General features: G+C 63.3%; 113 protein-coding genes and 6 pseudogenes (1 of these 119 cut by a window edge). 39 read left to right on the top strand and 80 right to left on the bottom strand.

The window, feature by feature from the left end; translation table 11 throughout:
• Positions 1-778: 778 nt before the first annotated feature.
• Both ACFU5V_RS28030 and ACFU5V_RS28035 read right to left on the bottom strand, forming a co-directional pair.
• Positions 779-1,264, bottom strand: a complete 486-nt coding sequence (locus tag ACFU5V_RS28030; RefSeq protein WP_378703161.1) for a DUF6308 family protein — start codon at positions 1,262-1,264, stop codon at positions 779-781.
• Positions 1,265-1,307: 43 nt separating this feature from the next.
• Positions 1,308-1,439: pseudogene (locus ACFU5V_RS28035) on the bottom strand (hypothetical protein); the annotation flags it as partial.
• Between the two features lie 433 nt (positions 1,440-1,872).
• On the opposite strand from ACFU5V_RS28035, the gene hsdR reads away from it, so the two are divergent.
• The 6 genes from hsdR (at position 1,873) to ACFU5V_RS28065 (ending at position 11,580) form a co-directional block, all read left to right on the top strand.
• Positions 1,873-4,338 carry an EcoAI/FtnUII family type I restriction enzme subunit R gene (gene hsdR / locus ACFU5V_RS28040; protein WP_378703162.1) on the top strand — a complete coding sequence of 822 codons (2,466 nt, stop codon included), beginning with the start codon at positions 1,873-1,875 and terminating at the stop codon, positions 4,336-4,338.
• 85 nt (positions 4,339-4,423) lie between these two features.
• Entirely contained in the window at positions 4,424-5,020 is a 597-nt protein-coding gene (locus ACFU5V_RS28045; protein WP_378703163.1) for a hypothetical protein, read from the top strand.
• A 182-nt stretch (positions 5,021-5,202) separates the two neighbouring features.
• Positions 5,203-6,687, top strand: coding sequence for an N-6 DNA methylase (locus tag ACFU5V_RS28050; protein WP_378703164.1), 1,485 nt, complete (start codon positions 5,203-5,205; stop codon positions 6,685-6,687).
• Positions 6,684-7,823, top strand: a complete 1,140-nt coding sequence (locus ACFU5V_RS28055; RefSeq protein WP_378703165.1) for a hypothetical protein — start codon at positions 6,684-6,686, stop codon at positions 7,821-7,823. The genes ACFU5V_RS28050 and ACFU5V_RS28055 overlap by 4 nt, the downstream gene beginning before the upstream one ends.
• Positions 7,824-8,279: 456 nt before the next feature.
• Positions 8,280-9,899 carry an ATP-dependent endonuclease gene (locus ACFU5V_RS28060; protein ID WP_378703166.1) on the top strand — a complete coding sequence of 540 codons (1,620 nt, stop codon included), beginning with the start codon at positions 8,280-8,282 and terminating at the stop codon, positions 9,897-9,899.
• A 1-nt stretch (position 9,900) separates the two neighbouring features.
• On the top strand, positions 9,901-11,580 hold the full coding sequence (locus ACFU5V_RS28065; RefSeq protein ID WP_378703167.1) for a UvrD-helicase domain-containing protein: 1,680 nt from the start codon (positions 9,901-9,903) through the stop codon (positions 11,578-11,580).
• Between the two features lie 665 nt (positions 11,581-12,245).
• On the opposite strand, the gene ACFU5V_RS28070 is transcribed toward ACFU5V_RS28065, so the two are convergent.
• Positions 12,246-12,416 carry a hypothetical protein gene (locus ACFU5V_RS28070; RefSeq protein ID WP_378703168.1) on the bottom strand — a complete coding sequence of 57 codons (171 nt, stop codon included), beginning with the start codon at positions 12,414-12,416 and terminating at the stop codon, positions 12,246-12,248.
• 267 nt (positions 12,417-12,683) lie between these two features.
• Here ACFU5V_RS28070 and ACFU5V_RS28075 point away from each other — a divergent pair, with 267 nt between their 5' ends.
• Positions 12,684-12,959 carry a hypothetical protein gene (locus tag ACFU5V_RS28075; RefSeq protein WP_378703328.1) on the top strand — a complete coding sequence of 92 codons (276 nt, stop codon included), beginning with the start codon at positions 12,684-12,686 and terminating at the stop codon, positions 12,957-12,959.
• Between the two features lie 46 nt (positions 12,960-13,005).
• Here the strand turns inward: ACFU5V_RS28075 and ACFU5V_RS28080 are convergent, their stop codons facing one another.
• Entirely contained in the window at positions 13,006-14,718 is a 1,713-nt protein-coding gene (locus ACFU5V_RS28080) for an LA2681 family HEPN domain-containing protein (RefSeq protein WP_378703169.1), read from the bottom strand.
• A 597-nt stretch (positions 14,719-15,315) separates the two neighbouring features.
• On the opposite strand from ACFU5V_RS28080, the gene ACFU5V_RS28085 reads away from it, so the two are divergent.
• Positions 15,316-15,459: a hypothetical protein gene (locus ACFU5V_RS28085; RefSeq protein WP_378703170.1), complete on the top strand. Its 144-nt coding sequence runs from the start codon at positions 15,316-15,318 to the stop codon at positions 15,457-15,459.
• Positions 15,460-15,763: 304 nt separating this feature from the next.
• On the opposite strand, the gene ACFU5V_RS28090 is transcribed toward ACFU5V_RS28085, so the two are convergent.
• Entirely contained in the window at positions 15,764-16,207 is a 444-nt protein-coding gene (locus ACFU5V_RS28090; protein ID WP_378703171.1) for a hypothetical protein, read from the bottom strand.
• A 375-nt stretch (positions 16,208-16,582) separates the two neighbouring features.
• Between ACFU5V_RS28090 and ACFU5V_RS28095 the strand changes: the two genes are divergently transcribed.
• From ACFU5V_RS28095 to ACFU5V_RS28110, 4 genes are all read left to right on the top strand, one after another.
• The gene (locus ACFU5V_RS28095; RefSeq protein WP_378703172.1) at positions 16,583-16,753 is read left to right on the top strand and encodes a hypothetical protein; all 171 of its coding nucleotides are present in this window, start codon (positions 16,583-16,585) and stop codon (positions 16,751-16,753) included.
• 52 nt (positions 16,754-16,805) lie between these two features.
• Positions 16,806-17,084, top strand: coding sequence for a hypothetical protein (locus ACFU5V_RS28100; RefSeq protein WP_378703173.1), 279 nt, complete (start codon positions 16,806-16,808; stop codon positions 17,082-17,084).
• Positions 17,085-17,242: 158 nt separating this feature from the next.
• Positions 17,243-17,479 (top strand): hypothetical protein, encoded by a 237-nt coding sequence (locus ACFU5V_RS28105; protein WP_378703174.1) that lies wholly within the window; start codon positions 17,243-17,245, stop codon positions 17,477-17,479.
• Between the two features lie 5 nt (positions 17,480-17,484).
• Positions 17,485-17,736 (top strand): hypothetical protein, encoded by a 252-nt coding sequence (locus ACFU5V_RS28110; protein WP_378703175.1) that lies wholly within the window; start codon positions 17,485-17,487, stop codon positions 17,734-17,736.
• 328 nt (positions 17,737-18,064) lie between these two features.
• On the opposite strand, the pseudogene ACFU5V_RS28115 reads toward ACFU5V_RS28110, so the two are convergent.
• A pseudogene (locus ACFU5V_RS28115) lies at positions 18,065-18,316 on the bottom strand (transposase domain-containing protein); the annotation flags it as partial.
• 649 nt (positions 18,317-18,965) lie between these two features.
• Here ACFU5V_RS28115 and ACFU5V_RS28120 point away from each other — a divergent pair.
• A complete protein-coding gene (locus ACFU5V_RS28120; RefSeq protein WP_378703176.1) occupies positions 18,966-19,154 on the top strand; it encodes a hypothetical protein in 189 nt (62 codons plus the stop codon).
• Between the two features lie 194 nt (positions 19,155-19,348).
• Here the strand turns inward: ACFU5V_RS28120 and ACFU5V_RS28125 are convergent, their stop codons facing one another.
• From ACFU5V_RS28125 to ACFU5V_RS28165, 9 genes are all read right to left on the bottom strand, one after another.
• Positions 19,349-19,483: a hypothetical protein gene (locus ACFU5V_RS28125; protein WP_378703177.1), complete on the bottom strand. Its 135-nt coding sequence runs from the start codon at positions 19,481-19,483 to the stop codon at positions 19,349-19,351.
• A 47-nt stretch (positions 19,484-19,530) separates the two neighbouring features.
• Positions 19,531-20,289 carry a GNAT family N-acetyltransferase gene (locus tag ACFU5V_RS28130; RefSeq protein WP_378703178.1) on the bottom strand — a complete coding sequence of 253 codons (759 nt, stop codon included), beginning with the start codon at positions 20,287-20,289 and terminating at the stop codon, positions 19,531-19,533.
• 918 nt (positions 20,290-21,207) lie between these two features.
• Positions 21,208-21,714 (bottom strand): hypothetical protein, encoded by a 507-nt coding sequence (locus ACFU5V_RS28135; RefSeq protein WP_378703179.1) that lies wholly within the window; start codon positions 21,712-21,714, stop codon positions 21,208-21,210.
• 465 nt (positions 21,715-22,179) lie between these two features.
• The gene (locus ACFU5V_RS28140; RefSeq protein ID WP_378703180.1) at positions 22,180-22,722 is read right to left on the bottom strand and encodes a M23 family metallopeptidase; all 543 of its coding nucleotides are present in this window, start codon (positions 22,720-22,722) and stop codon (positions 22,180-22,182) included.
• A 928-nt stretch (positions 22,723-23,650) separates the two neighbouring features.
• On the bottom strand, positions 23,651-24,343 hold the full coding sequence (locus ACFU5V_RS28145; RefSeq protein WP_378703181.1) for a hypothetical protein: 693 nt from the start codon (positions 24,341-24,343) through the stop codon (positions 23,651-23,653).
• A 171-nt stretch (positions 24,344-24,514) separates the two neighbouring features.
• A complete protein-coding gene (locus tag ACFU5V_RS28150) occupies positions 24,515-25,042 on the bottom strand; it encodes a Zn-ribbon domain-containing OB-fold protein (RefSeq protein WP_378703182.1) in 528 nt (175 codons plus the stop codon).
• Positions 24,961-25,911, bottom strand: a complete 951-nt coding sequence (locus ACFU5V_RS28155; protein WP_378703183.1) for an alpha/beta fold hydrolase — start codon at positions 25,909-25,911, stop codon at positions 24,961-24,963. Before ACFU5V_RS28155 ends, ACFU5V_RS28150 begins: the two co-directional genes overlap by 82 nt.
• A 627-nt stretch (positions 25,912-26,538) precedes the next feature.
• Positions 26,539-26,757 carry a hypothetical protein gene (locus ACFU5V_RS28160; RefSeq protein WP_378703184.1) on the bottom strand — a complete coding sequence of 73 codons (219 nt, stop codon included), beginning with the start codon at positions 26,755-26,757 and terminating at the stop codon, positions 26,539-26,541.
• Positions 26,758-26,941: 184 nt separating this feature from the next.
• On the bottom strand, positions 26,942-27,139 hold the full coding sequence (locus ACFU5V_RS28165; protein WP_378703329.1) for a hypothetical protein: 198 nt from the start codon (positions 27,137-27,139) through the stop codon (positions 26,942-26,944).
• Between the two features lie 172 nt (positions 27,140-27,311).
• On the opposite strand from ACFU5V_RS28165, the pseudogene ACFU5V_RS28170 reads away from it, so the two are divergent.
• Positions 27,312-27,639 (top strand): annotated as a pseudogene (locus ACFU5V_RS28170) (IS110 family transposase); the annotation flags it as partial.
• Between the two features lie 28 nt (positions 27,640-27,667).
• Here the strand turns inward: ACFU5V_RS28170 and ACFU5V_RS28175 are convergent.
• Positions 27,668-28,228: a TetR family transcriptional regulator gene (locus tag ACFU5V_RS28175; RefSeq protein WP_378703185.1), complete on the bottom strand. Its 561-nt coding sequence runs from the start codon at positions 28,226-28,228 to the stop codon at positions 27,668-27,670.
• Between the two features lie 94 nt (positions 28,229-28,322).
• Between ACFU5V_RS28175 and ACFU5V_RS28180 the strand changes: the two genes are divergently transcribed.
• Together ACFU5V_RS28180 and ACFU5V_RS28185 are read left to right on the top strand one after the other, a co-directional pair.
• Complete coding sequence (locus tag ACFU5V_RS28180; RefSeq protein WP_378703186.1) at positions 28,323-29,243, top strand: oxidoreductase; 921 nt, start codon at positions 28,323-28,325, stop codon at positions 29,241-29,243.
• Between the two features lie 8 nt (positions 29,244-29,251).
• A pseudogene (locus ACFU5V_RS28185) lies at positions 29,252-29,595 on the top strand (transposase); the annotation flags it as partial.
• Positions 29,596-30,067: 472 nt separating this feature from the next.
• Here the strand turns inward: ACFU5V_RS28185 and ACFU5V_RS28190 are convergent.
• The 4 genes from ACFU5V_RS28190 to ACFU5V_RS28205 form a co-directional block, all read right to left on the bottom strand.
• Positions 30,068-30,463: a tautomerase family protein gene (locus ACFU5V_RS28190; protein WP_378703187.1), complete on the bottom strand. Its 396-nt coding sequence runs from the start codon at positions 30,461-30,463 to the stop codon at positions 30,068-30,070.
• A 72-nt stretch (positions 30,464-30,535) separates the two neighbouring features.
• Positions 30,536-32,023 carry a CoA-acylating methylmalonate-semialdehyde dehydrogenase gene (locus tag ACFU5V_RS28195; RefSeq protein WP_378703188.1) on the bottom strand — a complete coding sequence of 496 codons (1,488 nt, stop codon included), beginning with the start codon at positions 32,021-32,023 and terminating at the stop codon, positions 30,536-30,538.
• 51 nt (positions 32,024-32,074) lie between these two features.
• On the bottom strand, positions 32,075-33,712 hold the full coding sequence (locus tag ACFU5V_RS28200; RefSeq protein WP_378703189.1) for a cation acetate symporter: 1,638 nt from the start codon (positions 33,710-33,712) through the stop codon (positions 32,075-32,077).
• Entirely contained in the window at positions 33,709-34,053 is a 345-nt protein-coding gene (locus tag ACFU5V_RS28205) for a DUF485 domain-containing protein (protein ID WP_378703190.1), read from the bottom strand. Before ACFU5V_RS28205 ends, ACFU5V_RS28200 begins: the two co-directional genes overlap by 4 nt.
• A gap of 145 nt (positions 34,054-34,198) precedes the next feature.
• On the opposite strand from ACFU5V_RS28205, the gene ACFU5V_RS28210 reads away from it, so the two are divergent.
• Complete coding sequence (locus tag ACFU5V_RS28210) at positions 34,199-34,711, top strand: winged helix-turn-helix transcriptional regulator (RefSeq protein ID WP_378703191.1); 513 nt, start codon at positions 34,199-34,201, stop codon at positions 34,709-34,711.
• A 62-nt stretch (positions 34,712-34,773) separates the two neighbouring features.
• Here the strand turns inward: ACFU5V_RS28210 and ACFU5V_RS28215 are convergent, their stop codons facing one another.
• The gene (locus ACFU5V_RS28215) at positions 34,774-35,271 is read right to left on the bottom strand and encodes a tautomerase family protein (RefSeq protein WP_378703192.1); all 498 of its coding nucleotides are present in this window, start codon (positions 35,269-35,271) and stop codon (positions 34,774-34,776) included.
• A gap of 118 nt (positions 35,272-35,389) precedes the next feature.
• On the opposite strand from ACFU5V_RS28215, the gene ACFU5V_RS28220 reads away from it, so the two are divergent.
• Entirely contained in the window at positions 35,390-35,593 is a 204-nt protein-coding gene (locus ACFU5V_RS28220) for a hypothetical protein (protein WP_378703330.1), read from the top strand.
• On the opposite strand, the gene ACFU5V_RS28225 is transcribed toward ACFU5V_RS28220, so the two are convergent.
• From ACFU5V_RS28225 to ACFU5V_RS28250, 6 genes are all read right to left on the bottom strand, one after another.
• Positions 35,516-36,046, bottom strand: a complete 531-nt coding sequence (locus ACFU5V_RS28225; RefSeq protein WP_378703193.1) for a helix-turn-helix domain-containing protein — start codon at positions 36,044-36,046, stop codon at positions 35,516-35,518. The genes ACFU5V_RS28220 and ACFU5V_RS28225 overlap by 78 nt on opposite strands.
• Positions 36,047-36,305: 259 nt before the next feature.
• Positions 36,306-36,689: a tyrosine-type recombinase/integrase gene (locus ACFU5V_RS28230; RefSeq protein WP_378703194.1), complete on the bottom strand. Its 384-nt coding sequence runs from the start codon at positions 36,687-36,689 to the stop codon at positions 36,306-36,308.
• Between the two features lie 257 nt (positions 36,690-36,946).
• On the bottom strand, positions 36,947-40,219 hold the full coding sequence (locus ACFU5V_RS28235; protein ID WP_378703195.1) for a protein kinase: 3,273 nt from the start codon (positions 40,217-40,219) through the stop codon (positions 36,947-36,949).
• A gap of 865 nt (positions 40,220-41,084) precedes the next feature.
• The gene (locus tag ACFU5V_RS28240) at positions 41,085-41,333 is read right to left on the bottom strand and encodes a hypothetical protein (RefSeq protein ID WP_378703196.1); all 249 of its coding nucleotides are present in this window, start codon (positions 41,331-41,333) and stop codon (positions 41,085-41,087) included.
• Between the two features lie 276 nt (positions 41,334-41,609).
• Positions 41,610-42,920, bottom strand: a complete 1,311-nt coding sequence (locus tag ACFU5V_RS28245) for an MFS transporter (protein ID WP_378703197.1) — start codon at positions 42,918-42,920, stop codon at positions 41,610-41,612.
• Between the two features lie 254 nt (positions 42,921-43,174).
• On the bottom strand, positions 43,175-43,894 hold the full coding sequence (locus ACFU5V_RS28250; protein ID WP_378703198.1) for a TetR family transcriptional regulator: 720 nt from the start codon (positions 43,892-43,894) through the stop codon (positions 43,175-43,177).
• A gap of 122 nt (positions 43,895-44,016) precedes the next feature.
• Between ACFU5V_RS28250 and ACFU5V_RS28255 the strand changes: the two genes are divergently transcribed.
• The 3 genes from ACFU5V_RS28255 (at position 44,017) to ACFU5V_RS28265 (ending at position 46,443) form a co-directional block, all read left to right on the top strand.
• Complete coding sequence (locus ACFU5V_RS28255; protein ID WP_378703199.1) at positions 44,017-44,844, top strand: SDR family NAD(P)-dependent oxidoreductase; 828 nt, start codon at positions 44,017-44,019, stop codon at positions 44,842-44,844.
• Between the two features lie 117 nt (positions 44,845-44,961).
• Positions 44,962-45,579, top strand: coding sequence for an NAD(P)-dependent oxidoreductase (locus tag ACFU5V_RS28260; protein ID WP_378703331.1), 618 nt, complete (start codon positions 44,962-44,964; stop codon positions 45,577-45,579).
• A gap of 66 nt (positions 45,580-45,645) precedes the next feature.
• Entirely contained in the window at positions 45,646-46,443 is a 798-nt protein-coding gene (locus ACFU5V_RS28265; RefSeq protein WP_378703200.1) for an SDR family NAD(P)-dependent oxidoreductase, read from the top strand.
• Positions 46,444-46,528: 85 nt separating this feature from the next.
• On the opposite strand, the gene ACFU5V_RS28270 is transcribed toward ACFU5V_RS28265, so the two are convergent.
• The 5 genes from ACFU5V_RS28270 to ACFU5V_RS28290 form a co-directional block, all read right to left on the bottom strand.
• The gene (locus ACFU5V_RS28270) at positions 46,529-47,650 is read right to left on the bottom strand and encodes an XdhC family protein (RefSeq protein WP_378703201.1); all 1,122 of its coding nucleotides are present in this window, start codon (positions 47,648-47,650) and stop codon (positions 46,529-46,531) included.
• Between the two features lie 116 nt (positions 47,651-47,766).
• Entirely contained in the window at positions 47,767-48,819 is a 1,053-nt protein-coding gene (locus ACFU5V_RS28275; RefSeq protein WP_378703202.1) for an ABC transporter substrate-binding protein, read from the bottom strand.
• 92 nt (positions 48,820-48,911) lie between these two features.
• Positions 48,912-49,751, bottom strand: coding sequence for an ABC transporter ATP-binding protein (locus ACFU5V_RS28280; protein WP_378703203.1), 840 nt, complete (start codon positions 49,749-49,751; stop codon positions 48,912-48,914).
• Positions 49,752-49,762: 11 nt separating this feature from the next.
• Complete coding sequence (locus ACFU5V_RS28285; RefSeq protein WP_378703204.1) at positions 49,763-50,638, bottom strand: ABC transporter permease; 876 nt, start codon at positions 50,636-50,638, stop codon at positions 49,763-49,765.
• On the bottom strand, positions 50,639-51,487 hold the full coding sequence (locus ACFU5V_RS28290) for an ABC transporter permease (protein WP_378703205.1): 849 nt from the start codon (positions 51,485-51,487) through the stop codon (positions 50,639-50,641).
• A gap of 811 nt (positions 51,488-52,298) precedes the next feature.
• Here ACFU5V_RS28290 and ACFU5V_RS28295 point away from each other — a divergent pair.
• A complete protein-coding gene (locus tag ACFU5V_RS28295; protein WP_378703206.1) occupies positions 52,299-53,141 on the top strand; it encodes an MBL fold metallo-hydrolase in 843 nt (280 codons plus the stop codon).
• Between the two features lie 519 nt (positions 53,142-53,660).
• Here ACFU5V_RS28295 and ACFU5V_RS28300 read toward each other — a convergent pair.
• The 6 genes from ACFU5V_RS28300 to ACFU5V_RS28325 all read right to left on the bottom strand — a co-directional run bounded on the left by ACFU5V_RS28300 (position 53,661) and on the right by ACFU5V_RS28325 (position 61,173).
• Positions 53,661-55,118, bottom strand: coding sequence for an aldehyde dehydrogenase family protein (locus ACFU5V_RS28300; RefSeq protein ID WP_378703207.1), 1,458 nt, complete (start codon positions 55,116-55,118; stop codon positions 53,661-53,663).
• A gap of 46 nt (positions 55,119-55,164) precedes the next feature.
• Positions 55,165-56,142 carry a PDR/VanB family oxidoreductase gene (locus tag ACFU5V_RS28305; protein ID WP_378703208.1) on the bottom strand — a complete coding sequence of 326 codons (978 nt, stop codon included), beginning with the start codon at positions 56,140-56,142 and terminating at the stop codon, positions 55,165-55,167.
• A complete protein-coding gene (locus ACFU5V_RS28310) occupies positions 56,135-57,664 on the bottom strand; it encodes an aldehyde dehydrogenase family protein (RefSeq protein ID WP_378703209.1) in 1,530 nt (509 codons plus the stop codon). Before ACFU5V_RS28310 ends, ACFU5V_RS28305 begins: the two co-directional genes overlap by 8 nt.
• Positions 57,639-58,817: a thiolase family protein gene (locus ACFU5V_RS28315; protein ID WP_378703210.1), complete on the bottom strand. Its 1,179-nt coding sequence runs from the start codon at positions 58,815-58,817 to the stop codon at positions 57,639-57,641. The genes ACFU5V_RS28310 and ACFU5V_RS28315 overlap by 26 nt, the downstream gene beginning before the upstream one ends.
• 479 nt (positions 58,818-59,296) lie before the next feature.
• Entirely contained in the window at positions 59,297-59,926 is a 630-nt protein-coding gene (locus tag ACFU5V_RS28320) for a TetR/AcrR family transcriptional regulator (RefSeq protein WP_378703211.1), read from the bottom strand.
• A 194-nt stretch (positions 59,927-60,120) separates the two neighbouring features.
• Positions 60,121-61,173 carry a Rieske 2Fe-2S domain-containing protein gene (locus tag ACFU5V_RS28325; RefSeq protein ID WP_378703212.1) on the bottom strand — a complete coding sequence of 351 codons (1,053 nt, stop codon included), beginning with the start codon at positions 61,171-61,173 and terminating at the stop codon, positions 60,121-60,123.
• Between the two features lie 110 nt (positions 61,174-61,283).
• Between ACFU5V_RS28325 and ACFU5V_RS28330 the strand changes: the two genes are divergently transcribed.
• Complete coding sequence (locus ACFU5V_RS28330) at positions 61,284-62,075, top strand: SDR family NAD(P)-dependent oxidoreductase (protein WP_378703213.1); 792 nt, start codon at positions 61,284-61,286, stop codon at positions 62,073-62,075.
• 32 nt (positions 62,076-62,107) lie between these two features.
• On the opposite strand, the gene ACFU5V_RS28335 is transcribed toward ACFU5V_RS28330, so the two are convergent.
• On the bottom strand, positions 62,108-62,920 hold the full coding sequence (locus tag ACFU5V_RS28335; protein ID WP_378703214.1) for an NAD(P)-dependent oxidoreductase: 813 nt from the start codon (positions 62,918-62,920) through the stop codon (positions 62,108-62,110).
• 71 nt (positions 62,921-62,991) lie between these two features.
• Here ACFU5V_RS28335 and ACFU5V_RS28340 point away from each other — a divergent pair, with 71 nt between their 5' ends.
• The gene (locus ACFU5V_RS28340) at positions 62,992-64,440 is read left to right on the top strand and encodes an MFS transporter (RefSeq protein ID WP_378703215.1); all 1,449 of its coding nucleotides are present in this window, start codon (positions 62,992-62,994) and stop codon (positions 64,438-64,440) included.
• A 101-nt stretch (positions 64,441-64,541) separates the two neighbouring features.
• On the opposite strand, the gene ACFU5V_RS28345 is transcribed toward ACFU5V_RS28340, so the two are convergent.
• From ACFU5V_RS28345 to ACFU5V_RS28380, 8 genes are all read right to left on the bottom strand, one after another.
• Positions 64,542-65,369, bottom strand: coding sequence for an FAD binding domain-containing protein (locus ACFU5V_RS28345; RefSeq protein WP_378703216.1), 828 nt, complete (start codon positions 65,367-65,369; stop codon positions 64,542-64,544).
• Positions 65,366-65,902, bottom strand: a complete 537-nt coding sequence (locus ACFU5V_RS28350) for a (2Fe-2S)-binding protein (RefSeq protein ID WP_378703217.1) — start codon at positions 65,900-65,902, stop codon at positions 65,366-65,368. The genes ACFU5V_RS28345 and ACFU5V_RS28350 overlap by 4 nt, the downstream gene beginning before the upstream one ends.
• Complete coding sequence (locus ACFU5V_RS28355; protein WP_378703218.1) at positions 65,903-66,667, bottom strand: crotonase/enoyl-CoA hydratase family protein; 765 nt, start codon at positions 66,665-66,667, stop codon at positions 65,903-65,905.
• Positions 66,664-67,428 carry an SDR family NAD(P)-dependent oxidoreductase gene (locus ACFU5V_RS28360; protein WP_378703219.1) on the bottom strand — a complete coding sequence of 255 codons (765 nt, stop codon included), beginning with the start codon at positions 67,426-67,428 and terminating at the stop codon, positions 66,664-66,666. The genes ACFU5V_RS28355 and ACFU5V_RS28360 overlap by 4 nt, the downstream gene beginning before the upstream one ends.
• Positions 67,425-68,897: an aldehyde dehydrogenase family protein gene (locus tag ACFU5V_RS28365; RefSeq protein WP_378703220.1), complete on the bottom strand. Its 1,473-nt coding sequence runs from the start codon at positions 68,895-68,897 to the stop codon at positions 67,425-67,427. Before ACFU5V_RS28365 ends, ACFU5V_RS28360 begins: the two co-directional genes overlap by 4 nt.
• Positions 68,898-68,962: 65 nt before the next feature.
• A complete protein-coding gene (locus ACFU5V_RS28370) occupies positions 68,963-69,547 on the bottom strand; it encodes a carboxymuconolactone decarboxylase family protein (RefSeq protein WP_378703221.1) in 585 nt (194 codons plus the stop codon).
• Positions 69,544-70,575, bottom strand: a complete 1,032-nt coding sequence (locus tag ACFU5V_RS28375) for an alpha/beta hydrolase (RefSeq protein WP_378703222.1) — start codon at positions 70,573-70,575, stop codon at positions 69,544-69,546. The genes ACFU5V_RS28370 and ACFU5V_RS28375 overlap by 4 nt, the downstream gene beginning before the upstream one ends.
• 111 nt (positions 70,576-70,686) lie before the next feature.
• Positions 70,687-71,646 carry an SDR family NAD(P)-dependent oxidoreductase gene (locus ACFU5V_RS28380; protein WP_378703223.1) on the bottom strand — a complete coding sequence of 320 codons (960 nt, stop codon included), beginning with the start codon at positions 71,644-71,646 and terminating at the stop codon, positions 70,687-70,689.
• Between the two features lie 104 nt (positions 71,647-71,750).
• On the opposite strand from ACFU5V_RS28380, the gene ACFU5V_RS28385 reads away from it, so the two are divergent.
• From ACFU5V_RS28385 to ACFU5V_RS28395, 3 genes are read left to right on the top strand one after another with little or no spacing between them, the layout of a single operon-like run.
• A complete protein-coding gene (locus ACFU5V_RS28385) occupies positions 71,751-72,926 on the top strand; it encodes a cytochrome P450 (protein ID WP_378703332.1) in 1,176 nt (391 codons plus the stop codon).
• Positions 72,927-72,934: 8 nt separating this feature from the next.
• On the top strand, positions 72,935-73,129 hold the full coding sequence (locus tag ACFU5V_RS28390; RefSeq protein WP_378703224.1) for a ferredoxin: 195 nt from the start codon (positions 72,935-72,937) through the stop codon (positions 73,127-73,129).
• Positions 73,122-74,306 carry an NAD(P)/FAD-dependent oxidoreductase gene (locus ACFU5V_RS28395; protein WP_378703225.1) on the top strand — a complete coding sequence of 395 codons (1,185 nt, stop codon included), beginning with the start codon at positions 73,122-73,124 and terminating at the stop codon, positions 74,304-74,306. The genes ACFU5V_RS28390 and ACFU5V_RS28395 overlap by 8 nt, the downstream gene beginning before the upstream one ends.
• 74 nt (positions 74,307-74,380) lie before the next feature.
• On the opposite strand, the gene ACFU5V_RS28400 is transcribed toward ACFU5V_RS28395, so the two are convergent.
• From ACFU5V_RS28400 to ACFU5V_RS28410, 3 genes and pseudogenes are all read right to left on the bottom strand, one after another.
• Positions 74,381-74,671 (bottom strand): alpha/beta hydrolase, encoded by a 291-nt coding sequence (locus ACFU5V_RS28400; RefSeq protein ID WP_378703333.1) that lies wholly within the window; start codon positions 74,669-74,671, stop codon positions 74,381-74,383.
• Positions 74,672-74,804: 133 nt separating this feature from the next.
• Positions 74,805-74,924: pseudogene (locus tag ACFU5V_RS28405) on the bottom strand (alpha/beta hydrolase fold domain-containing protein); the annotation flags it as partial.
• 25 nt (positions 74,925-74,949) lie between these two features.
• A pseudogene (locus tag ACFU5V_RS28410) lies at positions 74,950-75,102 on the bottom strand (alpha/beta hydrolase fold domain-containing protein); the annotation flags it as partial.
• A gap of 436 nt (positions 75,103-75,538) precedes the next feature.
• On the opposite strand from ACFU5V_RS28410, the gene ACFU5V_RS28415 reads away from it, so the two are divergent.
• Positions 75,539-77,797: a xanthine dehydrogenase family protein molybdopterin-binding subunit gene (locus ACFU5V_RS28415; RefSeq protein WP_378703226.1), complete on the top strand. Its 2,259-nt coding sequence runs from the start codon at positions 75,539-75,541 to the stop codon at positions 77,795-77,797.
• A 2-nt stretch (positions 77,798-77,799) separates the two neighbouring features.
• Here the strand turns inward: ACFU5V_RS28415 and ACFU5V_RS28420 are convergent, their stop codons facing one another.
• From ACFU5V_RS28420 to ACFU5V_RS28460, 9 genes are all read right to left on the bottom strand, one after another.
• Positions 77,800-79,293, bottom strand: coding sequence for an MFS transporter (locus ACFU5V_RS28420; RefSeq protein WP_378703227.1), 1,494 nt, complete (start codon positions 79,291-79,293; stop codon positions 77,800-77,802).
• 166 nt (positions 79,294-79,459) lie between these two features.
• Positions 79,460-80,602, bottom strand: a complete 1,143-nt coding sequence (locus ACFU5V_RS28425; RefSeq protein ID WP_378703228.1) for an acyl-CoA dehydrogenase family protein — start codon at positions 80,600-80,602, stop codon at positions 79,460-79,462.
• Positions 80,603-80,705: 103 nt separating this feature from the next.
• Positions 80,706-82,319 carry an AMP-binding protein gene (locus ACFU5V_RS28430; RefSeq protein WP_378703229.1) on the bottom strand — a complete coding sequence of 538 codons (1,614 nt, stop codon included), beginning with the start codon at positions 82,317-82,319 and terminating at the stop codon, positions 80,706-80,708.
• 155 nt (positions 82,320-82,474) lie between these two features.
• Positions 82,475-83,482, bottom strand: coding sequence for an acyl-CoA dehydrogenase family protein (locus ACFU5V_RS28435; RefSeq protein WP_378703230.1), 1,008 nt, complete (start codon positions 83,480-83,482; stop codon positions 82,475-82,477).
• On the bottom strand, positions 83,479-84,600 hold the full coding sequence (locus ACFU5V_RS28440; RefSeq protein ID WP_378703231.1) for an acyl-CoA dehydrogenase family protein: 1,122 nt from the start codon (positions 84,598-84,600) through the stop codon (positions 83,479-83,481). Before ACFU5V_RS28440 ends, ACFU5V_RS28435 begins: the two co-directional genes overlap by 4 nt.
• Before the next feature lies 1 nt (position 84,601).
• On the bottom strand, positions 84,602-85,384 hold the full coding sequence (locus ACFU5V_RS28445) for an enoyl-CoA hydratase/isomerase family protein (RefSeq protein ID WP_378703232.1): 783 nt from the start codon (positions 85,382-85,384) through the stop codon (positions 84,602-84,604).
• Positions 85,385-85,407: 23 nt separating this feature from the next.
• Positions 85,408-87,162: a thiamine pyrophosphate-binding protein gene (locus ACFU5V_RS28450; protein WP_378703233.1), complete on the bottom strand. Its 1,755-nt coding sequence runs from the start codon at positions 87,160-87,162 to the stop codon at positions 85,408-85,410.
• Positions 87,163-87,196: 34 nt separating this feature from the next.
• On the bottom strand, positions 87,197-87,676 hold the full coding sequence (locus ACFU5V_RS28455; protein WP_378703234.1) for a VOC family protein: 480 nt from the start codon (positions 87,674-87,676) through the stop codon (positions 87,197-87,199).
• Positions 87,677-87,716: 40 nt separating this feature from the next.
• Entirely contained in the window at positions 87,717-88,901 is a 1,185-nt protein-coding gene (locus ACFU5V_RS28460) for a thiolase family protein (protein WP_378703235.1), read from the bottom strand.
• A 62-nt stretch (positions 88,902-88,963) separates the two neighbouring features.
• On the opposite strand from ACFU5V_RS28460, the gene ACFU5V_RS28465 reads away from it, so the two are divergent.
• Genes ACFU5V_RS28465 through ACFU5V_RS28475 form a run of 3 tightly spaced genes read left to right on the top strand, consistent with a single transcriptional unit; the run spans position 88,964 to position 91,249 of the window.
• Positions 88,964-89,440, top strand: a complete 477-nt coding sequence (locus ACFU5V_RS28465; RefSeq protein ID WP_378703236.1) for a Zn-ribbon domain-containing OB-fold protein — start codon at positions 88,964-88,966, stop codon at positions 89,438-89,440.
• Positions 89,441-89,450: 10 nt separating this feature from the next.
• On the top strand, positions 89,451-90,377 hold the full coding sequence (locus ACFU5V_RS28470) for a hypothetical protein (protein ID WP_378703237.1): 927 nt from the start codon (positions 89,451-89,453) through the stop codon (positions 90,375-90,377).
• The gene (locus ACFU5V_RS28475) at positions 90,374-91,249 is read left to right on the top strand and encodes an alpha/beta fold hydrolase (RefSeq protein WP_378703238.1); all 876 of its coding nucleotides are present in this window, start codon (positions 90,374-90,376) and stop codon (positions 91,247-91,249) included. The genes ACFU5V_RS28470 and ACFU5V_RS28475 overlap by 4 nt, the downstream gene beginning before the upstream one ends.
• A gap of 104 nt (positions 91,250-91,353) precedes the next feature.
• On the opposite strand, the gene ACFU5V_RS28480 is transcribed toward ACFU5V_RS28475, so the two are convergent.
• From ACFU5V_RS28480 to ACFU5V_RS28490, 3 genes are all read right to left on the bottom strand, one after another.
• Positions 91,354-92,109, bottom strand: coding sequence for an SDR family oxidoreductase (locus ACFU5V_RS28480; RefSeq protein ID WP_378703239.1), 756 nt, complete (start codon positions 92,107-92,109; stop codon positions 91,354-91,356).
• Between the two features lie 81 nt (positions 92,110-92,190).
• A complete protein-coding gene (locus ACFU5V_RS28485; protein WP_378703240.1) occupies positions 92,191-92,967 on the bottom strand; it encodes an SDR family NAD(P)-dependent oxidoreductase in 777 nt (258 codons plus the stop codon).
• Between the two features lie 240 nt (positions 92,968-93,207).
• Positions 93,208-94,089: an SDR family NAD(P)-dependent oxidoreductase gene (locus tag ACFU5V_RS28490; RefSeq protein ID WP_378703241.1), complete on the bottom strand. Its 882-nt coding sequence runs from the start codon at positions 94,087-94,089 to the stop codon at positions 93,208-93,210.
• Positions 94,090-94,381: 292 nt separating this feature from the next.
• Between ACFU5V_RS28490 and ACFU5V_RS28495 the strand changes: the two genes are divergently transcribed.
• From ACFU5V_RS28495 to ACFU5V_RS28515, 5 genes are all read left to right on the top strand, one after another.
• The gene (locus ACFU5V_RS28495) at positions 94,382-95,989 is read left to right on the top strand and encodes a GMC family oxidoreductase (protein ID WP_378703242.1); all 1,608 of its coding nucleotides are present in this window, start codon (positions 94,382-94,384) and stop codon (positions 95,987-95,989) included.
• A gap of 320 nt (positions 95,990-96,309) precedes the next feature.
• Positions 96,310-96,504 (top strand): hypothetical protein, encoded by a 195-nt coding sequence (locus tag ACFU5V_RS28500; RefSeq protein WP_378703243.1) that lies wholly within the window; start codon positions 96,310-96,312, stop codon positions 96,502-96,504.
• A 562-nt stretch (positions 96,505-97,066) separates the two neighbouring features.
• Positions 97,067-97,375, top strand: a complete 309-nt coding sequence (locus ACFU5V_RS28505; protein WP_378703244.1) for a Dabb family protein — start codon at positions 97,067-97,069, stop codon at positions 97,373-97,375.
• Positions 97,376-97,760: 385 nt separating this feature from the next.
• Positions 97,761-97,886, top strand: coding sequence for a hypothetical protein (locus tag ACFU5V_RS28510; protein WP_378703245.1), 126 nt, complete (start codon positions 97,761-97,763; stop codon positions 97,884-97,886).
• A 203-nt stretch (positions 97,887-98,089) separates the two neighbouring features.
• Positions 98,090-98,221, top strand: a complete 132-nt coding sequence (locus ACFU5V_RS28515) for a hypothetical protein (protein WP_378703246.1) — start codon at positions 98,090-98,092, stop codon at positions 98,219-98,221.
• Positions 98,222-98,454: 233 nt separating this feature from the next.
• On the opposite strand, the gene ACFU5V_RS28520 is transcribed toward ACFU5V_RS28515, so the two are convergent.
• The 8 genes from ACFU5V_RS28520 to ACFU5V_RS28555 form a co-directional block, all read right to left on the bottom strand.
• Positions 98,455-98,673, bottom strand: coding sequence for a hypothetical protein (locus tag ACFU5V_RS28520; RefSeq protein ID WP_378703247.1), 219 nt, complete (start codon positions 98,671-98,673; stop codon positions 98,455-98,457).
• Positions 98,674-98,802, bottom strand: a complete 129-nt coding sequence (locus ACFU5V_RS28525; RefSeq protein WP_378703248.1) for a hypothetical protein — start codon at positions 98,800-98,802, stop codon at positions 98,674-98,676.
• A gap of 238 nt (positions 98,803-99,040) precedes the next feature.
• Entirely contained in the window at positions 99,041-99,964 is a 924-nt protein-coding gene (locus tag ACFU5V_RS28530; RefSeq protein WP_378703249.1) for an IS110 family transposase, read from the bottom strand.
• 199 nt (positions 99,965-100,163) lie between these two features.
• A complete protein-coding gene (locus ACFU5V_RS28535; protein ID WP_378703250.1) occupies positions 100,164-100,490 on the bottom strand; it encodes a hypothetical protein in 327 nt (108 codons plus the stop codon).
• The gene (locus tag ACFU5V_RS28540) at positions 100,465-100,842 is read right to left on the bottom strand and encodes a hypothetical protein (protein ID WP_378703251.1); all 378 of its coding nucleotides are present in this window, start codon (positions 100,840-100,842) and stop codon (positions 100,465-100,467) included. Before ACFU5V_RS28540 ends, ACFU5V_RS28535 begins: the two co-directional genes overlap by 26 nt.
• A 689-nt stretch (positions 100,843-101,531) precedes the next feature.
• Complete coding sequence (locus tag ACFU5V_RS28545) at positions 101,532-101,825, bottom strand: hypothetical protein (protein WP_378703252.1); 294 nt, start codon at positions 101,823-101,825, stop codon at positions 101,532-101,534.
• Positions 101,826-102,143: 318 nt separating this feature from the next.
• Positions 102,144-103,295, bottom strand: coding sequence for a hypothetical protein (locus ACFU5V_RS28550; protein ID WP_378703253.1), 1,152 nt, complete (start codon positions 103,293-103,295; stop codon positions 102,144-102,146).
• Positions 103,292-104,371, bottom strand: coding sequence for a hypothetical protein (locus ACFU5V_RS28555; protein ID WP_378703254.1), 1,080 nt, complete (start codon positions 104,369-104,371; stop codon positions 103,292-103,294). Before ACFU5V_RS28555 ends, ACFU5V_RS28550 begins: the two co-directional genes overlap by 4 nt.
• Before the next feature lie 292 nt (positions 104,372-104,663).
• Here ACFU5V_RS28555 and ACFU5V_RS28560 point away from each other — a divergent pair, with 292 nt between their 5' ends.
• Complete coding sequence (locus ACFU5V_RS28560; protein WP_378703255.1) at positions 104,664-105,101, top strand: hypothetical protein; 438 nt, start codon at positions 104,664-104,666, stop codon at positions 105,099-105,101.
• A gap of 19 nt (positions 105,102-105,120) precedes the next feature.
• A complete protein-coding gene (locus ACFU5V_RS28565) occupies positions 105,121-106,284 on the top strand; it encodes a hypothetical protein (protein WP_378703256.1) in 1,164 nt (387 codons plus the stop codon).
• 160 nt (positions 106,285-106,444) lie between these two features.
• Here ACFU5V_RS28565 and ACFU5V_RS28570 read toward each other — a convergent pair whose 3' ends face one another.
• From ACFU5V_RS28570 to ACFU5V_RS28595, 6 genes are all read right to left on the bottom strand, one after another.
• Entirely contained in the window at positions 106,445-107,359 is a 915-nt protein-coding gene (locus tag ACFU5V_RS28570; RefSeq protein WP_378703257.1) for a hypothetical protein, read from the bottom strand.
• Positions 107,356-108,027, bottom strand: a complete 672-nt coding sequence (locus tag ACFU5V_RS28575; RefSeq protein WP_378703258.1) for a hypothetical protein — start codon at positions 108,025-108,027, stop codon at positions 107,356-107,358. The genes ACFU5V_RS28570 and ACFU5V_RS28575 overlap by 4 nt, the downstream gene beginning before the upstream one ends.
• A complete protein-coding gene (locus ACFU5V_RS28580; protein WP_378703259.1) occupies positions 108,024-108,953 on the bottom strand; it encodes a hypothetical protein in 930 nt (309 codons plus the stop codon). The genes ACFU5V_RS28575 and ACFU5V_RS28580 overlap by 4 nt, the downstream gene beginning before the upstream one ends.
• Before the next feature lie 102 nt (positions 108,954-109,055).
• Positions 109,056-110,069, bottom strand: a complete 1,014-nt coding sequence (locus ACFU5V_RS28585) for a zeta toxin family protein (RefSeq protein WP_378703260.1) — start codon at positions 110,067-110,069, stop codon at positions 109,056-109,058.
• Positions 110,070-110,072: 3 nt separating this feature from the next.
• Positions 110,073-110,540, bottom strand: a complete 468-nt coding sequence (locus ACFU5V_RS28590) for a hypothetical protein (protein ID WP_378703261.1) — start codon at positions 110,538-110,540, stop codon at positions 110,073-110,075.
• 138 nt (positions 110,541-110,678) lie between these two features.
• On the bottom strand, positions 110,679-110,834 hold the full coding sequence (locus ACFU5V_RS28595; RefSeq protein ID WP_378703262.1) for a hypothetical protein: 156 nt from the start codon (positions 110,832-110,834) through the stop codon (positions 110,679-110,681).
• Positions 110,835-111,049: 215 nt separating this feature from the next.
• On the opposite strand from ACFU5V_RS28595, the gene ACFU5V_RS28600 reads away from it, so the two are divergent.
• Positions 111,050-111,547 carry an N-formylglutamate amidohydrolase gene (locus ACFU5V_RS28600; RefSeq protein ID WP_378703263.1) on the top strand — a complete coding sequence of 166 codons (498 nt, stop codon included), beginning with the start codon at positions 111,050-111,052 and terminating at the stop codon, positions 111,545-111,547.
• A 197-nt stretch (positions 111,548-111,744) separates the two neighbouring features.
• Here the strand turns inward: ACFU5V_RS28600 and ACFU5V_RS28605 are convergent, their stop codons facing one another.
• The 4 genes from ACFU5V_RS28605 to ACFU5V_RS28620 form a co-directional block, all read right to left on the bottom strand.
• Positions 111,745-112,044 (bottom strand): YegP family protein, encoded by a 300-nt coding sequence (locus tag ACFU5V_RS28605; RefSeq protein WP_378703264.1) that lies wholly within the window; start codon positions 112,042-112,044, stop codon positions 111,745-111,747.
• Positions 112,045-112,207: 163 nt separating this feature from the next.
• Positions 112,208-112,435, bottom strand: a complete 228-nt coding sequence (locus tag ACFU5V_RS28610) for a hypothetical protein (protein ID WP_378703265.1) — start codon at positions 112,433-112,435, stop codon at positions 112,208-112,210.
• A 122-nt stretch (positions 112,436-112,557) separates the two neighbouring features.
• Positions 112,558-113,499, bottom strand: a complete 942-nt coding sequence (locus ACFU5V_RS28615; protein WP_378703266.1) for an ABC transporter substrate-binding protein — start codon at positions 113,497-113,499, stop codon at positions 112,558-112,560.
• 52 nt (positions 113,500-113,551) lie between these two features.
• On the bottom strand, positions 113,552-114,109 hold the 3' portion of the coding sequence (locus ACFU5V_RS28620) for a class II aldolase/adducin family protein (protein ID WP_378703267.1). Its footprint extends 150 nt past the window's final position; only the last 558 of its 708 coding nucleotides appear in the window; the start codon falls outside the window, past its right edge; it ends in the stop codon at positions 113,552-113,554.

The raw sequence follows: 114,109 nt of genomic DNA on the forward strand, positions 1-114,109 counted from the left end.
GCTCCCGGTGCTCCGCACCGGGAGACGGGGCGAGTCGCTGCGCTCCCCGCCGGGGAGCCGCTACGCGGCTCGCAGTGGGCCTGTCCCGTTGCCGTCGATCGAGTCGCTTCGCTCCTCTGGGTTTCGCAGATTAGGCTCTCACCTGCGTTTTTCATCGTCCCGTTCGATACGGTACCCAACACCCGAACGAAGCTGGGGAAGCGGGCGGGTGCGCCGGCCCCATCGCCCGCTCGCCTTCCCGCACCGCTCATCGTCATACCCACAAGCATACCACCCACCCCAGGGCACCCCCAAACATCATAAAATCTGTAATCACCCAAATACATTGTTGAACAAACGATTACGTATACTCCAACCCGATTGAAGTGCAAAGTCAGCGAAAAAATCTCAATAACAACTGATTACCCAAATATGTTGTAAGGCAATATATTTCAAAACTCTCTCAAAACGGGCGAAACGGGCACCCCCACACCCCGGTGCCGGCACTCCCCACGGGTGTCGCCGGCCCCCACACATCACAAACCGGGGACATGCCATCACACCAGGTCACAGCCCCATCACAAGCAAGGATGCTATGCCCAAAGACGGGTCATCACGCTGATGATTGTCGCCGCGCCTTTCACATGGCGCCGATCGCAGTGGCGACGCACCGTTCCCGCCGCGATCAAGCCTGCCCATGCCGAGATCATGGCAACTTCGCAGTCATCGCCCCTCGTCCGCGCGGGGTCCACGCCGGTCGCGGACCCGACCGCGGTTCTTTCGCGCATCCCGGGACGTGTCATCTTTCCTGGTCAGCGCGCTGCCCGAGGCCTCGGTTCTTGCCGTCCATCCACGCGATCACATCGAAGACCCGCAGCGCCGAGATCCCCTCGGGCAGCCCGGCCGCGGCCCGGATCTTCAGCAGCCGCCCGTGCAACGCCGCGTCGTCGGCGCGCAACGCTTCCCGCACCGGGTTCAGGTGGGCCCGTGCGGTGCCCACAACGCCCATCACCACCGAATCCCAGATCGGATACAGCCGGGGACGTTTGCGGGCGATCAGCTTCGTAGCTTTCGTGCGGCCGATACCCGGCAGCGCCCACAGGGCCGTTTCCAGGTCCCAAGCGGGCCACCCCGGGCCGAGCGGGTCCGATTCGTCGACCAAGTCCCGATCCGGTCCCACCGCCGTCAGAAGGGCGTTCAGCGCCTCCGCGTCGGTGTCCAGGATCGCCCGCGCCGCCCGGGGCGGGACCTGCACCGACAGGAACGCCCGCCGCCACCAAATCATCCGCGGTGAACCGGTCCGCCTCCCCCGCCCGATCACCGATGCTCGACCAGGAATCGAAGTGTGCGCCGACGTAGGCGTCCCCGCCCAAGTACGGGTGACCGTAATACCGGGTCAGCGCCGCGATCGCCGCAGCATCCGAATCCGTCGCGAGAGTGGTCGGCAGCCGGAACGTCATACCCCGCACCCTCCCACCCCCAGGCGCCGACCGCCGGGAACCGGGGCCGGGGTGGGTCGCTACACGCCGGCCCGAAATCGGTGTCGGTGCCGGTGCCGGCCGCGGCGCGGCCGACTGCAGTCGCGATCGCACTCCTGCCGGTCGGGTCCAGCTCCCAGGCGGGCCACCCCGGGGCCAGCGGGGCCGGTTCGTCGACCAGGTCCCGATCCGGGCCTACCGCCGCCAGAAGGACTCAGCGCCTCCGCCTGAGTATGTAGGATCGCCCGCGCCGCCATCCGGGAGATCTGCACCGACAGGAACACCCGCCGCGACCAGATCGTCCGCGGTGAACCGATCCGCCTCCCAGTCCCCGGTACCCGGTGCTCGACCACGAACCGAACTCGCTCCTCTACTGGCAAGTGGGTCGTATCGGACGACCGATATCGTGATGCGTATGGCAATCGGAGGACCGAACGAGGCAGACACCTGCCGTGATTTCGTTGTGCCGGCGGTGCTGGCATCCGGATGGAACCCAACCCAGATCCGCGAGCAGCACGCGGTCAAAGCCGATTCACCCACAGCGCTTGGCGCAACACGGATCGGCCGACGTGCCGACTACGTTCTGGAACTCGTCCCTGACCTCCCTCTGATCGTGATCGAGGCCAAGCGCCTTTGGGCAAAGCCCGGCGACGGCATCCAGCAGGCGATGCACTACGCGAAGAAGCTCGACGTGCCGTTCGCGTTGTCGACCAACGGGACCAGTTGGGTTCTGCACAACCGTGTCACGGGTCTGCAATCCGCGGTGGACGGGATCCCAACTCCCGAGGAGACCTGGGATATGTACTGCACTTCCCGTGGTCTGACGGACGAGGCTCAAAACTATCTTCGCGGGACTTTCGACCAAACGCTCCGCAACCCTGACGGAAGCGTCAAGGCACTGCGCTACTACCAGCGGCGGGCGATTCACGAGGTGCTCGTCGCAAAAGCCGCAGGCGTCACACGAATCCTCGTGGTGATGGCGACCGGCGCCGGGAAGACGTTCACGGCCCTGCAGCTGGCCTGGAAGCTCACCAACTATAGAAGGTTGCAGCAGAAGTCCGCGCCTGGCTTGCGAAACTACCGTGTCCTCTATCTTGCCGACCGCGACATCCTGGTCAAGGACCCCATGCTGAAGCACTTTCGGCCGGTGTTCAGAGAGGCTGTCACCCGGGTCCGCACCAGAAACACCAAGTACTCTCCCGACATCTATTTCGCCACCTATCAGGTCCTGAGCACTAACGCTCCGGACAACGAACCCGACTCCGGGGAGACGAGCGCGCTCCTGGCCGCCTACCCGTCTGACTTCTTCGATCTCGTCATCATCGACGAGTGTCACCGCGGCAGCGCGCGGGAGGAATCCACTTGGCGGCGGATTCTCGATCACTTCTCGCCCGCCGTTCAGCTGGGACTGACCGCGACACCCGTCAACCGGAACGGCGCGGACACATATGCATACTTCGGCAATCCAGTCTTCACCTACTCGTTGAAAGAGGGGATCGCGGATGGGTTTCTCGCGCCATACACGATCCGACGTGTGGTATTCGATGTGGACGCAGCCGGATTGGAGGTCCTCGAAGGACAACTCGACGTGCGCGGCCAAGAGATCCCGGCTGGCACCTACGGCACCCGCGACTACGAGCGCAGACTTCGTCTTCCCGACCGGACGCGAGCTATGGCCCATCGCATCCTCGACGTTCTGGGCGACAGCCGTGACCGAGCGGTTGTGTTCTGCGTCGATTCCGCTCACGCCCTGACCATGTGTCAGGCTCTGCGGAACGGCCGTCCCGAGCGGACGCGCACCGAACCTGAGTGGGTCTCCCGCATCATGCACGACGAACGCGACAAGGACCGACTGCTTGAGGAGTTCACCGACCCTGAGCGCGACATCCCCCAGATAGCTGTAACGTCGAGCCTGCTATCGACCGGCGTCGACATCGAAGATCTGAAGTACGTCGTGATCTGTAGGCCGATCGGCTCGATCTCGGAGTTCAAGCAGATCGTCGGCCGCGGCACCCGGCTCTACCCGGACAAGGGCAAGTACGAGTTCGAGATCATCGACTTCGTCGGTGCGACCTCGCTCTTCCGGGACCCGGAGTTCGACGGTCCGCCATTGCGGCCGCCGGCAGTCGACCACGTCGACGCGGCCGGGGACCCAAAGTCCACAACAGACACCGGCTCGGACGAATACACGGCTGAGGAGGACGACAGCGGGCGCACCGCCCAGACCACGAACCACGAACCGGAACCTGAATACACCCTCGGTGGATCCTCCCAAGAGGCTTCGGATGATAATCGCAGACACGAGAAGTTTGAACTCGAGGGAGTACTTATCACCCTAAGCAGCGAGGGCTTTTACGTTCACGATGTCGATAGTGGACAGCCGCGGCTGGTCCGTTACCTCGATTGGGTACGAGGCGTAATCCTCGACAGGTTCGTTGCCCCGAACGAGTTGCTCGCCGCGTGGGCGAATCCGACGGGTCGAGAAAACGTAGTGGATCTACTGCGCAGTCGACACGTCGACTCGGCTCGGCTTACCGAGGAACTCGGAACGAGCACGGGGGCTCCCGTGGACACCGTGGACCAACTGCTTCATCTCGCCTTCGGATTGCCCACACTCACTCGTGCCGAGCGGGTCCGGAGGGCACGAAGCCAGCGGCAAAATGAACTCGCTGCGTATCCGGCACAAGCCCGCGCGATTCTCGAGACGTTGCTCGATCGCTACGCGGACCACGGGATTGACGAAGCGACCTCTGCAGCGGTGGTCCAGGTGCCGCCACTGTCCGAACTCGGATCGCCCACTGAGATCGCGATGGCGTTCGGTGGATCCGCGCAGTGGCATCAGGCCCGCGGGCAGATCCAGGATTGGCTCTACACTGCATAACCACAGGCAATCTACAGTTTTCACTGTAGACCACACTCAAAACTAAAGTTATCGATGACTTACATACTGTAGTAGCCTGCTCAGTGTGACCGATCGACTCGACCTACGCAGGCGCCTCCACCAAGTGGCGTTCACGCAGCACGGATACTTCACTGCGAGCCAGGCCAAGTCGGTGGGCTACACCTACCAGGCACAGAAGTATCACGTCGACCGCGGTAATTGGCTGCGGGTCGACCGCGCACTGTTTCGACTAGCCGAGTGGCCGACGTCCTCGGACGACGCGTTCGTCCGATGGTGGGTATGGAGCGAAGGTCGGGGCGTCCTCTCGCATCAGTCCGCAGCCGAGGCCCACGGCCTCGGCAAACTCGATCCCACCCGCGTTCACCTCACAATGCCGATCGGAGTCACAACCGGCAATTCACTTGTCTCCATACACAATTTCACCCTTACCGCTGACGACATCGAGTCCCGGTCAGGTTTCGCAGTCACGACGCCAACTCGCACCGTCCTCGACCTCGCCTCCGTTGAGATCACACAAGAGCAGTTGGTGGCGGCGATTGCCGCTAGTCTTCGCGCCGGATCATTGCGATCGAGAACATTGCGCCAACGAATGGACGCATTTGGCTCTCACGCGGCACTGCGACTTGAGCGAGCGTTGGCAACTGTGGAGGGAGACTCGTGATCTCACTGGCCCCGACTGGCATACGAGGAGCACCAAAACTAGAGGCTCAGCCGACCAGACAGGCCTCCGACCATAGCGCCGCGCAACCATGTGCCGACGCGAGGTACCAGGACGCACTAGACGACCCGTAACCCCCGCCCCGCAAGGCACCGCACCCCACCAATCCAAATCGAAGGCATTACATGTCCGCTGCACGCACCCGCCAGTCCACGCTGTCATCGATCATCAAACGAGCCCGCGACATCATGCGAAAGGACGCCGGACTCAACGGCGACACCGACCGCATCCCGCAGATCGCCTGGTTGCTGTTCCTCAAGGCATTCGACGACATGGAAGATAGTCGCACGGTCACCGACCCGTCTTACACTCCGGCACTCGCCGCTCCGTACCGATGGCGTGACTGGGCTGCCGATGCCACAACCCGACGCAGCGGCGACGCAATGCTCGACTTCGTCAACGACGACCTACTCCCGCACCTGCGAGAGCTACGCGGCAGCGGCAAGGCTGGCGATGCCAAGCAGAACCTGAGCGACATCTTCGGCGAAACACGTAACCGAATGCTCTCCGGATACCTCCTCGCCGACCTAGTCGACGAGGTGAACAAGGTCAGTTTCACATCTGCCGACGATATTCACACGATGGCGCACCTCTATGAGTCCATGCTGCGGGAAATGCGTGATGCGGCCGGCGATGCCGGCGAGTTTTACACGCCGCGGCCGGTCATTCGATTCGTTGTCGAACGCATCGATCCGAAACCAGGAGAGGCCATCATGGACCCTGCCACCGGTACCGGTGGGTTCCTTGTTGAGGCGTGGGAACATCTTGTCGCGCAGACCAAGACGGCAAAGCAGCGTGAGGCACTTCGCGGTTCCCTACGCGGCTTTGAGAAGAAGCCCATGCCGTTCTTGCTGGGCCAGATGAACATGATGCTGCACGGAGTCGACGGCGCGCAGATCGCCAGAGGCAACGCCCTGACCTTCTCCGCTGCCGAACAGCGGCGTGAAGGTGTCGACGTAATCCTCACGAACCCTCCGTTCGGCGGTGAGGAGGAGGACGACGTCAAGACCTACTTCCCAACCGGCTTGCGCACGCCGGAAACATCCTGGCTCTTCCTGCAATCGGTGATGGAGCGGATCAGCCGCAGTAAGACCGGACGTGCCGGCGTTGTTGTCCCGAACGGGGTCCTCTTTGCGGACGGCGTCGGCGGCCGTATCAAGAAGAAACTCCTCGAAAAGTTCAACCTACACACCGTCCTACGCCTACCCAATGGCATCTTCTCTCCATACACGCCTATCCCGACAAACGTGTTGTTCTTCGACAACACGGGTCCGACAAAGGATGTCTGGTTCTATGAACTACCGCTGCCTGACGGGCGCAAGAACTACACCAAGACGAAGCCCCTTAGATACGAGGAGTTCGCGGACTGCGAATCCTGGTGGGAGGAGGGCAACCTTACTAAACGCGTCGCGAACGACCAAGCGTGGAAGTTGCCAGCGGCGGACATTGCCGCGAACGGCTACAACCTTGACATGCACAACCCGAATCGCCCCGACGACCTCGCCCACCGGCCACCCCGGGAGCTACTCAGCGAGCTGATCGCAACCGAGAGGCAGATCCTTGATCTACTTGAGGGCCTCAAAGTTCAAATCGAAGGTGATGCCCGGTGAGCGTGCAATGGATGCGAGTCGGGGACATCCTCACGCTTCAGCGAAGAACCGTTCCGGTGGAAGTCGCGGAGAACTACACCGAAATCGGCCTTCGATCCTTCGGCCGGGGTGTCTTTCATAAGGAGCCTGTCTCCGGTGCCGACCTGGGTAACAAGCGAGTCTTTTTCATCGAGTCCGGAGACCTCCTTCTGAGTAATGTCTTTGCATGGGAAGGAGCGGTTGCGGTTGCCGGGTCCAATGATTCGGGCCTCATTGGCTCACACAGGTTCATGACTTGGACCCAGTTCGACAAAGAACAGGTCGACGTGTCGTACCTCTGTCACTATTTTCTATCTGATGTTGGACTTGCTCAACTAGTCGGCGCCTCACCCGGGTCTGCGGGACGCAACAAGACCCTCGGCATCAAAGCTTTCGAGAACCTTCAAGTCCCCCTACCCGACATCGAGAGCCAGCGAACCATTGCGAAAGACCTCGAGCACATCGCCGCAGTCGCGCATACGCGAAATCGCGACACGCAGACAATCTTCAGCGCATTGCGTGAACAAATTCTGGCTACCATCGCTGACTGTCCAACAAGCCCACTTCGGCAACTAGTTTCGCCAGCCACGACTGCCATATCCGTTGAGCAAGATAAGTCTTATCCGAACATTGGCCTCCTCAATCGTGGTCGTGGAGTCTTTGTCAAGCCAGAATTGAGAGGCGAGGAAACGAAGTACACACGCCTGTTCCCGGTTCAGACCGGCCAACTGATTTACAGCAAGCTATTCGGATGGGAGGGATCTGTGGCAATCGTTCCCGAACAGTTCGATGGACATTATGTGTCCTCGGAGTTTCCGCATTTCGACGTCGGGACGGAAGTCGATCTCGGCTACCTCGCTCAAGCCATCCGATCCCGGTCCTTTGCCGCGCAACTCGCGACAGCCACAACCGGAATGGGCCAGCGTCGCCAACGTGTCAACATCGAACAGTTCCTTGCGCTTTCAGTCCCCGTGCCAGGGTTTGATGACCAGCGAAAGGTTGCGAGTCAGCTCGAGCAACTTGATAGCGCAGCAATTCTGATCGAGCAGCAACGCACGGTTTGTGACGCATTGCCGAAGGCTGCACGCAACGAGATATTTGCCGAGCTCACCCGCTGATACCGCGATTCTCCGCTCCTGCAACGACCATCCGATCGAGGAATCCACCGAGGCCTGGGCGCAATCTTGGAAACGGATGGGACGCCCTGAACGCCTTCTGTAGGCGGTGGGGCCGGATCGGAACGGTGGTTCGGCGAACTGGGCTGCCCGCCCCGAGGTCTCTGCTTAGGACTTGAAGCCGTCCTGCGGACAATTCGGGCACTTGGCTCGGGGGCCGGAATTGAGGCCGAGCGCGGCCGTCGTTTGCGGATGACGGCCGCGCTCTGCTCAGCCGGGGAAAACGTGTGGGCTGGATCGGTGGAACAAAGCCGTAGCGACGGTATCCGCCACAGTTTTGTTCACCGCTGGGCACGGACAACACGCCGTACTCCGCGCGTCCGCCACCCGACAATCGTCTCGATCGCACACAATGTTCTGAGACTCTTCCTTGCTCGTTCATTCCGACGGAGGACCCCGGTGCAGATCCAGCAGCTTTCGGTTAGGAATCACTCACGTCTCCACGACTTCGAGATCTCGTTCCGCAACCACCTCGTCGTCGTTGGACCGAACGACGTCGGCAAATCGTCACTTCTACGCTGTCTCGATCTCTTGCTCGGGTGCAACACCGCACAGCTCTACCAACGCTTGTCGATCAACGACTTCCGGGATAGCAGCCAACCACTCTTCATCCAGGCGACCCTTTCCGAACTTTCGCCAGATGACAAAGCACTGTTTCCGGACGAAGCGTCTTGCGATCCCTCGTCCAAAGCAACGACGCTGACGCTGCAGTTAATTGCAAACGCCGACGGCCCCGACACCTTGACTATCCAACGAACCGCACCGACTGCGGGGACCGGACGACAGATCTCGCGCGAACAACTTGCGGGGATCAGATGGACTCTACTGAGCGCAACCGCTACGGCCCGCGATGTACGCGAGGATCGCCGCAACGCGATCGACGATCTGCTCGCCGCCATCGACCTCGGCGACGAGAAAGCACAGTTCGACGCCCTCAACACACAACTAGACGCGCTACTCGGCACATCAAAGGTGCTCCATCGCCTTCGCTCGGACCTCGCTCAACAACTCTCCAAAGCAATTCCCCACAACATCACCACCGACGACCTCGTACTGTCGCCAGGCTCACGCGTCGACAACGACGTGCTAAGCGACGTACGAGTCCAGCTACGCCGCGACGGTCAGCTTCGAAACCTCGTCGAACAATCTGACGGCACGCGCGCCCTTTACGCCATCGCCGTGTATGACCTCGTCAGCTCCGCTGCAAACGTCGTAGCCATCGACGAACCCGAAATCCATCTCCACCCAACCAGCCAACGCAGCCTCGCGAAGCTACTGCAAAACAGCACCACCCAGAAGGTGATCTCAACCCATTCAGCCGACATTGTTGGCGCATTCCCCCCGGACTCCATCGTCAGCATCCGCGCTGGCGGAACCGTCGTGCAACCCCGGGCGGGTTTTCTCAGCGACGACGAACGCATGGCCGTGCAATGGTGGGTACGCGACAAACTCGAACCGCTCACCGCGCGGTCCATCATCGCCGTCGAGGGGTCCTCCGATCGCATTATTCTCGAACGCGTATGCCAGCTAACCGGAAGAGACCTTGACCGGTTGGGAGCCTGCATCATCGAGACTGACGGCTGCGGAAACATGAGATCAGTTATCAAACTCTTCGGCAGCAACGGATTCGACATCCCAGTCGCCCTTCTTATCGACCTCGACGCCAAGGCCGACACCGCAAAAGTACTAGCTGTTCACGAGGACGATCTCGAACAGAACTCCGTGTGGGTCTCCGACCCCGACCTCGAAGCCGAGTACGTCGCCGCACTCGGCGCCGACAGTGTCTGGGCTGCACTTTCGGGATCCCACCTCTTCAACCAAAATGAACTCAAGAACTGCGCCGCAACCGGGCCTGGTGGATCCCGCACAGATGTGGACGTCGCCAACTTCTGCCGAAGGAAATCAAAAGCGACCAAGGTCAAGTCCGCCATGGTCGTCGCCACTCTGCTGGACGAGCCGGCTGCTCGACAAATGTCCAGCATCGAGAAGCTCCTCGCAGCAATCCTCGACGGAGCTTGACATGCTCGACCCGACCACAGATCAGATCAAGATCCGCGACCATGCCGGCCTCTCATTGCTGGTCATCGCACCGGCTGGCTGCGGAAAGACAGAAGCACTCGCACTGCGCATTGCCGCTTTGCTGCACTCAGGGACGGTACGACAGCCTCGTCGCGTCCTGGTGACGACTTTCACCAACAAGGCGAAGGAGAACATCACTGAGCGTCTCAACAACCACGTCGCACCTGCACTAATCCGAAAGCATGTGACGATCGCAAACTTTCACGGTCTCGCTGCACGGATCTACCGTGCACACTCCAACGTCATTGACATGGATCCGGCAGCACTCCTCCCAGAATCCGACTGGGTTACCGATCAGTGCCGCAAGCAGAACATTCCATACAAAGCTGCACAAGTCGCGAAGAAGGCGCTTCAGAGCGTCAAACTCGACGACGTCGACGACGGCGAGGTCGCTTCCCGCCTTCTCGAAGCCGGCGAGACACTTGCCCTACAGATCGAGAATCTTCGAATCAGCGAGAACGTTCTGACCTACGACGACCTACCACGGCTCGCAGCATTGATCTTGACGCATCAAGGCGTCGCGGAACTGTACAGCCAGCATTTCGGCGCGATCGTTGTCGACGAATTTCAGGACTTGACCCCTCAGCAGCTGCGGATTATCAACCATATCGGCGCTGGCAAGACCACTTTCGCCGGTGACCTGGCACAAGGAATCTATGGATTTGCCGGCGCCGACCCTGCCTTCGTCTACGCAGCGATCTCTAACGAATGCACCGACCGCCTTGAGTTTTCGACCTCACACCGCTCCTCACCAGCTGTCTTGACCGCTGTGAACGCACTCGCGGCCATCACTGGCAGTGTCGAGCTCACTGCCGCCACACCCGAATCTTGGCCGGGCGGAGGACTGGTAACGCGACTCGACTATGACAGCGCCGACGGGGAAGCCCAATCGATTGTCAAACTGTGTCGATACATCCTCGACAGAGGACAGCACCAACGAATCGGAATAGTCACACGCATCACCAGCCGCCGCCGTTTTGTCGACAGTGCTCTAGTCGGCAGCGGGGTTCCCTTCCACCGCTGGGACGACGGAGTTCTCGATTCCACGGCGGCCAGCCACATGAAATCGATGCTTTCAACACTCAATCCCACCGTAATAGCGGCAAGCGAGGACCCCTTGGGCGATCTCCGCGAGCACGCTGGAATCGACACTATTGCTGATCCGGACACCCGAAAAGCGGTGCTGGATGCCGTCGACTGGGTTTACGACCTGCTTCAGAGCGGCGAACGCCCGGACGACATCCGAGCACGCATACGCGTCGGTGGGACCTCAACGTTGCTCGATAGCCCGGGCGTACACCTTCTGACCGCACATGCCGGGAAAGGCCAACAATTCGACTGGGTCGTCGCTCTCGGCCTTGAGGACGGCCACATACCCTACTTCGAAGCGAAGGCTCCCGAACACATCGTCGAGGAAGCCCGCATCCTGTCCGTCATCCTCTCGCGCGCCCGCCACGGAATTTTCCTAACAGTTTCGTGCGATGTACCCAATTCCTCGGGCAACTCCTGGCACAGGAATCCCTCCCGCTTCTGGCAACATCTCCACGGCACCTACCTTGATCGCGTCGAATCCGCCCGCTGGCTCGGCGACGCAGACTGGAGTCAGATTCAAGCGAAATAGCGTATCCGCCAACCATGTGAGAACACTTAGCCAGTGGATCTCGGCGAGACAACAAACGCTGCAGCGTCTGCGGATCGGGGATGACGACGAGCGCGCCTGTACACAGTGACCTGTGCCGAAAGCAGAAGTCACGGCCGGCCTGGTTCGTCACCCACGATTCGAACCGGGTCCCGGAGGCGAGGGTTTCGATGTCGTACGGCATCATCAGCGAACCCGACCCACCCGCCGCGGCTGCGGGGTCGACGGCGGTGCCGGCGTGGCCGGTGGTGACGTCGTCGAGGTGTGCGTAGGACTCGCGGGCTTCGATGCCGAACCTCGACGGCAAGGGGCCCGGATACTCCTGGCGCACGATCGGGGCGGCTTCAGTGACGATCGGCACCACATGCCCGACGCGCAGGCAGCCGTCGATCGGGGCCGCTCCGACAGCGCCGCCGAACACCCTCAGCTGCGGGATCAGCTCACGCAGTTGATGGAGGCGACGTCCAGTCACCGGCTCGGCCTGCGTTTTCACGATCTCGCCACCGTTGCGCAGGGTGTGCGCAACCCCCAGCGGAAGCTGGCCCTCGTAGCCAAGGACCTCGGGCAGCAGATCCTCGCCGATCCGGCGCAGCACGCCGCGGAAAGAACCGAAACCAGCTCCACCGACCCGCCCGGCTGCAGGATCTTCATCCGCCGACCGGTCGCGGTCGTCCGATCAGCTCCCGGTGCGAGATCGGCGACCGGGCGGTCATCTCTATGTCCCACACCGCGACACCGTCACGACGCCAACCGATGCTCGGTGCGGGCAGCGCAAACCGCGTCCACAACGTCAGCGCCGTCGTCTGCTCCCGCATCATCTGTAGCACCGGCCGCGGCTCGCTTGTGAGCAGGGTGGCCAGCTCGGCCCGTTGCTGTCGCTGCGCAGATGTGACCCCAACCGGGCGGCCGACGCGGACCACCGCTGGTGCGGGTCGATGCTGTTCTAGGGCGTGTTTCAGAAGTGGTTCGGCTGTGGGTTTTCGATCGAGTGGGTGTGTCGTTGCCGTTGAATGAGCGAGGTCTCCGGTATCTGGGTTTAGCGACCAAGCAAAACCCGCACTGACCGCACGGTCGCGTACGGGCCGATCTGGGACTGGACCACCGACGACGTCTGGTCACACATCGCCCGACATCAGCTGCCCGCCAACCCCGTCTACGCCACACTCCGCGGGGTGGGAGTGCCCGCGCCGCAACACCGCATCACCCACCTCGTCGACGGCAACCACCTCGACCGCGGGCGCCTGAGTGGCTGCGGCGTGGGTGGCCGGCGCTCTACGAGGAGCTCGCCGATACCTTGCCCGGGTCCGCCAGCTGACGTGACAATGCACGTTCCGAACAGCACAGACAGTCAGGGGATTTGACTCTCATATGCCGGCGAAGTCTTCCCACCGTCCGCCCGATTGACGTTCACACTTGGTTGGACAGAAGCCGTATCCCGTCCATCGACTCGACGCCTGGCAGCTGGCTGTCGACCAGGTCAACGAAATAGAGGTAGGCAGCCCTGCACACCCACAGCGACTCGACGGAGGCTTCGATGAGTTCGTCGAGGTCGACCGTGCTGAAGGTCTCCTTCGTCGGGCCTGTGGGATAGCCGTGGGTTCCATGCACGATCCGGTGTGTCCCGGCGTTCCGGAGCAGTCGCGCATTGGGGTACATGCCGTCGTCGGTCAGATCCGCCGCCAGTTCCGACAGCGCCAGCAGGTGCACATTCCCGCGACCTTCTGCGGGCAGCTTCGGGCATGGCTCGTTGGTCTTCTTGTCCTTCCAGAATCCGGCGAAGTCGACCTTGGACGGGCTCAGCCCCACCTGGAAGTGCTCGTTCGCCGTGACCGCGATCTTGTCCAACACGTCCAGGGCGGCGCGCTGGGCAAGGAGCAGCAGTGCCGGACCTTCCCCGTAGAACGCACCGTCGAGGGTGTCGGTGTACAGTCCCGAGTCGTCCGGATGTTGGGTATCAGTGGCCTCTCGCACCATTTGCTGTCCGCGGTAGGCCAGCCGGCGTGCAACGAGATATTCCGCCTTCAGCACGTTCATGGCTGCGAAGATCGGTGGGACGGGTTCGTCGGACGACGCTGGGACGACGCCCACGATGCCGGCGCTGTCCCAGCGCTCGTCATGTCCTCCGAGGCCCTCGACGGTCGCGGCCAGCGCAAGACGGTGCTCGACGATCCACCGGTGATAGGGATCCAGTTCATCGCCGACGTGGCTGAAGTGGCCTTGCCCGCCGATGGTCTCGAGCGAGTCCCAGCGGTCGGCCACTGTCGCTCCGGCGACCTCGATGGTGCGTTCTCTCAGAGACTTTGCGAGCAGTAGGTACTTGTCGTACACCGCCGCGATGTGTCCTAGTTGGTCGGTTCCGTGCTCGAGCCTGCGGCGCAGGAGTTCGGTGACGTTGCCGGCGGCGTTGCCATTGGTGCTGTCTTCCCGCAGGGAGTCTGTGTAGGCGGTGTACGCCTCGACCCATCTCCCGGAATCGTCGAGGGTGTTGGCGAGGTTGCACAGTGCTCGGCTGCGCTGCGGCGCGGGTGAATATTCATTGTGGCCGGCAGATCGTAGGACCCGACGCACCGCCCGAAGGTCTTCGGCGTTCTCGATCCGGTAGAGCGGATTGAGCTGCTCGGCGTCGTCATCGAGGTCCCGCAGTTCACGGATCTGGTAGATCGAAGCCAGTCCGGTGCCGACGTTGTACAGCGCCTGGGCAGCGATCGTCTCGGGGGTCTTGTCGGAGTTGATCAGTCCTCGTGCCCATTCAACACCCAGTTCGAGGCCCTCGATGCTCTGTGCGTCCGTGGCGAGATCGTTCATCACTGACGAGAGGGTGAACAGCAGCCAGCTGCGCTCCCCGTCCGGAAATCCGGAGGACAGCACTTCCTGTTCGAGTTCTTTGAGCTCACTCATCGCCTCGGAGAAGTCCGACGGACCTACGGTGTTGCCAATATCGATCGCGGAACGCTGCAATTCCTCGAATATGCCGTCACTCATTCGGGCCCAATCTCTTACGGTCCAACGGGGTAGCGGTCTGCACCCAGTGGGTTCACACCTTATGTCCGTGCTCCGACAATGCCGCCGCACATCAGACACCCGGTCACCACCGACGAAGCCTCGAACCGCCGAGGACAAGAACCGACGGCTCGCTGGCAATCATCGGTGGGAAGTGCCATCACCACACTCCCGCCGAGTGTTGCTTCACGTCTCGACCACAGGTTCGCCACGAACTGCTCCTCGGCGGGCGATGCCCCCTGCGGTAGGTATCCCGTGCCACGATAATTGGCCGCAAACCCTACTAATCGGCCCGAAGTAGAAGATCCCGAAACTTTTTCACAGCCCCATCCTCTGCACATCGCATCCTTTCCAAAATGCGAATAGGACCCTACTAATGACGAGGAAGTATTTGCTCTCCCGGAGAAGTCTTTCTAATTGCATTTGATCTCCACCCCTACGCAAGCCGACTCGGCGGTAGACCTTGACCTGGGACGACGGTTGGCTCTACCCTGAAGACCCACCCGCGGACGCGGGCAGCTCGGCCGCACACCCAATTTATCGCCTGGCTTGAGGTCTGCCCAAAATCGCGGACGAAAAGAAGATAGTAATAATGTGTTTAATCAATCAAGGAGAACAATAATGAAAGATACTTCTGATAGTAATGTTATTTCAAGAACTGATAGGTATGGACGTTGGGTCAGTCAGCTCAGAAACCTCGCTTGGCGTTTCCTACGAGTGCTCTGGCTTCTGCTGCAGATCCTTCGAGTCATCGACACGATGCGCTGGCTGGTCAGCAAGACGCAGGGCTGCATCGAGGAACTCCGCAACGGTAGCTGGGGGGATGGAATCAGCTTCGGCGACCTGGTGGAGACGATCTAACCCCCGCCTGGGCTCCCGCCGGAGTGAACGCAACCACATTCACTCCGGCGGCGCCCGCCCGGCCGTGTTGCGAGAATCAGGCAGTTCGACCTTCGCCTTCCACCATGCGCGGTGCCGCCTCGATTCTGTCGATGTGTTCGCGTGCCCGCCCAGCAGTCCCGGACAGGTTGACCGCCTGCTGCGGCACAGTGTGCGGGAGGGTGACCGCGCAGTACACGATGTGGCCGCGGTCATTGAACCGTTCCGCGGACTGAATGGCCCGGTCCACCCGCCGCACCTGCAAGCGCAGCTTCTCCTCCAGTTGCTACGCGTCACCGCGCGCCGCCGACAACGCCTCCCCCACGGTGTTCCAGTGATCCGGATCGTCGATCAGGGCCCGCACCGCGATGTAGCCGACCTTCGGCAACGACGACTGCACCCGACGCTTATTGACCGACCGCACCTTCCGCTGACGGGAACTCAGGGGCAGGCGAATCGAATCCGGAATCGGCAACGCCCGCCGCTCACGCACGGACACCTCCGGCACCATGGTCCGGGGAAAGGCCCGCTCGAGATCCTTCCGGGCGCGAGTGAACTCGGCGTCCTCGACCATCCGATCCAGCTCCCGCGCCGAACCACGCTCCACAGCCCGGTCAGCATACGTGGCGGCCGGGCGGTAGCCGGCCGCCTTCGACACCGGTGTGGCGCCAGTACCGGCCTCCGGATCCAACCGGGACGGCGGCGCATCCGGGCTCACGCTGTACGCCACAAACGTTCCCTCCCCTTGTCGATCACACCCCCGATGTGACGAAGCGTGGCAGGCATGATGTCCCAATTGACGGCCTGCCACGCTCGGACCCACCCCAAGGGGTGGGTCTGCCGTGGGAGCAGCAATCCGGTGACCAAACCAGCAAGTCGCTCCCACGCGCACCGTCAGCGTCGCCGCCGACGACAACGAGCATACCGAAACACGCAGAGGTGGAACCGATCCGCGAGCCCGCCGCAAGACTTCGTAGTTCGGGCGGTTGACCTGCGGTGACGGCATGTCCCCTGACGAGAAGTGTTGAGTGGAGCTGCCGCCCTCTGCCCTCTGCCACCGTGGGCGCAATTCTGATCACCCGCCCGCTCAGGGGAGGATTGGCTCGTGAGCGACCGAACCGCAGCAGACCTCGAACGTGAACTCGCCATGCTCGCCTACGTGCGCGACCGCCTCCGGGCCTCGGAGGGCGAAGACTTCCGGCCTCCGACCACGAGTGTCGACCAGGTTCTCGATGAGCTCAACAGCCTCGAACACTCGCCATGGGATCCGACGTGATCTCACCTGGCATCACCCGGGTGCTTTGGAATCGGCTGGGCAGGGACGATCGGTGAGATCGTGGTCGGGCGGGCGCGCCGCCCACCTGACCCGGCCTCGTCCGGGAGGGTTGATTCTTCCGCTGCCGATCAACCGGCTCGCCGGGGTGCAGGGTCTGCTGAAGGTGACGGATCGCCTCGTCGTCGAGGTCGAGGTCGATGGCGACGTGCATCCCAGCACCGCCGACGGTAAGGCGCCGGTCGCGGTGGCGGTCGGCGACGAGCACGGCCGATGCCGGCACGCCTTCAGAGCAGCTTGCCCGGGGCGCGTAGCGGGCTTCTGCGGGTCCTGAAGGTCGGGGGATGGAACACCGAATCGGCGCGCGTAGGGCGCTCAGCGCTCCGGTTCAGAGATCGCGGCGCTCAGCACGGGGCACGGATCCTCCCGCTCCCCCGACGCAGCTTGTAAAGGACACCTTGACAACGACTCGCGTAAAGGTAACCTTTACAAGTGTGGATCACCAACTCAGCGCGTAGACACAACATCAGCGACACCGACATCACCCACGCGTTCGAGAATGCGATCCGCTACGTCGAGTACGAGTACGACGGCGAGGAACGGCTCCTCATCATCGGCACCGACACGGCAGGGCGACTCCTCGAACTGGTCGCCGTGCCCGCCGGCAAACCGAACCGGATCATCCACGCAGACCGCCTCCGTGCGAAGTTCTACGACTACCTGAAGTGAGACACATGAAGACCATCAAACACACCGACACCGACCCCACCGGCCTCGATCAACTCGACCCGAACACCACCGAGGCCCGAGACGCCAAGAACCTGCGGCGGATCATCACCGCCCGCAAACACCTCGCCGACGCCGAAGCCGAACTCCGCGCCGCCGTCACCGCCGCCCGCGAAGACGGCGACTCATGGGCCGCCATCGGCCTCGCCCTCGACACCACCAGACAGGCCGCCTACCAACGATTCGGCACCACCAAGTAGAGCCTCCAACACACCAGATCCCGACGCCCCAACCGCCCCGACTCGGACCAGCGGACTGCCCCGACCGGACACTTCCCGAGGTTGCTGTGTAATGCACCCGACTAAGCTGAGATCGTGAGGTCCTGAGGTGATGGCATGAGTGCACGGGTGCGGACACCTAGCTGCGGGGTCGATGGGTGATGGCCGAATTCGACCCGCTGGCAACGCAACGTGATTCGACTCCCAGCATCGCGGCAGAGCTGTCCGATGCAGGCGCATCACTTTCTCCAATACTGCACTCGTCCTCGCACACACGACATGGCGGCCTGGCGCAACCGTAAGGCCACCGGGACCACGACAAACCGTCGGTGAGCTGCTGGAAGACCTCCTCGTAGGAGCCTTGCGAATTCAATGCCATGCCGATCGAGAAGTACGCCGTCACGCGAGCGGTCAACGACCTACCGCGCTGCTCGGTCCGCCCGCATTCCGCGATCACCTCATCGACCAGGGGCGCGGGAAACACCCTGGTCAACAACCTCACCGACACCACATGCGACAACCGCCGATCCGAGACCGGCTTCACCCATCCACTCCGAGGCACACCTCATCGCAACCTAACCAAGGAACAGCTGACGCCATCCTGATCACTTCGGCCCAGGGTCAATACAGCGGCCCCGCCGATGTCTGGTCATAGGAAACGCACCGATCCGTCCGGCAGGTTTCCTCCCTCGTCCCGAGCTGTCTCGTGAGGGAGAGAAACCACCGGGCACAGAACCTCGGCGCAGATTGGCGTGCGCCTCCGGCGAACCCGGCCACTGCCTCCGATGATCACCATCGAGGGAAACAACGAGTCACCGACGCACAACGCAGGCATCAGAGCGGCGGAAACTACCCCGCCGAACCGAGCGCCACGGCAGATCCCGCCCACACACGGCTACTCGCCCCAACCACCACCGAACAATTCGCGAAAGGGCCGCGACGGCTCCACGCCCGCCGCCCGCGCTGCCTGACGCTTCGCGGCCTGCTCCCGCGCGACACCATTGAGGATCAGACCAGCCACCATCCACCCGGCCTACCAGGACCCGGCCAGGACATCCATTACCGCGGCGATCAACGCCGCCACCGCCAGCGTTCGCACACGAGATTCGTAGCAGCAAATCTCAGCAAACACCCACGTCACCGACCTGCGCCCGGCCTGCGATCTGGCATAATGGTCCCAATAGTGGTACGCGTCTGGCGAAACGGGAACGATGAAGCGACTGATCACACCGGCCACGGTGCTCGTCACGGCGACCGGCATGTACGGCCTCTACCTGACAGCAACCACCTGGTCACCCATCAAGTCCGCCGTTGGTCTCGGGGCGTGGGCGGTCAGTGCCATCGTCATCTTCCGCCACGAGTACCGGAAGAACACGCCGAACGCCCCTCGTGCGACGTAGCCCCACAGGGTGCGATCGATGGCACGGATTGCCGAGAGCCCAAGAATTGGCTTCCGCGCTCCGTATGAGCCCGTAGGAAACCCGGCCGCCCACCCGAACCGTCGTGCACCTCAGCACAGCGAACGGTGCCACCATCAAGCCTACTTCATGTGCGCAAACCTGACGCAGCCTCGCACATGACCTGAAAACGACGTCTACGCGTCGCCGTGCCGCGAATGCCCCCACAGCCTGACCGCCCGAGGCGCACCGCCGCCGTTCCCGTACACGAGGGGCAAGCCCGCGATCGACGCGCCGCCGATCACGATCCGGTCTACGGATCCATCCGTCATGACTGCAGCCTCCCATCAATACCTGGGTAGAACCTCGAGCGTGCACGTCACAGCGCGAACTCGGTGTAGGTGCCGACGGAGGTGAACCCGATCCTTTCATAGACCGGTGCGCCATCGGTGGAAGCTTGCAGCACCGCATGGGTCACGCCCTCCGCGCGGACGAGTTCGAGTGCCGCCAAGGTAACCGCGGTGGCAAGTCCCTGCCGGCGATGCTCCTCGAGCGTCACGATTCCATAGAGTCCGGCGACCCCGGCATGGACATGGATCTCCGCTCCCGCGACCGGTTCGCCGGAGCGGTAACCAACAACGAAGCGGCTCGCACACGTCGGGGCGAGAATGGCCGGGGCGGTGTGGGCGAAGAAGTCCACCACCGCCGCCGAAGGCGGATCCCAGTTCCGCGCCACCAGGGACGCGTAATCACGCAACTGCTCAGCAGATTCGACGGCGACCACGACCAAGTCGCCTCGGTGCGGCGCGGGCGGCACCTCGGTGAGCGTGGCAACCATCGCTTCTTCGGTCTCCGCTTCGACGAGACCATGCGCCCGCAAGACTATTGGCAGATCATCTGGGGCGGAGGTCGGAGCCACCCACCAGGAAAACGGGCGCTGCAGCGCTCTCACCTCCCCGACGACCGCGGCCACACGTGCATCGACGTCACGGTCGGAAAATCGGGCTCGGCAGATGATGTTGAATGTGTCATCGTGTAATCCGCTATCTGCCAGATACACGTCCGCACCATCGAGCACCCGCGCATTCGGAACCTGAAAGTGGAGATGCCCAGCATGCGAGGCCAGGTTCGCCTCCATAGACTCGAGAATATGTTCTAACATGCTGACAACACTACGGGCTTGTCGGCACAGAACGCCGCGTGGCCGCACCACAACACACAACCGAACCCGCCTCCCTGTGGGTATCTTCGATGCGGCGCCCCTCCGCTGACGTGCCACCCTCTCGGAGCGAATCGCCCTCGCTCATCTCGTTCGTCAACTTCCATGCGCGCATCTTCTGCACTGCCTATCCGAAGCCGAGCAGACGTCCACTGACTCGCGCACGAACACCATTGCCCACCAGCCATAGTCGACCGCCGGAGGTCGTCACGGCACAGAGCCCACACCGGCAAACGGACCTCACAACTGACATCTCCACACGATTCCGCAGCGTGTGCGCAGTCCCTCGGAGACAGGCGAGGAACGTGCACGCATACCGCTGCCATAGTGTCTTCCCCGCGGGAATCGAACGAATGTCGCTGGAGTTACCAGCCGGCACGGGCCGTAACGACTCGGAGAAAAAGGCGGGCGCGCACAATTGCGGTGCAAGACGTGCACACCTGGTCCGATCTGCCCCTGCCGACAATCCTAACCACCGATTCGCCCAGGATCAGCCGATACACCTTCACCTACTGGGTCGACCACGACAACCGCCGCCCAACTCCGCTAACTGGTGACGGTACGGTCTCTATCGGTCCCCGAGCGCCGCGCATTGCCGCAGCGACGTCGACAGGGGCGAGTCAGATCGCCCGCACGGGTACGCCGCGACGCCCGAACAGCCCGGATGGCAGGGTCGCCGCACGGCTGGAGAGGCGACCGATGGAGAGCTCCCCGACAATTCGCCAGTGCGGTGGCATGCACGATCGGGTACGACTCGTGCAGCACCCGCGGCCGCTGGGACACCGGGAGGACCTGTGATTCGGGTGCGATGCCACCGACCACTGCAAGGGGTTTGCGCTACCGAAAGATCAACCCATCAGCGTTGATTGGGTACGAGTTCACATCGAAGTCATAGTCGCCGTGCACACCACGAAGGTATCCACCCCAACTGGCGCGACTGTTGCAGATGTGGTCACCGCCGCCAAGCCACCCGTTGCATACCTGGAGTGCGGGCAACACACCATAGTCGTCATTCGCACCACCGAGCGCCGGAACCCATCTCAGATCGGTCGCCGCGAATCCGAGACCGCCACCCAGGCCGTCCGGCAGCTTGGGATCACCGATCAGGACGATGCTGGCTCTGCCCCGGAACTCTCTGCCGTTCTCAGTCGCCCAGAGGTGCACTACTGCTGCACCCCCCGAGAAACCCACGGGATGGATGAAGTCGTCAGGACATGCCCGGGCATGAGCCCGTACAAGCCGATCGAGTTCCCTCACGCCGGACCGCGTATCAAACGAGTTGTACTTAACGCGCTGGTCCTCGTTGAGGAATCCCACAGAGTCGTCATTGGTCAAGCCACCCACGACGACGTCCCATGTGCCACGACACGGAGCCGCGGCCGAGGCCACCGTGGGGGTGGCGACAGCAACACCTGCAGCGACACCCAGACCCAGAAGTGCTGCACCCACTGCCCTTGCGGACTTACGAATCATCGACTGCCTTACTGCTGAGCAACAGGTGTCTGGGCGTGATCATTGGGATGAATACGAGGTCGGGAACGGACACGGCCGTCCACCGATACCCGCCCACCCTCACGTAGTAGGCGCAAGCCTGGGGCCGACCGCGGAGACGCGCCTGACCGCCAACCAGAGTTCTCGGACTGCCCTCCGGACCCCTTCGTGTGGGCACATTCTGGCCATGCCCGGGCATTGCGCATCACGCTGCGCATTCCTCAGTCCTGCAGAGACTTTCGGTGCCGTCTCGACACCAGGCTCGGCAAACAGAGCACCTTCCAGGGGTGCGGGCGCGCCAGGGACGCCGGATTCGGATCAGGATCGGATGTCACCCGAACCTGTGTCGCACGCTCCGACCGAACGCAAGAAGGTCACGGGGTCGACCGCACCACCGCGGTGGATGCGAAGGTGCAGATGTGGACCCGTCGAGCTCCCCGTGTTACCGGTTGCGCCGATCGCCTCACCGACAGTGACATGATCCCCCACGCCGACCCACGTCTCGGAAAGGTGACCCATCTGAATCTGCTCGCCGGTATCGGCTTCCAGCTGAATGTAGGTTCCGTATCCGCCAGGATCATTCGGCCCGGCAACCGAGATCGTCCCTGATGTCGGAGCATGGAGCTCGGTCCCTACCTTGACGGCGAAGTCGGTGCCATCATGGCCGAGATGGAAGCCCTGCGACGGTGGACCATCGACCGGCCACTCCCAGTCGCACCCTCTGGGTGCCTCGGACGCGTCGTGCGCGCTGGCCGTGCCTGTTTGAATTACTCCGCCGGTGGTTGCGAGAGCAGCTGCTCCGGCAACAACTGCGATCACACGTCCTGCGGTATAGGCACTTCGTACCCGCTGTTTGCCCATGATTCTTTCCTCGGTCGAGATGGTCAGTAACAATCTCGACCCAGCAACTGCACTCAGGTGCGTCGCCGCGTACGGTGTGCAGTAGTAGCTTCCGTCAAACGAGACCTCTATAACATCCCGGTCACGAACACTACGAGCAACGTCCGAATTACCCGTGCATATACCTGTTTTCGAAAATCAGGCAGTTCGCGGCGATCCGTTGAACAGACCGGGTCGCGCGGACATGTCAAAACAGGCAATACTTCAGACACCGCGGATCGGACCGCTCGTGCGACCGCCCGACCACGCCTGACAAGCCACAACGAATGATGCGGATCATGATGTGCCTGGTTCTCGCCGCCGCCACAGGCAGTGCGGCAGTGCTAGTTGCCTCGTGCACAAGCGAACCCGGTGGCGCGGACATATCCCCGAGCCCGCCACCACATCACTCCCGCGCACCGTCTACGACACACGAACCACCAGCGCCGCCGCCACAACCACCGACGCGACAAGCACCGAGTTCAACGTCACGACATCCAACGAGCCGCTCATACCGTCGCGGCCCGCGCGGATCTGTATGCTCGCCAGTCCGATCCGCGGGCCCTCACTGAAACGGTGATCCCACACCTTCGGCAGTCACCCGATTGGTCACCCAGAGCGCGAGCAATCGAATCCAAGCCGAACGCAGCGTCCGCGCTGCCACCGCCGACGGCCGCCGACCCACGAGCCGGGCACCACACTGCGGCATCACCCGATGCTCAGGAGCGGCGACATTGTCGGGTTGCTGAACCCCAGCGAGGACAACTACCGCGACGTCCACCGGTCAGGCCCGCAATGCAGACCGTCCAGGGGCGGTCCTGCAGGGCATGAACATCGATTTCCAGCAGCGGTAAGTGCACACACAAGACACCGACGCACGGCGAAAAGGTTCGGTCCGGTTCGCGGTGTTCTAGTTCTTTGGTGCGGGCGCCTGGTTGAGGAGTTGCATGATGTGCGGACCGGTGGTTGCGTCGGCACCGAGATCTCCGGTAGCGGTCCCCGCCAGGCCGGACCCGGACCCGAGCAGTAGTGCGCCCCCGACGCATCCCGCAACGGGACCGGCGCCGAAGAGCATGACGGCGGGTGCGGACATGGCGGCCCCCGCGATGGCGCCGAGTAGGCAGCCGCCGACCAACCCGGTCGCCGCGCCCAGGGAAGTGCCGATCGCGGGCGTCAGCGAGAGTGACGGTGGACCGGCCTCGATCGGCGCCGGTCGGGCGAGGTCGCTGAGTGCACCGGTGTGGTCGACGGTGCCGGCGGCGGGGTCGGTGTTTGTTGTCAGCACGGCAGTGTCACCGGCTACGCGGGCCGCGACGGGATGGACGAGACCGTCGACCGCGAGGGTCAGTGGTACCGACGCCACCACCGCACCTTGACCGTTTCGGACGATCAGAAGGTTGTTCTCGATGGCCAACGAGCCCGACGCGACATGGACGACGACGTCGGTGCCGTCGCGGGTCACGGTCCAGTCGACGCCCTGCACGATGGACGGGGCAATCGCGGGGGTGCCGGCACTGTCCGGTGCGGCCTGGGCGGTGCCGGATGCGACGCCGAGGACACCGACGGTGAGGGCTGCGGTCGCGGCAAGCGTACGAATCTTCATGGTGAGAGGTGGTCCTTGTCGTTGATGTCGGCTGGAGGGATTACGCGGTCGGGGCCACACAGGATCGCTGCGACGTCGCGGTGGAGGTCGAGGGCGATGCACCCCCGGCACGGCATCCGCTCGGTCCTGCACCGGCAGGGCAGAGACGGAAGTATTCGGCGAAGAGGTTCGTCACGTTCGCCTCGACGTTAATGATGACGTCAAACACTGTTTTCCAGCCCGTCGGAGCCGTGTTTTGGTCGGCCCGGCGTGCGGTTCGAAGACCGGGAATCTCTCGCCCGGTCGGGTGTGACGAAACCACACCCGCACCGGTTGGCCGGTCGGAAGCGGGGCGTCGCAGTCAATCCACGAATACACCCACGGCCCCTCGTCGAGTGCGACGATGGCGACAATCGATGGGTTGGGCAGGCCGCAGACCTGGTCCGGTGCCCGGTCAACGGCCCTCCACGACACGATCACCCCGGTGCCCGCCGACGGGACCTGTTCGAGTTCGTCACTGCCGCAGTAGGAGCAGTACCTCGTCAAGGGCGCAAGCAGCGCGGCGCAGTCCCGACACTTCCAGATGATCAGCTGCCCCGTCCGCGTCGTCACTTGCGTGCGATCGGCGACTCGGGCAGTCATGCTGCCGCCCCGGTCGGGACCCAGTTCAGGACGGTCCGCATCGCGTTGCCGAAGTACTTCGGGTCGTTGATCAGCCATCCGTGGCCGCCGGCGACGGTGAACACCGGTGGTGTGCGGAGTGACTCTCGGAGCGATTCGAAGCTCGCCCGCGGTATCAGGCGGTCTGCGCGGCCCCACAGCAGCGAGACCGGCAGCCCGCGGTCGGCGATCCGGTTCAGCTCCGCCGTCAAGTTCGCTGTTCTGGCGATGTGGGCGGTGCGCCACACCGCTCCTGGATCGCGGAGTGCGGTCGGGGAGATCGCATGTGTGCTTGTTGCCGAAGCATGCGAGAACATGTTGCGCGACAATGCTTCTCCCAACGCCGCCGCTCCCCAATACCACAGTGGTCTCTCGTGGATCGAGAGCGCCGACTTACCCGGACCGGGACGAGCGTCTCCCCCGATCGAGTTGACGAGAACGAGTCGCGATACCCGATCCGGAAGATCGTGGGCGGCTTGAATTGCAATCGCCCCGCCGAACGAGTGACCCACGAGGATTACGGGGCCGATCCCGACAGCTTCGAGAAACCGGCCGAGCCAGGCTACATAGCTGTCGAGGGTCCGCTCTTCGAAGGGACGGTCGGATGCCCCCGCGAATCCTGGCACCGCTGGAGCGAAGACCCGGACGTTGTTTCGGGCAAGCTGAGCCAAGGCGTGACGGTATACGTGTGGTGCCAACTCCCATCCATGGATGAAGACCACGGGCGGACCACTCCCGGCGACACCGTACACCGCCATGCGGTCGTTGACTCGAACAGTTCTCCACTCCACCCGTCGATGACAGCCGCGGCGGACCGTCGCGGGCTGGTATCGATAGCGCATGGGTGGCCTTCGGTCGACGCGGGTGAGGCACATCACACAATGCCGCGTGTCTCGCAACGCGACGACCGCCGAAATACTTACAGGCATACCTACTTTCCAGAACTGAGGAAACCGGTCGGTACCAGAATTGGCGATCAGAATGGCCCGCCCGCGACTCGAACCCGGCCTGCGGCACCGCCGACCGCGATCGGCGGGTCGGCACTATCAGACGCCTCAACCGCCTGCCGCCACTCGTCCAGTTCGGGCAACACCGGAAATGCACGTATGGCATAGATCGCACTCTCGGCGCGCGACCGGCCGGCAGATCTACCATGTCCTCGCGACGGTACACACCCAGCGCACCTTGCCGATGCACTCGCCGCAGCCAAATCCCCACTTGCTAACCGGGATTAGCGCATACCGTTGCGCCGAGATCCACCGACCGGTGGAGAACTTCGCACAGTACATCGGCCAGGGCAGCCACCCAGTTACACCAATTCCGAACGGCACTACCCGCTCGGCAGCGCCGATTGCGGATAGGCATTCCGTGACGAGCGGTCAGAGCCCGGGTGGCAGCATCGGTGTTATACGTCCTGGCTCCGAGCACTGACCCACCGGACAGGGAACAGAACCACCGCATCACGGTCCACACGCGACGGGGCGGTACCGCTCCCCGGCACCGCCCGTCGCCGGTCCATGTCACCGGACAAGTGAGGCCGATCGCCATTGCCTGAACTACCATGTCCACACCGGAGATCCGAACCCGGCGTCGGGCAGCGAGGCCCAGATCCCGAGCAACACGATCACGAGCCGATCGGTGCACGGTGCACCCAGCAACAGGCAGAACACGACGCCGAAGAGCGACGCCTCCCACACATCGGCGCCCCCAGCGGCGCCAAGCGCATCACCGCCCGACACCATCGGGCGCACCGGCCCGCCCACGATGGTTTCCACCCCGCGTTGATCCCGGTGCTCGCCAGGACGCTGCAGAGCAAGACGACAACATGATGGTGATCCGTCCTCGAGAAATCCGCCCACACGGACAGTGCCCTTCGAACGGGCCGACGCTGGTGCGGGCCGGGCCGACGCACCGCCACGATGTCGGGAACTCGCGGAGCGCGCCGAATCTTATCCGGAACTAGTCGATCGGCTCGGCCCTATCGGGCTGCGGTCCGACCTTCCGCAGCGCTCCAATGAAGTCGTTGCTGCGGTCGGTCTCGGCGACGATCTCCCTCAGCCGGACCGTGAATCTCGTTGGAGACATTCCGAAGCGGATAAGTATCGCGTCATTCGGCGGCCCGCCGAATGACGCCCAGGTTCGCGCGAAGTCGATAATGTCCTCGGCGTCCGTCGGTGTCGTAGGAAGCGGCCGACCGGTAGCCGGCGGACTTCGTCGGCCACTATCATCAGCCGGTCCTGGGTTACACCTGGCCCTCCGGCTGGGAACTTGTGGAGGTCAACCCGGCACGAGTATGTCGAACGGCTCAAACCGGGAGACATGTTTTAATGTCGTACTCGGCGTCCGGGAGCTCGGTGACTTCGGGGACGAAACTACGCCGGCACCGTTGACTGTCGCCTCCGGCAAGAACGGTGCCGTGCTCGCCCGCGACCGTCGGTAACCGGCGTCTCTACGATGTCATCGATCCAATGAGCTTTGTGCGCTTTGTCGTTCAGTTCCGGCGCCCGAGAGCTCTACGACCAGTGGCGCGCCGCTGGCGACTTGCACCACCAATCGCCGGCATTCGCCTCATCGGAATCCTCCACGGCTACCTCCGCCACTGCACTCGTTACGACGAGCATATTGACGGGATCAGTCGCACCACCGGGGCTGCTTGACGAGTTACAGCCCTGGGATGACTAACTCTCAGGGTGCTACGAGACGGCGCACGGCATCCACGACTGTCTCGCGGTGCTTTTCCTCAGGTACGAGACTGAGGAAGTCGCAGTTTTGTAGTTGCCACATATTCGCGGTGCTGATGACGAGGGCGAGGAGTTGGCCTGCGCGGAAGCGGTCGGTGACGTCGCCACGGCGCTGGGCGGCTTCGATGGCCGCCACTTTCCCGTACATCGCGGCTGAGTTTGCGGCGCGCCCTCCTGCAGACTCGCCTCGTTCCAGTTGGTACCAGGCCATGAAGCGGGCAACCTCTGGGTGGGCTTTTGCGCCGTCGAAGAGACGTCCCGCATACTCGGCGAGGTCGTCGGCGTCGATGGGGATCGTCGTGACGGTTTGCTCAACGATCGAGTCGAGGACCGCATCGAACAGGCCGTCCTTTCCGTCATAGAAGGAGTACACGAGGCCCGCGCTGATTCCTGCGCGCCTTGCGAGTCGGTCTACGCGTGCGCCGGCAACGCCGTGCGCGGCGAACTCATCCAGTGCAGCTTGGAGGAGCTGTTGACGCTTGGATTCAGGATCGCGTGTTCTCACACACCTCAGTATTGCTAATGAATATTCATTTGACAACGCGGCGCACGGGGTTCATTGTGTTATTAAATGAACATTCACTATCGAAGGACTGGCTATGACGTATACGTCTCACTGGACCCCGGACGCGATCGCCGACCAGAGCGGCCGCACAGCATTGATCACCGGCGCGAATAGCGGCATCGGCTTGCAGACTGTCCGGGGCCTCGCTCGGCGTGGCGCCCGGGTCATCCTCGCTGGCCGCAGCCTAGCCAAGCTCGAGGAGGCGGCTGCCTTGATCGAGGCTGAGACTCCCGACGTCAACCTCAGCACACTCGTCCTAGACCTGGGGGATCTTGCTTCCATCCGGGACGCCGCGGGGCAAATCGCCCGCACGGAGACGGTGGATCTGCTGATCAATAACGCCGGAGTGATGAACATCCCCGAGCGCAGAACCACCAAAGATGGCTTCGAGATGACCGTGGGCACGAACCATCTCGGCCACTTCGCCTTCACTGCACAGGTGTTTCCCTCCCTCCAGCGTTCCGCCGCGTCTCGCATCGTCACGGTGAGCGCGATCGCGGCGACCTGGCGCAGTGGCGAGCTGACCGATCTGATGAGCGAGCAGCGTTATCGCCCGATGAGTGCCTATGCGAAGTCCAAGCGCGCCAACGTCGTCTTCACTCGGGAATTAGCCCGGCGTCTCGCCGGAACAAGCAGCAAGGCGGTCGTCATACACCCGGGGTCGGCGATAACCAACCTGCAACGGCACACCCAGGGCGTAGTCGCCAGGAGCCTGACCGGTCTGATGGAACGGTTCGTCATGGGCTCGCCCGAGGGCGCTGCCTGGCCATCCCTATACGCAGCGACGAGCCCCGAGGTGCGCAGCGGCCAGTTCATCGGCCCCGCAGCACGCCGCCAGGATGCCGGCACTCCCAAGCCGGTCCCCCTCCCCCGTGGAGCCGCAGACCCGGCAGAGGGCATGCAGCTTTGGAACGAGAGCGAACGCCTCACAAAGGTCAGATTCACCATCGGTTGATCGTGCCCGCAGGGCTTGAGGGGTCAATTTTTTACTCTGACAACGGATCTCAATATGCGTCGGCGGAGTTCGCCGACCTCTGCCGCGAGTTGGGGGTGACGACATCGCGGGGCGCTGTCGGGACGTCGGCGGACAACGCGGCCGCCGAGTCGCTCAACGCGACGCTGAAACGGGAGACGCTGCAGGGCCGGAAGCGCTGGAACAGTGCGGGTGCGCGCGTGCTGCGGTCTTCCGTTGGATCACGCGCTACAACACCAGAAGGAGGCATTCGAGCCTGGGCCAGATCTGCCCAGTCGAGTTCGAACGGCGATCGGCAACGCTACGCTGGCCACCGCCGCATAGGACCACTTAGCGGACGCAACAACCATGTCAACGCACCACTCCTCGCACACGCCTGTTCCGGAGAGTCCACAGTCCACGAGGAAGGCACGTCGTGTCGATTCCCGTCGAGATCATGAACGCCGAGGCGGGCTGTCGCGCTCTGCGCCGGCTCTCCCGAGACCTGGGCGATCGCCAGGTCGGGCGGCCGTATTGCCCCATGATCTCGCACCGCCGCGGCACGCTCCACCATGGACATCGTGGTCTTCCATGTGATGCAAGCGCGGGACAACACCTCACCCACATGAGAGACCGTCCCTGATCCGTCAGGCGCCGGGGATGAAAGACCCTGGCACCGCAACCCGATGCACCACCGCCCCATGCACCTATCCGGTCCCCGAGTACGCGATTCGACCCGTCGGCACCCGGAACACCGCCCGTGCCCGCTGGACCACACCCCACAGGACCGCGCAGTCGCCGCGCCCACCGACACCCCAGGGCGCTGCTCACTCGAGTTGGCCATCCAAGAACTGCGCAGACCCTCGACCGAACGACCAGTCCGCTCGAGTGTTCGCCACCACCGAGATAATCAGATCTGTTGACGCCAGCCCAGTTTCCACCGCAAGCGCTTCTGCCAACGCTTGATACATTGCCCGCTTCTGCTCCTCCGTTCGACCCTGCTGCACGATCTCGACAAGCACTATGTCGTCGGTGCGTTCGAACCCCAGCCCCGTATCCTCGGCAATGATTTGGCCCGGCTTGTGCTCGGTAATGACCTGGTAACGATCACGCGCAGGCGCTGCGAATGATTCGCGCATGACGGCCTGCACGACGTCCGCGATCTGACGCAATTGCGCTTGGGACCGTCGGTTCTCGACGAGGTGAATGTGGACGAGCGGCATTGTCTTCCTCTGCATGTGAACCTGGGCTGGGTGCTGGTTTCAGCAGCCCAGCCCAGGTCGGTGTCGATGTGGCTAGTTGTTCTGGGGGAAGCCGAGGTTGAGGCCGCCGTGGCTGGGGTCGAGCCAGCGGGTGGTGACGACCTTGCCGCGGGTGAAGAAGTGCACACCTTCGGCGCCGTGGGCGTGGGTGTCGCCGAACAGGGAGTTCTTCCAGCCCCCGAAGGAGTAGTAGGCCATCGGGACGGGGATGGGGACGTTGATGCCGACCATGCCGACCTCGACCTCGTTCTGGAACCGGCGGGCGGCGCCGCCGTCGTTGGTGAAGATGGCGGTGCCGTTGCCGAACGGGCTGGAGTTCACCAGTTCCAGGGCCTCGTCGTAGGAGTCGACGCGGATCACGGACAGGACCGGTCCGAAGATTTCGTCGGTGTAGACGCTCATGTCGGTGGTGACGTGGTCGATCAGGGTGGGGCCGAGCCAGAATCCGTCGGCGCCGCCGTTGGGCTGCACCTGCCGGCCGTCCACCACGATGGTGGCGCCTGCGGCCTCTCCGGCGTCGATGTAGGAGGCGACTTTGTCGCGGTGCACCTTCGTCACCAGCGGGCCCATGTCGGAATCGCGGGTGCCGTCGCCGATCTTCAACGTGTTGGTGCGTTCGGTGATTTTGGCGACGAGTTCGTCGGCGATGTCGCCGACGGCGACGAGGGCGGAGATGGCCATGCAGCGTTCGCCGGCGGATCCGAAGCCGGCGTTGACCATGGCGTCGGCGGCGAGGTCGAGGTCGGCGTCGGGCAGGACGATGGCGTGGTTCTTGGCGCCGCCGAGGGCTTGGACGCGTTTGCCGTGGGCGGTGCCGGTGGCGTAGACGTACTGGGCGATGGGGGTGGAGCCGACGAAGGAGATCGCCTTGACGGCGGGATTCGTCAGGAGTTCGTCGACGGACGTCTTGTCGCCTTGGAGCACGTTGAAGACGCCGGCGGGGAGGCCGGCTTCGGCCCAGAGTTCGGCCATCCAGATCGCGGCGGTGGGGTCCTTCTCCGACGGCTTGAGGACGACGGTGTTGCCGGTGGCGATGGGGAAGAACCACATCGGGACCATGGCGGGGAAGTTGAAGGGGGAGATGATGCCGACGGGGCCGACGGGTTGGCGGATGGAGGCGACGTCGACGTTGGTGGAGGCGTTCTCCGTCATGCCGCCCTTGAGCAGGTGGGCGATGCCGCAGGCGAATTCGACGACCTCCTGGCCGCGCGAGACTTCGCCCAATGCGTCGGAGACGACCTTGCCGTGTTCGGCGGTGATGATCTCGGCGAGTTCACCCTTGCGCTCGTTGAGCAGTTCCCGGAACTTGAAGATGATCTGCGTCCGCTTGGCCAGCGAAGTGTCGCGCCAGGTGGGGTAGGCGGCGGCTGCGGCGTCGATGACGGTGCGGGCGTCTTCGACGCTGGCGAGGGCGACCTGTCCGGTGACGGCGCCGGTGGCCGGGTTGGTGACGGGGGCGGTGTTACCGCTGGTGCCGGTGAAGCTCTTGTTGTCGAACCAGTGCGTAATGGTGTTGACCATGATTCCTTCGCTATCGGTGGTTTCTTGCGGGGATTTCGGATAGATCCGGTCTCACAGGATCGGTTCGAGTTCAGATTTCAACTTGATGCCGGTGACAACCTTGACATCCATTTCAGCGGACTTTCTTGCATCGGCCTTCGTCCGAGAAGTCAGTGTGCCCAGGATTCCCAGCAGAAATGCCAACGGGATCGTCACGATCCCGGGGTTGGATAACGGGAACCACTGAAAATCCATATGCGGAAGCATCGATGTTGTCCGCCCAGAGACTGCCGGTGAGAAGGCGATCAGAATGAGCGTTGATGCCAGCCCGCCGTACATACTCCACAAGGCGCCCCGGGTATTGAAGCGTTTCCAGAACAGGGTGTAGACGATGGTCGGCAGGTTCGCAGCGCCGGCAACCGCAAATGCCAGCGCCACCAGAAATGCGGTGTTCTGCCCGTTGGCCAGGATGCCGAGCCCCACTGCGACGACGCCGATCACGACCGCGGTGATGCGCGAGACGTGGACCTGTTCCCGCTCGGACACCTTGCCCTTCTTGATGACACCGGCATAGAGGTCGTGAGCGAAGCAGGCCGATGCGGTGATCGTCAGACCTGCCACCACGGCCAGGATCGTGGCGAACGCTACTGCGGCAATGGTGGCGAGCAGGACCGTTCCCCCGATCTCGAACGCGAGCAATGGAGCGGCAGAGTTCTGTCCTCCGGGGGCCCCGAGAATCTTGTCCGGCCCGACGATGGCTGCCGCACCGTATCCCAGCACGAGTGTCATCAGGTAGAAGGCGCCGATCAATGCGATCGCCCAGACAACGGACTTACGTGCGGCGTTGGCGGTCGGAACGGTGTAGAACCGCATCAGCACGTGCGGTAGCCCGGCAGTTCCCAACACCAGTGCCATCCCGAGCGAGATGAAGTCGAACTTCGACAGCGTCGATTTGCCGTATTGCTCACCTGGCGCGAGGACATCGCGCGCGGCCACTGCGGGATCCGACGAGCCCGAGATCGACTCCTGCGCAGCACCGAGAAGTGTGGAGATGCTGAACCCGAACTTGGCAAGAATCAGTACCGTCAGGACAAAGACGCTGCCGATCAGCAGGACAGCCTTGATGATCTGAACCCAGGTCGTTCCCTTCATCCCGCCCACGAGGACGTAGGCGATCATGAGGGCTCCGACCGCCGCGATGACGATCGACTGCTGCGTTCGATCGGTGATGTTGAGCAGAAGTGCCACCAACCCGCCGGCGCCGGCCATCTGTGCGAGGAGATACAGCAAGGAGACGGTCAATGTCGTCGATGCGGCCGCGATGCGTACCGGTCGCTGCCTGAGGCGGAAGCTGAGCGCGTCCGCCATGGTGAACCGGCCGGTGTTGCGGATCGCTTCTGCGACCATCAGGAGCGCAACCAACCAGGAGACGATGAATCCGATGGAGTACAGGAATCCGTCGTATCCGTACACCGCGATGGCTCCGGTGATGCCGAGGAAGCTGGCGGCGGACAGGTAATCGCCCGAGATGGCGACTCCATTCTGCATTCCGGTGAATTGCTCTCCGCCGGTGTAGAAGTCAGCGGCCTTCTTGCTTTTCCGCCTGCCGACGAGGATCACGATCGCCAGGGTAGATATCACGAATCCGGCGAAGACCGCCATGTTCAGCGCGGGATTCCCGACTGTCTGCGATGCCGCGAGGTAGTTCATCGGTTTTCCCACTTTGCACGAATAGAGTCGACGGCCGGGGTGATCTTGCGATTGGCGAAGGTCACATAGATCCCGGTGATGACGAAGGTGGATACGAACTGACCGAGACCCAGGAAGAACGCTACGTTGAGATTGCCGACGACCGGGGTGGCCATGAATCCCCGGGAAAAGGTGCTGACCAGAACGTATCCCCCGTACCAGGTCATGAAGAAGGCCGTGGCCGAGAAGATGAAGATTCGCAGGCGTCTACGGACTTCCCGAAACTCGGGGGAACGCTCGATCTCCTCGTAGGGGCTGAGTGAATCGAGAGGGTTTTCTGATTTTTCTGCGTCGATGATCATCGCAGATGGCTCCTCGTAATCAGTGGGAGAGAATGCGGGTCGAACATGGTCGGAATCGCTGCTCGGGCGGTGCGATCGTGCGGCGACACGAAGACGGGTAGTAGACTTGCTAACTGCAAGCCAGTGGAGGAAATGGGGAACCGAAATGCCGAACATCAAACGCGCCCTCTCCGAAGCCGCGTGCCCCATCACTCGTGCGGTCGACGTCCTCGGCGACAAGTGGACCCTGCTGATCTTGAAGAACGCCAACGTCGGGATGACCCGATTCGACGAGTTCCGATCCGACTTGGGAATCGCGGACAACATCCTGTCCGCCCGGCTCAGCCGCCTGGTAGAGATGGGATTGATGGTGCGTGTCCCATACGAAGGCACCGGCCGCACCCGGCACGAGTACAAGCTGACCCAGGCCGGCGCCGATATCCTGCCGGTGTTCCACACCCTCGCCGAATGGGGACAAAAGCACACCACGATCGAGGGCTTGCCTGCGACGCCGATCCTGTTCATCCACACCGCGTGCGGGAATCCGCTCGAACGGGGCGAGTACTGCCCGAGTTGCGATGTCACGGTCTCCCGCGAGGACGAGGCGTGGGTCAGGCCGTGGCGGACACCCGTCGTGGCCACACTCGCCGACCCCGCGGCCGAGGCGCCAACATCGTGAGACCGCTCGCTACCTGTGGGGAAATCGGGCGACTTCGTCTCACGTCCACGCTCCACCGGAGGTCACCCCAGCGCAATTAGCTGACTGCGCAGGTCCGGCGGCAGTCCATCGACCCAGTCCTGCTCCGCGCCCTGCTCGGGCAGTACACGCCCGAACTCGACCATGTCCGTATGAATAAGTTCGTTCAGGTACACCCAGATCAGCGATTCCTCGACTCCGGCCACCCGGGCCAGATGATCCCTGATCTCGGTGACCAGCCGGTTCTTCACCTCGGCCGTACGCCCGCCCCGGATGTGCCCATACACCCAGATCCCACCTTCAGCCGCGGGCTGCCCGCCGATGAAATGCCCGCCCGAGCTGAACTCCTGAAACACGCACTGCACAAACGAAACCGGCGCTCCCGTGGCCTCGCCGTGAATCCGGGAGATCCCCGCGGCCACCTCCGCCCGCTGGCCGTCGCTCAAACGCCCCCGATGGGCGAAGCACATGTAAGTCGGCATCACTAATCCCTTCCGCAGTTCCGTGCTGAATAGCAAAATGCAAGTCAGCTTGTGATCCACACCATAGAACGCTAACTATCATTTTGCAAGTCAGAAATGGCCCGCCAGCCACATAGCGTCGTATCATCGATTCCGATACCGCAGGTATTCGGTGCCCTGGCGGTCGATCGGTCAGCAGGTGCTGGTGCGCACCAGCGGCGACGTAGTGCAGATCTTCCACACCGAGCAGGTGGTCGCCACCCCACGTGCTGCACCTGTCGGGGCGGTCGACGAACCCCGAGCACTACCCGCCGCACAAGATCGCCTACACACTGCAGACAGTGTCCCGGTGTCGGGCGCAGGCCGAGCAGATCGGTCTCGGCGCGGTCGCGGTCGTCGCTGAGTTGTCGCAGGCAGGGGTAACCGGTGTTGCAGAATCCTGGGTCGGGGCCGGCGGCCATCCCGGTGAGAGAAGTCGACCGGCACTGGCCGCGACCGCGACCTGCGCGGCCGTCACCGCGCCGAGGACCGCGGCACTCCCGAAGCGCTCGGTGATCGCGGTCTTTGCTGCGTCCACCGCGGCGAGGACGTCGCCCCACACCGACTCCGCTTCCCGCGGCACCATGACATCGACACCCGCCGTGACCGCGACCGCGAGGAACCAGCCGCGCACCGCATCCGCGCGGGCCGCGGCCGCCCGCAACCAGCCGCGCACCGTCGACCCCGGGATGCCCAACCGCTGCGCGATCGGGCGATGCCCGCTCCCGCGGGCCCTCGCCACCAACGCCGCCCAGACCAACTCCGCGAGATATGCCCTGCGCAGCAACAATGTCACCGGCAGCAGCACGTGCGTCACTGCGCACCCCCGACAGCGGGCCCGCCGTGGGCGCACCGGGGTGACCAGGCCCGCCACCGGACGGCGCGGGCGAAACCCCACCCCGCCAACACCCCGTCCGAGCACGACGGGCAGGACATCTCTCCGCTCGACAGCCGGGACTCGACGCACGCAGGATCGACCTCTACCGTGACCACCAGTGCCTTCCGCACTACGCACGGTGCCCCCGTGAGCTCCGCCAAGAATTCAGCGGGGGCGCCGTGCACCCATCAGTTCCTCGTCACACTGACGGTGCAGACCAGGCGTGGATGTGTTCCATGCCGCGGCCGAGCTTGTCGGCCAGATCCCGCCCGGACAGGTGGATATATCGCAGCGTCGAGTCCGTGTGGCGATGCCCCGCGAACGTCGCGATCGCATGCAGCTCCCAACCCATCCGGGCCAGATCCGTCAAACACAGATGCCGGCTGGTGTGCGTGGAAAACCGCGGAACATCGCCAGCCAGCATGATCCGTCGCACCACCTTCGACCACGTCCACAGGCTCAGCGGTTGGGCGTGATTGCGGCGGGACTCCGACAGGAACAGCGGTCCGCGTGTCCTGCTGAGTCTCGCTCGGTGCGCGAGATAGTCCGACAGCAGCACCCCGGTCGGAGCCGAATACGGCACGACCCGCCCGAGCCGGTTCTTCGTCGTCTCCGCCCTAATACTGCAACGGCACTTATGGGAGGTGTCCGCGACGTCAGTAGTGGGAGGTGCGGGCCTGGTGTTGTCGGGGCATTACGGTGGACCACGAAGACTTCCTGAGTGAGTGAGTGATGCGTTCCTATACAGCTCGCACTTCACTCGGAGGTCTTCTCTGTGTCACCTCGCCACGCCGTCACCAACGTCCGTGATCAGTACAGCGAGATGCCCTTCAGCCGCGATCAAGGCACTCCTCGTTCGATGAACCAGGCTGCTATTTGCGCTCGAGAGGTGAACCCGAGTTTCTGGAGTATATGTTCCACGTGACCTTGGGCCGTGCGCTGCGAGATCACAAGCTTTGCCGCGATCGCCCTGTTGGTCATTCCTGCGGCGACCAGTTCTGCTACCTGACTCTCTCGTCGGGTGAGAATCGACTCGGTCGCCTGCGGCTCTGCCGTCTGCGAGGGGATGGCTTCGTCGAGTACGTAGGCGACGACACCCTCGAATGTCATTGACTTGCCTTGTTGAAACGCCGCCTCGTATGCGCGGTCACCAAGCGCCTGGCGACTGCGCCGTGTGCACTCCCTGTGATAGGTCACCATGCCGGGGATGTGGACCGTTGAGCCACCGACAGATTGGCGGAGTGCCCCTGCTGCGCCCATGAGTCGGGCGGCTCTGCCCTCTTGATGCTGGGTGGATGATATCCAGGCCAAAGCCTCGACGCACAGCGAGGCACAGACGGGGTCGTTGACATTGCGTGTGAGCCGCACTCCCTCTTTGAGAAGCTTCACTGCCCGCGCGGGATCGTCTCGATTCCACACCACCAACCCGAGCCCCCACAGGGAGTATGTCTGGTAGACCGACTCGCCGTGCCGTCTTGTGATCGCGAGAACCTCTTCGTGGATGGTGACCGCACGCGCGTGGTCTTGGAGCAGCCAGCTGGCCAAGCCCAGGCCGCTGAGTGCTTCGAGCAACCGCAGGGGGTTTCTCTGCGCGCGGAGCTCCTCGAGAATGCCTTCGAAGAAGTCGGCGGCGCGGCTTGGCTCGCCGCTGTAAAGTGCCAAGTTCCCTTCGAAGTAGTTGATTGCGTGTATGCCGTTGCCTCCTAACTGCTTCGCGAGAATTTCTGCGTCCATCAGTTTGGACCGAGCCGCATCGAGGTCGCCCTGCAATCCAGCCATCATGCTTTGGGTGCATAGTGCATGGGTACGCAATGCGGTCGGTGCTTCGCTCTGGGGCGCAAGGGCCCGCTCGATCCAGCTCCGAGCTTGGCTGAATAGACCGCGAGCAAACCAGAATGGATGCAGGGCGTTTGCGATCTGGAGGCCAGACTCGGCTTCCCCGGGTTCAGTGACGCAGAATTCCAACGCTTCCCGCAAGTTTGGTTGCTCCCGACGTAGGCGAGCGATCCATTCCAGCTGCTGGTTGGATATCCACCCGGCCTCTGCCTGCATGACCAACTGCTTGAACCAGTCTCGGTGTCGCCGTCGCAACGCGCTCCACTCACCGCTCTCTTGGAGCTTTTCTCGTCCATACTCACGGAGGATTTCGAGCATCCGAAAGCGAACCACCGAATCGTGTTCCTCGCGGATCAGGATCGACTTGTCGGTCAGCAATGCGATGGTGTCGAGTAGTTCAGTCGGGCTGAGGCCGCCGCCGCAGGCCCCCTCCGCCGCGTCGAGTTCGAATCCGCCCACGAACACCGATAGCCGTTTCCACAATTGCTGCTCTCGCGGCGTACAGAGCTCGTAGCTCCAGTCAACGGACAGCCTCATCGTCTGTTGCCGCGTCGGTGCACCGCGGCTACCGACGGTGAGTAGTGAGTATCGATCTGCGAGCCGGTCCAGAATCTGCGGTGCGGACATCACCCGCAAACGTACGGCCGCCAACTCGATCGGCAATGGAAGGCCGTCAAGCCGTTCGCAGATCTGAGCGATCACCGCTCTGTTGTCCTCGGTGAGCTCGAACTCGGGTACCGCCGCATGAGCGCGTTCCACGAACAATGTGATCGCGTCGCTTGTAGGGATTCCTCTCGGTGATGCAGAGTCACCCGGGTGGGGGACGGCAAGGGGCGGCACCCGCATGGCGATCTCGCCACCGATGCCCAGTGGTTCTCGGCTCGTCGCGATGATCCTCAAGTCGGGGCAGGTCCGGAGCAGTGTCTGCGTCACTTGCGCGACCGCATCGATGAGGTGTTCACAATTGTCAAGCACCATCAGAATCTGTCGATGCGCTAGGTAGTCGGTCAACAAGTCCAGCGGTGGACGCACGGAGCGTTCCTGAAGTCCAAACCCGGCGGCGATACGGTCAACGAGGAGTCCTGGGTCTGCGAGTTCGCCCAGCTCGATCAGCCACACACCGTCGCCGAAGGCACGTCGCGCCCCCTCCGCCACCCGTAGTGCAAGTCTGGTCTTCCCGACACCCCCGACACCTGTCAAGGTCACCAACCGTGACGTCGACAACAACTGCTTGGCCTGAGCCAATTCGTGTCGGCGGCCGACGAAACTTGTCAGTTCCAGCGGCAGATTCCCATCTTTAGTTCGAGCTGCGGGCGGCGAGTAGACGTACGCGTCGTTGCCGAGCGCGCGCTGGCCTTCAGAGTTTGCTGTCGGGTCTGTTGGCAACGCCATCTCGTCCACTACGCGGTAATGGCGTCGCTCTGCGTCGCGAAGCAACTCCCCGAGTTCTTCGGCGGAGGCGGGCCGATCGGCCGCGCTGCCCGCCATCGCGCGTCCGACGACAGCGCGAACATCGTCAGGAATCCCTTGCTCTGCCATCTCGGGGACGGGCTCCGTTGCGATCCGTAGAAACTGCGCGACCACGTGTTCTCCGGTTAATCTCTCGAACGCCGCGTGACCGGTAATGGCGCAGAAGAGGGTCGCACCGAGACTGTAAACATCGGAGGCCGCGGTCGGAGACTCTCCCTTGAGTACTTCCGGGGCGGTGAACGCCGGGGAACCGGTGACGGTCCCCGTGGACGTTTCGAAACCTCCTGATATATGGGCGATTCCGAAGTCTGTCAGCTGCGGCTCAACGTAGTCGGTGAGCAGAATATTCCCGGGCTTCACATCACGGTGGAGAATGCCCATGCGGTGGGCTGTTTCCAGTGCGCCGGCCATCTTTACACCCAGGCGGAGGACCTCGTTCCACGCGAGTGGGCCGCTCGTGCGGATCCGATTCTCCAACGATCCCTGCGAGTGGTATTGCATGACGATGAAGGGTCGGCCACTCCCCACAGTCCCGACTTCGAAGACGTTCACGATGTTCGGGTGTCCCGACAAACGTCCCATCGCGCGTTGTTCGCGGACAAAGCGTGCGAGATCCTCGGAGTCCAGTTCGGAGGTGAGAACCTTGATGGCTACGGTGCGATCTAGGGAGGGCTGTCGACAGCGGTAGACGATGCCGAATCCGCCCTGCCCAACTACGTGAATGTCCTCGAAATCGGATGTACTGAGCTCAGCCGCGATGGACAGCGCCAGATCGCGCTGTGTTGTGAGTGGATCAAAGTCAGCCATCGGTTGTGACGATCCCTTGCGGATCGGGCACAAGAGCGACATTCTGGCGGATCATAGGGCCGTTATTCAGACGGACTCGAACAACCGCTCGGTCCGTAATACCCTTCAGATGTACACCCATGCACTCACCTCTTGACGCACTTCCAGGATATCGCCCCGGTGTATCCCTCCACTCCCGGTCAGGGATTTTGTTTTGTATCGACCCATCGAACCCAGAGGCAAGTTCGACGCGCACTGCCTGTTCGGTGACGGTCGCCTACTGGGCGATTATCCGGGCTAACGAGATATTTTCTGCCTTGGGCGGCGCGACGCTGGCGAACTTGAGTTTGAGGTAGCGGCGCCCTTCGACGTTCATAGCGCCCGTTCGGTGAGGACGCGGCGACGGGACAGATGGCGTTGCCAGGGTGGCCCCGGCGAGCGAACCGAGCGTGAACCGGATCAGCGTCGGGTGGCTGTAGACCAAGGTTTGTGCAAGGCGAGACGAGAGGTGCGACGGTTATGAGGGTTTTGCAGAGTGCACGCCGCGTTGCGTTGCGGTTGGCCGCAACGCGGCGAGCCCAGCCCGAGATCAGAGGTCCCCCAGTTTCCGCCATTGCGGGACACGCGGAAGGTGAAGGACACGAGCGAAGGCCAGCCGGGCACCGTCCTCCTTGCTGGAGGTCTCATGCCTCAGAAGTGTCCTGCCTCAGCATCTGCCGGACACATTGAGCGTTCGACTGTTCCTCGGATCTCTGGCACGTGGGCGTTGGCCGCCGCGACGATCGGACGCGAACCACGTCCGAACATCGCAGACTCACGTTACGTCTGTTGGCACGCCGATCCGCCTCGCGCGAGTCCTGGCCTGCCTGGCCCCTCACCGCCACTTTCAAGGCCATTCGGCATGAGCAGTGACAAGGTTCTCGGTGTCAACAAAGACCAGGCGGCCGTCATCGAGCGCCACCGCCCACCTGCCGACCGGTGCCCACTTGCGGTCGTGGGGGTCGGCCGGGTTTGATATCGCGAAGTCCTCGACAATCACGCCGCACACCAGTCGTTCGCCATCGCAGCGGATTTGCACGTAGGCGCCCACCGCAATACTTGGCGCAGACGCGCCATTCATAACTTCATCAGGCATTAGTAGCTTTCGATTCGGAGATTCTGCGGATGAGCGTCTTCGCTCTACCGCCAGGGTGGCGATCTTGGATCGATGAAGTGCTCTCTTCGTGGAGAGAGCCTGCAGTGGTTTGCAACTCGTTGTTCACCGCAACTCTGAGTATGGCAGACGTCAACGTGACACCGAACGGCGCTCCGCCTGCAATTGGTCTTTGCGACCAGGCCAAAGGGCCGTCAGCTCCATGGTGTTGTCGTCGGCGCTTTCCTGTCATCGAAAACCTCGAAGCGAATTTTCAATCTAGTCGACTTTGAGGGGGCGCCCGGTCATGTCCGGAACAGTAAACAACACGCCCAATGTGACAGCAGCGAGCAACGTCACATAGATGGCGCCGACCATGTTGCTATGTGAGATGCCACCAAGCCAGGTCAACAAGTACGGTGCTGATCCGCCGAACAGAGCGACTGACAGATTGTATGAAATTCCGTGCCCGGTTACCCGCACTCGGGTTGGGAACATCTCGGCGAGAATCGTATTGGTGACGGATGCGTAACCACCTACCAGTGCACCGATGATGATGAGTCCGCACGCCATCAGGGCGAACGAGTTTGATGTGATCATCACGAAGCTCGGCCAGGACAGCACGATCAAACCACCGACACTCACCATCGCGATCGGCTTGCGGCCGATTCGATCGGCAAGGGATGCACCCACGAACTGCACGACAATGCAGGCGCTGAGGGCGATGACAGATGGTGCGAATGCTTCAATTCCGGTGAGCCCCAGACTGTTCTTTGCAAAACTCGGCAAATAGCCAGCCATCAGGTAGAAGGACGCGGCGCTGACCGCTATCAACCAGAACGCCTTCCACATCAGCTTGCGCTGCACACTGCCGGTCAACGCCGCCGCAACCGGATTATGTGCGGCAGAATGCTCTGCGCGCAGGGCGATGAACTGCGGTGTTTCCTCAAGACGCCGGCGAATCCAAAGCCCAGTGATGCCCATGGGAAGCGCGAGTACTAGAGGGATTCGCCACCCCCACGTCTCCATCGATTCGGCGGACAGTGCGATCAGGAGTAGACCCGGAAGTACGCTCCCGACGAGAGCGCCAGAGATCGCCCCGATCTGGATCATCCCCACATTGAAGCCGCGCCGGTTTACGGGGGCATGTTCGGCAATGAATGACACGGCTCCGGACATTTCACCTCCTGCCGCGAAGCCCTGCAGGAACCGCAAAACGATGAGAAGGAAGGGTGCGAGGGCGCCGATCGACGCGTAGCCCGGGAGTAGACCCATCGCTGCTGTGCAACCTGACATGAGAATGACAGTGAATGATAGGACTCGTTTTCTGCCTACCCTGTCTCCTACTGCACCCCATACGAATCCGCCGAGAGGTCGTGCAAAGAAGGCCACTGCAAAGACAGCGAGCGACGAAAGTAAACCAACAGTAGGGTCGACTTCCGGGAAGAACACTGCAGCGAAAGTTGTCGCAAGCACTGCATAGATTGAAAATTCATAGAACTCGACGAAGGTACCTACAGCGCCGCCCAAGACGGTGCGACGAAGTAGTTGGCGGGAACGGCCTTCTTCCGTGACAACGGCCTGGCTCATCCAGATGTTCCTGTCTTCTCAACCTAAAACAGTGGCTGTTACATCGATGGGGTTAACGTTCTCGATGACACACATGCACGCTACATGAGACTTAGTGCACATGGAAGGTATTCTGTGCGCTAGACGTCGGCAGGATTCACGAATGTGCAGAGATCATGTAGGCGCCCGGAGACACAGTCAGAACGATCGCTCTCGTCGATGCGATACGGAAAGGCCTGCAGATGGAGGCGTTATCGATTAGCCACGCCGGCCGATCACGTAGCAGCCGTGCCGCTTGCCGTCGGCCGCCGGCCGGTATCGGTCACGTCGCGGCGCGCCAGGGTTCCAGCAATCAGAGTGGCCAGCGTCTCGCGCAAAGTCGGCACGAAGTCCATCCGCATGCCCGCCAGTACAGGGTCGGCCGCATAGGCTTCGAGCATGCTCGGCGAGGGACGCGAGTGGGTCCAGATCGCTCCGATTACCATTATCGCTTGAGCACAGAAGGCTTCGGCGCGCTCGCCGACCTCAGGGAGATGCGCACGTACGAGCGACGCCAACTCCGAGACATTGTCGGACGCCTCATGCTTGTAGCGTGCCGCCACTTGCGGGGAGATGTTCTGTTCCAGCACACCCGCCTGTGCACTGAGCAAGTCGCACAGGATCCCGCGCCCGATCAGCGACTGACTCAATATGTCTGCGAGTTGCTCACCGCGTTGACCGGGGTCGACCCTAGGGGAGATGCCGACACGCAGCTGCTCCGGCAAGTCGACATTCCATTCGCTCCATGCTGCAGCCAAAAGCTCGAGCAGAATCGCTTCACGGGACTCGAAGTACCGCAGCACGTTGGATTTGGCGAGACCAACACGCCGACTGAGTTCGTTCAGACTGACCGCAGCCACTCCCACCTCATCCAGCATGGCTGCCGCCGTGTCGAGAATGACACGACGTCGAACCTGTCGCTGCTCCTCACTGCGGGCGCGCTGGAAATTGGTCACTGGCCCATAGTACAGACCGGCGGTCTTTTGACATCAGACCGGCGGTCCCTTACTCTCTTAAAAGACCGGCGGTCTATAAAATCGCAATTTGGTCTTCGAGAACAGACAATGGAAGGGCTGCCATGGCCAAGGTTTGGTTTGTCACAGGAAGTTCCCGCGGTTTGGGCCGCGCTATCGTCGAAGCCGCACTGGAGGCCGGCGATCAGGTCGTTGCCACCGCCCGCAGACCTGAACAACTCGACGATCTCGCCGCCCAGTACGGCGACCGAATCCTCCCCCTCGCCCTCGATGTCACCGACAACGACGCCGTCGTGGGAGCCGTGCACGCGGGCCTGACGAGGTTCGGACGATACGACGTGATCGTCAACAACGCAGGGTACGGTGATGTTGCAGCGATCGAGGACGTCACCCTCGACGATTTCCGCGCGCAGATCGACACCAATTTCTACGGGGTAGTGCACGTCACCAAGGCGACTCTGCCGATCCTCCGCAAACAAGGGGCCGGTCACATCTTCCAGGTTTCCTCTCTTGGAGGCAGGCTGGGCACTCCCGGACTGGCCGCCTACCAAAGCGCCAAGTGGGCAGTCGGCGGATTCTCCACCGTCTTGGCGCAGGAAGTTGCCCCGCTCGGTATCAAGGTCACCGTCCTCGAGCCAGGAGGCATGCGAACCGATTGGGCGGGCTCGTCCATGACTATCCCTCCGATCAGTGAGGACTACCAGCAGACGGTGGGCACGTTATCTGAGATGGTCCGCTCGGCGGCCGGATCCGAGGAGATCGAACCCGCCAAGCTGGCCCGCAAGATCCATGACCTCGCCAACCGAGAAGACGCCCCTGTCCGGATTCTGTTCGGCACGCAGGCATACCAGTACGCACAGTCGATCGCTCAGGCGCTCACCGAATCCGACGAGCTGTGGAGGACACTGAGCGAGTCCGTCAACTTCGATTGACGCTGCTGGGTCTGTCCCAGGTCGTAGTCGTATGAACGGACCGATTCGCCCCGACTTATGCCGCGACACTCGCGCGGACCCAACCGTTGCCGAAGCCGGCTCGAACAGAGGATATATATGCGTATCACCGTATTCGGGGCAACCAGCCCCACAGGTCGCGCCTTCATCGATCGAGCCGAGGCCCGCGGCAATGCGACTGTCGCAGTTGTGAGGGACCCCGCACGACTTCAGGACACCACCCCTACATTTACGGTCGTCGGATCAGTGTTCGATCGCGCCGTAGTCCGCGACTCGATCGCTGGATCCGATGCGGTGTTCCTCACGTTGGGGGCCAGGGGTAACCGGAAGTCCCACCTGTACTCGATTGTCACTCAATCCATTGTCGAGGCGATGCGAGCCGAGGAAGTCTCGCGAATTGTGGTCATGTCCGAGGCGGCATATGACCACCACACCACCGGCCTGCTGAACCGCATGATCTCCTTCGCCTACGCGGCGGTCTCGCGGCCGGTGATCAAGGAACGTCGACACCAGGATCAAATTCTCGCCGAAAGCGGGCTGAGCTGGACGATTGTGCGTCCCGGCGTGTTGACCGATTCTGCGGACGAGGAACCTCTCGAACGACGAACCCTCCCGCACGGGCGCCTCACCGACCGCACGGGACGTCTCCAACTCGCGGACCTGGTCCTGAACTCCCTCGACCACCCCGGTACGTACCAGAAAAGTTTGTACCCCTGATCGCGTCCACCTCACCGTGTCGCGACCGGAAACCGACCAGACGAGACCACAAGAGGAGAACAAGGTATGAAGCTCGTAGGCACCACAGCGATCGTGACCGGTGGCTCGAAGGGCATCGGCTACACGGTGGCGGATTACCTGATGGCGCACGGCGCCGACGTCGCCATCACAGCGCGCAATCAGGGTGAATTATCCAGCGCTGCTGCCATACTCACCGATCGTCACGTCGGGCGCCGGGCCATCCCGATCGTCGCAGACGTCAGCAAGTCCGCGGACGTCGAGCGACTGTTCGACACCACGGAGGCCGAACTCGGGCCAGTAGCGATTGTCGTCAACAACGCTGGCAACAGCACCCTGGACACCATTGTCAATCTCCCGGAGGAAGACTGGGATTCTGTCATCTCAACCCATCTCAAAGGAACCTTCCTCGGGACCAAGGCGGCTGTGATGCGGATGAAGGCGAGCGCAACTGCTGGGGTCGTGATCAACACCGGATCGGTAGAGACATTTGGCACCACCCGGGGCAATGCTCACTACACCGCCGCCAAAGCCGGAATCGACAAGTTCACCGAGGTGGCCGCACTGGAAGCAGGTCGACACGGGATTCGGGTGAACACCGTTGCACCGGGTGTCATCCAGACACCCATGGCAGAAAGCGTCACGACGCCCGAGTTCAAGGCAGCTTGGCACCGCAGCTTCGCGATTGACAGGATGGGTGAGCCAGCCGACATCGCGAAAGCGGTTGTCTTCCTGGCCTCCGACTACTCCAGTTGGATCACCGGCACCACTATCCTCGTCGACGGCGGCACACACCTTCGGGGTCTGCCCGACTATGTCGACTACCTCATGCCCGGCACGGAATAGCCGAACGGGTCAGTTAATGAATATGGCGTGAAACAACGATTCCTGTTAATCGCGAGAGCTGTCCCGGTGATGGGCGTCATCGACGCTATTCAGCGTCGTTCCGGCGGTGATGGATGGGCCCCGCTCCACTCCGCAGGGATCGTCCTTCACCGCCGTGTCGTGACGCGACAATTTCCGCCACGATGGAAACGGCGGTCTCGGCGGGCGTATGAGCACCCAGGTCGAGACCGATCGGACTGTGCAGGCGTGCAAGTTCGTCCCGCCCGAGTCCGGCTTCTCTCAACTGCTTTACCCGGTCTTGATGGATGCGCCTTGATCCCATTGCACCGATATATCCGAGGTGGGGGAGGCGTAGAGCTACGTCGAGTAATGGGATGTCGAACTTTGGATCGTGCGTGAGGATGCAGAGAACGGTATTTTCGTCGACACGGCCCGCTGTGACCTCCGCCGACAGGTGTCGGTGAGGCCATTCGACGATGAGTTCGTCGACATCGGGAAAGCGGTCCCGTGTAGCGAAGAGCGTCCGCGCGTCACACAGCGTGACGTAGTTTCCGAGTAGCCGGCCTTGCCGGGCGACTGCGGATCCGATCTCGGTAGCACCATAGATGATCATCCGCGGTGTAGGCGCCATGACTTCGACAAAGGCGGATATGGTGGACTCTCCCCCGTCGGTTAGCTGCATTACCTCACTTCGACCGACGCGCATCAGTTCACGCACCTGCTCGACGAAGACAGCATCCAGGTGTGCGGATCCCGTGGAACCCGTGTGATCGTCAGTCGAGACTGTCAGGTGCCTGCCGCGGTGCTGCAGCGACGGGTGTTCGAGCACCGTCGCGACCGCAACCATTCGGCGGCATTTCACGTCGTCGCGCAGCCGGATCAGATCTGGTCGGTCCGCCGGCGTCAGTTGTTCGACGAGGATTTCCATCTCGCCGCCGCAGGGCAGGCCGACTTCGAACTCATCGTCGGCGAGCCCGTACCGCTCGATCACTGGGGCGCCCGTAGTAAGCACTGTCGCGGCGACGTCATGGACTGCGCCCTCTATGCACCCCCCGGACAGGGAGCCGACTGCGCTGCCATCCGCACGCACGAGCATTGCGGTACCCGGCGCTGCAGGTGCCGACCGGGAGGTTCGCACGATGGTCGCGAGTGCGCAGGGTTCATCAAGCTCGAGTTGTCTGACAAGCGCGTCAAGGACGGCGCGCATAGGTACCCCTCCGGTGCGAAGCAGTCGTTCGTGAAGGACCCCGGTGCCCCGTCTGCCTTTAAGAGGCCGTGACGGGCACCGGGGTCGGGTACGAGACTCGACAGTGGTTCGGTGCGCTAGCTACTCGCGTTCTCCACGAACGAATTGTTGATGAACCTCTCACTTGGAGGGAGCGTTAGGTCGGCGGGCAGTGCGCCGACAGACTTGGCCCAGTCCACCGTGTTGTTGAGCAGCTCATCGGTCAGGAGGCCGTCAGCGTTCTTGAACGGTGCATTTGCTATGGCCCACTGCCCACTCCAGCTGTCCCCGAACAGTTTCTGCACGTCAGGGGTGAACATATCGTAGACCGTCTGGGCGTCACTGCCACTGGCCTGGATGTCTTTCAACGCCTGAATCATACCGGTGACGAAGCCTTGGACCCGATCAGGATGCTCGTCGATGAACTTCTGGGTGGTTGCGAAAGAGGAACCGAGCTGGGGGCCCCAGTAGTCTTTCGTGACAGCCGGGTCGCTCATGTTGAGTACGACGTAGCCGACCCCGCTGTCGACGGCCTTTGCTGCGGTGGTTGCGTCCATCGTCACCAGGTCGATGCGATCGGCCTGCAGTGCGGCAAGTATCGCCGCCTGCGAACCGAGAGCAGCACGCTCGGTCTGGTTCCAGTTGACACCGGACTTCTCGGCAACGGTCTGAAGGTAGAAGGTGCTGCTGGTGCCCTCTCGTGCGTAACCCCAACGCGAGTCCGCGAAACTCGCGATGTCGGTCCCGTGCTCAGCTTCGAGACCCTTTGCCGCGATGACGGCACTGCCGCTGGACGGAAGCGGTACGAAGATACTGACGAGGTCTGCGTTTTGCGCTCCGGCCCTGATCATGTCGAGTCCGCCGACCGCGGCGATGTCAACGGAGCCACCCGACAAGGCGGCCAGGGCATCTACGCCTGTCGCGAACTCTTGGGTCTCCACATCGACGCCCTGCTTGGCGAAGGCGCCGGACCCGTCGGCGGCCAGATAAGGGGTGAGGGATACGTTGGGCCCCCCAGGGAGGGCGACCTTGACGGCCCCCGCAGCCGAGTCGCCGCCAGAGCTGCAAGCGGTGAGGGTGGCGGCGAGAATTCCGCCCAATGCCAGGAGCAACAGGCTCGCGGACTTGGTACGTGTCCTTCGGATGGACATGATGGAACCTTTCTGAGGTGGGCCGCTGCGCGACGCGGCAACGTGCTCCGATGCGGGGGGGCAAGTGGCGACGGACACAAAGTTTCGAAGAGTTAGGCAGGGGCGGGCATCGCAGCGCGGCTTCGCTGCACTTCACCGCGCAGCTGCTCCCAGATCTCGTGGTGGAGGTCGACGAAAGCCGGATCGAAGCGGATCTCGAGGAGGTCCCGTGGACGTTCAAGAGGGATCGCGTAGTCGCCTATCACCTTTCCCGGCCCCGCTGACATAACAAGTACTCGATCGGACAGGCCGACGGCCTCCTCGAGATCATGGGTGATGAAGAGCACCGTGGGGCGGTTGACCGACCACAGGTCGAGAAGGTCGTTTTCCATCAGGTTGCGGGACTGGACGTCGAGCGCGCTGAAAGGCTCGTCGAGCAGGAGGACCGCGGGCTCGTACACCAGGGTCGCCGCGATGGCCACTCGCTTGCGCATGCCACCGGACAGCTGGTGCGGGTAGGAGGACGCGAAGGCCCCGAGTCCGACCCGCTCGAGCCATGCCGTTGCCCGCTCCTCAGCTTCCTTGCGAGGAACGCCACGGAACCGGAGGGGAAGCATGACGTTCTGCAGGGCCGTTCGCCAGGGAAGCAGAGCATCCTTCTGGAAGATGAGGCCTACGTCTTTCCGAACTCCGGAAACCTGCTGTCCGAGCACCGACACCGAGCCGGACTGTGGCTTCGCCAGACCGGCGATGAGCGCGAGCAGCGTGGACTTTCCACAGCCCGATGGGCCGACGACGGAGACGAATTCACCTCGCTGCGCGGTGATGTCTACACCTCGCAACGCAGTGAACACTCCACGGGCGGTGTCGAATCGGCGGTCGATACCGCGGAGGTCGAGGGCGGGGGCATCCGTATCTTCAGCCTGGCTGGCAACGGTAGTCGATGTGGTCATGTTGACACTCCCTATTCCGGCAGCCATTTGGTTGCGCGCCGCTCGATTGATCCGACGATGGTGAAGATGAGGAGGGCGACGAGCACGACGACGACGATCGCAGCCCAGATGGAATTGACGTTCAGCGATGCCTGGCCCATGACGACTCTGTACCCGATGCCGGACGTGGCGCCGACGAATTCGGCCACGATGGCGGCTGAGAACGCATATCCGATTGTCGTGCGGGTGGTGCTCAGGATCCACAAGGTCAGTGACGGGAGGTATACCTGCCGGCCGAGATCGAGGCCACTGGCTCCCATCAGGCGCATGTTCTGCGTCAGTTCGTCGGGGATCTCGCGGAAACCGGTGGCGATCGTGACTGCGACCAGCACGACGACGGCCAGGATGACCATCAGCAGCTTCGATGTGGTCCCGAATCCGATGACCACAATGAGCAGAGGGTAGAGCAGTAGGCGCGGCATCCCGTTGAAGAAGATGATGAAGGGTTCGGCAACGTCCCGAAAGAATGCATTCAGGCCGAGTGCTGCGCCAAGGAGTGCTCCTGCGACCAGGCCGATGAGATAGCCCGTGATCAATACGACCAGCGTTGCCTGAAGGTCGGTCACCAACTCGCCGGAGTCCCACCAGATGCGCAGCTCGTGGGCGATTAGGCTCGGTTCTCCGACCACCGTTCGATCGATCATGCCCTGTTGGGCCAGTAGCTGCCAGAGCATCACGGCCGCGAGGACAGTACCGATTTGCGCTGCAGTCATCAGCAGGCGGCCCAGCAGGCGGCGGCTTCGGTGCCGGGAAAGTTCCGCACTACTGCTCTCGGTGAAGGCTTCGCCGCTGTCGTTGGGCCCCGAGGATAGCGGCAGTGTGCTGTCGGTCTTGTTTGCGGTGGTCACTCAGAACACCCTCCATCGGGATACATGGGCCTCAAACCGTACGAGTGCGCGGTCGAGGATCACTGCAATGACGGCCACGAGGAGCAATCCAGCGACCACGTCGTCGGTGCGGAGCTGCTGCTGTGCCGACGCGATTTCGTAGCCGATTCCTTGGTTGGCGCCGAGGTACTCTGCGACGACAGCGGCGAGGAGCGCCCAGGCGCTACTGAGTCGGAGTCCCGCGATCACCCAGGTCAGAACCGCGGGAGCATAGACTTCCTTCACAAGCGCGAATCGGCGTGCGCCGAGCAGCCGCGCGTTATCCACGAGTGACTTATCGATCGCTCCCAGGCCGGCGTACAGGCCGTGGAAGATGATGAAGAAGATCGCCATCGAAACGAAGTACACCTTCGACTGCAGGCTGATACCGAACCACACGATAAACATCGGGGCAAGGACGACGATCGGCAATGCGTTCGCGGCCGCGACGAAAGGCGCCACGAAGCGGGCGAGAAGGGGCACGGGAACGATGATTGCAACCAACACGACGGCTGCTGTAACACCGAGGAGAAACCCCAGCACGGCTTCTTGAAGTGTGATGAAAAGTGCGCTTCCCCACTCGCCTTCACTGAAGGCAACCCAGAACGACTCGACTACGGCACCGGGGGTTGAGAATACGAGCTCTCGTGCCGGGCTACTGGTTCCGAATAGCTGCCAACCCGCGATCAGAGCGGCCAGTACTCCAATCCGCGTCATCCAGACGACGACTGCCCGGCGGGAGATCCGCCGGGTACGGTCCGCCGACGCCGGCTCGGCCCATGGGTCGGACGTCGAGACCTCGGACACTTCCTTCTCTGTTGTCACGCTCATTGCACCAACTCCGACGAAAAGAACAGGGACGCGCGTCGCAACGCATGACCAATGTCACGAAGTAACATCATGTGAGACATCATGCAGTGAGAGGTGGATCACGTCAAGAGGGAGGGATGAATCGCCACACCCCCGACTTCTGCCGTGCACCAGACGTGCGGATGCCCGCCGACGGGACATGCCTGCTCCATCTTCCCCACCAGCTCCTTCGCTGAAACTGCATAGGGGGCCTAACAAATAAGGCCGCGCATTCGGTCAGTGAAGACGGCAAGATGAAGGTGAGGTCGGGCCCGGCGAGAACAAGCAGCGAGTGGCGGTACTAGGCAGAGCAGGGCAAGCGCTCGCAGACCCCATCTGCAATCGCCGAGGCGGCGCTACGGCCCGCAGTGGAGCGTGACTTGCTTCCGCGGGGGCGATCCACCGCCGACGGGAGGGATCCCACCTCAGGTACCTATGAGTCGCCCCTCGACGCGCGCAACACTTTGCACAAATTACACTGCGTGTGCCGTTATGCACTGTTGGCCACGACTTGGACGAACGAGCAGGACCTGGCCGTTAACTGCCGACACCGCCCGATGCCCCGGGGACCGGAGAGGCGGGCTTCCTTTTGCGCGTGACCGGAACCGCTCGACTTCTGGACTGTCACATAATTCACAGATAGTGTCATTTCCGTTCGGGCTGACGACCCTCTGTCGCGAATCCAGCCCCAGCACACTTCCGAGGAAAGGACCAAACACCGATGACAACACACTCCACTGCAGAACCTCAGGTGGTCACTACTGCTCCGTTGTCGTCCCTCTCAGTGGGGGAGGTGAAAGTCACGTTCCTCCCCGACGGGATCCACCATGTCGAAGCGCACACGCAGTATCCCGACACCGAGGCTGGTACCTGGCAGGAACATCCCGAGGTGTTCGACGACGAGGGGCTGCTCGTCATGAGTGTGGGCAGCTTCCTGATCCAGACTCCGGAACATAACGTCCTCGTCGATGCCGGCTTCGGCCCTGGACGGGTCGATATCGGCGCCATCACTGCAGGGGCCTTCCGGGGCGACCTCATCGGTGGAGAGATGCTGGAAAGCCTCGCCACGGTGGGACTCACCCCGGAAGACATTGATGGAATCGTCCTGAGCCACCTTCACCTCGACCATGTCGGGTGGATCCCCTCCCCGTCGGACGCCAAGTCGCCGACGTTCCCCAACGCTCGCTATTTCATGGATACCCGCGAACTCGCGTACTGGGTGGGCGAGACGGACCCCCTCGAGCGAGCCAAGGGGGCATCCGACGAGCAGATCAATCTGATTCGCCGGGCGCTCACGACGACTGACGGCGAGGCGGACATCTTTCCCGGTATCCGCGTGATACCCACGCCCGGACATACCTTCGGCCACGTCTCGGTCCTCGCCCATTCCGACGAAGGGCGCGTCCTGGTGTTGGGCGATGCTCTGCACTGCCCTGTCGAACTCCAGCACCGCGGTATGGCTTTCGTGTTCGACCACGATGCCGAGCAAGCGACTGCGAGCCGGGCGATGATCGAGAAACTACTTCATGAGCCGGACACCTACTTCGCCGGTGGGCACTTTCCGAACAAGGTGTTTGGCCGCCTGGCCGATGGAGATGCGTTACACACCCACGCGCTGCACTACATTCACGACTAGCACGCCGGAAGGTAGAACCATTCTCCGCAGAATCCGCTGGCCCTTGCGCCGAGCGGATTCTGCGATGCAGGGAGTGGATATGTCGAGCGGCCGTGCAACACGGTGATCTTGTTGTGGGGCTAGTGAGCCGAACCTGCCCCGGAGGGTGGTGCGGCTCACGTGCCCAACAACTGCTCCGTGCACTGTCACGGCCTGGCTTTGCGTCATCCAGGGGCCTGTGTCAGCTCTCCTGGCCCCTCCCCAAACGGCCATGCTTCCATCCAGCAGTCACTGCCGAGGTAAACGAAGGATCTGTTGTCTCGCTCCTGCCCGGTGTCGGGGTTTCGCCAGACACCGTCGTCCGATAGATGCCAGCCGTCGTGCCGTGCCTCACTGCGCCAGTCGAACACATATTCTGTCACCGCCATAACGGATCCTCCGTGTCTATCTCGTGATGTCAGTATCTCTCCCCGGCACGGCCGAGCAACGTCGCCGAGCGTGAGCACCGAGGTGTGCTACCCGGACTGGGACTACACGAGATCAGCGCTGGACAGCGCTGATCTCCAGAAACTCCTCAATGCCGTGACGCCCCAGTTCACGTCCGATACCGGAGCGTCGGAAACCGCCAAAGGGTGCTAGGGCATTGAACCGTGCCCCGTTGACGTCGACCTGGCCGGTCCGCATCTGTTGTGCGTACGTCAGGGCCTTGTCCTCGTCCTGCGACCAGATCGCGCCGGCAAGCCCGAACTCGGAGTCGTTGGCGATCGCCACCGCATGATCGAGCCCGTCGTGCGGGATGATCGTCAGAACGGGGCCGAAAATCTCCTCCTGTGCGAGGCGCGCTGCAGGATCGACGTCGGTGAAGACCACGGGCGCAACGTAATAGCCACCGGGGTGACCACCGTCGTCCACGGTCCCCGTCGCCAGCAACCGCAACCCGTCCGCTTTGCCTGCACGAACATAAGCCTCGACTGACGCTTTCTGCTCGGCAGATGCCAGCGGACCGAGACGGGTACCGTCCGCCAGCGGATGCCCGACCGGCATGCGTGCGATCTCGGTAGTGACCAGTTCCTCGACCTCGCCGAGTTTGCTGCGTGGTACCACCAGACGGGTCCACGCAGTGCAGGTTTGTCCGGAGTTCATCAGTCCGTGCCGCACCGACGAACGCACCGCGGTGGACAGGTCCGCATCCTCGGCGATGATGCTCGCCGATTTCCCCCCGAGTTCCAGTGAGACCTTGGTGATGTTCGCTGCTGCGACCGCCGCGACACGCGCGCCAGCGGAAGTGGATCCGGTGAAGGACACCGCTTCGATACCTCGGTGGCCAGCGATTGCCTCGCCCACGGTCCGACCCGCACCGGGTAGGACATTGAGGAGCCCGTTCGGCATACCTGCTGCAATGGCGGCCTCAGCCAGGTAGAAGGCGCTCATCGGGGCAATGTTGCTGGGCTTGAGGACAATCCCACAACCGGCCGCGATTGCCGCCCCAACTTTTGCGACGATCTGATGCAGTGGATAGTTCCACGGCGTGATGGCGCCGACGACGCCGATAGCGTGGCGGTTGACGACGGAATGCCCGATCGCTTCGCTGAACGCGACGTCCTTCACCGATTGCGAGAAGCCTCGCAGCACAGAGACCGGCAGGCCCACCTGCAGCACGGTGGACGTGCGCAGCGGCGTCCCGACTTCCAGTGCCGCCGTGCGCGCGATGACACCGCTCCTTACCTCCAGTTCGTCGGCGAGCCGGTCGAGCAGCGCGGCGCGCTCCTCGACCGAGGACCGGGACCACTGGTCTGTTGCGGCCTGCGCGGCGTGCACAGCCACGTCGACGTCCTCTGTGTCTGCCTGAACGACCGACGCTAGGACCTCACCGTCCCCGGCATTCATCACCGGAACCATCGGATGCCGCGAGCGCGGTTCGACCCACGCTCCGTTGATGAAAAGCAGCTCTCGCTTGTCGACCGCAAGGGTCAGGTCCTGGTCCGTCGTGGTAGTCACGGAAGCTCCCTATGTGCGAACGTTGAGGAAAGGATGGATCAGATGTTTACAGTTCAAGAGTGAGTTTTGTTGTTCTGCTGCGTGATACGCAGATCATCATCACGTCGCCCTCGTCACGTTCTTTGGCGGTCAGGTAGGAGTCACGATGGTCGGGTTCACCGGCTAGCACACGTGTCTCGCACGTGCCGCAAATGCCTTCCCTGCAGGACGAGAGCACGAAGACCCCTTCGCGGTCCATGGCGTCGAGGATGGTCTCGTCGGCGGCGACAGTAACCGTGCGGCCAGTGTCGACCAGTTCGACTTCGATCGCCTCGTTCTGCCCGCTACCTTCCTGCTGGCCCGCAACGAACCGCTCCAGATGCAGGGACCAGGCCGCGCCGTCTGCTCGCTGCTCGAGAGCAGTCAAAAGCCCTTCTGGACCGCAGGCGTACACGGCGGCGCCGGCGGCGAGGGATGCCAGAATTCTGTCCAGATCGAGGACGCCCGCCTTGTCCTGCGGTATGAGCGTGACACGGTCGCCGTACCGGCGGGACAACTCGTCCGAGTAGGCCATCGAGGCTCGGCTCCGACCACCATAGGCGAGCCGCCACGGAACACCACGACGGTCGACCTCGTCAATCATCGGTATCAGCGGGGTGATGCCGATACCACCCGCGATGAACTCATAACGGTCGGCCTGCTCCAGCTCGAACCGGTGACGTGGACCGCGTCCGAGTAGTTCCGTGCCGACTTCGAGACGGTGCATTGCATCGGAGCCACCGCGACCGTCCTCTGCACGGAGCACAGCAACTCGCCACCGGTCCAGGGACAGATCACCACACAGCGAGTAATGCCGCACGAGTCCGTCCGCAAGCTCGAACTCGACGTGAGCGCCGGGCTTCCACGGCGGGAGGTTACCTCCGTCGGCCGCCTCGAACTCGACCTCGGCCACCCCTTCTGCAATGATCCGGTGACCGGATACGACCAGCGTCAGTTCAGTCTCGACAACTGCCGGTGCCTGCAACGTAGTGGTCGCGTCAGTCATGGGAGTGATCGATACTTATCTGGATGCTCTTGGGGTACGTCATCTCTTCGTATCCTTCGATGCCGCCGAGGCGCCCATACCCGCTCTCGCCAATACCACCCATGGCGAATGCCGGGTCGCCCCGTCGGTACTGATTGACCCAGACGACGCCTGCTCGCATCGCATTACTTACACGGTGCGCCCTATCGAGATTCTTCGACCACACCGCGAGGGAGAGCCCGAACTGCGTGCCGTTGGCCAGGTCCACGGCTTCCGACTCCGTTTTGAAGCGCGACACCGCCAGAACTGGCCCGAAGACCTCCTCTTGGAAGATCCGCATTGTCGGCGTGACGTCGGTGAACACCGCCGGCCGAATCAGCTGCGGGTGCACTTCGGTCAGCACCTCCCCGCCGTAGAGCAGATGTGCCCCCTCCTCACCTGCCAGTTCGACGTACTGACGGATGCGGTCGAGCTGGGTCGGCGTCGCGGTGGGACCGAGATCAGTTGCGGCTTCCGCCGGGTTGCCTATCACCAGTTGATCGAGGTAGGCGACGACTTTCTCCATCACTTCGTCGTGGATGGAGTCCTCGATGATCGCGCGCCCGCCACACATGCAGCTCTGTCCTGCGGCGGCGGTGAAGCCCCGGGCCACCGCAAGCGCGGCCTCCTCGACATCGGCGTCGGCGAATACCACGTTGGCCGATTTGCCGCCCAACTCCATCACTACCGGGACCAGTCGCTCGGCTGCCTGTCGGGCAACCCTTCGACCTCCTTCGGGGCTGCCGGTGAACACCAACTTTGACACGTCCGGGTGCGAGCACAGGCGCGCCCCTACCGGGTCCCCGAAACCGGTGACGACGTTGAAGACACCGGGAGGGATGCCGGCCTCGTGTGCAAGCTCCGCGATGACCAGTGTAGAGACGGGTGCGATCTCCGAGGGCTTGATAACAAGTGTGTTGCCCGCAGCTAGGGCCGACGCAGCCGACTGGGCAAGAATGACACCGGGGGTGTTCCACGGCGACTGAATGCCGACCACTCCGAACGGGACTCGTCTCGTGATGGAGAGAATCCTCGAATCACTCCCGACGGGAACGGCGTCGGTGCGCGTCTCCGCGACACTTGCGGCAAATCGGAAGTAGCCGCTGACGGACCCGTACATCCCGAGCTCTTCACGGATGATTTTGCCGTTGTCCTGCGATTCGATGTGCGCGAGGCGTTCTGCATCTCGGTCGATCAGGTCCGCGAACGCGCGGAGGATCCGCGCGCGCTCGTAGGGGCTTTCGGTCCACCCGGATTCCCGAAAGGCAGTCAACGCGGCCGCGACCGCGCGGTCGACGTCACTCTCATCCCCTTCCGGTACGACTGCGAAGGGCTTCTGGGTCCACGGGTCGATGCTGTCGAAGGTACGGCCGGAATGAGCCTGGACCCATTCCCCGTCGATGTACATCCGGTAGGCGTTCATGATTCGTTCCGTTCGTGTGTGTTTGGCGAGCTCTTTTTTGAAGGCCGTCAATTCTTCAGAGACCTTCCAGTAGAAGGGCATTGGCCATTCCGCCGGCTTCGCACATCGTGACAAGGGCGGTCCGTCCGCCACCGGCGACGGCGTGCGCAGCGGTCGCGATGAGACGCGCGCCCGATGCTCCGGTGGGATGTCCGAGCGCGATCGCGCCACCTCGCGGATTGAGCCGCTCGGGGTCTACGGACAGGCTCTGCGACCATGCGAGCGGAACGCTGGCGAACGCCTCGTTCACCTCGTAGTGATCGATGTCGTCCAGTCTCCGGCCGGTACGGGCCAGGAGGCGTGTGGTGGCCTCGATGGGTGCGGTGAGCATCTGGATGGGGTCTTCGGCGGTGACGACGCCGTCGACGAAGCGGGCGATAGGGGTAAGTCCGTTGCGCTGCGCAAAGCTTTCGCTGGTCACCAGAACTGCGGCCGCGCCGTCGGCGAGTTGAGAAGAGTTTCCGGCCGTCACGGACCAGGAGATCTCGGGGAAACGGGTGGCCTGTTGGGTGTCGGTGAAGGCGGGTTTCAGTGCGCTGAGCGCCTCGCCCGTAGTCGACTCGCGGATGGTCTCGTCCGCGGCCAGAAGTCTGACGCCTTCGCCGTCGTTGACCGGCACGATTTCACGGTCGAAAAGACCACTCTCGCGAGCGTACGCAGCGCGCTTATGGGAGGTCAGCGAGTAGGCGTCCATTTGATCTCGGGTGATCCCCCACCGCGCAGCCACCAACTCGGCTGAGATGCCCTGTGACACCAGGCCTGGGAAATACCGCTGGGACGCGGCGCCGAACGCATCGGCGCCCTGACGGTTGGAGCCCATTGGCACCCGGCTCATGGACTCCACGCCTGCGGCTACCACCACGTCCTGCGCGCCGCTCATGATTGCCTGGGCGGCGAACTGGACCGATTGGAGGCTCGATCCGCAGCGCCGGTCGATCGTGACGGAGGGAACGCGCTCGGGCAGTCCGGCCGACAACCATGCCCACCGCCCGGGCGTGGCCGACTGCTCCGAGACCTGTGACACACAGCCCGTCACGACGTCCTCGACCAGGTTCGGGTCAACGCCCGTGCGTGTGATGAGCGCGGACAGAACTTGGCCGAGGAGGTCGACCGGGTGAACCGGATGCAGTGCACCCGACTTCTTACCCTTCCCGATCGGGGATCTGACCGCGTCAATGAGTACCGCGTTCGCCATTGAGACCTTTCCTTCCAACACCTGCCGATAAGTCACATTGATACACGAACTGTGCCATCATGTCACTGTCTACGGCCTGTAAGCCGCTTCCGGCACGCTCCGTCCGCCGCGACAGACGGGCAAACAGTCGAGGTGGATGAGTGCCGGACTCGACTGGTCCATCGCGCCCGCCGCGACCAGTACGGATGCGAGGTTCCTGTCCAGCGGGCCACTCCGGCGCGGTGCATCCTCCGGGTCGCAGAGTCCGCATGGCGGATGTGAATACCGAACGCGCTGGCCTTGGCGGCAACGTTGCGGATAGAAGTCATCGCCCACGACGATCGATGACGCAGCCCGTTGTCATCCCGCACGGTTCGGGGTGTTCAGCTGACCTCTACGCAGCCAGCGAGGTCGGGAGGCGCGTCACGCCCACCGACATACGGCGAAGGCCCGCCGTCCACCGCGCGTCGAGGGGAACCCCGGTGGAGAGATGGGCAAACTCAACTCTTGGCCCGAGCGGTACGACGCGCTGCGGTGGGAGGGGCTTCGACCGGGCTTACGGTGAGACCGGGCAGCGCGAAGACACGCAGCATGAACTTGACGTGCTCATCGTCGTGCCGGTTGATGACCGGGTTGGGTCCGAGCAGAGAGAACACGAGGTGCGTCACCCATTCCGTCGCGTCGGCGATGGTGATGTCCTTCCGCAGTTCACCACGTTGCTGTGCGCGACGGATCAGCGGAGCGAGGAACCGCTCGACCAACGAAGTGAACTCGGTACCTCCGAATAACGCCTCAAGGGTTTCTCCGGCTTCCTCCACCGCGAACAGACGCGACAGCACCGGACTCTCCGCGACGCGCCGGCTCATCAGGAGAGCAACCTCGATAACGCCTTCGCCGAAGGGCGACTGCTCGTAGATCAGCCGACCTTCCTTGCTGAGCTCATCGAACTCGCGGGAGATCACTGCGGCGAAGATGTCCTCTTTGGAGGCGAAGTACCGGTAGACAGTGCGACGCGAGAGCCGCACCTCTTTTGCGATCTCGTCGATCGTGGTCTTTCCGACCCCATACCGATAGAAGCATGCAGCAGCACCGTCGATGAGTCGCGCACGGGTGGCATCACCGGGTGCCACTATCTCAGTGCGACGTGGCATACCTCTTCGACTCCCCTGTGACGCGACGAGCGGGCCGCCCGGGCCCCCTCGCGTTGACGATGAACGGGTAGACGTTATCGCATTCCGGCGCTTCTCGAGTCCGCCCCCTCCTGCGTCCGACGTGTCGGGAACTTCTCCGACCACTGCGGATCCGTCGCGAGCGGATGCGGCGGTCATCGGTTCGGGACGTAGGTCGTGGGCGGCTTGGGGAACGGCACATCAGCGGGGACAGGCGTTGCCTTCGGCGGCTGAGGCGCGTTGTCCTCCCGGAATCGACGTGCCCACGCGCGGAATGCTCCGATCGTCCTCCGCTCGTCTCCGACAAGGGGCGCGTTCTCGATGTAGATCTGGTTGTCCCAGATGATGCGGTCGTTGCCGCCGGCGTTCAGTGCTTGTTTGCACTGCTCATCGATGACAGCCTTCGCACGCCCCTTGGGCTCGTCGGTGTCGTCGAGGCGCCCGACCCAGATTGACAGCGAGTAGACCGAACGATCGTGGTCGATCGGAGTGATAGCGCTGATCTGTGCCGTCGGATGGAGTCCGTGCAGCCTGCTGTAGACAACGCCCAATCCCCATTGATAGTTCTCCACTCGAACCGTGACATCGCCATCTCGCGTGGGTACGTGTCCCGTGAAGTCGGTAAAGAACATGTCGCCATCCGCGCCCCCGCCATTGAGGGCAGGCACGTCGGACCACTTGTGGACGGTACGAAGATGGCTGATGTCTGCCACATTCTCGAACGCGAATTGAGGCGGAAAGGTCACCTCCGCACGGTTGGCGCCGTGGGGATACAGGGGATAGAAGGTGGGATCTTCGGCTTCGGCAACGCGGGGCGGCGTGTAGGTCGGCTCCTCGGAGCCGGTACGCGAGAACCACATGTAGACGATGCCGTCCTGTTCCGTGGTTCGCCAGACACCGAGGCTCTTCTTGATGCAGCGATCGAGATACGGGATCTTCGTGTTCGCGCCACTTTCCCCGCTCCATTCCCAGTTGTGGAACGGGCAGACGATGCTGTCTCCCACCACCTCGCCCCCGTATCCGAGATGCGCTCCCATGTGCTGGCAGTTGGCGTCGAGAAGGTGGGCCTGACCACCCTCGCCGCGGAACGCGACCAGGTCCCGCCCGAAGTAGCGGAGCGGCATTACCGCTCCGGGCGCGAGTTCTTCGCTCCAGAAGGCGTGATACCAGCCCGTGCCATATTGCCGAATCATTTCCACGTCAGTCATCGACGACTCCTTGTCCTTGCATTGTTTTGCAGAGGGCTCCACCATGTCACAATGTACCGGAAACCGTGCTTTAATGACAGGAACTTGACAACGAGCCCTGGGAGACTTCCTTGACTATCCGGACCGCTGTAACCGATTTGACTGGGAAGACGGCCATCGTGACCGGTGGCGGGACCGGCATCGGCCAGGAGACCGCGCTACTTCTCGCCCGCCGCGGCGCCGATGTGGTCCTCGCATCCCGCAGCGAGGAGCGTCTTGCCGCAACTGCCGAGCAGATCGCCAACGAGACCGGCCGTAAAGCGCAGGTCGTGGCAACCGACGTCCGCGACCACAGTCAGGTCGAAGCACTCGTCGATCACGCAATTGCCTCCTACGGGCGGCTAGATATCGTGGTCAACAACGCAGGCGGCACCTACCTCAAGCCTATGCAGGATCTTGAGATCCTGGAGTGGGACCGCATCATTGCGCTCAACCTGACCAGCGTCTTCTCGATGACGAAGGCCGCGATTCGCCATCTCGAGGCTGACGGTGGCGGCTCAATTGTCAATATCTCGTCGTCATCCGCATCCTTCGGGACCATTGGAGGCGCGGCGTACAGCGCAGCTAAGAGCGGCGTGGAGATGCTCACCAAGGTGTCTGCGGCAGAGCTGAGCCCGCGCGGCATCCGCGTTAACTGTGTGGCGCCGGGCATGACGAGATCTGAAGGCGCTGAACGATCATGGAACCGCGGCAGGCTTGACGTGGCTGCGAACGAATTGCGCATGCCGCTCCGACGGGTCGCCGAGCCGGTGGAGATCGCACGAATCGTCCTGTTTCTCGTGTCGGACTACGCCTCGTATTTGACCGGTGAGGTACTTCACGCCGACGGCGGACCGAAGATGGACGGCATCGACGACGTCTGATCGTCGATGCCGCACCGTCACAATCGAAGCGGTTAGCTCGCCCCGCCCAAATCGAGCGGGCCGAGCGATATCGCCTTCCCGAGAACACCGAGACTTCGCGCAGTTTCGACCGATTTCATGAGTGCTGCAACATCTTTACGCAGGTAGCGTTCGGTGTCTTCAAAGGAGACTGCGTCCTTGCGCGCCAGGTATGCCAAGGCGCCGCTCGTGCCGCTGCACGCGTTCAGAACCCTGATCACCGTGGCTCGGTCGTGGCCGAACGACTCCCCTATCCGCATTGCCTCTTCCGCAAGCTGGGAATGGGCCGCAAAGAGTGCGTTGTTGATGAGCTTCAGTTGCGTCGCCGAACCCGATGCCCCTGTCTTCACCACAGGAGACGCGTAGGCAGACACGATCTCGGCCGCGGCGTTGGTACCGTCTTTTCCTCCACCGAGCAGCACGGTTAGCTCCCCCTGCTCGATCATCACCGGCGTGCCACTGACGGGCGCATCGACGAAATCAAGTCCACGGGCGGCGGCCTCATCGGCGAGATCGACGATTGCGCCCATATCTACCGTGGTGTGGTTGATGACGACAGCACCCGAGGCGAGGCTGTCCAATACGCCGCCACCGAGAAGGACCTCGCGGAGCTGATCGGCCGAAAATACACACACGACGCAACATTCGGCTCCTTCGGCAGCAGCAGCGCCGTCCCGGAAGGTGAGTGCACCTGCACGTTCGAGGGTCGCGCGAGTTTCCTCCGACCGCACCAATGCCTGAACCGCGTAACCCGCCTGCACCAGCCGAACGACCATCGGCATACCCATGGAACCTGCACCAATGAAGCAAATTCTCTTGATATTCAACGCTTTCCACCCTTCGGATTCGTATACACTAAGTCACAGTATATGAGCAATTGTGCCACCAGGAGGCTGTTGTGATTGCCGGACGTATTGCCGAGACGGGGCGAACCCGTGAACCCGCAACGCCGGCGGAGAACGTCGCACTGGGCTGGCGCTTTATGACACCGCTCGGCCTGGGTTCGGTTCTGAACCCCATCAACTCGTCGATGATCGCTACCGCGCTCATCCCGATCGGCAATGACCTCGATGTCAGCGCCACACAGACCGCTTCCCTTGTGTCGAGCCTCTATCTCGCATGTGCCGTCGCACAGCCGACCCTCGGCCGCATCGGGGACGTGCTCGGCGCGCGCCGAGTGTTTCTCCTCGGAACCTTCTTGGTGGGAATCGGTTCGCTCGTGGGTGCAACGGCGAGCGCTTTGTGGTGCCTTGTCCTGGCTCGGGTTCTCATCGGAATTGGAACCTCGGCTGCGTACCCCAACGCGATACTCATCATCCGGCGCCGAGAACTCGAGGCGCCGACACTGGACCCTCGACCTGCTCTGGGCGTATTGACCCTGACTGCCCAGGTGACCGCCGCCGCCGGGCTTCCACTCGGAGGCGTCCTTGTCGCAGCATGGGGATGGCGATCAATCTTCCTCTTCAACCTCATACCCGTCGTGCTATGCCTCGTGATGACGTTGCTGTGGATTCCACGAGATCCTCGCAGTCGGGCAGGCAGTCTCCGTGAGCTGTTCCGCCGGATCGATCCGTTCGGCGTCCTCCTGTTCGGCGGGGCCATGTCCGGACTCCTTATCGCACTTCAGTCCCTCGGCAGTGTCAATGTGGTCGCGCTCGTGGGGTTCGTCCTCGGCATGGTCGCGCTCCTCGTATGGGAACTGCGAGCCCGATCGCCGTTCATCGACATCCGGTCTCTCGCGCGCAACGGTCCCCTGAGCCGTACCTATCTGCGCACAGCGCTCACATACGCCACGACCTACACGATGATGTTTGGCTTCACCCAATGGCTCCAGGACGACCGCGGATTCCCGGCTTGGCTTGCTGGACTCGCGATGCTGCCGATGACGGCGGTCGCCGCCATTCTCGGATGGTTCGTGTCCAGGCGTGGCACAGTTCGCCTGGCCCTTCGCCTCACGGGGCTCGCCGTCGTCGGTACGTCCACGGGAATGGCGTTTCTCACTGACAGCACCCCGCTGCCGTTCATCTTCCTTACCTCGCTCGGGTTCGGGATCGTGCTGGGATGCATGAGCCCAAGTAACCAGAGCGCTCTGTACCGGCAGGCACCGGCGGATAACATCGGCGCATCGGCAGGCCTGTTCCGCACGTCTATCTATTTGGGGGCAATCGGGTCGAGCGCATTGACCGCAATGGCGTTCTCGTCAGGTGTCGATGCCGGGTCGTTACGGATCATGGCCGCATCGCTGGTTGCGGCCGGGGTTGCGCTCATGATCTTGACTTTCACAGACCGCTCTCTGCCGCGACGTATTCGGCCGTCAGGTGGCGATGCTGATGATGAATCTCGGTAGCGAAACGACAGCACTGTCCACCAGACGCCGAGCGGACAGTGCTGGGGGAACATCGACCCGACGGAACGTCGACGAGAAGGATCGGCCGCGATTCGGTTTGGTCAGAAGGTGCTATCGCCGGCGAGCGCGCGTGCCAGTAGCACGCGAGCCAGATTCCTTCGGTACTCCTCCGTCGCGAAGAGGTCACTCTGTGGCGTGGTCCCCTTGTCTGCCAGTGCAGCAACCGCTTTGACTGAGGCACCCGCACGAAGTGCTTCCTCTGCCCTAACCGCCCTGCATGATCGGGGCCCCATCCCCGCCAGTCCGATTCCCGGTCGGGATCCACCCACGTAGCTGACGCCGACGATCGCCCACATCATGGCACGGGTACGAAACTTCTGGAATCCCCACGGCTCGTCACGGTGAACCGGCACTGTGATCTGGGTGATCAGTCGCATGCCGCGGTTCTCGTCGGCGGTTCGAAGGAACTTCTCCACGTCGACGAAGTGCTCACCGGTGGAATCCAGGTAGGCGACCTGGGCTCGTAGAGCGATCAGCGCCGCCGGCAAGTCCGCCGCGGGATCCGCGTTCATCAATGAGCCCCCGATGGTACCGATATGCCGGACTTGGGGGTCCGCGATCGCGGAGGCGGCGCGAGCGAGGAGCGGGATCTCCGTGCGTGCTGCGGCGAAGGTCTCGAGCTCAAAGTGCCGTGTCATCGGACCAATGCGCATCTCCCGCAGGTCGCCGTCGTCGACGACCTCCATGCCGCGCAGCTCTGACACACCAGAGAGGTCAATCAACGAACCTGGGTGCGCATCGCCGGCTTTCATCGCCACTAGAATGCTCTGGCCACCGGCCAGCAGCGCCGAACTCGGCTCCGACAACAACATGGTCAAAGCATCGACCACGGTGGTCGGCATGTGCACCGGGCATGGATGATCGATCATCCCGACTCCTTGGTCGCTACGTCCAGTACCGCCGAGACGATGTTCTGGTACCCGGTGCAACGGCACAGGTTCCCCTTGAGCGCGCGGCGAGCAGACCTCTCGTCTCGAATCCTGTCTTCGGCCAACGCGCTGACGCATGCCATGACCATGCCCGGAGTGCAGAAGCCGCACTGTGAGCCGTGGTGTCTTCGGAAGCTTTCCTGAACAGGGTGCAACCGGTCGCCGTCGGCGAGTCCCTCGATGGTGGTGATCGAGCTGCTGCGGACCTGGATCGCCAGCACGGTGCAGGATTTCATTGAGCGTCCGTCCACGAGGACGGTGCAGGCCCCGCACGTCGTGGTCTCACACCCCGACTTGGTCCCCTGCAATCCCAGGTCCTCGCGTAGGACCTCCAACAGCAGCCGTGTCGGCGCGGCGGACACCTCCACGGGGCTCCCGTTGACCGTGAGACTGACGCAAACGAGTCCGGGTTCGTTGTTGGCCGGTCGTTCCGCCTCGGTGAGGTGTCCCGGCTGCTCCGGGCCCGTAGTCATCTATTGACCCGTCCAACGCGGCGAGCGCTTCTCCTTGAATGCGCGCGCACCTTCTTGCGCGTCCGCCGACGACCTCACCGGCTCGTAAATCTCCTGCTGCCGCGTGAAGGCCTCGGACGCGGACCAGTCGCCGGACTGCTCCACCACTTGCTTACTTCCGCGCAGAGCGAGCGGTCCGTTCTCCGCGATGGTCTCCGCCAGCCTCAGTGCCTCGTCGAGAGCCGTACCGTCGGGAACCAGTCGGTTGACCAGACCCCACCGCTCGGCTTCTGCTGCGCCGACGTGCCGGCCGGTCAGGATCCACTCCATGGCCATGTTGTGCGGCACGCGGCGAGGAAGCCGAAGGAGCCCTCCGCCACCCGCCATCAGGCCGCGACGGACCTCGGGTAGACCGAAGACTGCGCTCTCGGATGCGACCAGCAGGTCGCAGCACAGGGCGATCTCGAAGCCTCCTGCGAGAGCGTGGCCTTCGATCGCAGCTACGAGTGGCTTCTCCGGTGGGCTCTGAACGATCCCCGCGAATCCGCGGCCTTCGACTGCGGGGCGTTCTCCCGCCAGGAACGCCTTGAGGTCCATTCCTGCGCAGAATCCAGTTCCTGCGCCGGAGATGACACCCGCGGCGAGGGTCGAGTCGCCATCAAGCTGCATGAGGGCCGCGGCGATGCCCTCGGATGTTTCCGTGTCGATGGCGTTCCGTACTTGCGGCCGGTTTATGACGATCGACAACACTCTGCCGTGACGGCGGGTGAGCACCTTGTCGCTCATCGCGCCGGCATTCGGATCGCGCCGTCGAGTCGAATGGTCTCACCGTTGAGCATCGCATTGTCAACGATGTGCATCGCCAGTGCCGCATATTCTTCAGGGTGACCAAGACGCGCGGGATGGGGCACCGCGGCGGCCAGGCGTCCGCGCACCTCGTCGGAGAAGCGGGAGAGGATCGGGGTGTCGAATGTGCCGGGCGCGATGGTGCAGACCCGTACGAGCCGGGATGCGAGATCGCGGGCGGCGACCAAGGTCATGCCGACGACACCGGCCTTGGCCGAAGCGTAGGGCGTCTGGCCGATCTGACCTTCCCACGCGGCAACGGAGGCGGTCATGATGCAGACGCCGCGTTCTCCTTCGACAGGTTCGTTCGTGATCATGTTTGCCGCTGCGAGGCGCAGCACGTTGAAGGTCCCCACGAGGTTTGTCTCGATGAGTCCGCGGTAGTCGTCGAGGGAACCTGGTTCGCCTGCACGGTCGACGACGCGCACGGTGCCGCCTCGGCCTGCGCAGTGCACGAGAGCACGGAGGGGTGCTTGATCGGAGGCCATCTTGACGGCAGCGGCGACCGCCTCGGGGTCAGCGACATCCGCAGGGGCGAACGCGCAGTGATCACCGAGGTCGGCGACAACCTCGGCTCCGGGTGAGGTTGGAAGGTCGACCAGTACGGTGAATACACCTCGCCCGACCAGTTGGCGGGCAGTCGCCAGACCCAAGCCGGATGCACCCCCGGTGACGATTGCGGAAGCGTTCTCGAGAATCATCCGGCGGCCACCGGCCAGGTGATCGTCTTGTGCTGGAGGTACTCCTCGAGTCCCCATCGTCCCCACTCTCTTCCCAGGCCGCTGGCCTTGTATCCGCCGAATGGGCCGTGGGGCGTCACTCGGCCTCCACCACCGTTGACTGCCACCGAGCCGGTCCGGATGCGCTGCGCAATGGAGTAGGCCCGTGAGACATCCCGCGACCACACGCCGCCGGCCAGTCCATAGCGACTGTCGTTAGCGATGCGTACGGCCTCGTCGTCGTGGTCGAAGGGAATGACCGTCATCACCGGGCCGAAGAACTCGTCCTGGGCCACACTCATCGAGTTCTTGACATCGACTAGGAGGGTCGGCTCCAAGAAGTATCCGGTTTTGATTCCATCGGGACGTCCGCCGCCAGCGGCGATGCGTGCTCCTTCCTCGACTCCGCGGGCGATCATGCTTTCCACCCGATCACGTTGGGCACCACTGATGAGGGGGCCGAGGGTGGTTTCAGAGTCAGTCGGATCTCCGATTCGCACATTCTTCAGGAGCCCGGTCACTCGTTCCACCAATTCGTCGTGAATCGACCGATGGACGATGGTGCGAGTCAGCATGCCGCAGCCCTGGCCGCAGTTGGCGGTGAAGTTTCGCAGGACGTCGGGCGCCACGCGGGAGAGGTCGGCGTCGTCGAGCACGATGTTGGCGGACTTGCCACCCAGTTCGAGAACGACCTTCTTCATCGTCGGTGCGGCCTGTGCGAGGATGCGACGGCCCGTGGCGTCGGAACCGGTGAAGCTGACCATGTCGACCGCCGGGTGTGTTGTCAGGATTTCGCCGACTTCGGGCGATCCCGGGATCACATTGAGTACCCCGTCGGGCAGGCCGGCTTCCTGTGCGATTTCTGCGAGCACGAAGGCGGATAGCGGTGTGAGGGGTGACGGCATGAGGATGGTCGTACACCCTGCGACGAGTGCCGGCCCCAGTTTGAACAGACTGAGCATCCACGGGGCGTTGAACGGGCTGATGGCCGTGACGACGCCGATGGGCTCCCGGTGCACGACCCCTTGGCCGACGGTCGCGCCGACCAGGTTGGGCAGCATCGGCTCGATGAACGGGAACCCTGGGACGACGCGGTCCATGAGGTCCATCCACCGTTCGATGGGAACATCGGTGAAGGCTGTCGTCGCAGCGTGCGTGCGACCAACCTCGAGGTGGTCGAGCGTCGCGAGTTCGTCGCGACGCTTGCGCATGATCTCGCCCATCCGGAGGAGAACCGCTGCGCGTTCGCGAAAGGTCATGTTCGGCCAGGGGCCGTCGTCGAAGGCCGCGCGAGCCGCGGTGACTGCGGCGTCGGCGTCCGCGGTGTCGGCCAGCGGGACCTGCCCGATAACTTCCTCGGTCGCCGGGTTCACGACATCGAGCGTCGAGTCCGTGCTGGATGGGTGCCACCGGCCTGCGATGAACAGATGATCCCACTTGTAGTGTTTCATGTGTCACCAATCTGGTGAGGGCAGCTCTGGGGCTACCGAATGTGGAAGGGGGTTGGAGTGATCCGTCACCGACTGGCCGACGGCTGGCTCAGCCACTCGTCGACTTCGATACCGATGCTGTTCAGAATCCAACCGGTCATGGAGTAGAACCCGATCAGCATGAGCAATTCGATCAGCTGCTGATCCGAGTACTCCTGCGCGATGATTTCCCATGTCTCGGCGGATATCCGCTGATTGCGGTAGATGTCATCGACTGCTTGGAGCTTCGCAGCCGTTAAAGCGTTCCAGGACGGGTCGGAGGGACCGACGACCACGGCGTCGATCTCCGTGTCAGAGACACCCGAGATCCGCGCCGATCGCGTGTGATGCGCCCACTCGTACGGACTGCCAACGCGGTGAGCAACGCGCAGGGTCACCAGTTCGCGGTCGTGTAGCGGGAGTTCTCCCGTCCGGAACCGCACGCCCAACATGGACCAGGGCTCGAAGAAGTGCGGGTGGCGTACCAAGGTGCAGGGCAGGTTCCGATCAGGGAGTGCATCCGAGAACTCGACCCCCTCCGGGAGCAACCGATTGAGTCGTTCCCGCACGGCTCCGACTCGCTGTTCCATTGGTACCGGGGGAATCCTCGGGTCGGCAGTCTCTCCGCTCATGAAATGGCCTCCTTCTCGATCAGTTCTCGTAGGTCCGGCGAAACGGCGCGAGACCCTATCCCCACAGCGGATTCACGCTGTGCGCCAGCTGTATCCGAGCCCTCGGTTAGCACTATGTCCTCGTCCCGAGGGGACAGGTGACGTGCGAGCCAGTCGGCGCCGATCTCCATCACGTCTGCCAGTCGTGAGCCGTGGACGTCGGTGTGCCCGGCGTTCTTCAAGATCACGAGCTTCTTGGGGGACCCCGCGGCCTCGTACAGTTGCTCGGCGTTGCTCGCCGGCGTGGTCCTATCCAGTTCGGCGGCGATGAGCAGCAAGGGGCGAGGCGAGAGCCGATCGACATATTCGACGGGCTTGTAACTCATGATGGAGTCCGCTGTCTCCGACAGTGGATAGCGCAGCGCGGCGAGCTCGGGGTGCTTCTCCGCGTGCTTGGCGGCCCGCACGTGCGAGGCCGGCTCGAAGTTCATGATCTCTTCGGGCGGAACCTGCTCCCCTCGTCCCAGCACTCGCTCACGGCGGTCCGCAGCGACTCGCTCCGTGAAGTCCTGCCATTCCCACGGGGCCCGGGTCGAGCGTAATAGCGCTTCGCCGTCGGCGAAGGGAGTAGTGGCCACGACACAACGAATTCGATCATCCGTGGCCCCGGCCATCACCGCGTGCGCGCCGCCGTAGCTGGCGTCACCCCAGACCGCGATTCGGTCGTCGTCCACTTCGTCGCGAGTGGACAGGTAGGTGACCGCGTTCCGCACGTCTTCGAGCTGTTCGTGAGCAATATGTCGCCATCGAGGGCCTTCGCTCGAGCCGAAGCCTCGGTACTCGAACGTGAGCACGGCATAGCCCATTTCCGCGAATCCCCGTGCATACTTCGGCGCGAACATCCCGAAGACCGGGCGGTAGCCCAGGCACAGGACGATGCCGGGGAGGCCGCCGGCCGGCCGGTTCTCCTCGCTCGGCATGTACAGCACGCCGTGCAGCGATAGGCCCGGGCCGCTCGTGAACCGAACTGTCTCCGTCGTTACCGTCATTTCGACCCAGGACTCCTTTTCGTCGTCAAGATGCTCGGCGCTGTAGCGAAGGGGTTTGTGTAGTGCATATACACCCGGGCACTGTGTCACAAACGTAGCGCATATGTGCCATCAAATCCATGAGCGGGCGTCATCCGGAAACAGCACCCGCCCCTGTGCGGCGGCATCCGCGAACGCTCCTGCATCAACGGAGGCATCGGCCACGAACGGAAGGGCGGCGTCCCAGCGCACCTCATGGACCGCCTCGGCGCTCGCAAAGACCACACGCCCCGTATTTGGAGCCGACAGATCACTGATCATCCACACCAGGGCCTGCGACACGGCGTCCATCGGGAACCGCTCGAAAAATTCGGGGCGCATGGGCCCCGACGACGTGGTTTCGACCTCACCCCATGCTCGGGTCGCAGCACGCGGAGATATTGTCCAGACTCGGACGCCGTGCTCGGCTCCCTCCAACGCCAGAACGTTGGAGAATCCAACGATACCCGCTTTCGCCGCAGCGTAATTCGCTCCGTCCCGCTTTCCCCGGAGCCCGGATCGGGAGGTGGTGTTGACGACCACTCCGCCGTGCCCCGACTCCACCATGTGACGGTAGACCGGTTGCGTGACCCGCACGGTGCCGCGGAGGTGGACGTCGAGAACGCTGTCGAAGTCCTCCATCGACATGTCGAGAAAGGGGCTGTCACGAACGATGCCCGCGTTGTTGACGAGCGCATCGATACGCCCAAAGGAATCGACGGCGAGCTTCACCAACTCCTCGCCACATGAGGGGTCGACTACGTTTCCATGGTGTGACACCGCCTGCCCGCCGGCGTCCACCACTTCCTGCGCTACCTTCGCTGCAGCACCGCGAGCACCGGCGGAGCGTCCCGAAACATCGGATCCGAAGTCGTTGACGACGACAGCAGCCCCGTGGCGGGCACAGGCGAGGGCGTAGTCGCGTCCGAGTCCGTTCCCCGCGCCGGTGATTACCACCGTCTTTCCAGCTAGGTGTCCATTCTGATCGCAAGTGGTGAGCTGCATGATTCTCCTCGAAGTCTTGACGCCCGCGAAGACTGGCGAGACGTCCATCACATGCTACGATGTCACAATAACAGGCGCATTGTGCAGCTTCGGCTGCCGGACACAGAAGGAGGTCCGCGTTCGTGACCACCCACACCATCAATGACTATCCGATGACCCGCACGTGCCCGTTCGATCCGCCCGCGGCCCTCATGGAACTCCAGGAGACGGATCGAATCACGAAGGTTCGCCTCTGGGACGGCTCGGAGCCATGGCTGGTCACCGGCTACAACGAGGTCCGTGAGATTCTCGCTGATCCCCGAGTCAGCGCCGACACCGATCGGCCGGGTTACCCCTTCGCGAGCGAGGGTTCCAAGGCTCGGCGTGAAGTCACCAAGACGTTCATCAACATGGACAACCCGGAACACGACCGCCTCCGCAGGATGCTCACTCGCGACTTCATGGTTAAGCGCACCCGAGCGATGCGTCCACAGATTCAGAAGATTGTCGACGAATTGATCGACGACATGCTGGCCGGCCAGAAGCCGGTCGACCTGGTCGAAGCGCTCGCGCTTCCGGTGCCGTCGCTCGTCATCTGCGACATGATGGGCGTCTCGTACGCCGAACGCCACCTCTTCCACGACCTGAGCCGGACCATGATCTCCCGTCTGTCCACGGGTGAGCAGGCCGTTGCTGCGATGCAGGGGATGCTGGAGTTGCTGGGCCGCGTTGTCGACGAGAAGCTCAAGGATCCGCAGGACGACATCGTCAGCCGCCTGGTCACCGAGCAACTGCAGACGGGCCTGATGGCTCGCGAAGACGTCATCAACATGTGCCAGCTCCTCCTCGTCGCCGGCCATGAGACGACCGCAAACATGATCGCGCTGGGTACGTTGACCTTCCTGAAGAACCCGGACATCCTGGCGACGATGCAGACAACGGATGACATCAAGGTGCTAGCGAACTCGGTCGAGGAGATGCTGCGCTACCTGACGATTCTCCATGTGGGACGCCGGCGCGTAGCGACCGAGGACATCGAGTTCTACGGCCACACCATCAAGGCCGGAGACGGCATTGTGGCCGCTCACGACGCCGCGAACCGCGACCCGCTCGCATTCGACGATCCGAACAAGCTCGATCTGACGAGGCAGACCAGACATCACCTCGCCTTTGGATACGGGCCGCACCAGTGCTTGGGCCAACCCCTGGCCCGGGTGGAACTCGAGGTCGTCTATTCGACGCTGTACCGGAGGATTCCCACCCTCGAACTGGCCATCCCCTTCGAAGAGATCGAGTTCAAGACCGACAACGTCGTGTACGGCGTGAACGCCCTACCCGTGACTTGGTGAGGAAGAAAATGAAGGTAACCATCGACCAGGACAAATGCGTCGGAGCGGGCCAGTGCGTTTTCGCCGCGCCCGACGTGTTCGATCAGCGGGACGAGGACGGCATCGTGATCCTGCTGGACGAGAACCCGTCGCCTGAGCTCCACGACGAGACGCGCGAGGCCGCACACGTGTGCCCGGCACTGGCGATCATGCTCGATGAGTGAGGCCCAGACACCGCAACGTGTAGTTGTCGTCGGCGCATCCGCTGGCGGGCTCACGGTTGCCGAAACACTTCGACGTGAAGGCTATAGCGGCGACATCGTCATGATCGGCGACGAGACGGAACCGCCGTACGATCGCCCACCGCTGTCCAAGCAGGTCCTCAAGGGTTCGTGGGATCCGGCAAGGACCCATCTGCGCGATCGGACCAGTCTGGATGCCCTCGAGTGCGAATGGCTCCTCGGTGAGCCTGCCCGATCGGTCCATCTCGACAACCGCACCGTCGAGGTCGGGGGACGTCAGGTGCCCTACGACGAACTGGTGATCGCCACCGGCGTCCGTCCTCGGCCCCTGCCCATCGACATTCCGCCGGGAGTGCACACCTTGCGCACGCTCGCGGACGCTCAGGAACTCGCCAAAGATATGCGAAAGGGTGCGTCGCTGGCCGTTATCGGTTCCGGGTTCCTCGGGATCGAGGTTGCCGCCGTCGCTATCGAACTGGGCATGAACGTGACGGTGGTCGACGTCCTCGACGCTCCTCTCGTGCGCCAGCTCGGGCCTGTGGTCGCTGCACAGGTGCGCGAGCTGCACGAAAGCCGCGGCACCCGATTCCGTCTGGGGCGTTCGGTCGTGGCCCTTGATCCGACCGAGGACGACCGGGTGTCGCTTGGCCTCGACAACGGGGAGAGCTTCACTGCCGACGTGGTTCTCGTGGGCATCGGCTCGCTGCCCAACACCGACTGGCTGGTCGGTTCGGGCCTGAAGATCGACAACGGCATCGTGTGCGACGAGTTCAACCGTGCCGGCCAACACGTGTGGGCAGTAGGCGACGTCGCTCGATGGTTCCACCCTGTCCAGCAGCGGCATGTTCGCATCGAGCACAGGATGAACGCGACGGAGCAAGGTATCTCCGTGGCCAAGGGCATCCTGGGAACGCTAACAGCGTTCGCCCCCGTACCGTACTTCTGGACCGACCAGTACGAGGTGAAGATTCAGGCCTACGGAACCCTGCCCGAGGGTGCTGACGTGCGCGTGGTGGCGGGTTCCATCGAGGACGGCAAGTTCGCGGTCGCGTACCACGTCGCGGGGGAAGCTGTCGGTGCGCTGAGTTGGAACATGCCCCGAGAGGTACGGGGCCTCCGGCAAGAACTTGTGGCGCGTACTCACAGACTCCTCTCGTGAATGCTGCCGCCCGATGGTTCGATACCATCGGGCGGCAGCGCTCTAACCACAGAGCTGCGAGGTTCTGAAACGGTCTACGTTGCGAAATACCGAATTCTAGTCCGGGCGGCCGAGGCACGCCGGAGTACGTTTACACGTGCGTTGACTGTCTCCCGCGACAACGTGGCGTCCGGAACGAAGTTCTCATACCCGTGGAAACCTCCCGGCCAGACATGGAGTTCAACCGGGACACCTTCTGCCAGTAGCCGTGAGGCGTATGCAATGGTTTCATCCCGAACGACTCCACAGTTCCCACATCCAACTAGGTGGGCGGGAGTCCGGCCAGGCCCTCGGCCACCGCGGGGACGCGTATCCCGGTGCAACACCAACTGAATATGAATCCCCAATGAGGGCCTCCCATCCGCGGCGGTTCATCTCCCGGTCCCAGATTCCGACGTCCATCACTTCATGGCTGGACAACGTCTCATTGCAGTGGTCGAACATGGGGCACTGCAGCATTTACAGAACCAATGGTTGTCCCCTGTCCCGGTACGTCAGACAGGCTGCCGCCGCGAGTCCCGCACCTGCGCTGGCACCACCCAACGCCACAAGGGTCGAATCGATTCCAAGTTCCGCAGCGTGACCAAAGACCCCATTCTAGTCCGATTACCACGTCGTCGAGGCCTGCGGGGTGTGGATGCTCGGGTGCGAGGCGGTATTCAACGGCAATCGCGATACACCCGAGCTCCTTCGCGACCCTCCGAAGCCTCACGTCCTCGTGATCCGCCGCCGCTATTACCATCCCACCGCCGCGCACCCAATACAGACACGGAAGTTGAGGGCATCGGCGTTGTTTGGGGATGTCGGTGCTTCACCTGCGAGGCCACGTCATCCCGATGGATCCTGAGCCCTAGAACAGGGCGCCTTCGGTTGCCGAGAGTACCTCCACCACAGTGGTTGTCACGCCAGAAACGTCCTTGTACCAGCTCAACGCGACGGCCGACAGTTCCGCAATTCGCTCGCGGTCGACGGACGGCCACTAATCGCCTTGCCCCACCAGGGTGCGCACTTGGGAATGCTGAGCATAGACAGCGGCATGACGATACGAATAGGGTGCCAATGTGACAGAACCTGCTGAATGTGATCGGCACCCGCGCGCACCTAGGGCGGTTCGCCCGCCCGCGCAGCTGGACCTCACTGTACGCCCGGAGTCCGCGAGTGAGGAGACCGTCGTCAGCACAGTCGGCCGGGCCGTGAGCCGCCTCGAAGATGGCAAGCTATTGACGGGATCCGGCACATACACCGCAGATCTACAGGCCGCTCGTCCGTTGCACGCGGTATTCGTACGCTCAAAGGTTGCACGCGGGCTGCTGCGCGGCGTCGATACAGCTGCAGCCACCGCAGCTCCGGGCGTGGCCGCGGTGGTGACGGCGGACGATCTCGAACTTCCCCGCCTCGCCCCAGCGCAGGCCGTCCAGCCGGTCGACATCGCCGCACACCGCCCGTTGCTTGCCGCCGGGGCCGTGAGATTTGTCGGCGAGGTCGTCGCGGTCGTCGTCGCCGCCTCAGCCCGGGAGGCGCGAAACGCGGCGGCAATGGTCTCGATCGACGTCGTGGAGCTGCCGCCCGTTCTCGCTGTCGCAGAAGCCGTTCGCGGCGACTCGTCGCATGTCATCGAAGAACTACACACGAACATCGCACGTAGTTCGCGACTTGCCGAGGTCAAGGCCGACCTTCCTGACGTTCGCCCGGACGTGACCGTCCACACCCGCGTCGAGCAGCCGCGGATGGGGGTGATGCCGATGGAGACTTCCGCCATCGTCGCGGTCCCCCACCAGGACGGCTCCTTCGACGTTGTCCTCTCGTCGCAGATGCCGCACCGATTCCGGCGGTTCGCCTCCGCATTCCTCGGCATCCCTATTGACCTGCTGCGCGTCCGCTGCCCGGCGGTCGGCGGCGGGTTCGGCGGCAAGACGCCATTTGATCCCGACTACCTTCTCGTCCTGGCGCTGGCGCGCCACCTCGATCTGCCCGTGCGATGGGTCCAGACACGCCACGAGAACCTACTAACGATGCAGGGGCGCGGACACACGTTCGACGCGACCGCGACGGCGGACCGAACCGGACGCATCAGCAGTTTGAGCGTCAACGCAACGACCGATGTCGGCGCGTACCCCGGCACCGGAATGGTGATGATCCACACCGCCCGAAGCCTTGCGACGGGGGTATACACCATACGCGAACTGAATTACGACATTCGTTGTGTAACAACGAACACAGCACCTACGGGAGCCTTCCGTGGTGCAGGTCGGCCCGAGGCCACGCACCTCATCGAGAGGGTTATGGACGAGGTGGCAGTTCGACTTGACCTCGATCCTGTCGAGGTTAGGCGACGTAACCTCGTTGCTGCATCCTCCTTTCCGTGGACCAACCCCGCTGGCGAGACCTATGACTCGGGCGACTACGAGGCCGCCCTCGATCTCGCGCTCGGTGCGGTCGGGTACGACCGGCTTCGCGAGGAACAGCGCACCCGCTCGTCGGACTCCACGACGCTGCTGGGTATCGGCATCAGCTGCTACGTGGAGGTCTCGGCGTCTGCGGGAGTGGGGCTGGCCAAGGAAACCGCGCAGGTCCGGGTTCTCACCGACGGCACGATCGAGTTGCGGGTCGGTACCGCCGCTCACGGGCAGGGGCATTGGACCCTCTACAGCCAGGTGGCGTCGCCCGTGCTGAAGCTACCGCTCGAACGTTTCGTCCTGGCGGACCCCGATACCTCCCTCACGGAGTTCGGTGAGGGCACCGGGGGATCGCGATCCGCCCAGATCGGCGGCTCCGCCGTGCAACTCGCGGCACAGGACCTGGTGGCACGTGCAACCGCGCTCGTCGCCCGCACCATCGGTGTCACGCAGGACGAGGTTGAACTGCGAGAAGATGGCGCTTTCGCCGCGAGCAGCGGACACTCTTTCACCTGGGAAGAGCTCGCCACTATTGCTGAATCGACAGAACTCATCGGCGAGGCGACTTTCGACCAGGTGCAAGGATCAGCACCTTTCGGCTGCCACATTGCAGTGGTCGAGGTGGAGCGCGACACGGGGCGGGTATCGATTCGCGATTTTGTCGCAGTCGATGATTGCGGTGTGGTGATCAATCCGCTGATCGTCACCGGCCAGATTCAGGGCGGCGTCGCGGCCGGCATCGCCGAAGCATTATTCGAGGAGATCCGCTACGACAGCGACGGGGCGCTCGAGACCGAGAGTCTCGCCGAGTATTTGATGCCGAGCGCCGCGGACCTTCCGAGTGTGCAAACCCTGCACACGACAACTCCCACACGACTCAATCCATTGGGCGCCAAAGGGGTGGGAGAGTCCGGTACGACCGGTTCGGTGGCTGCCGTGCACAACGCCGTCGAGGACGCACTCCGCCGGGCTGGGGCGGGGTCGGTGCAGATCCCACTCACGCCTGGCCGTGTATGGGCCGCCCTGCACACGACCGCCGCATCGTCATCACATTGATCTCAGACGACCGAGGAAGTGGCATAGACGTCGGGGGCGACCGAGCGACGCCGCTTCGGCAAGGCGGATCCAGCCATAGTTACCACCACTGCACAGACCGCACACACGATGTAGGCCGACGCAAACCCCGCCGCGGTGACCTGACCGCCCGATTGGTTAGTGAGGATAGGCGCGATCACCGCACTGCACACGGCGGTTCCGGTACTGAGCAGGAGGACGTTCACGCTGTTGGCTGCAGCAGCCTGCGCGAGCGGCACCGCCGCCAGAATGAGCAGCGGAAGCGTGCAGTACACGAACGTGGTTCCGATTGCCGCAATACCGATAGCCATTACAACCAGCCAAAGCGGCTTACCCGGCACGGCGTGCAAGGCGTATCCGCACACCAGGAACACTGATCCCACGAGGATGGATGCCTTCGGCCCACGACGATCTGAGAATCGCGCGGCCACGAACGCGAACGTCATCATCGCGACGCTCACCGGCAATAGGCACACCGCCGCCAGCAGAATCGACAGGCTGTATCCCGCGCCGGCGTCCGGGTCTGCCTGCAGGAGTTGCGTAGTGATCAGGGTGTTTCCGTAGAACGCAAACCCGACTAGCAGGGCGACGAGATGCGGTACTAGAAGAGCCCGGCGGGACGCCGACTGCAGGTCCACCAGCGGATTGCCATTGCGCAGTTGTTGGCGGCCCCACAGCACGAAGAGTGCCGCGGCCGCCACGAACATCGACACAACTGCTGGGCTGGTCCATCCCCATCCGCTGCCCTGTGTCGTGGGAACAAGAAGGCACACAAGGGCACTACTGAGGCCTACTGCGCCGACGCCATCGAACCGCCCGCCGGTCCGACTTCGCGACTCCCCGACAACCATCGCCGCGGCCAGGGTCAACGACGCCCCGATCGCTGTGGTGACCCAGAACAGCACGTGCCAATTCGCCCACTGAATGATGGCCGCGGAGAACGGAACCCCGAGAGCGACACCCAGACCGAGGGTCGAGTTGAGCAGCGCGATCGTACGAGGTACCCGGCCCGTACGGAGTTCCTCCCGCAGAATCGAGATACCAATCGGGATGATCACGGCCCCGACACCCTGTAGCCCGCGTGCGAGGATTAGTACGGCGATGTTCGAACTGATTGCGCACAGCATCGAACCCCCGGTCATCAGAGTCAGCGAGATGAGCAACATGCGCTTCTTACCGACCATGTCAGCCAGGCGACCGAAGATCGGTGTCACCACCGCTCCTACCAGAAGCGTGCTCGTGACGAGCCAGGAGACCGCCGCCGACCCCACTCCGATCAGACCAGGCATGCTCGGCAGCAATGGCACCATGATCGTCTGCAAGATCGCCTGGAACACCGCTCCGATCGCGAGTACGGGAAAGAGGAGGCGCGACGATTGCCTGCTCGTGTTGAGCTTCCAGGTCACAGCGGAAGCGGTGCCGACACGAGTTGATCCGCTTGTCGATGGTCGACCTAGGAACTGCTGTGCCCGAACCATCGGAGCGCCTCCAATCTCTACGTGTCTACTCGGTAGTGCCCACGCCGCAGCTAACTTTCCGGACTGCAGGCCTAGGAGTGGGTGCGCTGCGGCGACGACCGAGCCGCGTGAGCGGCACAGCAGGACGAGCCGGAGCGTTGGTGCAGCGCCCCTACTCGTCCTTGAATCACCGCAGTCCCAGAGACTTCGCGATGATGATTTTCATGATCTCGCTGGATCCTGCGTACAGCCGGGCAGCGCGGGCATCGACGTACGCACGAGAGATCGGGTACTCCTCCATGAATCCGTATCCCCCGAACAGCTGAAGGCATCGGTCGAGAACCCGCCCCTGGAGTTCGGTGGCGAACAGCTTGACCTTGGCGGCGTCCACAGGGTCAAGCTCCCCGCGTTCGTTAGCCATTAACGCCTGGTCGACGAGCGCTTGGCCGGCCTCTATCTCTGTGGCGCAGGCCGCGAGCTCGAATTTCGTATTTTGGAAGGAGGAGAGTTTGGACCCGAATACTTTTCGATTGGAGACGTACTCGATGGTCCGGTTCAGTGCGGCCACCGCGGCGGCCTGGCTGTTCACCGCGATCGACAATCGTTCCTGTGCGAGGTTGGAAGTGAGGTAGGCGAATCCCTGGCCTTCCTCTCCGAGCAGGTTGGCTACCGGGACCCGCACGTCGGCGAAGCTCAGTTCAGCGAGATCCTGTCCCTTGAGGCCGATCTTTTTCAGTTGCCGGCCCGTCTCAAAGCCGGGCATCCCGCGCTCGACGACCAGCAGACTCAACGCACCGCGATCCGCGCTCTCTGCCTGACGGGCGGCAACGATCAGCAGGTCAGCGTTGGCGCCGTTCGAGATGAAGGTCTTGGCGCCGTTCAGGATGTACTGGTCACCGTCGCGACGAGCGGTAGTGGTGATGCTTCGGACATCGGAGCCTGCCCCCGGTTCGGTCATGGCGAGCGCCGCGACAGCTTCACCTGTTGCGAGTTGCGGAAGCCAGCGGGCCTTCTGCTCGTCAGAGGCGTGGTGGAGATAGTAGGGCATGCAGATATCGGTGTGGACCCGCAAGCCGCCGAGAGCCAACCCTGCGTGCTGGGCTTCTTCGGTGAGGACAGCGTTGAAGAGAAAACTGTCAACGCCGCCTCCACCGAACTCCTCGGGGATCTGAATCCCGAGTAATCCGAGTTTTCCTGCGCTCGCCCAGAAGGACCTGGGTGGTGCGCCCGCGGCGATCCAGTCGTCCTGCTCGGGAAGCAATTCGGCGTAGAACCGCCGCACCGAGTCGCGGAACGCTTCGTGCTCGTCGCTGTAGATCGAACGTTTCATACGTGCTTCTTCCGGGATGGCGGTGGCCGAGCGGACGTCCGAACCGAGAGCGCGCATGCCCGTCGGCGCGCCCGCGCCGAACCACCGGTGAAAGGACTGACAGTTACGCCTCGAAGAACGCCTTCTTCGACGAATCCCACGTCTGCGCATTCAACCCACGGGTCCGGATGCGGAACTTTTCGATCTTCGCGAGCGGGTTGCGCGGCAGAGCATCAACGATCTCGTAGTATCTCGGGACCATGAAGAACGGCAGCTTCGCCAGGCAGAACTCGTACAGCTCGGCGTGATCGACCTTGGTGTCGGGAGCCAGCTCCACGACGGCATAGATGTCGTCCTCCATGACATCGCTGGGCACGCCTACCGCAGCTGCGTCGTTCACGAGCGGATGCTGACGCAGCACATCTTCCAGCTCCGCCGCCGAGACGTTCTCGCCACGTCGACGAAGCGCGTCCTTCTTCCGGCCTTCGTAGTAGAACCAGCCGTCGGGATCCAACCTTCCCAGATCACCGCTGTGGAACCAGAGGTTCCCCATCAGCTCCTGGGTGGCTTCCGGATTGCGCCAGTAGCCACTGAACATGACGTTCGTCTTCTTCGGGCGAACAACGATCTCGCCAATTGAGTCGGAGGGTACGTCGCGGTCGTCGTCGTCGACCAACCGGACCTCGAAAAGCTCGTCGTTGACGCGGCCCGCCGAGTTCGGTGGGTAAGGCGTGTCGAGGCCGCCCTTGGTGATTTGGCATGCCTCGCTCAGCGCGTAACATGTCACGATCTTGCAATCGAAGCGCTCTTCGAACTCTCGCTGAATCGTCCCCGGTACGGGAGCTGCAAAGATGGCACGGACCGGGAGCGACACGTCCTCGGGTGTGGGTGGCTGGTTGTAGAGCATGACGATCATCGAGCCCAACAGGTGCACGACGGTTGCATTGGTCTCGCGAACTCGCTGCCAGGTCCGGCTCACCGAGAACTTGGGGTCGAGAACAGTGTGTTGGCCGGTCATGATCGAGCCGACGACGCCGCATGCCTTGGCCGCGAGATGGAACAGCGGCATCGAGCCGAAGTATGTATCGTCCTCGCTGCTTTCGTACAGCGAGGTCATCTGGCGTGCAGCCGACAGGAGGTAGTTGTGACTGAATGTCACGCCTTTGGACGCTCCAGTAGTGCCAGAGGTGTAGATGACCGAGGACGCGTCTCGATAGTCGACATGTGCAGGCAGTTTGCCTCGTGACGTGTCGGCCGTCTCGAAGACATCCCAGTGCACGGCGTTCAATCCTGCCGCCCGTACCTTGGACAATCCCGCTGGATCGCCACGCAGTACTACTGTCTCAACTCCGCCGTCCTTAGCGGTTTCGCACACCGTGTCGAGGTATTGGTCGTCACACAAAAGCACTCGACTGCCAGCATTTTGCAGCGTGCGGCGAAGGAAGTCGCCGGTATATGCCGTGTTGATCGGGATATCGACAGCACCGAGGCGCGAAATGCCCAACCACCCCATGACCTGATCTGTCGAGTTCGACATCAGGAGAGATACCGAGTCACCAGTCGAAACACCCAGTTGAACAAGGCCATTGGCGTATCGGATGGAGCGGGATGAGAGGTCGGCATACGTGGCGTCAACCCCGTTGACGGTGATCGCTGTTCTGTCGCCGGATAGTTCAGCCCGCCGGTCGAGTACCACCGGCAGGGAGACGGCATCGTCCGGCCGCCACACCGCCGTCATCGCGAAACCCCAATGCAAGCAGGGCCACACAGTGCCGCATCAGACCATGACTCGTACATCGATCTATTCCTCACTTCTTGACCTCGTCTCCATCCACAGGCTCGATTGTCGAGGCGTGCAATTGACACAACACCACACGTGGAAGCCAGCGCAACCTATGTGGACAGAACTTCCCAAACCGACTGTTCTCCATTCGATCGCGCTGCGCGACCGAGGGTCTGCGTCCAACTTCGGGCGCCCCCGTCACGGTCACGCCACGCCCACAGCTTCCGAGTGAATCGCCCGAGAGCATGCTCCTGGGTGATGCCCATGGCACCGTGGAGCTGGTGCCCCCGCGCGGCCGCATCGGTGGCTACTACGTCCGCGATCGTTCGACAGACCGCGGCTGCACCCGAGCGAGCGGCAAGGTCGCGGTCGTCGGCGAGCAGGATCGCGGCGCGCTCAACCGCGCACTCGAGTTGGATGATCCCCGCACGAATGTGCGCCGACGATCCTGCGACAGTGGGTATCTGGAGTAGGGGCTTGCCGAACTGCTCCCGCTCGGCCACATGCCGCAGGCTCATGGAATGAACAGCCGAGGCCGCACCCAGAATCTCCGCACTACGCAACACGCCTGCTCGCGCACACAGTTCCGCCGGCAGATCGTGCCACCGCCCGATATCGACGAGTTCTCCGATCCGGACCACATCGATCGGCGCTCCCGCGAGATCCTCGCTTCGGGTGTCGAGATCGAGCCCCGACCCGAGGGCGACGGTTCCGTCGGCAGCGACCACGACGATCTCGTCCACCGTCCTTCCCCATGCGGCTGTCACGACATCGGAGACAGCATCCACTGTCACCAGTGCACGCGTGCGTGTCTTCACCGGTCCGATTGCATGACCCAGCACCCACGATGCGAGCACGTTGTCCACGAACGGCACGTCGAGCCCGTGTCGTGCGATCTCGACAGCGACGATCACCTCGTCGAGAAAAGTTCCACCCGCACCGCCGCTGTCCTCAGCCAGCGACACAGCGGTGAGGCCGAGTTCAACGAAGTCGCTCCAGCCCCTGAGCTGGTCCTCGGGGGCACTGGGCACAGCCGACTTGGCGGCAAGAGCCTGCACAAGAGCAATGAGGTCACGATGCTGTTCGTCCCGCATGGACTCAATCGTCGATGTACTCATGCGACAACCTCCTGCCGGGCGATGAGTGAGAGCATCACATCAGCTGCGCCTCCACGAATGGTGAAACCAGGCATCGCCATCAATGCCTGACCCACCAGGGTGTCCGGTCCGACCGAGCCGGCGGAGACGCGGCGAGCGAGGTCGACGAGGTCCTGTTCGAATCCGTTGCCCAGCAGTTTGAGGGTAGCTGCCTCCTGCACGGGCGCTGCGCCCTCGTCCATCCTTCGGGCGACCCGGTTGGCAAGACGCCGAAGCACGGCTAGCCGAGCGACGATGCGGCCGATCTCTTCGTCGAACGATTCGTCAGCCGTCTTGTTGTCTGCCAGGATCTGATCGAGGAGCGGATACGATGACAGCACTCGCTCGGGTCCGCCCCGTTCGAAGCTGAGCTGTTCGACTACTTGTTTCCAACCGTTGCCCCGACGGCCGACGATGCGGTGGGCAGGCACCACGACATCGTCGAAGACGACCTCGTTGAAATGGTGTTGGCCCGCGAGGTCCGGGATCGGTGACACGCTGATGCCGGGACTGGTCATGTCGATGATGAACTCGGAAAGCCCGTCGTGCTTCCGCTCGGCGGGGTCCGTGCGCGCAAGGACGTAGATGTGGGAGGCGCGATGGGCGTTGGTGGTCCAGACCTTGCGGCCCCGAATCACGAAGGTGCCGTCGGGAGCCTCCCGCCCGGTGGTCCGCACGGCCGCAAGATCGGAGCCTGCCTCCGGTTCGCTCATGCCCAAGCAGTACACCGATTTCGCGGCGAGCATGTCCGGGAGCAGCTCCCGGCGCAACTCCTCACTGCCGTGCCGTAGAACGGCGGGGCCGATTTGTCGGTCAGCCATCCAGTGAGCGGCGACCGGGGCGCCGGCTCGCAACAGCTCCTCCGTCGCAGCGAGACGATCTACGTTCCGTCGGCCAGCGCCGCCGTACTCGACCGGCCACGTCAGGCCGATGAGACCTTGTTCTGCGAGCGCTGCGCTGAATTCCGGATCGAATCCGCGCATCCAGTTGTCGGGACGAGGCTCGAAACGTCCCGCAGACTTCCAGGATTCCACCAACTCGCGAACCCGGAGTCTCACTTCGTTGGCGGCGTCGTCACGACCCGTGGCGAAGTCCAGCATGTCAGCGCCCCACGAACACGGGGTCGCGCCGCTCGCGGAAGGCCGACATCGCCTCACGCGAATCCTCGGTGGAGGTGACCACAGCCTGGTGCGATGAGATCAGATCGAGCGCGGCACGCAGCTCGTGGCGCTGCGCGTCTCGTACCGACCGCTTGATCATCGACACCGCGACCGGTGGCATGGCGGCGAGCCGGCGGGCGTACTCAGTCACCGCGTCGGCGAGTTCGGCGTCCGGGTGCACGTCGCTCACGAGCCCGATCTCAAGTGCCTCGGCGGCTTCGACGAAGCGGCCGGTCCACAGTAGATCGAGCGCACGGGCCGTCCCGACGATCCGCGGCAGGTAGTAGCACCCGCCGTCACCCGGCACGAGACCCACGCGCACATATCCTTCGGAGAATCGAGCCGACTCCGCCGCAATCCGGATATCGCACATGAGCGCCATGTCCATGCCGGCCCCGACCGCCGGTCCGCTGACGGCCGCGATGTAGGGTTTTGATAGCGCTTCGGCCGCGTAAGCGACCTGATGGACACGTTCATCGAGTAGCCGCTTTTCGGCGAGGGGAGTGCGTTCCCGCTCCGCAAAGGCGTCGAGGTCAACCCCCGCACAGAACGAGGCACCGGTCCCGGTGAGAACGACGACGCGGACGGCTGGGTCGGCCTGCGCCTCACGCAGCCGAGCCGACCACTCGTCGACCATCTCCAGCGTGAACGCGTTCTTCCGCTCCGGGCGGTTGAGGGTGATCGTCGCGACGCTGTCGGTGACGCGATACGTCAGTTCCTTCATCACATCCTCCACAGGTCCAACCATCAGGACTTGCTTGTCTTGCCGGCCATCAGCGGAGATACGGTCTTGAGGTAGGTGTGCTCCGGATCGAGCGCGACGGCGACGTCGATCACGTAGGGACGGTTGGAAGCGAGAGCCTCGGCGAGCGCCTTCGAGAACTCCTCGGGGGTCGAGACCCGCGAGCCGTCGGCGCCAAGTGACCGAGCGACCGCCGCGAAGTCGTACTCCCCCAGATCTGCGGTGATGCGCCGCTTGCCGAGTCCGTTGTAGACCCAGCCGAGCACGTTGTTGTTCAGGACCACGACGATGATCGGGATGTCCTGCTCCAACGCGGTCATGATGCCGTTCATGCTCATACCGAAGCCGCCGTCACCACAGACCGCGACCGCCGGCCGCGACGGGTCGACGAGTTTCGCGGCCAGAGCTGCGGGAATCGCGTAGCCCATGCCTCCGACACCGGCGGACTGCAGGTAGTTGCCTGCACCTCCGCTCTGGAAGTACCGCATCATGAACAGCCGGTTCTCTCCAGCATCGCAGGTGATCATGGCGTTGTCGGGCAGTGCGTCGTTGAGGACCTTCACCGCGCGCTCGGGCAGGAGCGGGGAGTGATCGTCGAAGCTGCTCTCGTCGTCGAACCAGCCCAATTCGTCACGCGTGGCGTGCAGCGACGTGACCCGGTGCTGGACCTCTTCCGCACTGGGGAGGTGGTCGACATCGAGTTCGGCGAGGCGGTCCAGGGTTGCGGCGATGTCACCGATGAGGCTCTGGTCGACGGGGTAGGTCCATGCCGCGTTCCGGGGCTCGATGTCGACCTGCACGATGTCCTGGCGCGTGGGGTCGATCAGGTCGAGTGACTCGTTCGCGGTGTCGGTGGGCGCAAGCTTGGAGCCGAGCACGATGATCAGATCGGCGGCGGCGATTGTGGCATTGGCGAGCGGGGTGCCGAACTGACCCGAGACACCGAGAGCCAGGTCGTGCTTCTCGCTGAAGACGCCCTTGCCGTTGCTGGAGGTGGCGATGGGCGCGCCCCAGCGGACTGCAAGGTTCTCTAGCTGTGTGTACGCCTGGCTGATGCGAACGCCGTTGCCCGCCACAATGACCGGCTTCTTCGCTTTTGCCAGGCGCGCGGCCAGGGCGGCGATGTCGCGGTCCGGGGCGGCTGGCTTGTGCTGCTCGATGTAGCGGGCGGTGGGGTAGATGATCGGAACGTTCGACGGGCCGACCTTGCTCTTGAGCGCCCGGCTCGAGAACAGCACGGCGACCGGGCCGCGCTCGCCGCTCGTCGCATGCTTGATCGCGAGCTGAACCGACTGGACAGCCTGGGGCCCCTCGGTCACCACCGTGGTGCGCTTGGTAACTCCGTCGAGGGTGGCCTTGGCGTCGAAACCGCCGTAGTTTCCGGCACCGGTCTGGTAGTAGCCATGGTGTGCGAAGGGGTGACCGTCGGTGAGGTCGGCGATGAGCAGCATTGGGGAGCTGGACAGCTTCGCTTCAAGGGTGCCCAGCAGCGCGTTTGAGATGACCCACGCGCCCTGGCCGTAGATGACACCGGGCTTGCCCGTCAGGCGCCCGTAGACTTCCGCCATCACTCCTGCAAGCGACTCCTCGCGCACCGTGACGGCACGGATCGTGTCGCGGTGCTCGTTGAGGGCGTCGAACAACATCCAGCTGTCGCCTCCGACGATCCCGAAGATCATGTCGATCCCGGCTTCCTCGAGAACGCGAGCGACTGCCTCGCTGACGCGGATGTCGGTGTCGGTGAACCGTTCGGTGGCCATGCTTCCTTCTTTCTGACGAATGTACGGTGGGGTGTCAGGGATTCGGACGGGTCCAGCGCTCGATGCCGGGGCGGGCCGCCGCGTCGACGATCTCGATCCAGATTCCGCTGTGCCGGTTGAAGTGGTAGGAAAATTCGCTCACCGTGCCGCCGTCTCCCGCCCCCGCTGCTTCCGAGGGGAATCCGAGCGCGGCCAAGGCGTCCATGGACGACACCAGATCGTCGACCCAGAACCCGATGTGGTGGGCGGGTCCGCCTTGCATATGGCGGTAGGCGGTGTCGTCGAGATACTCGACCAGTTCGATGTGCTGCCCAATTCCGCGGGAGTACGTAATCACCATGTCCCGCGGTTGCAGCCCGGCCGGGGTATGGATGGGGCCTGTCCGCCGAACGACCGGCGCCCATTCCAATCCCAGTGCCGGACCGAGGTCGGCCATGGCGGCGTCGATGCTGCCCACAATCAATCCCGTGTGGAACTGGGGACCGAGAATCCCGGTCAATGACTCAACACTCACGCCTGCATGATGTCACAACTAGTGAGACTTTGTGAAGCGCCTATCGTGTCAGCAGGAGACACCCGGCGAGCGGACCACCTCCCGCGGCGACTACACCGACTTCCGCATCCACTACCTGCCGGCCGTCCGCGTCACCGCGCAGCTGGGTAACGACCTCGTACAAATGACCGAAGGCATGCAGGCGGCCGCCCGAGAGTTGCCCACCCCCCGTATTGAGCGGCAGGTCGCCGTGCAACCCGATTCGATCGCCACCGTCTATGAAGGACCCCACCTCGCCCTTGCCCGCGAAGCGGAGCGCTTCGAGCCATAGCACCGTCAAGATGCTGAAGCCGTCGTACAGGCCTGCCACGTTTACATCCGACGGCTTCAAGTCCGTTCGGCTCCACATGTGCGCGGCCGCATCGTGTGCTGCCATGGTGGTCAGATCCTCACGCTGATCCCACGATGGCCGACCGTGGAGTGCAGTTCCCGCCGCCGCGATGTTGATGGGCTTAACGCGCAGGTCAGGCGCGACATCTGCACGGGAAATGATCACGGCCGTGGATCCGTCAGCCGGAACGTCACAGTCGAACAGGCACAGTGGCGTGGCGATCATCCTCGCCGACATGTAGTCGTCGAGCGTCATCGGGTCACGGAAGACCGCTTTGGGATTCAACGCAGCATTACGCCGACCGTTGAGTGCGATCTGCGCAAGTTGCTCACGCGTCATGCCGTATTCGTGCATGTACCGCGTCGCGTAGGGCGACATCCAGGTGACCGAGGAGATCGAACCGTAGGGCAGCATCCACTGTTGGTACGCAGGGGCCTTGGAGGTGTCGGAGGGGAGGGCGGATGCCCTCGACGGACCCATCTGACTGGTCGACTCGGTCACCGTGCGGTAGACGAGGACATGACGACACAAGCCCGCGGACACTGCCAGCATCGCGTTGACGACGGCGCCGAGCTGCCCCGGCCCCTCGAGGCCCGCATGGAACCATTGCAACTTCAAGCGAAGCGCATCTTGAACCTGTGGCACACCCGGTCCGCTGAAACCGTCAGAGACGTAGACCTCGCCTGGCCACGAGCACAGTCCGTCGATGTCGTCACGGGTCAGACCGGCGTCGGCAATGGCCCCGAGGCATGCCTCGAGCGTCAGGTCGAGACCGCTGCGCCCCAGGCGCCTGCCAACCTGCGACTGGCCGATACCCGAGATAACGGAGTCTGCTTCGAAGTTGGATGCCCGCATCCAGCCCTCCTCTTTTAGAATGATGGTGGCACATTACATGCATTTTGTGACATTCTGGCGTTATGGTTCATCCCGCTGACACGCAGAGCGCCGCCACAGGCGCCGGAGATCCGGTGACCCCGGGTGTCCCACTTCCCACGCTCACTCCGGAAACGAGGCCGTTCTTCACCGAAGGTCTCCGGGGTCAGCTTGTCATCACCACGTGCGAGGACTGCGGCTACCTGTCGCATCCCCCGGTCCCCGTCTGCTCGAGATGCCTCTCATATTCCGTTTCTCCCCAGCCGGTTTCGGGATCTGCTCAGGTCGAAGCGTTCTCGATCAACCGGTATCCGTGGCACCCCGCCTTTCCTCCGCCGTACGTCGTCGCGATCGTGTCGTTGCGCGAGCAGCAGTCGGTTCACCTCACCACCAACATCGTGGGCTGCGACCCGGAAGAGGTCCGGGTCGGAATGGACGTCGCAGTGAGATTCGACGTTCATCAGACGGCGGAGGGCGACCGCCTGGCGCTTCCCGTGTTCACTCCCGTCCGAGACTCCTGAGGAGGCTGCCATGTTCGAAGTACTGGCGTCCGTCGACGTGTTCGTCCCCTCCGCACAGAAGGCCTTCGACGTTCTACAGAACCCTCTTGGACTCTACGAACCTCGCGGAATCTGGTATCAGGACTGGCCCGAATGGGGATTTGACGCGCGTTGGTGCCGCGTCAACCTCGATCTGTCGGTAGCGCCCACACACTTCGAGATCATCGCCCCGACACCAGCCCCCGACCTCAACCTGGATCACCCACACATGCAGCGCATGTTCGAGGCACAGGGCACTCGACTGCACAAGACGCACTCGACCCCGGTCGCGGTCCTCGACGTCGACGAGATCGCGCGGCGACTCTCTCGTGTCGGTGCGACATTCCGGATAGACGAACCCGCGGAGAAGATGCCCTTCCCGCGGCTGTGGGTCGGGTACACACGGGAGCTGCCCGGAGTCTACAACCCGAGTTCGGACGGCGGACTGCACCTGGAATTTATTCCGGCACTTGGATTTCCCGTCGTCGACAAGGCCGTCCAGCCGTTGCAGGACGGACATCCCGTACGCCGAATCTCGCGCCGCTCCATCCTGGTCGACAACCTCGAAGAGACTCTTCGAACTGTTGACCGGAATCTGGGATGGTCGCCGAGCAGCGCGGTCCGGCGACGCGGAGCCGATCGTGTGGCTACCTTCACCTTCGATCATCCCAACTCCGCGGTCCTCGACGTGGTGGAGGCCGGCGAGGACGGGCCCGCACGCGACTACCGTCAGGCCTGGGGAATAGGGCCATACGGGATCTCGCTGGAGGTAGACACCCTCGAGCCTGTCGCGGCAGCACTTCACGAAGCCGGCTGGATCGACGAGCAGTTGCCACCCGGACCCATTCGACCCGACCACCGAATGACATTCGGTGCACAGTTCGACTTTCATCTGTCGGCGGACAAGGAGATCGTATGAGTACCAACGCCCCCTCGCCCATCCGATGGTCCGGTGGCGACAGCAATGACCTCGCCGGCGAGGTGTGGGGAGACGGGCAACCCGCGGTGGTCCTGCTTCACGGTGCGGGACAAACCCATCACGCCTGGGGCAACACCGGGTTGCGCTTCGCCGAGAAAGGTCTGACCACCGCCGCCCTGGATCTGCGCGGACACGGCGCCAGCTCATGGGACCCCCTGGCACGCTATGCGTTCCCGGATCACGCACGGGATTTGTCGGAGCTTCGTGCCCGATGCGCCGACCCACTGCTACTCGTTGGGGCGTCCCTGGGTGGGGTGGTGAGCCTAAAATCGGCACTCGGAGACCCGCGCGGCATACGCGCGGTCGTACTCGTCGACATCACGCCGACCATGCAGATGAACGGCGTCGCTCGCGTTGTGAGTTTTATGCGCGGCAATCCTGATGGCTTCGCCGACCTCGACGAGGCACGGGAGGCGATCCGTACGTATCAACCGCACCGGCGACGTCAGGCCAACGACGAAGGGCTCCGTCGCAATCTCCGGCACAACCCCGAAACGGGACGCTGGATCTGGCACTGGGATCCGCGCACGCTCAATTACGCCAACCCCGGCTGGTATGTCAAACAGGCCCGCGACATGAGCGCAGCGGTCCGCGCGCTCGATGCTCTGTCCATACCTGTGCTTGTCGTCCGGGGCGAGCACAGTGACGTCATCCTTCCGCGGGACGTCGAACAATTCCGTGCACTGGGGTCCCTCACCGCCGACATCACGGTGGCGGGTGCCCGTCATATGGTCGCCGGCGACGCCAACGAAGTCTTCCTTCGTGGAATTTTCGAGGCGCTCTCTGAGATTGAGCCGCGCGTGGCGAGTTGAGCTTCTTCCGCCGGCTCACAGATCTCGGTCCCGAGATGTTCCATTGCCCGTGAACCAGCAGTCGGTCTGCCCAGCACCGTGGTGCTGGGCAGACCGATCTCTTGTCACAACCGGTTGGTGGCACCCCCGTCGACTACAAGGGTCTGTCCGGTCATCCACGCCGCGGCATCGCTGCAGAGGAACAAGAGCGGTCCCACGAGGTCCTCCGGTGTGCCGTGCCGCTTGATGAACTGTGCCTGCAGCAGCTGCGTCCGACGATCTTCCGAGACGGTATCGAGCATAGCCTCGGTGGTGATCGCCCCAGGCGCAATACCATTGACAGTGACCCCGTATTCGCCGAGTTCCTTGGCGAAGCCCCGCATCAGGGATAGTAGCGCCAACTTCGTGACACCGTATACACCGCTGGAGATGTATGCAGCGCTCGACGTCTGGATCACGACACGGCCCCACCCCGCCTCCTGGAGGAGCGGCGCAAATGCCTGGGTCACCAACAGGGCGCCGTCCAAATTGACCGAGAACACCTTGCGCCAATAGTCGATGTCCACCGTCAGCTGCGGATCTTTGCGGAGATTGTGGAAGATCGCCGCATTGTTCACCACGATGTGAGCGGCACCGAACTCACTCCGCACGGTCTCGGCCAGCGACTTCGTGCTTTCGCTGCTGCTGACATCGACCTCGGCCGGTAATGCGATCCCGCCAGCGGAGGTAATGAGGTCGGCGGTCGCCTTCGCACCGTCTACGTCGATATCGGCGACCACCACCTTCGCACCCTGGCCCGCGAGACCACGTGCATACTCACGACCGATCCCGGCCGCCGAACCCGTCACAACTGCAACATGGCCCTCGTGAGGCAAAGACATTGAGACTCCCAACCTTTGTTTGGCAAAGTATTTGTTCAAAAATCGAGCGCACCTCAACTCCAGAGTCGGTGCCACCCTGGATCAGTGCATGGTGAAGCCACCGTCGACGGCCAGCGTCTGGCCGTTGATCCATTCCCCGTCCTCCGAGAAGAGGAACGCGACCGCGGCAGCGATGTCCTCCGGTTTGCCGAGCCGAGTGGAAGGAATCTGCGCAGCCTGCTCCATCCGATTCTCCTCGGGAAGCGTCCGCAGGAGCGCTTCGGTCAACACCGTGCCCGGTGCAACAGCGTTACAGCGCACGCCCCGCCGCCCACCGACCTTCGCCGCATGACGGGTCAGCGCCTCCACGCCCAACTTGGCCGAGGCGTACGCGGCACGAATCGCCTCCGCCTTCCACACCGCTGCCGACATCGTGTTGACGATGGCGCCACCCCCTCGCTCGAACATCACCGGCATGGCATACCTGATCCCGTACATGTACCCGGTCAGGGTGACGTCGATCGTGCGCTTCCACACCTCGACCGGGAGACTGAGGATGTCATTCGTGCTGTCCAGCCCGATTGTGCCCGGCGACAGGTCGGCGGCGACGTTGAACAGGTGGTCCACGCCACCGAACTCCTCCTTGGCGAACTCCACCATGTCCCGGACCGATTCCTCGACCGACAGGTCGACGCTGGTGGCCACCGCCTTGCCACCATTCGCTCTGATCTCTTCAGCGACAGCCTCCGCTGCCGTCTGGCTCAGATCCGCAACGACGATGTGCGCACCCTCCGAACTGAGCCGATGTGCGGTGCTCGCACCAATGTTTCCAGGTGCCGCGCCTGCGATAACGGAAATCTTCCCGTCAAGCCCTCTCATCACTGCTTCCTTTCGGGACGCCGGGACTACCGACGGCCTGTAACCCTCAATATGCGAGCCTGAGGACTCGCGGTGACATGCACCACAATGGCATACAGCACGCGATTAGTGCCAGTGTGACATTCCGGAGGCTGGGACGACAGGGGCGATACACCCCTCTGTGCCCCCGCTAACCCCGGAGCGGGCCGGGTGCCGCCATGGCCCCGGGGGGCGCCCAATGGACCGCAGTCCGAACGAGAACTAGTCGCTGAGGCCTCCCCCTACACTCACTGCCGTGCCGCTGGTGTAGGCGCCTGCCGGGCTCGCGAGTACGACGGCCATGTTTGCCACCTCCTCGGGAAGCGAGTACCGACCAAGGTTCAGTGTGTCGAATGAATATTCGAGTGCGGCGCGACCCTGTGGGGTCGCCCCTCCCCGTAGTCGTTCCAGGGCGTGTGGGCCCACCATCACCCCCGGGCACAAGGCCACGGTGGAAATTCCCGTCCCCCTAAGATCTTCCGCCAGATTTCTCGTGAATCCGATGACACCGGACTTACAGCTGTTGTAGACGGTGAGCCCGGGCACCCGTGTCTTCCCGCCCTCGGACGCTATGTTGATAATTCGCCCTGATTTACCGGGGAGCATGACCTCTAGCGCAGCTCGCGTGGCGAAGGCCGTGCCAGTGAGGTTCAGCGCGATGATCTTCGAGATCGCGTCCGGTGCCAGACCAAGGAACGACCCGTGGGACCGCAACGCCCCGCCGGCGTTGTTCACCAGTACGTCCATGCCGCCGAGCTCCGCCTGAACTCGAGACATCGAATTATGAATATCGTCCCAGTCGGTGACATCACCAATGGTGGCGAAGGTTCTCACGCCCCATCGCTTCGATGCCGTTTCCGCCACCCCGCGGGCTACATCGAGCTCGAGGTCCAGGACGGCCACATTTGCGCCCGCCGACGCGAAACGGTTGACAAGCGCCTGGCCGAGGCATCCGCCTCCACCCCCCGTGACCACCACAGTCCTGCCACTCAGGTCGAGCAGATCACCTATCGGTCGGTCTCGGTCCCCGAACGGCATCGCGTCGAGAGCGAACCTCTCGACCACCGCTTGGTCAATTCCTGACAGTTCCACTGCCTGGTTCATCGCTTTGTCCAATCATCAGGCCTTCGGGGTTGACCCCGTGACGACGTGGTCCGGAGTACCGCCACGCCGGTTGCGTACTGCGTCCATCAGCGCCCGATCACTCAGGCCCCACCATGTCCGCAGAGCACCTGAAAGACACCGAGGCCGGCGGCCGCCGTTCGCAACCCAGCAGTGAGCAGCGGGGCATTTCGCCACCGCTGTGGCAACGTGACTAGCAGCGGTGACGTGTGCCACACTTGCATATTGCACATGTTTAGTGCCAGTGTGACACTTTGTGAAAGGAATGCGAACGATGGATGAGGCGACGCTGAAACCGGCCTACGACTACATCGTGATCGGGTCCGGCTCGGCGGGCAGCGTGTTGGCAGCCCGGCTCTCGGAGGATTCGGACACGTCAGTTCTGTTATTGGAGGCGGGTGGAGTCGACGACGCGCAGGACCTGGACTTGCCGATTGCATCGCCTCGCTTCCTGAAGAGCGCCTACGACTGGGACGACATCACCGAGCCCGAGCCCGGCCTCAACGGCCGCCGGATGGCCCTGGCGCATGGACGCGTTCTCGGCGGGTCGTCCTCGATCAACTCGATGATCTACCTACGCGGCAGCCGCGACGACTACGACGGTTGGGCGTCCACAGGTGCCACCGACTGGTCGTTCGACGACGTACTGCCCTACTTCCTGCGATGTGAGAACAACTCCCGAGGAAGCAGCGGCCTGCACAACGACTCCGGGCCGCTATCGGTGTCCGACTGCGGCAATCGGAGTGAGCTGAGCGAGAAGTTCGTTGCCGCAGCCGTCGAGGCGGGCCACCGCTACAACGAAGACCTCAACAGCTTCGATATCGAAGGTGTTGGATATCCGCAAGTCACACAGCGTCGTGGGCGACGCTGCAGTGTGTCCCGCGCCTATCTCGATCCGGTCAAACACCGCGGCAACCTGACCGTCGCCACCCACGCAATCGTCAGCGTATTGGTCTTCGACGGCACTCGGGTGGTCGGAGTCGAGGTGTCGATCGGGGGTCGGAGCGTTCGCCTCAACGCCGACTCCGAGGTCCTTCTGTGTGCCGGCACGTATGCCACGGCCCAATTGCTCATGCTGTCCGGAATCGGACCGGCCGATCACCTTCGCGCACATGGGATCAGCGTCCGCGCCGATCTGCCCGTCGGTCAGGAACTGCAGGACCACCTGCGCGTCGGCATGGTATTCGAATCTCTGCTTCCAGCGCTTCCGTCTCAGCTGACACCGGAGGCGTTCGCCGAGTACGAACGCCACGGAACAGGCCCGGTCTCCTCCAATGTGGGCGAAACGGCAGGATTTGTACGCTCGAACGTATCGGCCATCTCGGCGAACTTCCAGGTGAGCGGTGTTCCTGCCATGGTTGGGGCGATGATCGGGATGGAGAAGGACGGCTTCTCTCTGTGCGGCTGGGTTTGTCGACCCACCAGCCGTGGCACCGTCACTCTGCGAGACGCCAACCCGCTCAGCCGACCTGTAATCCGGCACAACTACTTAACCACAGACAGCGACCGTCGGATCACCTGCGAAGGCATTCGGCAGCTCCTGGAAATCCGCGAGGCTCCGGCGCTGGACGCGGTACTCAAGAGTACCCCCATCAGTGCGCCCACGAGCCTGGACGATGATTCGATCCTGGAGCACGTTCGTAGAACGGCCATGACCGCCCACCACCCGTGTGGAACGGCAGGTATCGGCCGGGTGGTCGCTCCGGACCTGAAGGTTTTCGGTATCGACCAGCTTCGGGTCGTCGACGCTTCGGTGATGCCTCTCATCCCGTCCTCGAATATCAACGCCGCAACGATCATGGTCGCGGAGAAGGGTGCAGATTTGGTCAAGCGCGACAGTGCCAGGCACCGCCACAGCTCTCTTCCAGCAGCATCCTTCTGACCACATTGCGACTGGACTCTCGGCCGCAGTCATCACATGAGGTGCAACTCCGGAGTGCCGTCCATCCCCTATTGCTCGGTGCCAGTTCGTTTGCCACCCATGCGTAGAAATCGTCCGTCGCGCCTCGTAGTCCCGACTACAGATCCCCATATCGATCACGACCACGCCCGGTTAGTGGACCCCAACCGAATTGAACACCCATGACCACAACAAATTCCGTCGAAGACGAGGTGCACGCGTACCGAAAGCTGCGCCGGCAACGCATACTCCACGAGCGAGCACGACTCCGATGCGCTGCCACTCAGATCGAGGCTCACAGAATGATCCGCTTCGCGCAGATCTGGATGCCGTATGGTGGGGCACCAGCTGATGAGATCTTTCTCAACTTCGGGCTGTCGAAACCCCAATTTACTGAAGAACTTCGTCGCGCAATCAACGACACAAGCTGTGACGAAGCAGTTCGCAACAGCCTCCACTCCGCCTATCGGTTAGACGGCCACGACGCGCCGACGTGACAGCTTCGGCAACCGGTGGAACATCCTCGAAAACCGTCGCACGATCCGCACCCTCGTGCCAGAGCAACGTCGGCAATATCGGTTTTCGTAACACCTGCTTGATCGCTGCGACGGTCGAGCAGCGAAAGCTGGATCCCGGTGGAGAGAGTGCTTTTGTTCTCGGGGTAAGGCATCCATATCGCTCCCATCCGGATTGTCGAACCGGTTGGGTGCAGAACCGCCGGCCGGTGGGCATCATGGCGGCCCGGCCGGCGGCCTGCGGCGAATGTGTTCCGTATCGAGCGAGATCTCGCAGTGGTCCGGGACCAACCACGGCCTTGGCCGGTGAATCCAAGCACCCGGGCTCGCGCAAGGCCGAGACCTCACTGTTGGCCGCGTGCTCGAAGTCCAATAGGTAACTCGCCGACAACGCCGAGCATAGCAATGCGTATTTGCAGCACTGATTCGTCGGTCATCCCGCAGGTCCGCGGGAGGCCCCCTGTTAGACGCGAGCCCACAGCCGCATCCAGAAAGGGATGCACGGGTGCTGGACTCCGTGCGTTACATCAAAGGAGCAGACAAGATGACCAATACCATTCAGCACGTCGCCACCTTCTGGCTCAAAGATCCGGATAACGCCGACCATCTCCAGGAACTTGTTGATGGCGCGATGGAACTCGCCAATGTTCCGGGAGTTACCGCGGTATACGCAGGTCCGCGCGCCAACACTGATTGGCCGGTACCCGATTATGACGTCGACGCGGCTATGGTTATCAGTTTCGAAGATCTTGAAGCTGTTGGTGTCTACGTTCCGCATCCGCTTCACCTAACGATGATCGACACCGTAGAACGACTCACCAAGCGCGTCCACGCCTATTACATCAACGCCTGAGCCCACCCCAACGACGCCTCGACGCAATCGCTGCCACAAAGGAATTCAGACAGCCAACGCCGAATAACTCGCAAATCGACCGCTAGTGCTACGACCCTAATTCAGCGACCTGCCTGGGCTTGAGCATGAGGTCATTGGGCCGCTTGGCATTCAGTATCTGCATATATATTTTTGGCTGCACAACGCCGGTCGGGACACAGACCGGCCCGGATGGTTGGTGGTCGCCCGATGGCCTTCTCACAGATGGAGGTCCTCGTTCGTCGCCGTCGGAAACGGTTGGGGGGGTCTACCCGTTGCCGACGGTCATGGATCCCGATGCGATCGCGAACCCCGGAGAAGTTGAAGGGACCTGCTTCTCGCGCCGCACCACTGCTCGAAGAAGGTCATGTACATCCCGGTCGCAGGCAAGGATGTCCTGCACGAGGACGTGTTGGACGCGTTCTCCGCCAACGCCCATCACGACGGCGTCGTCATCGTCAGCAGCAGTAAACCCGTTTCGTCCGAAGGATGAGCCGGGGATGGACCCACCGCACCGGAAGGCCCGCGACCGGTATCAGGGAAGTCGCCGAATTCATCTGTACGATGTCGTGGGGCAGCAAGGACGCTCCGTCCCCCGTGGTATTCGGAGTGGATGCCTCAGGCGCGCGGACGTCCGTGAGTCGGTGTCCGCCCCTCCCGAGCCGTCGACGTTTGGCCGCGGCGACGTCCGCCGCAGTGACAGTCGCGCAGGCACTGCCCGCTGCCACCGTGGCGGAGTCGCTGCCGACCGAGCGTGTTCAGGCCACGATCGCCGCCGACCGTGGCCGTGCCAACGCTCCCACTGCGCCGGTCGGGTTCGGTCGTTGAACGAGCTGGTGGCGGCACCGCTCGCCGACCAGGCATCTCGTCGAGGCCGGGCGCGCGATCGGTTGGTGGTTGGTGCCCGCTCATGCGGCGGGGTCGACGCGTTCGAGGCTTGGCTCGGGTGACGACGGTCTGGTCCTGGTCTCGGAACGTGTCGTGGTCTTTGACGATGGCGCGCAGGACCCGCACCCGCTGGCCGGGCTCGTAGTCGCGCACACCGGTGGCGAACCACTTGATCAGCGGGTTGCCGTCGGTACGAGCACCAGCAAGGTCTTGGCGCCGTAGTGGCCGTCGACGATGCGGGAGACGGTCACGGTGGCGTCGAGATCGGTGACCTTGGCACCGGTCGGGGCGATGAAACCGGGGACGAGGGTGACGCGTTCGGCTCGCAGCTGCTGCTTGCGGGCGTAAACCGCGACCAGCGACGCGGCGATCCCGACCGACTTCGCGGACACCTACTCCCCGGCGAGCAGGGTGCGGAGGTTCATCCCGTAATCACTGGCCGCATCGACGGACTCGACGGAGGCCAAGACGGCGTCGATCAGCTCAGGCTGCTCGGCCCGGATCCGCCGCGCCTCGGTCACCCCGTCTCAGAGTTCGCGGCGCACCGCCGGGTCGCGGATGAACGCCAGCCCCCACACCGCGGCTGCGATGGTGTCCGCGGTCGCGGTGCCTCTCTATCTGTCAAGCTGCACTTGCGGTATCCGCTTCGTTTAGTCGGTATCGGCGTTTCTCGTCGGCGAGCATGATGCGCCAGACGTGATCAGATAGGTGCCGCTTGAGGGCGCGCCTCGCCGCTGCGGGCGTTTTGCCTTCATCGATTTACTTGTCGTAGTACGCTCGGCCGGCGCTGGCGGGCATTCGGGTCTGGACCATGGCGACGGTATAGAGCGCGCTGTTGAGTTGCCGGTCGCCGTAGCGGGAGAGGCGGTGGCGGTCGGTGTCGGCGCTGGCGATCTGTACCGGTGCCGAGCCGTTGTAGTTGGCGTAGGCCGCGGCGGTCGGGAATCTGCTGGCGCGCCCCGTGCGACCGATCAGCCGGGCCGCGGTCACCGCACCGATCCCGTCCACCTCCCGCAGACGGGTGCCGTGCTCGTCGAGCGTATGGGCCATCTGCTTCTCGTTCGCCGCGAGCTGGTCATCGAGGCGGCGGATGTCGGCGATCAGATCTCGGCACAGACCGACGCGAGTTCGGTCGACGCCGCTGCGGGCACGGAAGCCCCGCAGCAGGGTGGTGGCCGAGGCCGCGGTCAACGAGGTCGGCGCTCCGCCGGCGAACAGCTGTCGCAGCAACGCGTGCAACTGATTGACGAGACGAGTCCGACTGTTAGACATATTCGTTCGACGCTCGTCGAGCAGCGCCAGGATGTCGGTCGGGCCCTCGGGGTCCACCGGGCGGGCGTCGCCCTGCAGGACGGCGACACAGGCCGCTGCGGCGGCGTCGATGCGGTCGTTCTTCCGTCGGCCGCCGCAGGAGAGTTGCCGGATCCGGGCGGTGGAGGTGGTCGGAACGTTGAGAACGAGTTCGCCGAGGACCAGTAGCCACTGGGCGAGGTGGTGGCCGAGTCCCTCGGCGTTCTCGACCGCCCATTTGCGCGTGGGCCAGGTCTTGGCCCAGGAGATCAGCGTCTTGTAGCCGGCGCGGGTGGCGTCGATGCGGATCGAGCCGAGGTCGGTGTTGGTGGCCGGGTCGACCGCGGTGGCGGTGTGGCTGGACTTGTGGGGATCGATGCCGATGACGATCATGGAAGGCGGTTCCCTTCTCTGCTGGGGATTGGGGAATCCGCGGAGGACAATCCGACTTCAAGTACCTCTCACAGCAGCTTGGGGTCACGCCTCCCTTCAGTCACTCCGCGAACGCAGGCCGGAAGGGGCGACACACCGCCACAAAGTCAACCCGCAGGATGGGGTGACAGGAATCTCAGGAGTCAACCCTTCCGGTCTGTTACGGCACATTACGGGCAGCTAACCCGACCACGGACCGCTGACACGACCATAAGTCGGGAATCTCACGGTCGCGGGCCCGGGCGCGGGAAACGTAGCCGCGCCCGCCGTCGGAGAACGCCAGGGCGAGGGCGATGGTGTCGAGTGTGTGCAGCGACCGGTCCTCACCGACTGTCGGTTCGCCCCACCTCTGCCCGCCCAGGGCGGGCAGGTGCTCGTCGAGGTCGTATTCGAGGGTCCACAGTCCGGCGACCTTCACCCCGAGGAACAACGTGATGCAGGAGGCGCCGACCTGCGTGATCTCACCGGTGTCGCCGTGGCGCAGCACGTACTTCCTTGGCGCGGCGGCGGAACTTTCCGGAGTAGTCGTAGTGCGGGGTGTCCGGGCGATTCCAGCCATCGAGGTTCTGGCCCGGTGCGCAGAAGGTGACGTAATCGGCTTCCTCCTCGACCAGGCGGGCGGCGAACACCCAGCCGCCGAACCCGATCTGCGGGGCGGACAGGGTCAGGCGCACCTGCTGCTGTGCGGTGGTGATACCGAGGGCGTTGGTCTCCTCGTGGGTGTCGGGGTCGAGTTCGTAGGTGAACCGGTCGGCGATGGGGGTGCGCGCCAGTCGGGTGTTGGCCTTGTCGATCTGTTCCAGCGCGGCCGGCAGGTTGGTCATCGGCAGGTCGTACATCACGGCTCCCCCATTCGTCGCGGTCTCACTTCTCCATCACTTTCCAACGTGACATCGTGAGGATGCGATCCGGGAGGGAACCGGCCATCGATCGGCACCGGATGCACGCACCGGTCGCGAACCACGACGAGCTGCGAGACCGACCGAATGGATCGCGATGGGGACTCTGATCGACCCGACCAACAGCAGCACCTCTACCAGGGCACCTACGAGGAGATGCCCGACAGCACCCCGGAACGGCACGGCGACTTCGAGCGGCGGACTGGGAGATGCAGTTCGTGTCCGCACTGACGAGGATGTTGACCGATCGGCACCCGGACGCGGGGGTGTATGAGGTCGAGAGCCTGGAATGGGCCGACTCGTGGATGACCCTGGTTGTGCGCGTGTGGTTTAGAGAGGCATCGCACGTGGTCGGGTGGCAAGAGCATCTGCCGACTGTGCGATCAGGATTCACCCCGGACGATCCCCATGTGGTGCCCGGCGCGTGGCACACGGGTGAGTTTTCCCCCTGCTACGTACCGAATCCGTACCTGCCGGGCGCCGACGGTATCCACTGGATTCGTAGACGAGGATGAGCCCGCACACCACGTCTACCAGGCCTGACGACACGTCCCTCCCGACGAGAGCGCCCCCCATCGACATCGATGCGGGGCACTGCGTTGAGAAGGGATTGTGGAGGCTGCTGTCGGTTATCCGCGTGAGAGTCCGGGCCGGGTCTGGATCTGCCCGGGATTGCCCTTTGTCTTGCCCACGGTCCATTCGCCGTCCGCACCGCACACCAGGGCGCCATTGCGATCGCCAGGCTTGCCGTACGTCACCGTCTCGTTGCCCTGCGAGTCCGTGTTCACGATCGGACACGGCCCACCGGTGGGACCGTTCGGACCGATCGGCTCGGCCTGAGCGACGGACGCCGCCCCGACCGCACCCAGAACCGAAAAGGCAGTAAAGGCGATAGCGGCAACGGTTCGGCGGGCGTTGATCATTCAGTTCTCCTGAGGATGTCGGGGAAGTGCGTCGGTGACAGGTACAACTCTGCCCACTCCAGCGCCCGATCTGAAGCAACCCGAGGGGTCAGTTCACCCACCCAGGAGGGGAAACACCCCACCCCACCACGAAGTTGGCCTGTCATCACATTCACAGTGGTATGTCCGCTCTGGATCTGGATACTCGGGCCGCTCTTCGTGGATTGTCGCCATTGCACTTGATGTCCTATCTACTGGGAGCCGGGAAAATCCTGGGGTGCACGGGGTTGAGGTTCGTCGCAGCGGGTCGATGGTGCTGGTGGGTCGCGGTTTCGCGGCCTACTCCAGCAAATTGGCCGCCAGGTCGTCCCAGTCTTGAGCCGCTGCCTTGCTGCGGGCCCTGCGATCGTGCGCGACCTGGACCGCCAGACATCCCAAGCGGAGCAGCACCGGAACGCTCACGTGGCGCAACGCCATACCCTTCCGATCATCGAGGACGATCATCCGCGCCAGCGTCTTCCCCGCCGACGCGAGACCGACCAGCGAGTGCGCTGCGAGGAGCAGCTCGTTACGCCGTGCCTGTTCCCGCTCGTCGAGGCGGGCGCTGCCGGTGGACGCGTACGCCCGGGCATGCACATGGGTGCGGAGAATGACCTCGGTGGTGATCACGCTGAGCGAGGGTGTCAGTATCCCGGATCGCACGTTCAGCCCGTTGCCCGCCGAAGTTCCCAGGTACACCTCGTGCGCGAACGTGCGCAGTGTCCGGTTGTCGAGCTCGTACAGCCAGGAGGAGCCGGGCATCGGCAGGCTCATCGGGGTCACCACGTCCGCCGCCAGGTGCTGGGCCCAGAGGACGAGTGCCTCCGGGAGCGAGTCGACCTCCCGAAACCGGCCCCCGACGGTGACGTCGTGTTTGGTGCCGTAATCCCAGCGGACGCCGCGGAACTCGCCCGCCCGGATCTGCCGCAGCGCCTCGAACGGCCGGCCCAGATCGTGTCCCGGGGAGCGGACCCGGTGCGCGCGGCCGCCGAACCCGGGACCGGTGTAGTCGATCGGCAACCTCTTACCGGCCCGCTCCCACCCGCGCATCCACCCGGTCTTCCTCGTGGCACCCAGCCCGCGGGCGACCGCTCCGTCGACGGCGGTGTCGTACCACACCGCCACCACCCCGAGCACGGTCGCGAACCCGACCGCGAGCACGTCCTCGCGGTCCCACCGGATGCGCTGCCGGGCCCGCCACCGGTCGAAACCGGCCCGCTGCTCGGGGGTGAGTGCGGCGTCGAGGTCGACATCCGTCCAGCCACGCCGGGCCCGGAGCCGGTCATTGGCGGCCGTCAGCTCCGCATACGAGAGATACTCGGTAATGTCGTTCTGCTGCAGCCGGTCCGGAATCCCGCCGGCCAGGGCGGTGTCGGTGGCCGATTCCAGTTCGGCGAGGCGGCGGCTGAGGGTGTCGAGGTTCCGGTCGAGACTGTCGTCCATGCTGCTCATGGCGCGGCGGTTTCCGGGAGACGGTCCAGGATGACTTCGAGTGCCCCCTCGGCCCGTTTCGCGTCCGCGTGCTGTCTGCGCAGTTCTTCGCGCAGTTCCTTGTTCTCCGCGGTCAGGCGTGCGTTCTCACGTGAGAGTTCCCGGATCCGGTCCAGGAGTCGCTCACCGTCGGCGGTGACCTTCTCGAGCCGCTCCTGCAGACTCAGGACGACGCGGCGTTGCTTCTCGTCCTGGTTCTCCGCCTCGATCAGCACACACCGTGCGATCAGATCCAGGCGTATCGCCTCCGCCACCATCTGACCGGTCGTCCACGGTGTCCAGCGGGCCCCGGCCGCGGCGACGCCGGCTCCGGCGATGCCACCGAGGCCGGTCACCAGGGCGGTGCCGCCGGCGATGCCGAAACCGCCGGCGGCGATCGCGCCGCCACCGAGGGTGGCCAACCCTGCAGAGGTCGCGGCTGCCCCGGTCAATCCGGCGGCGCTGCCGATCGCGGCGCCGATCGCCGGTGCCGCCCACCCACCGGTCGCCACTCCTGCTGCCAGTCCGGCCGCACCGATGACGGCCACCTTCCCCCAGTGCACACTCTTACGCCGCAGCCGCCGGAGCAGCAGTGTGTGCTCGTCCCGCATCCGATCCAGATCCGCCCGGTCCAGGTGCGGGAACTCGTCCACCAACGCCTCGAGAGCCGTGCGGCGGGTCGCGGTATGCCAGGAGGCTTTCGGCGGCCACGGATCGAACAAGATGAGGTCGACAAGCACCAGCAACGACCGCTCCCGCGACCCGAAGCATCGCGGAAGACGCCGACCCTGGTCGGCAATGACGTCCGCCCCGGTCTCCAGGGTGTCCATGTCCACCAACAGCGCGGTCAACCACTCCGGGCGGTCGCGCCGATCCTCCGCCGCCACCCGGCGGAAGCCCGCCACCGCATCACTGAGCACCGCTTCCTTGACGGCCACGGACTTGCCGGACTTCGTCGCATCGATATCCGACTGCATCAACGACACCTGCATCGCCGCCAACGCCACCGACTCCGACCACTCCAACGCCCCGACCGGATCACCATCACTCGCGGGCATGACCACCCCCTTCCCACCCATCCAGAAGGGCCAGTATCGCTGATCGGCCCGACACCGCGGCCAAGACACCCTCGGACCACGGTGATGAGTCAGTCCGACTGCACCTCAGTGTCATTCACTCGAATGACAGGGACGGCGGACGGCCGGATGCCCCCGCCTTTCCGATCCGCTTCATCATCGATGTGCTCGAACGGACGTGCTCGGGTACCGCGGACTGGCACCGCAACGGACAACAAACCAACTGACCGACGCGCTGTGTGCGGTGGCTTCCGGATATGTGATGCTCTCGCTTATGGATGACACTTGGTTTGGACGGGACCTCCCTGCGCTGCGTGCAGTTGTCGAGTACTTCGAGGCACACAATGTTCCGAGCGACCTGCCCCACAGGATCGCGGCGGCCGGAGAAATTGATTTGGCTGAGTTTGGGGCCGCGCTGTTTGCCCTCGTGCACGAGCAGCCTCCGTACTTCTCGATGTTCAACGCCGATGCGGACGGCGTCCAGCTCATCGGTGCACCGACCGGCCACGCACGCCGGGCCGTTGGAGCCTGGCCGACGGCAGCTGCGTTGGCCGAACAGATTGTTGACGCTCTAGCAGAGATCGACGAGCCCGAAAACTCCGAGCGCGGCTCGAAGCTAACAAAGCTCCGTGACGGAATCGGGGGTGTAGGTCGAGACCTCTTTGTCGACGTCGTGTCGTCCGTGATCACCCGATCCGCCGGGCTCGGCTAGGTCGCTCGATAATGCTGAAGTGACTTCTCATCTCAAGCGTCTCTTCTACGCGGTGCCGGCAAAGGTGTATGGATGGTCATCAGCGGCGTTGATCACGAGCATGTTCGTGCTGTGGTCGATCGCGTTGCTGCGGTCACCGACTACAGCCAAGGACTGGGCGAGTCCTCTTGTCGCTGTCACCGCCGTCGTTGTTGCCACGTTCGCGATGTTGCAGTCCCGCCGGTCAGCGGATGCTGCGCACCAGAATCTGACCATCTCCGAACTCCAGGAAAAGCGTCGCCGGCACGGTTGGGCGCTTGAATCGCACCCGAACGCCGACCGGTATGTGCTCCGGAACGTCGGGACTGTCACCTCGACCGACGTGAAGCTGGACGGCAACTTCTTCCATCTGCGGTTTGTCACCCAGACCGAAGGTCCTGTGACGATCGCGCCTGGCGAAGCGCGCTCGTTCGATGCGATCCCCAGCTTCAGCCAGCACGGAGTCGAGATCGCGGTTACGTGGGTGCCCGAGAACGAGTCTGAGCGGCGTACCTGGGTCGAGGTACTGCAGCCCTCGCAAGCGGGGGCAGCAGCCCGTAGAGAACGTGAGCAACGCAGTGCCACCGCCCAGGCCTGGGACAGGCAACGGGCCGTCGCCGACCGCGACGAGTACCTTCGGCTGTTGTTGCAACTCGGGGACGCGTACTCCGCGTACAAGCAGGATCCGACAGCCGCGGGCATGAAGCTGCGCGTTCAACTTCTCGTGGCCGCACTGCCGCCCTCCCTCGCTCGGGAAATCGGCTACGAAGTCGATGTGGCTCGTGACGTTTGGGGAGACAGCGAATACCCGTTGGAACAGTGTCTTGCCGAGGAAGATCGCCATCTCGTCGATGACCTGCTACCCGAAATCGAGTTGATGTGGAACGTACGAACAGTCTCTGGCTACTCGGTCTACGGGCCGATCGGAGCAGAAGGACCTGACACTGAGCCGCGGGTGTGGTGGGCGATCCAGGGCTACGTCGACCGAGTGAAGGAGCGAGAATCGGGAAACCGTCAGCTCCGTCTGTCACCTCAGGATAGGACGCACCGCGAGCAAGCGAAACGGTGGATCAAAGATGCACAGGCCGACTTGTCCGCCCAACGAGCGACGTCGGGGATCCCTGATTCCGCGGAAATCGACGGCGCCGACGGACAGTCAGCGTGAACAGTTCACTGCCGTCCGGACGTGGCCCTTATTTGCTGGGGAACCAGCGAACCACGTCCTGCCTGCGGGATACCGCGAAGCACACCGGGCACGGCGGAGAAGCGCTTGGTCGGGCATCCGTGAGTCCATACGCAGTGTCGAGGTGGTGGCGCGCTTGAGATTAATCGTTTCCGTATTCGGGCTCCATGTAGTCGCCGTAGTCGCCGGTTCCGGAGAACTCGTCTTCTAGACCAGCTGCCGAGATGAGTTCCCAGCTGTCAAGGATTAGACGGCAGGTTGGGCAGCTGAAGTAGTCGGCCGATATCGTTAGATCGACCCAGACGTCGTAGTCTTCCTCGCTGAGTTGTTCGTACTTGGTTTCTGTTGTGAGAACGTCCTCACCTTCGAGCGTGCCGGTGTCACCGCAGGCGGGACAGGTGCCTTCGCCGCTATGCGACAGCCCTGCGGTGAGGTGCACAGGCTTCGTCCATTCAGCGGCGACCTTCGACGACAAGTTGCCCGACTGATATTGCGCCAGTCTCTGTTTGGCTCGTGAGATCAGCATTTCGACCCGGTGCTCGATATTCTTCTTGTTCTGTGTGAGGTGGTTCTCCACGACGCTGACCCGATCAAGGCCCACCAGATCTTCGAGATCCTTGTCTTGTGCGTGTACAAGGATGATGGCTTGAGCCCAGAACCGTGGCCACCATGCGTCAGCGGGAATCTTCGTGAATGCGGCCGCCCCACCATGCAGATAGTTGTTCCTCGCTCGCATGATAGCACCCGCTTCCTTTTCGTCGAAGGGGCGAAATGCTTTGCTGGACCGACTCATGAGCGTGTGTGCCGCGACCGAGGTAAAACGTGCATCACCGTCCACCAGGCCACTCGCGATGAGCAAATTGGTACCGTCTTCGGAGGGTGATGCGATCAAAACGGGAGACACTCGAGCCAATGCCGCCTTGGCCAGAAGTTCGAGAGCCAGAGATGCCCACAGCCCCCGTTCGTCGAAATCGCGCGGCTCATCGTCGTCCATTGCGTGGCTGAGGAACAACTTTGCCTTCATCCACAGCGCCTGTTCGTCGTAGGCGTCGCTCATCGATGTGCTCCCGTCTGGAATGCGATCCTTGTCAATACTCGGCCGGTGTCTCTTTCAGCGACGACTGCGCGTGCATGAAGTGCCCGCTGGTTGTCGATCACGAGGAACTGATTGTGCATGGTCCAACGGTGTTGAACTGCGTGGTGGGCGCAGTCGCTGAAATAGCGTTCTGCGATCCTGCCGCGCTGATTGCAGGGAGCCATGCATCCTGGGTCGTAGCGCAACCCGTCCTTGTAGGTATAGGCAGTGGTGAGAAACCGGTCGCTTCCACCGTGGACAGTGAACATCGCATCGACGAGATGGGAAGGTCGATCGATCGGCGCCCAAAGCAGGGTGGGGGTGCTATTCGGCGTTTCGGTGTGGAGCACGACGATGTCCGGGGGGCGCCGAAGGTGGGCGCCGTCCGTGTGCAGAGGTTGCGCCCCCAGGCCGTAGACTGCACTCAACGAACGTGGGTGCGCGTGCTGCGCATCCAGAGGGCGAAGCATGGAGACAGTAGGGTCGCCGTGACGGGTCGCAATTTCAATCCAACCAAGTCGCCCGGCTTCGGCCCTGATCATCGACAGCGTTCCGGATCCCGTCGTCCATCCTGTCTTTCGAGCTGCCGCGGCGAGGTGGGTGAGTTCTCCGCCGCGAGCCGGGAGTGGTAGTTGCGCTTCGCCGATCATTCAGTACTCAGACCCTGTTGGTCGAACGCAGCGAGTTGATCTTGGAGTGCTTTCATCTCCGCCTGTGCTTTCGCGAGGCGCTCTTCGATCTTCTTTCGCGATGGCCGCGACTCTGCCTTTTCCTTGTGCGACTTCTTGCGCGGAAGGAGCCAATCGACTCCCTGGTAGGTCACGATGGTCCGGACGTGGGGGCATGTATAGCAGAGCCGCTCCGGTGCCGGCCTCGGCCACCCGGCCGCCAATTGCCTTCTCGTGTGTTCGCGGTCGCGGTCACTATCGTTGTCCGGGTCCATTGCCCACAGTTGTTCGAACTCATCGGTCATGTCGCGTTGCCGTTTTGCACTGACCGTTGTGGGTCCGTCCGATGGTTGCCACTGAAGCTCGCTGACCACTTCCGTGGCATGTCCACAGGCGAGAGTCACGGTCCAGAACGCCGAGGAACGTGGCTCGTCATGACGGATCTTTTTCCATGTCTCTGCGTCGATGTCGTGGAGTGGTTCCAAAGGATCCGCCGGAAACGTGTGCTCGCGTCGCGCTCCCCACTCGATGATGTCTTGATACTGCTCGTGTGTTGCATCCTCGTGCCGACACCACATCTGCCCCAGTGGTAGATAACTGTTGTGCACGGGGTCGGGATAGCGCCCCTCGGCAGGAAGGTCCTTATCGCCGTGTGTGAGGACTTCGCGGATACACCCGCAGGTGAGCTGGACTCGCCATCGGTACAGCTCGTCGGGGGCGGGCGCCCAGAACGGCCACAGCGCTGAAGGAATTTGTGCGCGGCGGCGGGCATTGAGCGCTTCGTAGTCATGGAGCGCCTCCGCGTGAGCTTTGGCCTTACCCGGGATGCGGCGCGCGACCGCCGCCGCGGACGAGGGAGATGCTGCCGTATTCGGAGGGCGGCACGCGCTGGTCGGTGTTTCAGACATGGCTTGGGTCTCCTCGGTTCGGCAGTGTTTCAGTTGCATAGGTCGGGGCGTGCAATCGGCTGAAATCATCTGTCCAGCCGGTGCCATGAGCCGCTCGGCCAGTCATGTGCGGCCTGTTTCACGCTCCTCGGCACAATCCGGTACTTCGCCGGCCCGTGTAGTTCTTGCGGTCCAGGTGCGTTCGAGCCGCCCACCGTCGGTGCGTTCCCGGCGCTCGATGTGCTCCGGTCCCCGGTCCACCGCAAAGGTGCGGTACAGGTCGTAGCGGGTGACGGCCGGCGATTCCTCGCTGACCTCACGGGCGTTGACCTCGCTGACGGACCTGCCGTGGAGCGGTTTGCCGTCGGGGAGCCGCTTGTCGGTGAAAAGCCGGTCGACGGCCGAGATCGGGAGCCACCGCCCACCCATCCGGGACGCCGGGTCGTCTCCAGAGGCATTCAGGGCGGCAGTGAGGCCCTGCTGCCATCGGTGCACGATTCGGGCGGCGGCAATCTCTTGGGAGGCTTCGACGTCGGCGATGTGGATTGTGTAGTGCTCCCGCTCGAGGCGGGTGACCAGTTCGGTTGCCCATGGCTTCCAGGCCATGGTGCCGTCGATGATCACGTTCTCCCCCACCGACAGCGAGTGTGCGACGGCCGTTTCGAGCAGAATATTCGATTCGATGTGCACCAGCGCGGACAGCTCGTTCGGATAGAACCGGCTCGTCTGCCCCGGCTTTGCCCGAAGCTCGTCGGGCAGCAGTTGCTGCAGCGAGCCGTCCGCGACGGTCGCCGTGAGGAGGCGGAGTTTGAACTCGTCCGCGTCCAGATGCCGCCACCCCTGGGGGTGCTCCCCCACCAGGTGGGCTTGGGCGGCGGATTTGCCGGCGCCGGGCGGGCCTGCCATCAGGATGGACACCCGGTCCCGGCGGACCTGCGTACGGGAGCTGCGCCAGTCCGTGAGGATCCGCTCGTGCAGCCGCAACCGTGCCCGGGTGGGGATCGGGTCACCCTTGATCCGGCGGAAGTACCGGCGGTCGTTGATCGTGGCGTGCGGGGTGTCGATCGTCAGCGGGCCCCCCGGTGCGGACAGTGAGGCGAGGAAGGCACGGCGATCCTCTACTTCAGGGGTCGGCACAGGTCAGTCGGCCAGTGCGTCGAGGATCAGGTCGTAGTCCTCATCGGTGAGGAAGCCGTGGGTGAGCGCGCGGCCGACCTGGTGGTTGAAGCCGCCCTCCGTCTGGGGCCGGACGTCATCCACATCGGGGTAGCCGCTCGACGCTAGGGGCCTGTCGTACTTCCAGCCGATCAGTTCTGCACGCATCGTCGCCGGATTGATCTCTCCGGCCGCGCACCGGGCGGCGACCTCATAGGCGGTGCCTCCGTGGGTGCCGGGACGAACATCCGGGGCCTCGATGCGGGCGCGCTGGAGCATCTGGCTGATCGCCGGCTGGCTGACGCCGTTGACCTGCGCCAGCCGGGTCTGGGTGACCCCCCCCTCGTACAGTTGCCGTAGGTTGCGGAGGAATCCGATATGCGCGACCACCTCACGTGCCCGGTTTTCAGCCATGCTGGAGAACAACCGGTCCCGGTCCATCATGATCGTCATAACCCGCACCTCCTCTATAAGTAATCTTATACCCGCAGTTCCAGGCCGTAAAGCCCGCCGCGACCAAGCAGGCACCCCGAGACTCGTGGGCGGGCGGCCCCTCGCCAATCCGCACGGAAGGAATCAGGTCGGATCCCACTACAGTGGTTCGAGACTGTTGAGCTCGTCGAGCACCTGATCGACCGCGGTGGTGGGGATCCGGAAGTCTGCGTCCTCCGATGCCCGGAGGCGGTCGCGTACCTCGGCGAGCATGGCGAGTTCACGTTCGAGGTCGGCTGCGGTGCGGTCGCTCACGGACCCATCCTGCCCCGAGCCGGTTGCGATCAAAATCGTGCTGCCTTGTTGGCGTCGAGAAGAACGCCGGCAGCACGGCATTGTGGGCCAAATTCTGCTTCGGAGGACATGCTGTCACCGCAGGTCAGATGCCCCGCCCTGCGAACCAGTCCTCGACCGGACGGATCACCGGTCGTCCGGCCGGCCGGGTGTGTGCGGCCCGTACTGTTCGCCCTATGTCCGTGCGCCCCGGCAGCAACCTCAACACCGACGCCGCGCTGCCGTCCCTGGCCACCGACGACACCTCAGCGGCTCCCCACATCCTCGCGGTACCGGCCCACACCGGAACGGACATCGAACTGCGGATTCACACATCCATCACCCGGTTCGATGTCGCCGCCGAACAGTGGTTCCCCGCTGCGGTCGGCTTCGTGGTCGCGGTCATCGTGCACATCGTCGACGCGGCGAACGGCGGGCCACGGTATCTGCCGCCCGCCAAACCTGCTGAATGGGCGCGAGCGATCTTTTCCACCGCCGGCGCCGCGCACGGCTACTTCCTCGGCGCCGTCGACCCAAACACCGGCACCCACCGGCGCGGGCAGCTCACCTACCGCCTCTACCTCGACACCGACCGGCAGCCGATACCCGTGCCGCGGCAGCTGGTCACCTGCCCGCACTACCTACTACCTGGCCTCGACGGCAGAGCCGAGATCACCATTCCCACCACGGTCTGACCCCACGGCAGAAACCAGATACCGCGGCGCCGACCCAACTCGACCGCACAAGGTCGCTCGAGGCCATCAGGAAAGCCTGCGAGCGAGGACGTTCCGGATCGCCGACTGCAATCATGGTTTTCGTGCGGCCGCCTTCACCCCGGGCGACGACGTCCCAAGCCGCGTACCCTCCCCACCCCCGCCGGCCGCACCTCGGGTCAGGTCAAATCCTCAGTGGGAGCGGAGGCGGCATTGTCCTTGATCGACGCAATCCCGTTCTGTGCCGCCGCCTTCGAGGTGTACCCCTGGTCGCGATGATCTCCCCATTGGCTGCCCTTCAGGTGAAACCGGAACTTGCCGGCCGCGTCCTTGAAAAGCTCGAACTTCGCAGTCCTCGCGCCCCTCCTCCGTGTGAGCCCACGCCGGTCGCAGACACCGCCCCTCACGGTAAACCCATCAATCCCCACCGGCGGCGGAACTATCATTACGGCGACGCGCCTGACCACACCCGGGGACATGTCATCTTCGCAGTTCAGGCGATGTGTTCGGCCTTGGTCTCTACCGTGGCCGGGCAGAAAGCACCGCAGTGGAGATCGGGCCACCTCATCAACAAGTTCGAAAATAGTGTGATTGTGTGGATCACAATCCCTGGACTTCCCCACTGCGGCTCGCGAAGATCACTCATGCGCCGCTCGTCACTACGTGCAGGTTGACCGTGTAGCGCCCCTGCCAGCTGATATCCATCGTTGGCGGGAGCTGCGCTTGGCTGTCCCCCAACAGAACCCGCACCGCCATTGGCTGACACAAGTTGCTCGGCCGCGACCGTTCGCCGACGGTGTCATCGATGAGGCGATCGCAGTCGGCGGTGTGCAGCAACCGCGTGATCCGCGCGCAGTGCACGATCTTCATGTAGATCGGATCGAAATTTGCCCGCGCAGGTCTCGTCGGTCGGCCGCCTCATGCGGGTTTGAGCCTCATGCCACGTGAGGTGCCGGGCGAGGTCGCCGCCCGGCACCCATGCCGCGAGCTTCCTAGACGGTGGAGCGTGCGGTGCCGACGAACTCGCCGATCCACGGAACCACGGCGTCACGCACCTGAATCGGTCGTGTAAGCAACCCGTTCGACAGCAGCAGGTCGGCGGCGCGTTGCTGTTCGTCCAGGAATTCGTCGGTGACCGGGTTGATGCCGAAGGGTCGTCCGCGCAGCGCAGCCTCCCACGCGTCGAGACTTGCTGTGCCACCTCGCCGCTCCACGTCGTCGACGAAGTACTGCGCGGCCGCGCGGGGATTGCGCTCGATCCATTCGTCCGATTCCTGCAACGCCTCGATGATTGCGCGCAGTTGCTCCGCGTTGTTCTCCGCGAAGTCTCGGCGGGTGAACCACAGTGACGGATGACTGAAGAGGCCCTCGGTCTCGACGAGGGTGCGCAGCTCGGTGTCCGCTTCGATGTCCGTCAGTCCCGGGTAGGCGCCGACCCACGCGTCGATGGCACCGCTGAGGAGGTCGGCTCCGCCGCCGCGCACGTCCGTGTCGACGGGCACGATGTCGGACCATGTCAGTCCTACCCGGTCGAGTGCGAACAGCAGCAGCGTGGTCTGCCAGGACCCATGGGCGATACCGACCCGTTTCCCCCGCAGATCGACGACGGACTCGATGCCCGAGTCCGCCGTCACGACGAGGCGACCGTTCTCGACGCGGGGACCGGAGATGCCGATGTAGACGAGGTCACGGCCGTGGGCCAGGCCGGTGATCGGCGGGGTGAAGCCGGTGCCGATGACGTCGTATCCGCCGTCGTCGAACAGCCAGTCGGAATGCAGGGTCGGCAGGGCATTGACGGGATCGACGGACGGCTTCGACGGGAGTTCGCGAAGGTCGACCCATTCGATGTCCGGTAGCCGGCGTTCGAGTATTCCGGTGTGCCGGAGCACGAAGAGCGAATTGTTGTGCGGGAAGTATCCGACGCGCACTGTCATGATCTCTACCTGTTCTGTTTTGGTTGTCTGTGAGAGTGTGGGGACGAGTGAGTTAGATGAGGCCGCGGCGGCGTGCCTCGTCGGCGAGACCCGAGCGCCCCCACTGCACCGCGAGATTCGACGGATCGAATTCGACGGACCCGCCGAGCGATTCCGCGATCGCCTGGAACTGGGCGCCTTCCTCGAGTAGTACGACGAACTTCGCGAGGTCGAGCAGTCCGCTCCGGCCGAGAACGTTGACCCCGCCATTCGCTTCGAAGACGGCCACCAGATCCGGGTCGTGTTGCAGGCGTTCGAGAATGAACTCGCCCGCCGATCGCGACCGGTCGATGTGGGGCGGAATCTCGCGGGAGAGCGTCAGGCGCTGCGAGGCCGCGTACCTGATCGGCAGCGTGCGGTGGGTCTGCGCCCACCCGCCCAACCACGGGGTGTGAATGTGCACGACGCTGGTGATCTCGGGGTGCTGCCGAAAGACAGTGGCGTAACCGGTGACGAATCCCGCAGAGCCGTTGCCCGAGAGCACCTCACCGTCGAACGTCGCGACCACTGGTGAGACACTCGGATCGTCTGCCCACGGACCGGGGTCGTTGAGCGCGACAGCGATCTCGGT

The sequence above is a fragment of the Rhodococcus sp. NPDC057529 genome, assembly GCF_042802055.1.
Classification (GTDB): domain Bacteria; phylum Actinomycetota; class Actinomycetes; order Mycobacteriales; family Mycobacteriaceae; genus Rhodococcus_F.

Excerpts from the sequence above, each read along its gene's own strand:
- ACFU5V_RS28615 (WP_378703266.1), bottom strand. The coding sequence starts at position 113,499 with ATGACAGTGCGCGTCGGATACTTCCCGCACAACAATTCGCTCTTCGTG.
- ACFU5V_RS28575 (WP_378703258.1), bottom strand. The coding sequence starts at position 108,027 with ATGATCGGCGAAGCGCAACTACCACTCCCGGCTCGCGGCGGAGAACTC.
- ACFU5V_RS28380 (WP_378703223.1), bottom strand. The coding sequence starts at position 71,646 with ATGGACGTCTCGCCAGTCTTCGCGGGCGTCAAGACTTCGAGGAGAATC.
- ACFU5V_RS28235 (WP_378703195.1), bottom strand. The coding sequence starts at position 40,219 with ATGGCTGACTTTGATCCACTCACAACACAGCGCGATCTGGCGCTGTCC.
- ACFU5V_RS28280 (WP_378703203.1), bottom strand. The coding sequence starts at position 49,751 with ATGACCACATCGACTACCGTTGCCAGCCAGGCTGAAGATACGGATGCC.
- ACFU5V_RS28395 (WP_378703225.1), top strand. The coding sequence starts at position 73,122 with ATGAGTGAGGCCCAGACACCGCAACGTGTAGTTGTCGTCGGCGCATCC.
- ACFU5V_RS28530 (WP_378703249.1), bottom strand. The coding sequence starts at position 99,964 with ATGATCGTCATCGGCATCGATCCCCACAAGTCCAGCCACACCGCCACC.
- ACFU5V_RS28310 (WP_378703209.1), bottom strand. The coding sequence starts at position 57,664 with ATGCCCTTCTACTGGAAGGTCTCTGAAGAATTGACGGCCTTCAAAAAA.
- ACFU5V_RS28265 (WP_378703200.1), top strand. The coding sequence starts at position 45,646 with ATGAAGCTCGTAGGCACCACAGCGATCGTGACCGGTGGCTCGAAGGGC.
- ACFU5V_RS28470 (WP_378703237.1), top strand. The coding sequence starts at position 89,451 with ATGTTCGAAGTACTGGCGTCCGTCGACGTGTTCGTCCCCTCCGCACAG.
- ACFU5V_RS28425 (WP_378703228.1), bottom strand. The coding sequence starts at position 80,602 with ATGAAACGTTCGATCTACAGCGACGAGCACGAAGCGTTCCGCGACTCG.
- ACFU5V_RS28430 (WP_378703229.1), bottom strand. The coding sequence starts at position 82,319 with ATGACGGCGGTGTGGCGGCCGGACGATGCCGTCTCCCTGCCGGTGGTA.
- ACFU5V_RS28290 (WP_378703205.1), bottom strand. The coding sequence starts at position 51,487 with ATGAGCGTGACAACAGAGAAGGAAGTGTCCGAGGTCTCGACGTCCGAC.
- ACFU5V_RS28305 (WP_378703208.1), bottom strand. The coding sequence starts at position 56,142 with ATGACTGACGCGACCACTACGTTGCAGGCACCGGCAGTTGTCGAGACT.
- ACFU5V_RS28355 (WP_378703218.1), bottom strand. The coding sequence starts at position 66,667 with ATGAGCGACAAGGTGCTCACCCGCCGTCACGGCAGAGTGTTGTCGATC.
- ACFU5V_RS28140 (WP_378703180.1), bottom strand. The coding sequence starts at position 22,722 with ATGGGCAAACAGCGGGTACGAAGTGCCTATACCGCAGGACGTGTGATC.
- ACFU5V_RS28245 (WP_378703197.1), bottom strand. The coding sequence starts at position 42,920 with ATGAGCCAGGCCGTTGTCACGGAAGAAGGCCGTTCCCGCCAACTACTT.
- ACFU5V_RS28145 (WP_378703181.1), bottom strand. The coding sequence starts at position 24,343 with ATGAAGATTCGTACGCTTGCCGCGACCGCAGCCCTCACCGTCGGTGTC.
- ACFU5V_RS28190 (WP_378703187.1), bottom strand. The coding sequence starts at position 30,463 with ATGCCGCTCGTCCACATTCACCTCGTCGAGAACCGACGGTCCCAAGCG.
- ACFU5V_RS28260 (WP_378703331.1), top strand. The coding sequence starts at position 44,962 with ATGCGTATCACCGTATTCGGGGCAACCAGCCCCACAGGTCGCGCCTTC.
- ACFU5V_RS28370 (WP_378703221.1), bottom strand. The coding sequence starts at position 69,547 with ATGAGCGGAGAGACTGCCGACCCGAGGATTCCCCCGGTACCAATGGAA.
- ACFU5V_RS28375 (WP_378703222.1), bottom strand. The coding sequence starts at position 70,575 with ATGACGGTAACGACGGAGACAGTTCGGTTCACGAGCGGCCCGGGCCTA.
- ACFU5V_RS28555 (WP_378703254.1), bottom strand. The coding sequence starts at position 104,371 with ATGCCCGCGAGTGATGGTGATCCGGTCGGGGCGTTGGAGTGGTCGGAG.
- ACFU5V_RS28420 (WP_378703227.1), bottom strand. The coding sequence starts at position 79,293 with ATGGTTCGGGCACAGCAGTTCCTAGGTCGACCATCGACAAGCGGATCA.
- ACFU5V_RS28030 (WP_378703161.1), bottom strand. The coding sequence starts at position 1,264 with ATGATTTGGTGGCGGCGGGCGTTCCTGTCGGTGCAGGTCCCGCCCCGG.
- ACFU5V_RS28255 (WP_378703199.1), top strand. The coding sequence starts at position 44,017 with ATGGCCAAGGTTTGGTTTGTCACAGGAAGTTCCCGCGGTTTGGGCCGC.
- ACFU5V_RS28495 (WP_378703242.1), top strand. The coding sequence starts at position 94,382 with ATGGATGAGGCGACGCTGAAACCGGCCTACGACTACATCGTGATCGGG.
- ACFU5V_RS28550 (WP_378703253.1), bottom strand. The coding sequence starts at position 103,295 with ATGAGCAGCATGGACGACAGTCTCGACCGGAACCTCGACACCCTCAGC.
- ACFU5V_RS28605 (WP_378703264.1), bottom strand. The coding sequence starts at position 112,044 with ATGTCCCCGGGTGTGGTCAGGCGCGTCGCCGTAATGATAGTTCCGCCG.
- ACFU5V_RS28440 (WP_378703231.1), bottom strand. The coding sequence starts at position 84,600 with ATGCTGGACTTCGCCACGGGTCGTGACGACGCCGCCAACGAAGTGAGA.
- ACFU5V_RS28500 (WP_378703243.1), top strand. The coding sequence starts at position 96,310 with ATGATCCGCTTCGCGCAGATCTGGATGCCGTATGGTGGGGCACCAGCT.
- ACFU5V_RS28435 (WP_378703230.1), bottom strand. The coding sequence starts at position 83,482 with ATGAGTACATCGACGATTGAGTCCATGCGGGACGAACAGCATCGTGAC.
- hsdR (WP_378703162.1), top strand. The coding sequence starts at position 1,873 with ATGGCAATCGGAGGACCGAACGAGGCAGACACCTGCCGTGATTTCGTT.
- ACFU5V_RS28270 (WP_378703201.1), bottom strand. The coding sequence starts at position 47,650 with ATGCGCGCCGTCCTTGACGCGCTTGTCAGACAACTCGAGCTTGATGAA.
- ACFU5V_RS28070 (WP_378703168.1), bottom strand. The coding sequence starts at position 12,416 with ATGATGCGGGAGCAGACGACGGCGCTGACGTTGTGGACGCGGTTTGCG.
- ACFU5V_RS28350 (WP_378703217.1), bottom strand. The coding sequence starts at position 65,902 with ATGACTACGGGCCCGGAGCAGCCGGGACACCTCACCGAGGCGGAACGA.
- ACFU5V_RS28180 (WP_378703186.1), top strand. The coding sequence starts at position 28,323 with ATGACGTATACGTCTCACTGGACCCCGGACGCGATCGCCGACCAGAGC.
- ACFU5V_RS28460 (WP_378703235.1), bottom strand. The coding sequence starts at position 88,901 with ATGCGGGCATCCAACTTCGAAGCAGACTCCGTTATCTCGGGTATCGGC.
- ACFU5V_RS28600 (WP_378703263.1), top strand. The coding sequence starts at position 111,050 with ATGTCCGTGCGCCCCGGCAGCAACCTCAACACCGACGCCGCGCTGCCG.
- ACFU5V_RS28210 (WP_378703191.1), top strand. The coding sequence starts at position 34,199 with ATGCCGAACATCAAACGCGCCCTCTCCGAAGCCGCGTGCCCCATCACT.
- ACFU5V_RS28480 (WP_378703239.1), bottom strand. The coding sequence starts at position 92,109 with ATGTCTTTGCCTCACGAGGGCCATGTTGCAGTTGTGACGGGTTCGGCG.
- ACFU5V_RS28580 (WP_378703259.1), bottom strand. The coding sequence starts at position 108,953 with ATGTCTGAAACACCGACCAGCGCGTGCCGCCCTCCGAATACGGCAGCA.
- ACFU5V_RS28475 (WP_378703238.1), top strand. The coding sequence starts at position 90,374 with ATGAGTACCAACGCCCCCTCGCCCATCCGATGGTCCGGTGGCGACAGC.
- ACFU5V_RS28485 (WP_378703240.1), bottom strand. The coding sequence starts at position 92,967 with ATGAGAGGGCTTGACGGGAAGATTTCCGTTATCGCAGGCGCGGCACCT.
- ACFU5V_RS28315 (WP_378703210.1), bottom strand. The coding sequence starts at position 58,817 with ATGGCGAACGCGGTACTCATTGACGCGGTCAGATCCCCGATCGGGAAG.
- ACFU5V_RS28195 (WP_378703188.1), bottom strand. The coding sequence starts at position 32,023 with ATGGTCAACACCATTACGCACTGGTTCGACAACAAGAGCTTCACCGGC.
- ACFU5V_RS28110 (WP_378703175.1), top strand. The coding sequence starts at position 17,485 with ATGAAGACCATCAAACACACCGACACCGACCCCACCGGCCTCGATCAA.
- ACFU5V_RS28200 (WP_378703189.1), bottom strand. The coding sequence starts at position 33,712 with ATGAACTACCTCGCGGCATCGCAGACAGTCGGGAATCCCGCGCTGAAC.
- ACFU5V_RS28065 (WP_378703167.1), top strand. The coding sequence starts at position 9,901 with ATGCTCGACCCGACCACAGATCAGATCAAGATCCGCGACCATGCCGGC.
- ACFU5V_RS28590 (WP_378703261.1), bottom strand. The coding sequence starts at position 110,540 with ATGACGATCATGATGGACCGGGACCGGTTGTTCTCCAGCATGGCTGAA.
- ACFU5V_RS28610 (WP_378703265.1), bottom strand. The coding sequence starts at position 112,435 with ATGAAGATCGTGCACTGCGCGCGGATCACGCGGTTGCTGCACACCGCC.
- ACFU5V_RS28465 (WP_378703236.1), top strand. The coding sequence starts at position 88,964 with ATGGTTCATCCCGCTGACACGCAGAGCGCCGCCACAGGCGCCGGAGAT.
- ACFU5V_RS28125 (WP_378703177.1), bottom strand. The coding sequence starts at position 19,483 with ATGACGGATGGATCCGTAGACCGGATCGTGATCGGCGGCGCGTCGATC.
- ACFU5V_RS28325 (WP_378703212.1), bottom strand. The coding sequence starts at position 61,173 with ATGACTGACGTGGAAATGATTCGGCAATATGGCACGGGCTGGTATCAC.
- ACFU5V_RS28450 (WP_378703233.1), bottom strand. The coding sequence starts at position 87,162 with ATGGCCACCGAACGGTTCACCGACACCGACATCCGCGTCAGCGAGGCA.
- ACFU5V_RS28570 (WP_378703257.1), bottom strand. The coding sequence starts at position 107,359 with ATGAGCGACGCCTACGACGAACAGGCGCTGTGGATGAAGGCAAAGTTG.
- ACFU5V_RS28505 (WP_378703244.1), top strand. The coding sequence starts at position 97,067 with ATGACCAATACCATTCAGCACGTCGCCACCTTCTGGCTCAAAGATCCG.
- ACFU5V_RS28240 (WP_378703196.1), bottom strand. The coding sequence starts at position 41,333 with ATGCCTGATGAAGTTATGAATGGCGCGTCTGCGCCAAGTATTGCGGTG.
- ACFU5V_RS28390 (WP_378703224.1), top strand. The coding sequence starts at position 72,935 with ATGAAGGTAACCATCGACCAGGACAAATGCGTCGGAGCGGGCCAGTGC.
- ACFU5V_RS28540 (WP_378703251.1), bottom strand. The coding sequence starts at position 100,842 with ATGTACGACCTGCCGATGACCAACCTGCCGGCCGCGCTGGAACAGATC.
- ACFU5V_RS28360 (WP_378703219.1), bottom strand. The coding sequence starts at position 67,428 with ATGATTCTCGAGAACGCTTCCGCAATCGTCACCGGGGGTGCATCCGGC.
- ACFU5V_RS28150 (WP_378703182.1), bottom strand. The coding sequence starts at position 25,042 with ATGGCTGATCAACGACCCGAAGTACTTCGGCAACGCGATGCGGACCGT.
- ACFU5V_RS28445 (WP_378703232.1), bottom strand. The coding sequence starts at position 85,384 with ATGAAGGAACTGACGTATCGCGTCACCGACAGCGTCGCGACGATCACC.
- ACFU5V_RS28510 (WP_378703245.1), top strand. The coding sequence starts at position 97,761 with ATGTACATCCCGGTCGCAGGCAAGGATGTCCTGCACGAGGACGTGTTG.
- ACFU5V_RS28155 (WP_378703183.1), bottom strand. The coding sequence starts at position 25,911 with ATGCCTGTAAGTATTTCGGCGGTCGTCGCGTTGCGAGACACGCGGCAT.
- ACFU5V_RS28365 (WP_378703220.1), bottom strand. The coding sequence starts at position 68,897 with ATGAAACACTACAAGTGGGATCATCTGTTCATCGCAGGCCGGTGGCAC.
- ACFU5V_RS28545 (WP_378703252.1), bottom strand. The coding sequence starts at position 101,825 with ATGATCAACGCCCGCCGAACCGTTGCCGCTATCGCCTTTACTGCCTTT.
- ACFU5V_RS28275 (WP_378703202.1), bottom strand. The coding sequence starts at position 48,819 with ATGTCCATCCGAAGGACACGTACCAAGTCCGCGAGCCTGTTGCTCCTG.
- ACFU5V_RS28345 (WP_378703216.1), bottom strand. The coding sequence starts at position 65,369 with ATGATCGATCATCCATGCCCGGTGCACATGCCGACCACCGTGGTCGAT.
- ACFU5V_RS28560 (WP_378703255.1), top strand. The coding sequence starts at position 104,664 with ATGGATGACACTTGGTTTGGACGGGACCTCCCTGCGCTGCGTGCAGTT.
- ACFU5V_RS28490 (WP_378703241.1), bottom strand. The coding sequence starts at position 94,089 with ATGAACCAGGCAGTGGAACTGTCAGGAATTGACCAAGCGGTGGTCGAG.
- ACFU5V_RS28205 (WP_378703190.1), bottom strand. The coding sequence starts at position 34,053 with ATGATCATCGACGCAGAAAAATCAGAAAACCCTCTCGATTCACTCAGC.
- ACFU5V_RS28130 (WP_378703178.1), bottom strand. The coding sequence starts at position 20,289 with ATGGAGGCGAACCTGGCCTCGCATGCTGGGCATCTCCACTTTCAGGTT.
- ACFU5V_RS28385 (WP_378703332.1), top strand. The coding sequence starts at position 71,751 with ATGACCCGCACGTGCCCGTTCGATCCGCCCGCGGCCCTCATGGAACTC.
- ACFU5V_RS28050 (WP_378703164.1), top strand. The coding sequence starts at position 5,203 with ATGTCCGCTGCACGCACCCGCCAGTCCACGCTGTCATCGATCATCAAA.
- ACFU5V_RS28120 (WP_378703176.1), top strand. The coding sequence starts at position 18,966 with ATGAAGCGACTGATCACACCGGCCACGGTGCTCGTCACGGCGACCGGC.